We start from the raw sequence: 115,343 nt of genomic DNA on the forward strand, positions 1-115,343 counted from the left end.
TCTATCGGCAGCTCCGGAACGCTGATGCGCCCGACGAGCAAACCGCTCGGGAGATCATTCAAAGCTTGTTCTTCTCGGATAAGCGGTATGACCTTGGGGATGTAGGCCGTTACCGGATCAATAAAAAACTCGGTCTTGACATTTCGTCGGACATGAAAGTACTGACCACAGAAGACATTGTGTCTATTGTGAAGTATCTGATTGGTCTGATTAACTCGAAAGCCGTTGTCGATGACATTGACCACCTCAGCAACCGACGTGTTCGGACTGTAGGGGAGCAGTTATATGCACAGTTCGGTGTCGGTCTGGCTCGTATGGCCCGGACGATTAAAGAACGGATGAATGTAAGGGACAATGAGGATTTCAAACCCGTTGACCTGATTAATGCCCGGACGCTTTCGTCAGTCATTAACTCGTTCTTCGGTACTAACCAGCTGTCGCAGTTCATGGACCAGACTAATCCGCTGGCCGAAGTGACGCACAAGCGTCGTATGTCGGCACTCGGACCCGGTGGTCTGTCGCGTGAGCGGGCTGGTTTCGAAGTTCGTGACGTACACTACACGCACTACGGTCGCCTGTGTACTATCGAAACGCCGGAAGGTCCAAACATCGGTCTGATCTCGTCGCTTTGTGTCTATGCTAAAATCAATAGCATGGGCTTTATCGAGACGCCATACCGGATCATTGAAAACGGAAAGGTATCGATGGATAAGCCGGTCATGTATCTGACGGCCGAAGAAGAAGATACCCACTATATTGCCCAGGCCAACGCAGGCATCGACAAAAAAGGAAACTTCCAGGTAGATCGCCTGAAAGCCCGTTTTGAAGGTGACTTCCCAATGGCTGAACCGGCCAACGTAACCTTCATGGACATTGCTCCGAACCAGATCGTATCGGTGGCGGCTTCCATGATTCCGTTCCTTGAGCACGATGATGCTAACCGTGCCCTGATGGGTTCGAACATGCAACGTCAGGCAGTACCGCTGCTCCGTCCGGAAGCCCCGATTGTGGGTACAGGTCTGGAAGGTCGTGTGGCTGTTGATTCACGGACGCTGGTTATTGCCGAAGCCGATGGTGTTATTGAGTTTGTTGACGCAACTAAAATTGTTGTCAAATACAACCTCGACGAAGATCAAATGGCGGTTACGTTCGATGAAGATCGGAAAACGTACAACCTCATCAAGTTCCGTCGGACCAACCAGGATACCTGCATCAACATCAAACCAACTGTACTGAAAGGGCAGCGGGTAAAGAAAGGTGATGTATTGTGCGAAGGCTATGCCACACAGGCAGGTGAACTGGCTCTTGGCCGGAACATGAAAGTAGCGTTCATGCCTTGGCAGGGATATAACTTTGAGGATGCTATCGTGATTTCGGAGCGTGTTGTGCGTGAAGACATCTTTACGTCGATCCACATTGAAGAGTTTGAACTGGAAGTTCGTGACACCAAACGGGGCGAAGAGGAATTAACCTCCGAGATTCCGAACGTAAGCGAAGAAACGGTTCGTAACCTCGATGAAAACGGTATTGTTCGCGTAGGTACGGAAGTGAAGGAAGGCGATATCCTAATCGGTAAGATTACTCCGAAAGGAGAAAGCGATCCAACACCGGAAGAAAAGCTTCTCCGTGCCATCTTCGGCGACAAAGCCGGCGATGTGAAAGATGCTTCGAAGAAAGCACCGCCATCCCTAAAAGGTGTTGTTATTGATACAAAGTTGTTTGCCCGTCCGGCCAAAGAAGACCGGGGTAAGCACAAAGAAGAGGTAAAAGCACTGATGAAAAAATACGGCCGTGAGTTGAATGACTTCCGGGCTCGTATGATTGAGAAATTGGTCGCTTTACTGGACGGTAAAACCAGCGCGGGTGTCAAGCATAAGTTTGGTGATGAAATTGTGAGCAAGGGTGTGAAGTTCAGCCGTAAAAACATTACGGAAAACCTCTTCCCGGATCGCAATGCCTACCGCGATGAGAGCAGCTACGCTGTGCCGGAAGAAGCCAACCTGCTGTCGGACATGAACCTTGAAGGTTGGACGGACGATGAGAAGGTGAACATGATGGTTGTCGAGCTGGTGAAGAGCTACAACAACCGTCGTAGCGAAATCACGGGTCGGTTCAAGCGTGAACGGTTTACCCTTGAAGTGGGTGACGAACTACCCGCTGGTATCGTGAAGTTAGCCAAAGTCTATATCGCCAAGAAGCGGAAGCTGAAAGTAGGGGATAAGATGGCTGGTCGTCACGGTAACAAAGGGGTTGTTGCCCGGATTGTGCGCGATGAAGATATGCCGTTCCTGGAAGATGGAACGAAAGTTGACATCGTACTGAATCCGCTTGGTGTACCTTCCCGGATGAACCTTGGCCAGATCTACGAAACTGTACTTGCCTGGGCAGGTCAGAAACTGGATCGGAAGTATGCAACGCCAATTTTCGACGGCGCAACGGAGCAACAAGTAGCTGACGAGTTGAATGAAGCCGGTTTGCCTTCATTTGGCCGTACATACCTCTACAACGGACTAACGGGCGATCGTTTCGACCAGCCGGTAACCGTGGGTATCATCTACATGCTTAAACTCGGTCACTTGGTCGACGATAAGATGCACGCCCGTTCAATCGGACCGTACTCGCTTATTACACAGCAGCCGCTGGGTGGTAAAGCGCAGTTTGGTGGTCAGCGTTTCGGTGAGATGGAAGTGTGGGCGCTGGAAGCTTTCGGTGCTTCGAACATCCTGCAGGAAATTCTGACGGTTAAATCGGATGACGTTGTTGGTCGTGCGAAGGCATACGAGGCTATCGTTAAAGGTGAAAACCTGCCGAAGCCGAACATTCCGGAGTCGTTCAACGTACTCGTTCACGAGTTGCGCGGTCTTGCACTTGAAATTACACTTGAATAATAGGAGTTAGGAGCGAGGAGTGAGCAGTGAGGAGTAATGCAACAGCAACAACTTCCCGCTTCTCGCTCCTAACTCCTCACTTCTCGTTTTAACCTATAATCTCCAACCAATGTCGTTCAAAAAGAACAAAAAGCTCAACAGCGACTTTGCCAGCGTGACGATCAGTCTGGCATCGCCGGAGTCTATTTTGGAGAGTTCCTACGGCGAGGTAACACAGCCGGAGACGATCAACTACCGGACCTACAAACCCGAAATGGGCGGCTTGTTCTGCGAGCGCATTTTCGGGCCTGTGAAGGACTGGGAATGTCACTGCGGTAAATACAAGCGGATTCGCTACAAAGGCATTATCTGCGATCGCTGTGGTGTTGAAGTAACTGAGAAGAAGGTACGCCGGGAGCGTATGGGCCACATCGAACTGGTGGTGCCCGTAGCGCATATCTGGTACTTCCGCAGCCTGCCAAATAAAATTGGCTATCTGCTGGGCCTTTCGACCAAAAAACTTGACCAGGTCATCTATTACGAACGCTATGTTGTTGTACAGCCCGGCGTAAAAGCAGAAGATGGTATCAACCAGCTTGACTTCCTCACGGAAGACGAGTACCTGGATATTATTGACAAATTGCCAAGTAGCAACCAGCATCTGGACGACAAAGACCCGAATAAATTCATCGCTAAGATGGGGGCTGAAGCGCTGGAGATGTTGTTGTCGCGGGTTGAGCTGGATGAGCTGTCCTACTCGCTCCGTCATGCTGCCGCAACGGATACATCACAACAACGGAAAGCCGAAGCGTTGAAACGTCTCAAAGTCGTTGAAGCGTTCCGGGAAGCCAACGGCCGTATCGAGAACCGCCCCGAGTGGATGGTGATCAAAATGGTACCCGTTATTCCGCCCGAACTGCGCCCGCTCGTCCCTCTGGATGGTGGTCGTTTTGCTACGTCCGATTTGAATGACCTGTATCGTCGGGTTATCATTCGGAACAACCGTCTGAAGCGTCTTATCGAAATCAAGGCTCCCGAAGTAATTCTCCGTAACGAAAAACGGATGTTGCAGGAAGCCGTCGATTCGCTGTTTGATAACTCGCGGAAAGTGAACGCCGTTCGTTCGGAAGGTAACCGTGCCCTGAAGTCGCTGTCCGACATGCTGAAAGGTAAACAGGGTCGTTTCCGTCAGAACCTGCTCGGTAAGCGTGTCGACTATTCAGGTCGTTCAGTTATCGTAGTTGGTCCTGAACTGAAACTCCACGAGTGCGGTCTGCCCAAAGACATGGCTGCTGAGTTGTTCAAGCCGTTTGTTATCCGCAAACTGATTGAGCGGGGTATCGTTAAAACCGTGAAGTCGGCTAAGAAAATCGTTGACCGCAAAGATCCTGTTATCTGGGACATTCTGGAAAACGTATTGAAAGGCCACCCTGTTCTGTTGAACCGGGCTCCAACACTTCACCGGTTGGGTATCCAGGCGTTCCAGCCGAAACTGATCGAGGGTAAGGCTATTCAGTTGCACCCACTCGTTTGTACGGCCTTCAACGCTGACTTTGACGGTGACCAGATGGCCGTTCACGTGCCCCTGGGCCAGGAAGCTGTGCTTGAAGCGTCGCTGCTGATGCTGGCGTCGCACAATATCCTGAACCCTGCCAATGGTGCGCCGATCACGGTACCATCGCAGGACATGGTATTGGGTCTGTACTACGTAACGAAAGGACGGAAAAGCATTCCTGAATACCCGATTGCGGGCGAAGGCATGACTTTTTACGGTACGGAAGAAGTGATTATCGGTATCAACGAAGGCAAAGTTTCCAAACACGCCAATATCAAATGCCGGGTGAAAGTCCGGGATGAGAACGGTGAGTTGGTTTATAAAGTCATTGACACGGTAGCAGGCCGGTTGTTGTTCAACCAGGCGGTTCCCGAAGAAGTGGGTTATATCAACGAACTGCTGACGAAGAAAAAGCTTCAGCAAATCATTGCGCTCATCTTCAAAATCTCGGGGGGTGCCCGTACGGCTCAGTTCCTCGATGAAATTAAAGAACTTGGTTTCCAGATGGCCTTCCGGGGCGGTTTGTCAATCGGTTTGAGCGATGTTATGATTCCCGAAGCCAAACAAGGTCTTGTTGACGAAGCGAAAGCGGAAGTACAAGCTGTTTGGGACAACTACCTTATGGGTCTGATTACGGAGAATGAACGTTACAACCAGGTTATTGACATCTGGACTCGCGTGAACTCCCGTTTGACCGAGACGCTGATGAAGCAACTCGAAGCCGACCAGGGCGGATTCAACTCGATTTACATGATGATGCACTCGGGAGCCCGTGGTTCGCGTGAGCAGATTCGTCAGTTGGGTGGTATGCGGGGACTGATGGCCAAGCCGCAGAAAAACCTGCAGGGTTCGGTAGGTGAGATCATCGAAAACCCGATTCTGTCGAACTTCAAAGAAGGTCTCGACGTACTGGAGTACTTTATCTCAACCCACGGTGCGCGGAAAGGTCTGGCCGATACAGCTCTGAAAACGGCTGATGCCGGTTACTTGACCCGTCGTCTGCACGACGTAGCCCAGGACGTAATTATCAGCGAAGATGATTGTGGTACGCTCCGCGGCCTGCAAGTATCAGCTCTGAAAGATAATGAAGATATCGTTGAGCCACTGTCAGAGCGTATCCTGGGCCGTACCACGGTTCACGATATTTATGACCCGCTCACAAAAGAGCTGATCGTAGCATCGGGTGAGTTGGTGACTGAAGAAGTGGCTGCACACATTGATGAAACGAGCATCGAAACCGTCGAAATTCGTTCGGTACTGACTTGTGAGTCGCGTCAGGGTGTTTGCGCCAAGTGTTATGGCCGCAACCTGGCATCGGGCCGCATGGTCGACATCGGTGAAGCTGTAGGTGTTATTGCCTCGCAGTCGATCGGTGAGCCGGGTACGCAGTTAACGCTTCGTACCTTCCACGTAGGTGGTACGGCATCCAACATCGCGGTTGATGCCTCTATCAAAGCTAAATTCGACGGTCTGATCGAGTTCGAAGAAATGCGGACGGTTCAGTCGGAAGATAACGAAGGCAACCCACAAACGATCGTAATGGGTCGTTCGGGCGAAGTTCGGATTGTGAACCCAAGCGACCGGAGCGTCGTGCTTATCAGCAACAACGTTCCTTATGGTGCATTCCTGCGGGTAAAAGATGGCGACATGGTGAAGAAAGGCGACGATATTTGCGCCTGGGATCCTTATAACGCCGTTATCCTGTCTGAATTGACCGGTACGCTGAATTTCGACGCGATTGAAGACGGTATCACATACCGTGAGGAGTTCGATGAACAGACTGGCTTCCAGGAGAAAGTAATCATCGAAAGCCGCGATAAAGCGAAGAACCCGGCTATCGTCGTTCAAGGGACAACAACGTTGTCGTTACACTTGCCCGACAATGATGGCGGTCCGTTGCAGAAGAGCTACAACTTACCCGTTGGCTCACGTCTGGTTGTGAAGGAAGGCCAGAAAATTAAAGCTGGTCAGCCGTTGGCAAAAATTCCGCGTAACGTTGGTAAAACTCGTGACATCACGGGTGGTCTGCCACGGGTAACGGAATTGTTCGAAGCCCGTAACCCGTCGAACCCGGCTGTTGTTAGTGAAATTGATGGTGTTGTTACGTACGGCGCGATCAAACGTGGTAACCGCGAAATCTTCATCGAGTCGAGAGACGGAACGAAGAAGAAGTACCTCGTTCCGCTGTCGAAGTTTATCCTGGTTCAGGACAATGACTTCGTACGGGCTGGTGCTCCGCTGTCTGACGGTGCCATTACGCCGAGCGACATTCTGGCCATCAAAGGTCCGACGGCCGTTCAGGAATATCTGGTAAATGAAATTCAGGAGGTATACCGTCTGCAAGGGGTGAAAATCAACGATAAGCACATCGAAGCCATTGTTCGGCAGATGATGCAGAAAGTTGAGATCATCGACTCGGGCGATACCAACTTCCTCGAAGGTCAGGTTGTAGATAAGTGGGCGTTCCGTGAGGAAAACGATAAGGTTCTTGACGCTAAAGTGGTTATGGACGCTGGTGATTCACCAAACGTTAAACCCGGTCAGATCCTGACGAGCCGTCAGCTTCGGGATGAAAATTCCAGTCTGAAACGTCGTGACCAGGCCCTGGTGACCGTTCGTGACGCAATGGCTGCCGTTTCGCAGCCAACGCTGATGGGTATCACCCAGTCGTCTTTAGGCACAGACAGCTTCATCTCGGCCGCTTCCTTCCAGGAAACGACAAAAGTACTGAGCGAAGCCTCGATTCGTGGTAAACGCGACGTACTCGACGGACTGAAAGAGAACGTAATTGTTGGTCACCTGATTCCGGCCGGTACAGGCCTTCGTCGCTACCAAAGTGCGATTGTTGGCTCGAAAGAGGAACTGGAAACGATTACCGAATCGCGCGAACAGTACGCCCGCAGCAAAAAGAAAGCTACGGTCTAACCGTTTAGAGATAGTAAATACAAAAAGCCCCGACCAGCAATGGTCGGGGCTTTTTGTGTAATACCGATCGGGATGGTCGGTATTACATTACCGCATTAACTCATCGAACGTGATACTCAAATAGTAGAGTCCTCCAATGCGGGCCAGCCCATATCCCTGGGCGTAGTATTGATTCAGAATATTTGTCCCGCCCAGCTTCACGACCGATTTAAAGGTTGGTACTTTGTAAGAAACCTGCGCGTCCAGACTTGTCCAGGAGGGTAACCAGATATCGCCGGCTGTTGTACCCTGTTCCACCCACATTCTGTCCGTCCAGCGGTAGGTGAGGGTAGCTCCCAGCCGATCTGTCAGGCGTGAGTTGCTCAACGTGATGTTGTAGCGGTTTTCAGGTGAGATAAAGAAGTTACGCCCCTTCTGCGAAACTTCCGGATTACTCATTTTACGTTTCACAATCGGGTTTCCAGCATTGTCGTTGATGACGTTTCCCTGTGCATCACGCAGCGTGACGGTACCAACTTGGTAGGCGTAGTTACCACTGATGGTAAAGCCCCGGCCCAAACCGTACTCCGACCCGATTCCCCAGCCATTCACGAAGATCTCGTTGAAGTTGTTAAAGTTAATTTGCAGCGTCCGATAAGCGTTTGAGGAAAAGTCGGAGATCTGTCCATTCGTAGGTTGGTAAAAGCTCTGCGCGGCAATGAAATCCGTGTACTTGCTATGGAAATAGAAAGCATCAACATAAAGCTTATTCTGGATCAACGTTTTGTAGCCTACTTCCCACGTCTTTATCTTCTCCGTGGTGAAATTTGCCGGATTGTAAGCCCTGGTACGTAACTGCGCTTCCGAAAGACGGCCAGCCGTAAAATCACGAACGTCGCTATCCAGATAAGCAGGGTTTGCAAAGAGTCCTGCGGATTCAGCCGCCAGTTGCGAACCGCCCACATCGCCCCCTCTACCAGCGGCCGGAACGGCAAATAGCTGTCCGGGAGATGGATTTCGGAAGGCCGATTGCCAGGAGCCGCGGAAGTTATGTGGCCCTACGCTCACCACGGCCGATGCGCGAGGAGTGAATCCGCCTTTAAAGTACTGGTTCTTATCGTACCGGATGGCAACTGTTGGTTTGATCGTTAGCAACGTGCTAACTTTTAGCTCTTTAGCCGCCTGGACATAGGCACCGTATTCGTTGATGGTATATTCCGAACCATCTGCTTTCAACGTAACGGCAGTACCGCCCGTACTGAGTCCATAATGACGAATGCTGCCGCCCGCAATCACCTCGGCTACACTATTGAGCACGTTCGTAAGGTTGTACATGCCTTCATAATGCCACATTGCGGAATTATCGCGGAACCGCGTTCCGCGGGCGCCTTTATAGCCGGGTACGGTGTCCGTATTATAGGTGTTGGCAAACGCATCCCGAACAAGGTTGAATCGGTCGGAGCCGGGCAGGAAGCGGCCCCGGTCGGCAGTATTTCGGGCTTGGCCTACAGTTACTTTGTTTTCTACGTAAGCCTGCCCAAATTCAGCAGCCCATTGCCCCAATGATTTCCAACTGTTGTTAATAGCGGTAGCTGTTTGACCGATGTTCCAGCCTTCAGCCTGTTGCTGGGTTGTGTAGGCCCGCACAAAAAAGTTATCGCCCCGTACCTCAGCTTTGAACTGGTGCCGCTGGTAGTCGGGAAAATATTCCCGGAAGCCAGCCGTACGAATAAAGTTACCATTGCCATAGTACCAGCCCAGCGACGCTTCCATGTTGCGGGGAAGTTTATAATGCAGGGATATATTGGCTCGGTTGTTAAAGACTTTACCGTTGTTGCCCAGTACATCCAGTTCGGTGTAGCCGGTGCGGGTTACAAGCTTGTTTTGCAATAATACGTTCGCATAATTGGCCGGGAAACTATACGCTCCGCCGGCATTGATGTCATCGCCGTATATATTGACTCCGTCGTATTGAAAATTTGTATTCGGGTCATTGTTGGGGACGAATCCTATGCCGGTGGCCAGACCACCCCGCGAAGGATCAGTCGTGAAGAAATTGGCGCGGGCGCGGGTTGACCGATCGCTGTAATCATCGGCAATAAAATCTGTACCGCTAAGCCGCTGAAAGTTTACTTTGACGGCAAATCGGGCACCCAACTGCCTGGCGTAGCGGATGGCGATATCACCGTACCCTTTTGGCCCGAAACTCCCTTTACCGAAATTATTGGCGCCAACTTTCAGCTGAACGCTCAAGCCCTGATAGGTGAACGGGTTTTTACTGGTAGTCAGCATCAACCCCTGAAGCGCATCCGGCCCGTACAAAGCCGACGAAGCACCGGGGATCAATTCGATGCTTTCGACATCCAGATCAGAAACGCCCGCTACGTTCCCAAAGCCAAAGCCCAGGCCGGGCGAGCGATTGTCCATCCCATCGGTCAATTGCAGGAAACGGTTGTTGTTGTTCGCGCCGAAACCGCGCAGGTTGACGGACTTGAATGTCAGGCTTTGGGTGAGCAAATCGACGCCTTTAACATTCTGCAAGGCATCGAACGGGCTCGTTGCCGGTGACTGCTGAAACTGCCGCGCCCCCAGCTTCTCGACGGTTACGGCAGCTTTCTGAATATCTTCCGGTACGCGACTCGCCGAGACAACTACTTCATCGGTCAGAATCGCTTCTTCGCTAAGACGGATGGCAATACTACGGAAGTTGCTTCCCCGGACAACGACATCCTGGCGTTTATAGCCAATAAAAGAAGCGGTAATCGTTAGGGGTAGTGATTGGGTGGTTTGAAGAGAAAACTGCCCATTCGCCTGGGTGATGGTACCGGTATTGGTACCCCGAATGATGATCGTTACGCCGGCCAGCGGCTGATCCTTCTCATCGGTAACGAGTCCTGTCAGGTTTGTCTGCGCCCAGGCATGAAGGGGACCAAACAGCCACAAGAAGGAGAGTAAAAAGAAATGTTTCATGTATGAGTTTTTGGTAGAAGTTGGATATAAATACGGCAAAAATACAAAAGCTGTGTACGTTAAGTAAAATTAACGTACACAGCTTTTATTAACTTAATAACTTATAATCTGGTACAGGTTACGGAATTCCAGAAGTGGTTAGTTTAACTTTTTGCTAACTCTTGTCTGCTGACCCAACCTGTGCGTATTGTTAAAACGTATACCGTAAAGTGGTACCGTACGTTCTGGGATCGCCCAGTACTGCTGCGTACTGACCGGCGTTCCCGGCCGCTGGCAATAGCTGTTCGAAGTAATTTTTATTCGTCAGATTGCGGGACCAAAATAGGATCGATACCCCGTTTGAAGCCCGGAAGCCTACTCGGGCGTTGAACAGCGTATACCCATCGATGTTCAGGAAGGCTGAGGGTGATGCGCTTGACGAGAATGAGGATCGGTAATAACCATCAACCGCCAGGAAGAAGCGGCCATCCTGATTTAAGAACTTGCCGTTACCGGAAATTTCACCACCCAGCGAGCCCGACCACTTGGAAATACCGGGAAGAACACCGCCCGAAATATCCTTGAACGCTGATTCGCCACCGGTTTCTTCAAGCGGGACAGGAGCATTCTTGAAGGAGACATAGATGCCATCGGTATAGGAAACGGCACCGTTGATAGAGAAACGGTTGTTCACCCGGATGTTCCCATCGACTTCAACGCCCTGTACCCGTACTTTCTCGGCATTGGCCAGATACCCTCTGTTCACCCCGACTTCAGCCGTTTGCACCTGCGTCTGGTAATCTCTGATGTCTGTATTGTACAGCGTCACATTAAACGTGGAGGCTGGTGTTGGTCTGGTCTTTATCCCGATCTCATAGTGAGTTACATACTCCGGCTTCACCTTGGCCAAGTCAATAAGGGTAACCCCGTTGGCAGTAGGTAGCCCGCCAAGATTTACCCCAACGGGTTTATAACTGTTTGCATACGTTGCGTACGCATTGAACCGCTTTCCAGCCCGGTAAGCAAGGGTTACCTGCCCCGAGAAGTTATTATCCTCTACACCAAATGCGAATGCCTGATTCGTGTAAATCGCGTTCTTAAGAGCAAGTAGGGCAGGGTCGGTCGTTTGTAGGCCACCGTAAGTTTCGCGTTTGTAGTCGACGTCTTTCTTATCGTAATTGAAGCGGAGTCCGGGTAATAAGTGCCATTTGTCGGTGATTGCCCAGTCGACCTGGCCAAATACGGCCGCGCCGATGGTTTTGAGCCGCGACGTTGTTCTGGTGCCAAATCCCTCGAAAAGCCCCGGCGTTTTCCACAAGGCACTAGTTGAACTCTGCGAGAACCGCCATTGTGCCGAACCTGACTCCTCTGTCTGAACCGGATCTGATTTTAAATCCTGATCAATGAAGAAGACGCCAAAAACACCACTGAGCTTTGAGGAAAACTGACCGGCATACCGGATTTCCTGTGTCCATTGGGCGTGCCGTGAGTTCCCCTGCGATTTAGTCAAGACAGGAAGCCCGGTAAAGTCCCGATCGTTGGAAGGGTCCCAAACCCAATAGCGGTAGGCCGTTGTTGCCGTCAGGGTGCCGCTGCCGATTTTAGCATCGACATTTACCGATACACCACCGAAATCGTTGTTCGACCGCCAGGGTGTATCCGTATCGGTAACCCGGTCGAATGGGTTTGTACTTGGGAGCTTGTAGCCTAAGTCAGCAATTATAGCATTGAACTGGCGGTAAGCTGCCCGCTTCGTCGTGACAACACCGGCAACCACTGTTGCATAGCCATCAGGACGCTGACGGGAATTATCGCCTGCCAGGGTAATCTTAACTTTATCGGATGGCGTATAGAGCAATTGCGCCCGGTACCCCAGGTTGTTCAGGGTATTGGTTGGCTTCAGCGTTGTCGTGTTGTAAATGGTTCCGTCGCGCTGTGTTCCCGAAAAAGAGGCTCTAACGGCCAGCTTTTTGCTGATTGGCCCGGTCAATGAGGCTTTAGCCTGAATGTAGTTGTAGTTGCCATAACTAACTTCAAAGCTGGCACCGGGCTGAAAGCTTGGCGCACGGGTCGTAATGTTAAAGGCACCGGCGGTCGTGTTTTTACCAAATAGTGTCCCTTGGGGTCCACGAAGCACTTCGACTTGTTCGATGTCGATAAAATCAAGTGACGTTGCGGCTGGCCGGGCGTAATACACACCGTCTACGTAGAACCCAACACCGGGGTCAATTCCATCGTTGGTGAGGCCGAAGCTCGAACCCAGCCCACGAATGTTCAGCGTTGTGTTCCGGGCATTAGACGAGTAAAGCTGTACGCTCGGAACCAGCTCTTTCAACCGGTTCACATTGAATGCGCCGGCATCTTCGGCACGAACGCCACTTACTACCGAGATGGGAATGGGTACGTCCTGAGCTGACTCCTGCCGACGCCGGGAGGTGATCACCACATCGGCTAATTGATTGGCGCCTTCTTCGAGCTTGATTTCGACGTTATCGCTGCTTAGGACGACGTCCTGTGTCTGATAACCCAGGTAGGATACCGTTACAACGAAGGGAAGTTTCTGACCCGTTAGCAGTGTAAACTGACCATTTTGATTGGTCGCTCCTCCGTTTGTTGTCCCTTTAATAACCACCGTTGCACCAATCAGGCTTTTTTCAGTGCGAGCGTCAATGACTCTTCCAGTTATCGTTGCGTTAATAACAGGCGCGTTCTGTGCGGATAAAAGCAGCGGTAAAAAGAAGGCCCCTATCAAAAAAATGGATGTTAAAATTCGTTTCATCTAAACTTGTTGGCGTATAAAATGAGGTTGCCCGAGCATACTCCCTATTCTCCCGGTTGTAGATAGACTATTAGTACTTATAGTCTATTGAATTAATAGGTTATGCAAAACAGCACCTTGTTTTTATTACTTCCAAACAGCTTTATATAAAATTGACTGATTTAGTCTATAATCTTTACAGGAATCAATAGTATCTTGAAAAGGGTCAATAAATCGTATTATAAAGTTATAGTTATAAAAATTGCCTATTTGATTTGTACAAGTCTATAGGGTTTAGGGGTTATTGTAAACCATTGATTGATAGTTATGTTGTTGAGGATGGTATTAGGTAAGTACTTTGATAATTATATTGTTGAAATAGTGGTCATAAAAAAAGCCGGTTCAATACATGACATATCGAACCGACTAAAAATGGTATTCGGAATTTTTATGTTAGGCCGCGCGGCTACTTTGTGGACGACGCAGCACTGTAGAGCGAAGCGGCTGCGTAGCGGCACGGGCTTCTTCAATAACCTGCTCCGACACCATGCCCAGATGGTTGGCCCGTTTGAGCACATAATCGAAGGGCAGGTTGAAGTAGTTGGATACTTCACTGCGGAAGCTATCCGGGAAACGGGACAACCGTAGCCCAAAGAACTTACGTACTTCACTTTCGGGCAGGAGAGCTGCCAACGCTACGCGCTCAGCCTCGACCAGCAATTCTTTACGGACCGGGTAGAGATGTTCGAGACCAATGGAAGCCGCCAGAATATTCAGAAACAGATTTTTATACATGGCTGATAACTCAGCCGGTAAGATGATCCAGCCCTGCTCCCGAAACTTGGCCGAAAAACCCGTCAGCCCTTTTTCTCCGCGAATCTCCCCAGCGATCAACTCGTTTGGGAATTGAAGTTGGTTGGCTTCGGTATCGGCATCTATTTTCTGAAGCCGGAAAACAATGGCTTCAATAGGGCTTTTGGTGAACAGTAAATCGGCTGGCATGGCACGCGTATTCTCCCACTGGTCCGTCATCCGCATGAACAGACTCTCATTGACGGGAAGGTTTTCAACGTTGCCAAGACTGATGAGCATTTGGCGAAAAGCCGCCAGAAAATCAATCTGGAGCTGATTCGGATTTGAGCGTCCTTTCTTCATTCGGATTGAGTTGCCGGATGTTGGTTTTTAGTCCAGAATCCGGCTCATTAGTATGGTTGTTTGTTGGTAATTGGGGAGGTAAATATACACAATAAACCGCTGATTAAAAAGGAGTAACATAAACATAATTCAGCTCGTTTTTCGTATCAGCCAGCCTCTGGTCTGGAGTGGTACTCCGGGCAGCCGAAGGCTATTTTTTGACGAACATTATTAGCCTTCAGCTGCCCGGAGTATCACTCCAGGCTACTTGTCGAGCTGCCAAATTTAATCATCCATTAAATTCTGTATCTGGCTGCCTACACAAAACAAAAACAAATCAAATACGCAGGCATTGGCCTAATACGAGTAGGAAAGTTTATTTTTACCCTACGATTACACACGTCAACAACCTGTATGGCACAACGTATCCGCCTTATCCAATTTCTACAAGTCAGCTCCTTTTTCATTCTGCTTGGTACGACCTTGTTACGTCCGGCTCAGGCCCAGCAAAAACCAACTCAATCCTTTGGCCTGCTCGAAACGACCATCAGTGATATTCACCGGGCTTACCGGGCCGGTTCGCTAACGAGTGAACAACTGGTGAATGCCTATCTGGAGCGGATCAAAACGTATGATCAGCCCACTAAGCTCAACGCCATTATTATCATTAATCCGGACGCCATAGCCACGGCCCGCGCGCTGGATGCTGAGTTTAAGAAGACCGGCAAACTTCGGCCACTGCACGGCATTCCGGTTATCGTTAAAGACAACTACAATACGAAAGGGCTGCAAACAACGGGCGGCTCCATTGCCCTAAAAGGATTTGCCCCTACCGAAGATGCTTACCAGGTCAAAAAGCTTCGTGAAGCGGGAGCTATTATTCTGGCAAAGTCGAACATGGCGGAATGGGCCTTTACGCCCATGCATTCGCAGAGCTCTATACTGGGCGAAACGTTGAATCCTTATAATCTGGCCTATGTACCTGCCGGATCGAGTGGGGGAACGGCGGCAGCAGTGGCGGCAAACCTTGGCACCGTTGGACTGGGGTCTGATACGGGTAATTCCATTCGCGGACCGTCGTCGCATAATGCGCTGGTTGGGTTACGGACGTCGCTGGGGCTGGTAAGCCGGTACGGTATTATTCCGTTGTATACCCGCAATGATGTGGGCGGACCGATGTGCCGAACCGTAGAAGATGCAGTACGCTTGCTGGAGGCTACGGCCGGGTATGATCCCAAAGACCCGATTACCAAAAATGGTCAGGGCAAAGTGCCGAAAAACTACACCCAATTCTTACGGAAAGATGGCCTTAAAGGAACCCGGATCGGTGTGATGCGTCAGTTGAGCGACAAGAACGTTCACCCGGAAATTAAACAGCTATTCGACAAAGCGTTAGCGGACATGGCCCGGGCAGGTGCCGAAATCGTTGACGTAACAATACCTGAATTCGATTCACTGCGGGCCAACCAGTCGTGCGCTGAGTTCAGAACCGATATTGAGCATTACTTACAGACCTTCGTGAAGCGCGATACGCTCAAAACGCTGGAAGACATCATTCGCATTGGGGGCTATTCAGACATTGTGCGCGATCGGCTGACGTACCAGCAAACGCACTCGGGTCGGGCGCGTCATCCCGAAATTGCCTGCGGTGATCCGTTTACTGATCCCTTGCGTATTGCCTACCGCAACGGTGTCGAAGCAGAAATGAACCGCCTGAAGGTCGATGCACTCGTGTACCCGACCTGGAACTACCCACCCGCGCTGGTTGGCGATGCGAAGGGCTACAAAGGCGACAATAGCCAGTTAGTTGCTCCGGCTACCGGTCAGCCTGCGTTTACAGTTCCCATGGGCTACACCACCGGCGATTTGCCGGCCGGTATCCAGTTCCTGGGCCGTATCTTCGACGAGCCAACCCTTATTCGACTCGCCTATGCCTACGAACAGGCAACCCATCACCGCATGCCACCCAAACGGTTTGGAGCCATCGGGCAGTAGAGAGAGTCAAGTCAATCACGCATCACCCATTCTGAATCCATGAATCGACCACCGTTATCGTCAATTAGCTTCCTGACCAGTCTGCTTATCTGCCTGACTGGGTATTCCCTACAGGCGCAATCCTTCACCAAAGCCGAAATTGCCCGCTGGCAGCAAAAGGCCAAACAGGTGACCATCACCCGCGATACCTGGGGCGTTCCGCACATCTACGGTAAAACCGATGCCGACGTGGTCTTTGGGCTGCTGTTCACCCAGTGCGAGGACGACTTTGGGCGGGTGGAGGAAAACTACATTACTTCCACCGGGCGGCTGGCCGAAGTGGAAGGAGAGTCCGCCATTTACCACGACTTGCGGGCACGGCTGTTTCTGGACACGACGCAGGCCATTGCTATTTACAAAAAGAGCCCGCTCTGGATGAAAAGTCTGCTGGACGCCTTTGCCGATGGCACCAACTACTACCTCTACACGCACCCGGACGTAAAACCCCGGCTCCTGAAGCGTTTTCAACCCTGGATGCCACTCATGTTCAGCGAAGGCAGCATTGGCGGAAACATCAGCGTAGTGTCTACCGAACGGCTGAAGGCATTTTACGAGCAGCGTAAATCAACGTCATTCGTTGATTATACCGACCATTACGAACGCGAGTCGATCGGTTCGAATGGCTTTGCCATTGCTCCCGCTAAAAGTGCCACTAAAAACGCGTTGCTTCTCATTAATCCGCATACCTCGTTTTACTTCCGTTCGGAGGTGCACATGATCAGTCAGGAAAAACTGAATGCCTACGGAGCCGTTACCTGGGGGCAGTTCTTCATTTATCAGGGCTTTAACGAAAACTGCGGCTGGATGCACACGACCAGTTATGCCGACTCAATGGATGAATACCTGGAAACCATCGAGAAGAAAGGCAATGTATTCTACTACAGGCACGGTAAAGACCTGAAGCTCGTGCGCACCCAGAACGTACGGATTCCGTATAAAACAGCCAGTGGGATGCAGCATAAAGACTTCACCATGTATTTCACCCAGCACGGCCCCATTGCAGGCGAACAAAATGGCAAATGGATTGCCATCGACATGATGAATACGCCCCTCAATGCGCTGTCGCAGTCGTATTTGCGGACGAAGGCTACGGGGTATGATAGCTTCAAAGAAGTGATGAAGCTCAATGGTAATGCCTCCAACAATACCATCTTCGCCGATAAGAACGGGACAATTGCCTACTGGCATGGCAATTTTATGCCCAAACGCGACCCTAAATTCGATTGGGAAGAACCGGTAGATGGCAGTAATCCCGAAACAGACTGGAAAGGGCTGCATGGCGTCGATGAAATTGTGCAGGTGCGCAATCCGGCCAGCGGCTGGATTCAGAATTGTAATGCCACGCCCTTTACCGTTTCGGGCAGCAGCAGCCCCGATAAGAGCAAATACCCTACTTACATGGCACCCGATGCCCAGAACTACCGGGGTATCAATGCTGCCCGTGTCCTGAGCGCAAAAAAGCTGTTCACACTCGATACGTTGATTGCGGCTGCCAATGACCCGCATCTGGCTGCCTTTGATGAATTGCTGCCCCCTTTGCTGGCCGCTTACCAGACCGTTTCGGGCGATGCCGCGAACCAGTCGAAAGACCTATCCGAAGCCATCGGCGTGTTGAAAGCCTGGGATAAGTCGTACGGCAAAGCATCGATTGGGCAAACGCTGGCCATTTTCTGGGGTGAGAAAATACAGCGACTGGCCCGCAGCCGGGCGGCTGGCGACCAGCGATTCGATAACCTGTCGCTAACGGCCTACACCGTCAGCAATACCTCGCCACAAGAAAAAGTAACCGCTCTGGCCGATGTTCTCACCGATCTCACTCGCGACTTTGGTAGCTGGAAAACACCCTGGGGTGACATTAACCGTTATCAGCGACTAACCGGCAAGGTTCAGGAAACGTATGACGATCTGAAACCCAGCATCCCGGTTGGCTTTACGTCTTCGGCCTGGGGGTCGCTGGCGGCTTTTGCAGCCAAAACTTATCCGGGCACCAAAAAACGGTACGGTAGTGTGGGAAACAGCTTTGTTGCGGTGGTGGAGTTTGGCAAGAAGGTGAGCGCTCGCTCCGTTGTAACAGGTGGCCAAAGCAGCCAGCCAGGCACGCAGCACTTTACCGATCAGGCTCCGCTTTACTGCGAGGGGAAATTCAAAGATGTATTATTCTACCCTGAAGACATCCAGAAGCACGTCGAGAAGACGTACCATCCGGGGGAGAAGTAAATGATAGGACGTGAAAAAGTAAAAGGGTTAGCACCTTCCAAGTCTAACCCTTTTTTTTATAAATAACGTATGGTATAGATAACTGGCAAAACGGGCTTGGCTGATAAAATCAGCCAATCAGCCACGTCACAAATGAACCAATCAAGATCAGGCCAGTGATCGTAATGGCTGTGAATATATATTGTTCACTTCGGTTCAAGCTATACATCAGGTCTTTGTTGTCATCAACTCCCAGAAGCGTGTTTTCAGAAAACCACCCCGATGAACGGACTGCCATGCCGGAAGGCTGGCTACATTCCTCTACATCGTTAAAAATCAACAGTTCATCCAGCATCTGACTGGTATCCCTGGCATTGTCGGATATAAAAATTGTCGATAATGCAGGGCGTCTTGTTGAAGTGGTTATTAGCTTCATGGTCTTTAGATAGAACGTGAGTTAGAACTTCTCTACCTCGTTGATAAGACAATATTGGCGCATTAGGCGTTGTAAAAAATAAGTTTTCGATAAACTGCTACTTTTGCACGTTTTTCGTCAAGTATCTGGTAATTATGTAAATACTAAGTTGATTAATTCAACATTCTGTGAATACAAGACGTCCTCAAATGCTCGTAGTCAATCCCAACATAAACTCCTAGTAAGCACCTCTTACGTAAATACAAATGAAAGTATTATAATGTTTTTTATTTTCGTATGTGCTCTTATCATTTACTATTTAATGGTCTGCGGCCTGATCGCTTGCCAAAACTGACTGGAGTTTTACTATAGTCAAATCGGTCTTTGTAAGAAATAAGCTATAGTGGCTGAGAGCCCGAATCGCGGTATCTTTCCGGCTTCTTTTTAAGAGCAATCTACTTAGGGTCTTGTCTGGCTAATACCTTGATAAAGAGTGACTACTCGGGTATTTACTGATGCTCGACAAGGGCTATTTATTAGACGGCTACTGGATAAACATGAATGAAGGGTAGTTTGCCACATAAGAAACAAATACCTGTTGGTTGCCCTGCTCAGTTAATGGTCGAACGGATCTTTATCTGTCGCAGGTGCTGTTGGAGGGGCATGGACGTAGTCATGAAGACTTTAAAAAGTGTATTTGGCATGACTGGCATGTCGCTGGTCTGAAGCAATACACCCGGCTGGAAAAGGCGGCCTATACGAACATCAGTCTGCTTGGCTCATCTACCAGCGGGGCGCTGTTGCTGGAGTTAGTGTCGTCGGGTTATTTCGCTAATCATCTAGCGCCCCGTAATCTGTCTGTTGCCAGTTCATCCTATTGTGATTCCATCCGATAAGTCGCTGTCGCCGGTTGGTTTGGCTGGCCCCATGCCGGGCTATTTCGAAACGGATCAGCCGGTCAGTGAGCATTAAGGATTCTACCATTTTCGGCCGCAGGAAACCCTTCAGCAGTTACAAAATGTGCTGACCGTTGTTCGGAAGGATCTGGAAGTGGCCTTACCCTCCCGACCGGTTGTGGTATAAACGTGTATAGGTCGGAAAAAGGTGCGTCGGCCGATCCGGTCAGTGCGGCTGACTGTCTGCTGTGGATTACGTTAGAATTTCAGGAGGGCGCCAAGCAATATATTAGGGACTATTCTACCATACGAGTAAGTCGTGGCAGCGGTGTTGTTCGGCGTGTCGGATAAGGCCAGGAAGTTGAAGTTCAGGTCTTTTCCGATGGACTGATACCGTAACCCTGCGCCGGAGAATAATTCGAGCCGGGTTCGGCCTTCCCTTGATAGCAGGATATCAACGCCCATTTTTGCATTTGCACAATAAACCATTCGGGGCACCATGGTGAAGGTTACCGGCGAATAGCGGTTATACTCTTCTTTTCTGAACTGCTGCCCTTTCATCATTAGGTTGGGGCCAACAAAAAAACGGGAGTGCTTATGCGGCTCATTCAGGTAAAACCGGTAATCCATTTTTAGTGCCCAGCCTTCTTTATCACGGGAATTTTCGGTTGAATTACTCCCCCAAAAGTAACTGCCATCGAGTACAACGGCCTGCCGAAACAAGGTTGGTATTTCGACCCCCATTCGCAATTCATGCATAACGAGTTCAAGCGGGTAGATACGAACGAAAACTGGCCCGTTGGATGGGCGTGTCAGAGGTGTAAGGGCCTGGCTCTGAACAGCCATCGTTTGCAGGGTAAGCAGGACGATGAGGATAGTAAGGTGCGACTTCATACGTAATGACGGTTAATCTGGTGGAAGATTGCGTCAAAAGTAATTGTCGGCACTACACCCGTGCAGCACGGGTTTACGCCCGGCGGATCTCAGCTTAGCTACGGTCGGAAAAAGTACCTCCCGACATCGGGCCGTTAGCAGACGATTAGCTTTCCAGCCCCATTTTTCGTAAAAAATCGGGCTTTACCCGCCGGGCAACATCCACTTCGCTGCCGTCGGTCATGATGAGCGTACCCCCATCTCCGCGCCGGTACTTAGTAATGTACTTCAGATTGACCAGATGCGATTTATGTACCTTGAAAAAATGGTCGTGGTCGGCCAGTACCTGCTCGAATTCGGCCAGTGAGCGGGAGGCAACCAATTCTTTCCGATTGGTAAAATGGACCGTGGTGTAACTGCCCATCGCTTCGATCCGGACAATATCGTCGGCGGGAAACAGCAGTACACTTTCCAGAGTTGGAATGGGTATTTTCCTGATCCGTTCGCGTTCTTCGCGGATTATTTTAAGTACCTGCTGCAATTCATCGCTGGGTGGTGAAGGAGCCTGCCGGATCTGATTTTCCAGTACTTCGCTATGTTGCTCGATCAACTCCTGATTTTCTTCAAGTCGCTTGAGAGCCAGTTCCTGCGCCTGGCTGATGTCGTTACGGAGTAGATTGATGCGGTCCATCACCGCAAACGTAAGCAATGTTGCCTGGCAAACGGCACCAATCTGGTAACCATAATAGGTGAACACATGGTCGAACGAAATCACATTGAATAGCGTAAGCACCAGCAACAGGATCTCAACGATGTAAATGCCCCAACCAAGGAGGTAAAAACGGGCGGCCCGAAACCCTCGCCGATACAGGACCAATCCAAGACCCAGGAACGACAGAAACGTAACCAGTACAATAACATTGAACGCCATTTCTGCCTGTTGAACGCCAACGATCTTAGCGGCAACGACCCCAATGGCGAGCACCGCTATACCCTGGTAGGCCTTGGCAACACGGGGATGAACAGCGCGCAGGTTCAGGAAATTTACCGAGAAGGCCAGACTCGTCAGTAGGGTGCAGAGCCGGATAAGGCTCGAGTTTACACCATTGTTCATATAGGGCATATCCTGCCAGAGAAGGTCGAACAGGTAGCCTTCAAACGTTAGTAGTGTGAGGCCGGAGAAGAGTATATGCAGCGTATAGAGCAGAAAGGTCCGGTCGCGCAGGGACACATACATGAAGAAGCTGAATAGGGCAATCAGCGCCATTACACCCACTACAAACGAATTGATCATTGTTTCGTGGTAAACTTTCTGCACAACTGGCCGAATGCTGCCGAGCTTGATGGGCAGAACAAGCCCGTTCATGTCTTTGAGGGCAATGTAAATTTGTTTGGGGTGATGGCCCAGATAAAACGTGATGCTGTTGATGCCGAAGTAGCGATTGCCAAACGGACGAAGCACGCCCGTTTCGAGGAAATACGTCGTGTCCTCACTAACTACGTAGGCATCGACGAAGTCGACATCCTGCGCTTCCAGAATGGCATAAACCGGCTCGTTGGTTTGATTGTTAATGTCCCACTTTAGCCAGATGCGCGAGGGTGTAAACCCCAGATTGAGCACTTTGTCGGGGCTGTTGGTAAACAGTTTGTCGGGTAGTTTGCTGATTTGAAGGTGGCTCAGTTGGCTGGTTGTATCCTCGAAATAACGGGCAAAAGAGCCCATTTCGACTAACTCATGGGTGTTGGTATAATGGATGATCGGCTGGGCATTCAACTGCCAGAAACCGGTCAGCAATAGAACTAGCAGGGTAGATAGGTGGGTTTTCAACGTATTCTCGGAAAAGATACCTTAGTTGTATCCTATGGGTGTGATTAGGTATGCAATAATAGCATTTGGTACAATGAATACCTTTATATATTAACCACCTTTTAATAGAAAAGACCGTTTCAAATAGAAAACGGCCTTTTCATGCAGTCATTATTGATTAGCGCACTTCCCATTCATGCGTGCCCGGGCCAACCGATAAAATCTTCCAGAAATCTCCTTCCGCAAGGGCTTTAATTACTTTGCCGTTTTCCAGTACCTGACTTTTTGCCTTTTTACGGGGCAGATACACGACACCACTGGTGTTGGCGGGTAGTGTAGCATGCAGTAAGAACCGGTCCGGCGCGTTGTCGAACGCTACCAAAATTGGTCCGCGCAGGGTGGCTAGTTGCAGGGATGCGTGCCGTAATGTATCGGGTTGGGGTTTTATCTGAACGGTTTCATAAACGGGCATCAGCGGCTCTACACCCATCAGTTTCCGAACAATGATGTTTGCTGGTGCCGATCCCCAGGCGTGGTTCCAGTCCTGATTGGGCTTGTAACGGGTATCCCAGGCTTCGGTCGTCATGGTAGAACCGGTTCGGAGCATGTTGTACCAGCTTCGTTCGTCGGTGGAGGTCATCAGGGCCAGTGCGTAAGCGCTTTCATTGGCGTTATAGAGGGCATCGAGCAGAAACTGTGATCCATATACGCTGCAGGCCATCCCCCGCGAGCGCATGTGAGCCAGTACCTTCGATTGCAGTTTTTCGGGCACCAGTCCAAAGGCCAGTGCCATCATGTTGGCATGAAGGGAGGCATGGTCTGTGCCTGCGCCATCGCGCACCAGCCCGGTTTTGGCGTCGATGAACGTCGCCTGAAACGACTTCTTAACGAGACTCGCACGAGTAGCATAGAGCGTGGCGTCATCGGTTTTGCCAAGTCGGCTTGCCAGTTGTGCCATGAAGACCAGCCCCTGGTAATGAAAAGCGTTGACAACGGCGTTGTAATCCGAAAAAACAAAGCCATCCGTTTCACCCGCTTCTTTCTTGCCAAGACCCAAAACGCCCTGCTGCGGCCAGTCGACAATATCCTGAATGGTTGGCCGACCGTCGAAGGTATCGTAGTGAATCGACTTCTTGAATTCGGGTGTTTGCAGTCCAGTTCGGGTGCTGATGAGACCATCCGGCCGAGCGAGGGGCAACAGAAGCTTGGCTTTCAGTTCGGGGTAGAGGGCTTCTACCGTGCGCGAATCGCCGGAGTACAAGTAGTCGTACCACGCAATCAGCACATTTTGCAGTGACCATTCGGTGGGCCAGGTAGCGTGAAAAACCAGGTAATTCAACGACCGTTTGGCCATGTTGTACTCGGCATCGGTAGCGTAATGCGAAAGTTGGTTGAGCAGCGCATCGGCTTCGTACGGAATCCGCTCGCGGTCGCCATCGACATAATATCCGGTGAAGGTTGTGGCTTTGATAGTATGTTTACAGAGGTCCCAGATCTGGTTCAGGGTTGAGTCTGAGCTAGTAAATGTGGTGGCGCTATCGTCGAACGGGTAGGTGACGACCTGCCGAACGACCTGCTCAAGGCGGGTGTCCGGATTAAACGCCAGTTCGACGTACCGAAACGGCAGTACCTCGCCGATGTAATCGGGCATGAGTATGGCTTTGGGGCCGGTGTTGCGCTTATCGGGCTTGAACTGAATGGCGTAGCGGTGTGTCCCTTTTTGTAACGGCACCCGAATTTGGCGGTAACGGAGCGTTCCTGATGGTTTTTCGTTGACGTGGCCATCGGCAGTAACGGCTTCACCCAGATGTACAATCAGCGTATCCGATTCCGAAGCGGACGAAACGGTCAGAAAAACTTGCCCAAAAGCGTCTTTACCAAAATCATACACCGTCCGTTGCCCGAGCGTCCGCTGCGAACGGGGTACTTCTTCGGTTTTAACCAGTGGGTAGAAGGGTGTTTCATATTCCGATAGGCGCGGAGCTGTGCGGAAGGCTCTGGGCTGCGAGAAGTCACTTTCGACGTTTCGTTCATCCCAAACCTTTACTTTCCAGACGTAAATCCGGTTGGTATCCAGCTTTTGCGATGCGGGTAAAAGAACGCCCACACTCTGGCTGCTGATGACTTTCCCGGAATCCCAAACATCGCCCACATTGGTCTGACTGTTTTGTCGGGAGGTCGACAGAATGATCCGGTACGCTGTTTGCCGACTTGTTCCCCCGGCTGTGAAAAGCACCCAGCTAAAGGAAGGGTGGCTGCTGCGGATCAGGGCCAGTTGCCCGGCAAATTTTGCGGAGTCGGCCCCGTCAAGGGAATAGTTCGTTAAAAAACCATTGCTCCACACCTTATCGGTATGGAGCAACAGATCGGTTCGTAAGGCGGTGGGTGCCGTTTGAGCGAAAGCGGTCAGGCTAGCCGCCAACAGCCCAAGGAAGATAACGTAGCGCATGAAATAGGGTTGTTCGCGTAAATCTACACAATGGTCGTCTTTTCAACGTCATCGACTTACATGGGTCAACCTCAGCCCACTCCACCAAAACTACCGTTGGTAAACGCGCACGTAGTCTACTTCGTAGCGGGTAGGAAATGGGGTGCTTGCCGGATCTCCGCCGTTGTCGCCACCAATGGCCAGATTCAAAAGGATGTAATGAGGCTGGTGAAATGGGTTAATGCCCGAGCCGTCTTTGTTGACCGTTTCCGTCAGTGAAACGGTATTCAGTAACAAATCGTCGACGTACAGCTTGATAGACTCTTCCGTCCAGTCCATACGCCAGACGTGGAACTTCTTCGACCAGTCGGGATCGCTGAACGAGGCAACTGTTTTTGTCTTGCTGCGCCATTCCGCCGTCCAGCGTTTGTCGGTACCCCAGGCTACGTTGGCCAGCAGCTTTTCTTTGTAGTACTCCATAATATCGATTTCGCCGTTGGAAGGCCATTCGCCCGCTACGCCCAGCGTCCAGAAGGCAGGCCACAGGCCGGCCCTGGCATCAATACGGCCCCGCATCTCAAATCGGCCATATTTGAAGCTCTGCAGGCCACTCGTGTTGATGCTGGCCGATGTATAGTCGATGGTTTTGCGACTGGCTTTCCAGTCGGTGCTGCCTGCCTGATAGGTCGGGTTGGGGCGCTGTTCGCGTTTGCCTTCAATAACCAGCAGACCGTTTTCGCAGCGGGCATTGTCGGGCTGGTACCACTGTAGTTCGCGGTTGCGGACGAATCCGTTCTCAAACGTCCAGTTTTTGGCGCTGGGTGCTCCCGTCGTGTTGAATTCATCGGACCAGGTCAATTTCCAGGCCGTGTCCGGACCGGCTACAGGGCTACTAATCGGGTTTTCGGGTTTCATGCAACTGCCGAGGTTCAGCAGCAGAGGTAATGACAGCAAAACGAGTACTTGTTTCATAACGTTATGGTTTTCGTGATTGTAACCGGCGGAGAACAGCCGCCAACTGTTTGGGCTTGCCCATATAAGAAGACAGGTCGAGTAGCGCTACTTTGCGAAATTCGACCGGATGGCTTTCACTTTGCAGGGAAATGTATCCGCCGGTCAGTAGCTGTCCGTCTTTCTTCTGGTTCGGGTCAACATTAAGCACATTGCCGCCCCCGATTTGCGGTTTGGAATAGGTCAGGACGGTGTCACCCTCTACAATGTGCTTGATAAGTGAATCGCCCAGAACGAGGGCTTCGGCATGAACCCACTGGTCACCGGCGTAAGTTTTCGAGTTGGAGTCGATGCAGTGCGGGGTAAAGAGCTTGCCGTCCAGCACCACGTTGGTGCCGGGTGTGCATAAGTTGGCCGTGTGCCGTTCGTGCTGGCCATCGCCCCCCAGCAGCTGCATTTCCATGGAGATCGGGAAATCCTGTTTGAGACCCATCGTTTTCGGGTCCTGTCCGTGCAGCATGGCCCCGCTATTCCGAATGGCCCAGCCAGGACCGCCCTTCACCTGCTCGCCAACGAATCGGTATTCCATGACCAGTAAGTAAGCCGAAAAAGGTTTTTTATAAAAAATATGGCCGTATTGCTCATCGAAGGCTTTGTACTGGTCGTAGCGCACCACCATCTTCCCATCTTCCACCCGGAAGGTGTTGCCGTAATTATCATCGACAGGATGCCCTGTTATCTTAACCGACCAGTCCTTCAGGTCTTTGCCGTTAAAGAGTTGAATCCACTTATCAGCCTCGGGTTTGGATGGAATCTGACTCAGGCTGGTCATTAGCAGCACGCAAATGATGAGAAGAAGGGGGCGCATAGAGCAGGTAATTAAGCGAATTGAGTAAATGTGGCGAAAGGTAGGAAAGAAAAAGACGAGACAAGGCATCGTTCTATCTAAACCAATCTAATCTAAAAATTTGAGCATACACAAAATAGGTATAAGGATTGAACTCTGGCAGACATCCGGCGAAACAGGTTGATAACGTCAGACTGGCGACAAAGTGCCAGTCTGACGTTACTGTAGAGAAGAGGGTTGAAGGAATGCAAAGCTAGTTACACTCAAAATCGGCTGAGGGGTTGGTTGTCGTCAAACGTGTTGGTGGTTGACTCTATTTGTGATGTGCGGATCAAGTTGGTCGCACAACTGCTGTCGACAACTTCCCTGCGCGTTTCGGAAATTGCCAACCTGGCAGACTTCGACGATCTGAAGCATTTTCGCAAAACCTTCCAGGGTCTGTATAGTCTCTTATCCTCGGACTACACCCGGCAGTATGGGCAGGGGGCGATCAATTAACTTTTACGATGTTACGTTTGGAGATGGCTAGTGAAACGGACACAAAAAAGGAAGGATGTAAAACGCGTTCGGTGACGTTTTCAATCTTTAGGTCTTTATAAACGCTACCCACACTGTATTCCTTGGTTTTAAGTCGATTTGCATTCGAGTAACTTACCCCCGTCGAGACGATGACTTTCTGTGAGCGACCCAGTATGACGGAGCCACCAAACAGAAAGCCCAGGTTAACGTCTGTTAGTTCTTTAAAGTCAGCATTGATACCAAACATTCCGCCAATCGCTGCATAACTACAGGTTCTTGTGTACACGTGCATCATAGACGCAATACCTGGTGTAACGGTTCCAGCGAACTTGACTTTATCCCGTTGTTTTAATGTATCTCCACTCAGGTAGAATTTATCGTCCGAAATAAATTTAAAAACGGGTCCTACGCTGTAATCTATTTTCACTCCTCCTTTTACCCGGAGCGTTTTCTTGAATGGGGTTTTACCGCTGAGGTCTTCATTAATACCACCAACCTGAACATAAAACTCCAACTCGTCTACATCATCCTGTGCAAAAATTCGATCTGTCGATGTAAAAGCGTAATTGGCAGAATCTAGGGCTTTCAGGAAAAAGTCATTGGTATTCATCAGTGCATCGCCATACTGTTTTTCGAGCGTTTCATAATTATCTCGAACCTGTTCCTGCGCATCCTTAATTTGGGCGGCATGTGCTTTATCTCCAGCGTCGATAGCAGCATTGAATGCTTTTGTATATTGTACATTAGCCTTTTCGTAGGCATCTTCGAACGCATCAAATTTCTTCCTAAGTATGTCAATTGTATCTTTTGTTATCCCTCGGTTTTTTAATGCCTGCTCCATTTTCTTCTCGGTATAATGAGTACCGTCGGTCATGGTGATGGCTAGCTGTTGCTGGACCTTCAGAATATCTTTAACCCCTTTTGCTTTTTCATAATAATCGAGACAAGCGTCAACCAGCGTTTTTAACTGACTTGCTTCTTCCTTAAAGTCGGCCTTTTTCATGACTGGGGCAGCAGTCTGGTTCTCGTTAGCTTCTTCATTTAACCTGCCCATTTTTGTTATCTCCTTCTTGGTTTCAACCAGTTTCTTATCAACCTTGGTCTGTTCATCATCAGTCTTGATTCTGAATAAGGTAGCAATCTCGGCGGGTCTGTCTGTCGATAAATTAATCATTCTGCTATTTATCAGTACCTTTTGAGCAAACGTATTCAGATTGATGATCCGGTAGGCGACAGTCGAGTCTTTGGGTACACAACCAGACTCCCTGCCTTTAAAGGTACTTGATTGATAGTCATACGTAATTACCTGGGCATAGAGGACCTGGCCTGCTCCGAGGAGCAGGAGAATAAGTAAGTATTTCATGGGTGTGGATAGTTAGCGGTTGTGTATGTTTTTCAGGAAACTCATGCTGGGCGCAAAGAAGTACTCGCCCCCTTTCATGTGTACAAACTTGCCGAATGAAGCTGTTTTTAATGTGTTCTGTTCATCCCAGGTTTTGGCAAAATGGCCCTCGCTGTCCCCCGGCCCTTGTCCGATGATTGGGTCCTTACCATCTGTACTGCTATTGGCGCCTTTTTGAATAAACTCAAAATAGTCTTTTATGCTGGCCTGATAACTCATGAAGAGTAGGCCCACTTTTCCCGTGGGCTTGTTATAAATATGTCCGTCGTTGAGATCATCGGTTCGTTCGCCATAGGTAATGCCCCGCCGGGCCATGACCTTGTTACTTTCCACCTGCGTTTTTTTTCCTTGCGGTTCGACACGGGGGTTCGTTTTGCGAATATGACCGTGAAAGGGGCATTTGGTATTATCACCCGATTTATATGTGAAATTGTTGAGTAAGGCACTATTGATCAACTCCGGATTCCCGTTAAGCTCAATTGGAGTGCCGTCCTCAAATCGGCCGACCAGCATGGCCCCGGCACGTTCCTTGTCCTCGCCTACCAGCTCCAAATCAATGGCTAACTTGGCCTCTGCCAGTTTGAAGCCTTTTACATCCTGCTCCAGTTTACGGAAGACGAAGTAGCTGCCCCATGCGTTGGTGCCCTGGGGAGCAAACGGGTCCTTTACTAATACCAATTCTTTAGCTGCACGTGGGTCGAACTTGATTTTGTTCTCGTCGTTTTCTGTGCAGTTGACACTATCGTTTTTCTTGATGTCGGCTTCGTCAATTATGTTATTCTTTTTTTTGTAGATCTCCCATTCATCGGTAAAGAATAAGGGCTGCGATATACCGTCGACATAGCCAAAATGTTCAATGCCAGCCCCTTCTTCATTAAATTGAGCATCCCCTTTTTCGATGGTAGTTATTTCGGCAAACGATTCAATTGCATGGACAGCTTCATCAACCGATTTCATGAGGGCTTCCGGGCTGGAATGGGCCAGCAACAGCATAAAATGGTTATCCCTGGCTAATCCGCTATCCCAATTTGTCGGGTCTGGGTCACCAAGGGACGCTTGCTTCATGCCGTTTTGAAAGGCAGTATCGTCGAAACTAGACCTCGCGTCCGTGCCAAACAAGTAGTCATAGCCCGCAGCACTAATGTGAATACAGGCGAAAAGACCCGTATCGACTTTCTCTTCTTTCCAAAGTGCGTTACTTCGTAATTGGGCGTACCCCGACTGTATAATAGCGTCTTCGCCTTTGACCAGATTTTCGAGCCAGGCTTTGGCGCTGGTTTGCTGCTTGTCAAGACAGTGAATAAAGATGTTAGCCGTATGGTGGCGGCCATGCGATTTAAGGATGTTGCCCTGAATGCCATCAAGTAATGAGCGATTGGATACGGATTGTGGGTCTAGTAGAACAGTCATGGTCAGCTAAGTAGAGGGTAGAATTTTCTTAAATAAACCTTCGATAAAATCGGTGCCGGCATAGCCAGCCGCTACAATAGCCAGTTGAGCCTCCCGGCTGAAGTCGGCATTATCATGGCCAAAGCTGGCCAGACAACCGGCAATAAAGCCGATCAACAGCGATAGCCAAAGCTGGCGGGAATCGAACTGGCTATTATAAATGGTTTTGGCACTGGCCGTATTTGTACCGGCAGCTTCGGCCGTGGCCTCTTCTTTGAGTTTCTTGAGGCCAATAACAACGCGGATTCCCTGCCCGATGATGCCCAGTAGTCCACATAGCATTAGATTGATAAGGATACGCTCGTTAGTCATTTTTTAAGTGAGTTAGGGTTTAACATGTTTTTGACGTTAATGAGTAATTCATGGCAGAGCGTGGATAGAGTCGGAAAGCCAATGATAAGCATCTGAAGTTGTAGGGCATTGTTAGAACTACTCAAAGGTCGATATAGTCTATTTCTATGCAAATCACTGATTATGATGATTTTGTATCCTACTATTTAGGGATATTCCTATTGTTGAGCCGCACATGGTCTCCAGGTTGGGATATTCGGACAGACGGTGTAAGTTTGTTTAAAACACACCCTTATGAAGAAGCTGCTACTTTTTTTGTGCTTACTGGCGCAAACAGGGTTCGCGCAAATTTCCAGGCTCGATAGCCTCAAACAGGCGTTGACCAGACTACAGAAATTACCCGGAGGCTACTCAAAAGACACCCTCACCTACAACACCCTGAAAGACGTCATGACTGGCTACGTGGACGTGGATATTGATTCGTCATTCCATTACAACATCCGTCTGATTAGGCTATGTGAGGGCGCGAATCTTCAGAAAGAACTCATCTACGCCTACCAGTATGCCGGGTATATTTATCAGTTACGGGGCGACTACGATCAAACTATACGGTTTCATTACAAAGCCTTACACCTTGCCGAAGGGCTGAAGCAATACACCCGAATGGCAAAGTCGCTTGGCGCCTTAGCCCATGCCTACTGTAGTCTTGGGCAATATGAAAAGGCAACAGAGCTAGGCATTCAGGGACGGGCTATACTGAAGCAGCATCCTGACATAACTATACAACTGTCGATTCAAAATACGTTTGGGGCTATTTATCGGGGGAAGAAAAAGTTTGCCGAAGCCCTAAAGTCGGATCGAAAGATGGATACGCTGGCCCGTAAATACCACATTCTGTGGTTCGAAGCGCAGGGGCTACACACAATTGGGTGGGATTATATGGAGCTGGGCGACACGATACAACCGCTCGGCTATTTTGATAGAGCACTGGTGCTGGCTCGTAAAGTTGGAAGTGCCGATCTGGAAAAAAGTATTTTGATCCACATCGGCGATGCTTATCTCCGGCGGCAAAAATGGACACAGGCGCTAACTTATTATAACTTGGCCAGACAAACCGCTGTCCGGCTAAAAAACAGCAGTATTGTCGCTGAAGCCGACGAGAAATTATATGTAGCCTTTAAGCGGAAAGGCGAACCTGGGGAAGCCCTGAGGGCCTATGAGGAGTTCGTTTTTCTGAAAGATAGCCTCGCCAAAGAAACCAACGAACAGCGAATAGAGACGTTGCAGGCCCTGTATGATAATCAGCAGAAAGAAAACCAGCTGCAGAAGCAGGCTGCCGAGCAGAAGTTGCAGAAACTACAGATGACTCAGTACGCCCAGATCCAGAACGGGCTGTTCCTTGGTATTATGTTCATGCTGCTGGGAGCCCTGCTTCTTTACCGCAACAACCGGCAACTGCAAGCGAAAAACCGGAAGATCGATCAGCAGCGAACGCTCCTCGAAATCGCCCGCGAACAACTCGCTGACATCAATAAGACGCTGGAAGTACGCGTAGAAGAACGTACGCAGGAACTGTCGTCGGCAAACCGGGAATTGATCCAAAAAAACGAAGAAATAAAAGCCGCCCTGTTCAAGGGGCAGACCATCGAAAGAAAACGGGTAGCCCTCGAACTGCATGATAACCTGAGCAGTTTGCTGAGCGCGGTAAACATGAGTATCCAGGCCATCAATCCGCAGAACTTATCCGAAGCTGAACAGTCGGTCTACCGAAACGTCAAACAGCTTATCCAGAACGCTTATTCGGAAGTGCGGAATATTTCGCACAACATTCTCCCGGCCGGGCTTGAGCAGGAAGGGCTGGTCGCCACCCTGAAAACACTGGTGGGGCAGCTGAATCAAAATTCACCGCTCCAGTTTTCGCTTTTAATAAACGGGCTAACGGCGCGGCTTCCTGTAGAAATTGAGTTCAATGTATACAGTATTGTTTTTGAGTTGATTAACAATGCGATACGTCATGCCAAAGCCACTCGGGTTATAATTAATCTGGACAGAACAGACCAGGGAATTGCTATTTCAGTAGCAGACGATGGCATTGGTCTGGGCCAGTATCCGACCAAACGAGGGGTGGGGCTGCAAAATATCCAGACCCGGCTGGATTCGCTGGGAGGCACGTTTGAAACCGACTTGCCCGTTGAAAAAGGAACCTGTATTTACATAAAAATTCCCATTGAAATCAACCGTTTCAATGGGAATGCTGGCTTGGTATGAAGTAGGCTGTGTCTATGTCGGTTACCCTATCACAGTATTATTGCATTTTGGCGGATCGGTAGAGGTCATGCATTCCTTAAAATTCGAGCCATCTAAGGCGATAGAACTCTCCGGCGTCTTTACGAGTGGAAATTCGACAAATGTATTTTTTTGCAGGCTTAATAAACCCTTATGGGTGGTTAACTGCTGCTGGCTGAATTCCACAACCATATGCATATTCACGAAGCTCACCTCTCCACCCAATTTAATGGGATTGCTTATGTCAATGGGCTGACGGTTTTTGTCCAATAGAAAGAGGTGTATTTGACCGTCAATAACGTGAATGGTAGCTGGGCCAACCAGGTGAATGTATGTACCCTCTGGTGTTTCGGTGCGAGGTTCCATAATGAAAGTGGGTTAGATGTGAAGGAATTTATTAAATTAAACGAGATTAAATTTGATAGCATACTTTACCAGACCGATGGTCGTTTGAACGCCTAATTTCTGCATCAGGTGTTTGCGGTGCGTTTCGACCGTGGTAGGGCTGATGAATAATTTTTCCGCGATCTGCGTTCCCGAATACTCCTGTGCAATTAGTTTTAGTACGTCCAGTTCCCGTTTCGATATGGTTATCTTCTGAGGTTTATCATGATCGGGGACGACTTCAATTCCAGCTTCGTTGGCCAGTTGCAGCATCACTTGCTCACTATAGAATTTATTGCCTTTGCTGATAGTACGCAGGGCAGTCTCCAGTTCAGAACGCTCGGCGCTTTTCAACACGTAGCCATCGGCTCCCGCACGAATGGCCTCTTTGATGGCTTCGGGCTGGTCGGCCACCGTGAGCAGGCAAATTTTTACCTGCGGAAAACGCTGGCGTAGCTGAATGGTTAGCTCGATGCCTCCCATTACCGGCATTTGAACATCCGAAACGATCAGCGTAATGTCGGTCTCAATTTCCAGGGCTGTTAACACCTGTTGACCGTTGGTGTGTTTCGACACGACCTCAACTCCGTCGATACTCGCGAGGAGCATGGCGATGCTATCCAGCAGGATTCGGTGGTCTTCTGCAACAAGAATGCGCATAAGCAAGTGAAATAAGGCTGGCTCACCGCAATACTGGTTACTCGCTCCATTTTGCGATGGTTCAAAAAGGTATAGGGTGGATAGAAACGTACCCTAAAGGTCTGTAATCAGACTTTAGCCAACTATCCCCGATTCGTATGATTTTATATCCTCTAATTTAAGGATATTGGTCTGCCGTTGATGCAAACCAATTTCACGGCTACCTGTACTGTTATTTACGCAGACCCTACAGGAGCTGATCGGATTATTGTAATTTGCTGCCATGAGAGACTTCACAAATTGCCTGGTCCTGTTGCTGATGCTTTCGCCTATGCTCAGTTGCGGCAGTGGCCCGTTGGAAAAGAAATACCGTAGTCAAACTATGTGGTACGACATACGGGTCGGGTCGAACGCAAAAAATGACTCCATCAACCACGAACTCTGCCGACTTGCCGTGACCGATAACGCCAGCCGTAAGCTAAAGAACGAGGATTTTACCTATCAGGAGTTGATCGATCAGGGGTATGACCTGCTGGCTAAAACGCACTCAGAGGCTTATGCCGACAGCTTGCGCGAAGCATATAACCATAAGTGAGCCTTGTCCGATTGCTCATAGGCTGCTCAAGGTGCCGGTGAAGCTTTCGCCCTCCTTCAGGCTCTTGGCGGCTACTCGCTTTCCATCAATTTCCAGTGTCTTAAAGGGAAGTTGACCGTGTAAAACAGTCAGGGAAATTTGCAGTTTACCGCTTTGTCGGGACTTGGTGCAGGTTCCCCATGCGTAGCCGTTCGACCAAAAGAACGTTCCTTCCTGATTATTGAACTGCATCGTCTGGCTCACACCCGAATAATGAAAGCCGCTCAGGGCCAGGGTAGTGGCCCAGCTAACCATAGCGCGGGCGTAATGGTGACCGCATTCCGCTTCGTCAAATGGGTTGCGTTTGCTGCCGTCGAATCGGTTGCGGATGTTACGGATACACAGCAGACCCGGCTCGGTCTGGTTTTCGTACAGCATACCAATGGCGGCTGTGTACTCAAAGCCGGTCATCACTTCCGAGAAGTACGGAAACGGTACTTTGGGGCGTCCTTTGGGCCAACTGGCCATCAGTAAAGATGCTTCATCACCCAGCGCATACGACCGCATGTTGTTGAAATGGTCGGTCATGGAGGCTCGGTAGTTGTACTTCAGAATGGATTTCAGCGTCGTTTTTACATGATCCGGGTTCACCAGGTAACCCAGCCCACAAACGTGCGCCATAAACTGCCCCACCAGTTGATCGACCAGGCAACCTTTGGCCAGTTGGTAAGCCGGATCGTTCTGCTCCACTTTGTTAAAACCCGAAAAGGTACCTTTGGCAATCAGGTGGCCCGCCGGAGAGATAACCTGCTGCTCGTAGTAGTCGCCGTTGAACAGGTTGGCATCCGTCCAGGCACTGCCTTTCTGGAAAATCTGGTCGCAGGTTTGGGCAAACGAACGATCATTCATGGCCGTTGCCATCGCCGAAGCGGCTTTCAGCGCGCCCAGGTACCAGAGCTGCATTTGTGGATTAGGACCGAAGTACTCGACGTCCATGGTGTTGTGCTGCGCACCTTCCATCACGCCATCACGGTCGGCATCCCAGCCACCTGGTATCCAGGCAAACGCCAGCGCCTGTTTGACCTGCGGCCAGTTTCTACGCAGGAAATCGGTATCGCCGGAGAGCTGCCAGTCGCGGTAAAACTTCATGATCGTACCCATCTGCCCATCGGCGGCCGCTACGCCACCACCAAAGCCTTTTTGCAGCGGTAAGCCCACCCGAAAGCTCATCAGGCCGGTGTTGTCCATGGCATAGTTGAACTCAACATCCCGCATGGTTTTTGCCAGATTGCCGAACAGGAACGGGGTCGCCTGTTCGTAATTCCAGACGTGGGTACACGACCCCTGGCAGGAGCCCACATCGTCCATAACGCCCTCCCAGCCAAACAGACGGCCATCTTCCGTCCGGAAAACCGTTTGCGATCGTAAGGTGCTGGTGTTGAACAAAGCCGCTTCTTTTACTTCGTCGGGGTAGGTGCTCTGAACCAGCGCGTTAACAAATTGCAGGGTTTTCTGCTCCAGCTTCGGTAAAAGGGGTACGGTTTTGTCGGCCACGGCCCAGGCGTCTTTGTACTGCGTGGTGTAGTAGTTGCCTACGCGCTCCTTCGACCAGCCGAAACGGTTGGGGAAGTGCCAGGTCAGGAAAAAAGTGAACGCCTGCGTCTGGTTCGGTCCGATCATCTTCTGCACCGCCAGTGAAGCCATCGGATCTTCATCGGCCGGGCTTGTCTTTTCGGTTAGTTTACCGTCGTCGCTGAAATCATCCCAGAAATCGAGCAGGGCATTTTCCCAGGCATTGGTTACGGACGACGTGCGGTAACTCACACCCTGTGACTCGGCGGTGGTGAGAGCAACTGTACCCCATGCCGGATCGGCTTTATCGACCCCATCGGAATACATATAGATACCGGTAAGACCGTTCTCCTGCCGAAACTGATTGCGGTTCTGTTTGGCCCCCTGCGGCTCCAGCTCGCCTTTCCAGGATTTGTGATTTTTGCTGCCGTCGCGCCCGATGAAGTTATGCATCGACCCGCAAATGGAAACCGTTATGGGCTGGTTGCCGGTGTTGGTTACTTCGTACGTCAGGACGGCAATGGGTAATCCACTGGCGTCTGCATCGGCGGGAATGAGTGGGTTGAAGCCTTTTATACGTACCGAAACCGGCATGGCGGCATCGCTCAGGCTAACCTGCCCAAAGGGATACGCCGTTTCAAAACTGGCGTTGGCAAAGCGGGGCAGGCCATGATGATCGACCGGGCGACCTTCCATGTGCTGGTACTCATGCGATTCGAGCGGCCCCAGCAGGGCTTTTGTCTTTTTGGCTTCCAATACATGAATGGCGAAGAAGGGTGCAGTATTGCCCGTCAGCACGGTACTATATCCTTTGGCCGGTCGGTTCATGATTTCCCAATCCTGCAACTGCCCACGTCCGCCGAGGGAGACGGTTCCGGTACCAATGCCACCCAGCGGTAGAGCAATTCGGGTGAGGTGTTGCTGGTCGTAGCGTTTTAGTACCGGCCAGGCCTGAGGATGCCACAGCGATGACTGAGCCTGTACCGTACAGGCTGCGAGGACCAGGAGCAGAACTATTACTTTTTTCATAATCTCGAAGACAGTAGGCAGGAGTGAAAACTACAGAGCAGGGACGGTTGTGGGGCAGTTATTCCTAAAAGCCTCTGCCAGTCCGTTTTTTACCATCGACGCTTGTGGCATAAGGGTAAAGAGTAAGGGGTTTAAACGTCATATCTCCAGGATATGACGTTTAAACCCCTTACTCTTTACCCTTGCCCGACTCTATTGCTTACAGCGGATTTTGTACGATGGCTTTGTTCGCGTTGATTTCCCGGCGGGGAATCAGGAACTCCCACTGAACATCGCCGGGCGCTACGTCGAAGAGGACAACCACTGCCGAACTGGTATTGGTTGTACCGTTCCGGTTGAGGGCCATGTTCATGCGCTTCAGATCCGTGAACCGGAAGCCTTCGCCCCACAGTTCGATACGACGCTGGAACAGAATCTCGTTGAGCAACGCGCTACCCGTACTGGTCGATAACTTGTACGAAGGGTCACGTTTGCTAACCAGCTCGAACAGCACACTGGCGGCTGCCGTAGCATTGCCCAGCCGTGCCTGTGCTTCGGCTTCGATCAAATACATTTCGGCCACCCGCATGTACGGAATATCGCCCATGGCACTGGTGGAGGGTGTACCCGGTAGTCGGAATTTCTGGTTCATGTACGGAACACGTACACCACCCGTTGGCACGATGGAGTTAGCCGCCGTTGGCGTTTTTACCCACATCTTCGAGCGCACGTCCGTAGTCGGAATCTGGTCGTACAGCAGGCTGTTGATGGCTTTCGGCGTTACCCGGATGTTGGTGGAATTATAGTTGCTGGACATGTAGGAGTGAAAAGCGCCGAAGAACTCCGACTGATCTTCGACGTGGTCGAACCCCCACATCCACTCGGGATTGCCTATGTCCGCGAAGCCTTCCTGATACTGAGCCATGCTCATCAGCGAAAAGCCTTTGCGGGCTTCGGCGGCAAGTTTTGCGGCATCGGCCCAGTTCTGCTGGGTCAGTGCTACCCGCGCCTGCAGACCTTTGATCACCTCCAGATTAATGTGCGATTTAAACGAACGGGTGGAGGTAAGCAGCGTGGCCGCATCGGCCAGATCCTTGTTTACCTGCGTGTATACTTCCTCGACGGTGGCCCGCGGCAGCCCTTCGGTGGTGGGTGTCAGCACCAGCGGTACGCCCAACTGGCTATTGGGTTTCGTCGCTGCATCGTACCGCTTCCCGTAAAGTTGTACCAGATTGAAATACGAGAACGCCCGCAAGGCCAGCGCTTCTCCCTTAACCTGATTGCGCTCCGACTGCGTACCGGCGGCTTTGTCAATGTTGGCAATACCAATGTTCGCATTGCCGATTACCCGGTAATACAGCTCATAGGGAAGCTGATCGCCCACCGATGTTTCTGAGCGGTGAGCCTGCCAGCGCTGTTCGGGCAGGTGCCAGGTATTTGAGGTGTTGCTCAGGAGCAGATCTTCGCCCAGCGCGTCGATGATGATCATCATGGCCGGGTGACCAAAGTGCCCCTGAGAGCCCAGGTACCGGACAACCATGGCCCGGTAAATACCATTGATGGCACTGGCGGCATTTTTCGTGGTGGAATAGGCCGCCCCGGCATCGATACTGGCGGTGGGTGCCGTTTCCAGATATTCTTTTTCGCAGGCTGTTGTCAGCAGGGCCAGCGCTAGTACTAAAGTTAAATAGCTTGCTTTCATGAATTGTCTGAAACTTAAAGCGTAAATGAAACACCCAGGATGATGCTTTTGGCCGGGCTGAAGACGTTGCTGGTTACCCCCGTAAAGGTTTGCTGAACGTTCATTCCCTTCCTGTGCGACAGGATAAGGAAGTTCTCACCAGTAATGTACACTTGTGCATTCTCCAGAAAGGCTCTTCGCGACAAGGTAGCGGGCAGCGCATACGAAAGCGTTATGGTACGAAGGTTCAGGTAACTGGCATTCGTGAGCCAGCGGTCCGATGCGGCATCAAAATCCGATGTGCGTCCGGCATCCATACGGGGCACATTGGTGATGTCGCCGGGGGTCCGCCACCGGTTCAGAATATCGACGGATTTGGCGCTGCCATACCCGCCCGAACTCATCAGGGCCGCGTAGGCTCCGTCGTAGGTTTTACCGCCTAACTGATACACCGTCAGCGCCGAGAGGGTAATGCCTTTATAGCGGAAGGTATTCGTAAATCCACCCGACACCGTGGGGATCGACGAGCCGCTATAATGGTAGCGTGCATTATTGACGCTGGTTGTGAGCGTGTCTCCGCCTTCGGTGATGCGGGAGTTCGAGGCTACATAGTTTGCCGCCCGGTATTGCGCTTCGCCCGTTGTTGGATTCACACCCTTGTATTCGCGGAGCCAGTAGTCGTAGATTGACCGGCCCACGGCCAGTTTCTTCGTGCCGTCAATGATTTCGGGGTTTTCATCGGGCATCTTCGTAATCCGGTTTTTTACGCGGGTAGCGTTCAGGTCGATACGCCAGGTGAAATCCTTCGTCCGGATGGGTTCAATGCCCAGTTCAATCTCCATCCCCCGGTTGTACATCGTGCCGATGTTTCGGGTAACGGTCGAAATGCCATCCGACAGGGGTAAGGGTACGGCGAAGATCAGGTTGGACGACCGGCGGTCGAAGTACTCGACCGTACCGGAAACGCGCCCTTTGAACAGGCTGAACTCCAGTGCTGCATCGAAGGAGTTGCTCGACTCCCAGGCCAGGTTCTGGTTGCCAAGGCTCGTTTGCAGAATACCCGCTTCCGATGCGTTGTTCCAGCTCCCTAAGCCGAATAAAGGCTGCCAGGCGTAGTAACTGATGGTATTGTCCTGGGCAAAAGCCGCCGTATTTCCTCCGCCATCATTACCGGTCTGGCCATACGAAGCCCGTAATTTCATGGAATTGATGGTTGGAATAGACCGCAGGAAATCTTCCTGGTCGATACGCCACGCACCACTCACGGAGTAGAACGTACCCCAGCGGGAATCCCGGTAGAACTTACTGGAGCCATCGCGCCGAACCGAAGCCGAGAGAAAGTACTTCTGGTCGTAGTCGTAGTTGATGCGGGAGAAATAACCCTCAACCCGACGCGTGTTGTACACCGACGACAAAAAGGTTGTGGTTGTGAAGTTGCCCAACTCATAATTGCCGTCCACGATCTGCTGCGAACGAGACCCTTCCAGGTTGTTGTCGTTGATGCTGAAATTCTCGTGACCCAGCAGCACATCGAAGGTATTCTTACCGAACGACTTATTGTAGTTCAGCAACTGGTTGAGGTTGAAGCTGGTGATGTTCTGAAACTGGTGGTTCGCACGGCCTGCCGGAGCGCCGTCTCCCACTTCGGGGTTGCCATAGGTGAACACATTCGTATTGGTAATGTCCGTCCCTACGTTCACCGAAAACTTGAAATCTTTCAGGAACGAAACTTCGGCGAAACCTCGTGCTCCCAGAACATTACGGCGCAGGAAGTTCTGGTTCAGCAGCGTTTCTGCAACGGAATGGCGACCGCCGAACTGGGGCCGGGCGGGTAAACCCAGGGAGGTCAGGTTGCCGTAATCCCAGCGTCGCTGGCCGTTCGGCAGCGTCAGAAACTGGCCGGCATTATTTGGGTCGTACGCGTATACCGGGTAGATCGGGCCGATGTTCCGCGAGAAGAAAAACGGGTTGACGAAGCTGGTGCTGCCATCGGCATCCGCCTGGTTGGACTTCGAGATGGTCGTAGACAGGTTAGCTCCCACCCGAAACCAGGGTTTCATTTGGGAATTGATATTGATCCGGCCCGTGAACCGCTCGAAATCGGAGCGGATCAGATACCCTTTGTCGTTGAGGTAACCCAGGGATACAAAATAATCGGAGTTTTTCTGGCCGCCGGCGAAGCTTACGTTCAGTTCACGCCGGTTCCCCTGACGCGTAATCGGCTTTTCCCAGTTCAGATCATCGGGCGAAAACAGAAGCTGGGCATTTTGGTTAAACTGCCCGTCGGTATTGACCAGTTGGTTGTCGGGTACATTATACACGTTGTAGCCAACCAGGCTAACCAGTCGGTTCGTGGCATCGGCGTTTGCCGTTGCCAGGGCTACCGGGTTTGTGGCCCGGTAGGCAATGCTGTTCCGGTAGGTTTCCCACATCAGCGGGTAATACTCGCCAACGCCAACCCGGTCGTATTCGGGTAAGCCCCGGCTACTAAAGCCCTGTGTATAGCGCACGTTGATGGTGTTTCGGTCTTTCAGCCCTTTTTTGGTCGTTACGACCACCACGCCATTAGCCGCCCGCGCACCGTAAAGGGCAGTTGAGGCCGCATCTTTCAAAACCGACACGCTTTCGATGTCGCTCGGGTTTATGTTGGCAATATTACCCGAATACGGAATGCCGTCCACCACATACAAAGGGTCATTGCCCGACGAGATGGAGCCGAATCCCCGGATGCGAATTTCGGGAGCGGAGCCCGGCTGACCGCTGCCAGCCGTTGTCTGAACGCCCGACACTGCACCCGAAAGGGCCTGTGCCACGTTGCTGACGCCACGATTCTGAATCTGCGTTGTTGACAGCGTCCCTGCCGAACCCGTAAAGGATGCCCGTTTGGCTGTTCCAAAGGTGGTCACGATAACTTCGTCCAGATTAGCGGCATCGGGCACCAGGTTGACCGTAATGGTCGACTTATTACCGATAGCAATCTCCTGAGAAGCGTAACCAATGAAGCTGAACACCAATCGGCCCGCAGCGGGCGCGTTTAACCGATAGTTACCCTCGGCGTCGGTGGTTGTTCCGCGCGTTGTTCCTTTAAGCTGTACGCTTACACCGGGCAGTCCGCCCCCGTCTTCGGATGATGTGACCCGGCCACTCACCGTAAAATCCTGTGCCAGCGCAGGTAGGCAGGAGAGAAGTGCCAAACACCAACTGACCAATAGAAATTTTCTCATGAAGTGTTACTGATAAAGTGTTTTAATAGGGTTTTAATTTAAGGGGGCAAAAGTAAGCTATAATCTATAAAATCAATATATTATTCTTAAAAAGTATTTATTGATATAGTATTAATATTGTATAAAGTGCATAATGACAAATTAATATTAAATGTAAGTATTGTTATATAATGTTACCTAATCAGGTGTTGATGCTGATTGAAATTGCCCGATTGTTGGTATTAGTTTGATTATTTTTATTCAAAAGGATATTGGCTAAATAAGTATCGGTATAAGTTGACGTGAAAGGCTATCAGTAAGATTGATCCAATTTATCTGTCGTCATAAATGGGTAAAGCCAAACAAAAAAGCGTAAAAACCGGTAGGTTGGTCTGCCGGTTTTTACGCTTTTTCAAGAACGTCAGTACTGACCGCTGACTGATCGGCTATATGGATTTACCGCTTACTTATCAAACCACTGGGGCGTATCGACGGCTAAGCCCGTGGGTGTATTGGGATTCGAGTTTATTTCTTCGCTGCGGTAAAGCAGTCGCCGAACCAGACCCGCCACGGGGGCACCCGACGGAGTCGTCATCGCCGGTATTTCCTGGCCAATTACGCCCGATCGCCGATTTTGCACCCAGCCCTCAATAGGTCGCATGAACAGGTCGAGGTATTGTTGCTGGCCCAGTACGGTTCGGTAGTTGGCCGCCGTTAGGACCGGTAATTGATTGATGTAGGTATCCGCTTGGGTGGCGGGTACGCCGAAGGACACCAGCGATGCCCGTACACCCGCGCGCATCCGCTGCGTAGCCAGATCGAACCCACCCGGCGCAAAGCCGCGGGCAATGGCTTCCGCTTCCAGCAGGAGTTGTTCCGAATAGGAAAAGGAAACTTCGGGCAGATCCGGACGCAGCAGGTTCATGTTCACCAGCGATGACTTCGTTGTGTAATTCTCCGTCGTGTTAAGGGCTACGTATTCACCGGGCGCAGCCTCCGGCCCTACCTGGAAAAAGTAGGGAATTCGGGGGTCGTTGAGCGACGCCAACAGGTCATAAACGACTTTGGAGCAGTACCAGTCCGACTGAACGCCCCCCCGAAAAATGGCCGTGAAGGAAAAACGCGGATTCTGCCGGCCGGGCTGGTTATAGTACTGGAACTGCATGGCATCTGTCGGGGCTGCAATCATGTTGCCGGCGGCCAGCAGTTGCCCAATGGCAGTTGCTTTGGTTGGGTCGGCGTCGACCATAGAAAACAGAATGCGTAGCTTGAGTGAATTGGCAAACTTGCGCCATTTCGTCATATCGCCCCCATAATAGAGGTCGTTGGGGGCAATAATGCCCTTACCGGCGGGGTCGATCTGGGCGATGGCTTCGTCGAGCAGCGCAATGGTTCCGTTCAGAACATCGGCCTGTTTGTCAAATTTGGGTAGGTCGACGGTGCCCTTGGCGGCATCCGTGAACGGGATATCGCCCCACAGCAGCGACGTTTGTGAATACGCAAACGCTTTCATGATCTTGCACTGCGCCAGCGCATTTTTATTGATGGGCTGGGCGCTTTCGGCCACGCGGATGGCCACTTCAAGGTTTTTCAGGACGTCGGTGTACGTTCGTCCCCAGGCCGACCGGATACGGGTCTGATCATATTTAGCCTGCTCCAGACCCCAGCGCCCCCCCGATGCCCACATCTGATTCATCAGGGCAATGGGCCAGGTCAGTTCGGCCACCCGCAGAAGCGAAAACTGGGTGCTGGCTCCCGAGAATAGCAGCGAAGGGTCGACGGTTGTTGAGCGATTGGGGTCGATGTTGAGGGTGCTATTTTTGAAACAGCCGGTGGCCGTCAGGGCCAGTAATCCAGCGTATAGTAGTTTTTTCATGGAAATACGAAGCGTTTGTTAGCGTTAATGAATGGCCAATCAAAAAGTAAAGCGCAGGTTGGCGCCAATGCTTCGGCTGCTGGGAATACTGCCCCGTTCAAGCCCTTCGCCAATGAGTCCGGTGCCGAGTACGTTGGCTTCGGGGTCAATGTGCGGTACGTTGGCGTGAATAATCCAGAGATTACGGCCTTCTACCCCAAAGGCAATGCTGCCGAACGGCGTCTTACTGACCAGCGAACGAGGCAGGTTGTAGGCGATACGTACCTCACGCAGTTTGGTGTACGACCCATCGAAGGTATTCGTTTCGGGACTGACCGAGTTATCCAACTGATTCCAGTATTGCTGCACACTGGCAACGGGAACGTCGTTCGGGCGATAAGTGCCGTCGGGATTGCGGATAACACCGGGGTCAATGAACGGGGTCCGGTTGTTGACCGCCGTTTCGGCAGCCAGACCTCCACTCCGCACAATACCGACCGTCTGCGAGTTGATAACGCCCCCTTTCCGAATGTCGACCAGAAAATTGACGTCAATTCCTTTGTACGAAAAGCTATTGTTGATCCCCAGCGTCCAGTCGGGGTAGATGTTACCCAGCAGTCGGCGTGGTCCTGCGGTACGGAGACCTGTAGTTGGGTTGATCACAATGTTTCCCTGCGGATCACGCAGCCAGCCTACGCCCTGAATATTGAATGTTTCGCCCGGCCGGGCTACGACAAAAATACCGAACCCATCGCCCGAGGTAGTGACGAACTCAGTCAGGCCGTCGGCCAGCGACTCAACCCGATTGCGGTTACGATTGAAGTTAAAAGCCGCATCCCACCGGAAGCCCGACCGGCTTTTGATGGGCGTTACGGTTAGCATGGCTTCCACACCCGTGTTCGAGATTTCGCCCACGTTGAGCCGCCGGGCCGAGTAGCCGGTCGATTGGGGCACGGCAATGGAGATGATCTGGTCGTAGTTCAGGTTTCGATAATAGGTCAGATCGAGGCCAAGGCGTCCGCCGAAGAATTTAAGTTCGGTACCAAATTCGTAAGAGGTTTGCTGCTGGGGGCGCAGGTTCGTTGGCGGCAGTACGTTGGTGGCCCCGAAAGCCGATGCACCGCCAATCGGGTATAGAATATTGAACGTATAAATGTCGTTGGCCTGGGTAAGCGGGTTGTAGGTGAAAGCCAGCTGGTACGGATCTTCGTCGGAGCCGACATTGGCATAGTTGGCCCGCAGTTTGGCGTAACTCAGAATGTCTCGTTTTACGATGCCCAGATTGGGGAAAGCTTCCGTTAAAATAAACGACCCGCTGACCGAGGGGTAGAAGTACGAGTTGTTATTGACCGGTAACGTACTGGACCAGTCATTCCGGCCTGTTACGTTCAGGAACAGGAAGTTCCGGTAATCGAAGCTGAAGTCGCCATAGGCCCCGAATATCTCCCGGCGGCTATAGAAGTTCGAGGCTACGTTAGACTGTGCGTTGGCAAAGGTGTACAACTGGTCGATGTTGAGCCCATCCGACAGCACCCGCGACCGGCGGATGGTGCGCTGGTTGAACTGATGGCCCACGATGCCTTTGAACGTCCAGTCTTCCGAAAGTCGATGGGTGAAAGTGCCGATCAGGTCGGATTGAAGTTCGCGCTCGTAGATTTCGTTGGTGTCGAACTGCCCGTTCAGGCGACCCCGGGTTCCCCTTCGGGTGGTGGACCGGCGGGTTTCGGAGAAGAAATCCGTTCCTACGCGACCCGTTAGATTGAACCAGGACGCTACGTCGTAACTCAGGCTGGTGCCGCCATAAACCCGGTCTACCGAGTTGGAGAATTTGTTGAAAGCCGTAACGAAATAGGGATTGTTCTGAATACCGTCGAGGTCAATGGCCCGGGCCAGATCGCCCGTCCAGCCCGCCGGTACTGTTTGGGTGGCGGGGGCGAACAGGTTATTTTTCAGGTCGTTGATGTCAATGGTAGGGGAGAGGCCCGCCAGAATTGTGGAGAGGATATTGGTTGTATTGGAGCCCTGCTGCGGCCGGCCATCGCTGGTGGTGCGCACGTAGTTGAGCCACACCCGTGAGGTAAGCTTGTCCGTTATTTTACGCCCCGCATTGATGGCAAACGTATTACGCCCAAGCTTCGACCCCGGCACGGTACCCGTCTGATTCAGGTTAGTAAAGCCAATGCGATAGTCGCCCTGATCACTGGCCCCGTCGAGCGACACACTGTTGATAATGGTCTGACCCGTCACGAAGAAATTCTTCCAGTTATTGGGATAGGCCGACAGCCTCTGCACGGTTGCGCCTGTGTAATCGAGCACTGGCCCGGTAATGCTGGCGATTTCCGGGCCCCAGCCGTTACCCAGACGGGGGTTGTATACGCCCCGCGTTCCCGGTCCGTATTGGCTCTGTGTGTCCGGAACCCGCAGCACATTGTCGGTGCGGTACGATGAGTTGACCGATATATTCATTTTTTTGGACCCCGCCTTACCTCGCTTGGTGGTGATCACGATAACGCCGTTACGGGCGCGGGAGCCGTACAGGGCCGAAGCAGCCGCCCCTTTCAGGACGTTCATCGACTCAATATCATCGGGGTTGAGGTCTCCGGCGCGGTTTCCTACATCGACGCCCCCCGTTACAATATCCGTTTCGGAGCCGTTAAAAGACGAGTTCGAGATGGGTACACCATCCACCACAAAAAGGGGTTCGCTGGAACTCGACAGCGAGTTTGCCCCGCGAATCATGACCCGTGTAGAACCACCCACCGATCCCGACTGCTGGGAGATGCGTACCCCGGCTACGCGCCCGGCCATGGAGTTGAGTACGTTAGGGTCGCGGGCTTTGACCAATTCCGATCCGCCCACCGTAGATACGGCATAGCCCAGCTCTTTCTTCTCCCGAACAATGGCATTGGCGGTCACAACAACCTCATCCAGATTCGTCAGGTCAGCGACCAGTTTTACATTGATCGTAGTCCGTCCGTCGAGGGCGATATCAACGGTTTTATAGCCAATGAACGAATAGACGAGTGTTTTGGCATTGGCGGGAATCGTAATCTGATACGTTCCATCGGCTTTGGTAACGGTGCCGGTGGTAGCCCCTTTTACCAGTACGTTCACACCTGGGATTCCTTCATTTTCGGGCGACGTTACCTTCCCCGATATAAGCTGCGTTTGCGCTTCTGACCGACATAGCGTGCCGATCAACAACAAAAAAACCAGTACTAGTTTTTCCATAGATGTGCTTGGTTTGAGTAAATGAGAAGAGCTGTAATCTGTGAGTGCCTCAGGGAATCCGTCTGACCGTGCGGATCAACACGGGCTTTCGGAGCAACTGTAGCGGATTGGAATAAGCATTGGTCGGGCCGGGCTGCCCGGTCTGGCCAATCTGAATTTTTCGTACCACATCCATTCCGGAAATCACCTGTCCGAAGGCCGCAAATCCCTGTCCGTCGGGGTTGCGTTTTCCGCCAAAATCCAGTTCAGGCTGGGGGTTAATGCAGATAAAAAATTCTGAAGCACCGCTATTGGGCGCACCGCGTGCCATGGAGAGGGTGCCATCCAGGTGTTTCAGGCCCGTTTTGGCGGTTGTTTCCTGGATAATGGGTGGAAACATGCGGGTTGTGTCGTTTTGTAAACCACCCTGAATAACCTCGATCTTAACGGGGCTCGTTGCCTGGTTATCCTGCCGCACGACGCGGTAAAAGTGGGTACTGTCGTACCGTTTGTCGTCGACGTACCGTAAGAAGTTAGCCACGGTAACCGGGGCCTTATCGGGATACAACCGGATAACGATGGGGCCTGCTTCAGTGTCTATCCGGACTTGCTGGGCATGAAGGGCAGTACTCAGCCCGGCGAGTAAGAAAGTAAACAGGAAGATGTTTTTCATAGTGCATTACACGGGTTGAGAATAAGTGGTCTTGTATAGGTAGGCGTAACCCGGATATACCCGGTTCTACCTATTCTATCGCAAATGCAATATGAGTATTTATACGAACATTAAAAGTTTTTAATCTCGCAATTTGTGTAAAATGAAACTTATATTATGTTTATTATCAATATATTACAAATAAATAATTAAAACTATAGAGTAAACATATTTACTTAAGTACATGAATACTATAGAGTAGGATAAATTAAGTGCGTGAAAGGGTCGGCTGGATCTGGAAGTCTGCTCATAAGACAGATTGTTCCGCTGGAAGTTATGCGTTGCTATTTCGGTGGTATTATTGCAGTCTGTATAGCCAGCCGTTCTGCTTCGTCAGCGCAATCGGCATCGTTTATTTCAACTCCAGTAGTCAAATGCGTCTATTTTCTTCTGCCAGCAGTTGCGCTAAATCGGCTGAAAGGCTGAACGCTAAAACCAGCATCTCGTCACTCCAGGTTGCAGGAAGGGTAACGCTTCTGCTGGTAGCGCTCTATGGTCTCGTGCTGGTATTGCCCTGCACAGCCCAATCCATTAAGCCTGTATCTCCTGCCATTACTTACCGTAATCCGGTGATTGCGGGCGATTTTGCCGATCCTTCGGTTATCCGGGTAGGGGATACGTATTATGCCGTAGGGACCTCATCGGAGTGGGGGCCTGCTTTTCCCATTTATTCTTCACGGGATTTAGTTAACTGGACGTGTCTCGGGCCGGTTTTTACGAAACTCCCCGCCTGGACGATGGGTAGTTACTGGGCACCTGAGCTCTATCATCAAGACGGTACGTTTTATGTTTATTACACGGCTCGTCGCAAAACCGATAAACATTCTTTTATCGGCGTAGCAACGACTCAGGATTTGCGGCAGGGATTCACGGATCATGGCCTCCTGCTGGAATGGACGTCCGAAGCCATTGACCCGTTTATTATTGACGACAACAACAAACGGTATATTACCTGGAAAGCGTACGGGCTGGATAAAGGCAAGTCCATTGAGATTTTGGGTGCGGAGTTAGCACCGAACGGACTAAAGGTAATAGGCCCGGCTTTTACGCTGTTGAAAGCCGAACAAACGGGTTGGGAAGCGGGCGGAACCGAAGGACAGGCGCTGTTTAAACGAGGCCGCTATTATTACATGCTTTACTCGGGAAATACCTGCTGCGGACCCCAGTGCAATTATCAAGTCGGATTGGCGCGGGCGAAAACGCTGCAGGGTCCCTGGGAAAAGTTTAGCGGTAATCCGGTTCTGGTTGGCGATGATACCTGGAAATGCCCCGGTCACGGTACGGTCGTTACCACGCCCGACAACCGTTATTTCTATTTACACCATGCCTATAATGGAGCCGATTTTACTTTTACCGGTCGGCAGGGCGTACTGAGCGAGCTGGTTTGGAATGAGCAGACACAATGGCCCGTTTTTCGATATGGTTCATCGACCCCGGCTCAGGCAGAATCGCCCCTGAGCAATCGGCAGCAGCCGACAGCGGGTTTGTCGGCCAGCTTTGCGGATAAAGCTGCCCACCTGCCCTGGGTGTGGGATGTCAGCTTACCCGCTCCGGCCTTCACCGTTCAGGATGGAAACTTACAGCTCACGCCGGCGACTGGCAGTCTGGTGGGCAGTTTCCTGGGATTGGTCATTCATAAAGGAACGTACACCTTCTCGGCAGACATCCGCCCGCAAGTGGATCTGCTGCAAAGCGTTTGTCTGTATGGCGACGCCAGCAACGCGCTGGGACTGGGCATTCGCGCAGACTCCCTCGAACTCTGGCAGGTGAAAGATGGCATACGCCAGGTAATTAAAAGACAGGTACGTACCCCAAAAATGCCCTATGCTACCCTTCAGCTCCGGAGCTATGCCGGGCGGTTTTATGAATTCGGCTCGTTAACGGCCGACGGTACGTTTCAACACCTGACAGAAGCACCCATCGACGGGTCGTTTCTCCCCCGCTGGGACCGGGCGCCCCGCCTTGGTATCAGCGTTTCGGGCCAGCCGAACAAAAGCAGTCTCATCCGTTCGGTATCGATGACGTACAACTAAGCTGGTTGTACTAAGGGTGGTTACGATCCGCAGAAACGTACTTCATCCGCTTTTAGCAAGCTACATGAAAGGAACTGCCCCACCTGGCAAAGTCGACCGTGACCGGTCTTTACAGCGTATATTGCATCTTTATAGGAAGCCCCCGTCGGCAGGAGTTTATTTGTGGCTCAGGAGCGGGAACTCTGTTCGGATAAACACAAGATGACGGGCTTGCCACTCTTTCGCCTAACTAGTCTGTCATGAAGTTATTTTTAAGTAGTCTCCTCTTTTTTGCTCTCGGGCAATTTGCGCTGGCGCAGCCCAAACAGGTGAACAATCAGCTCCTGTTCGGAGTCGCGTATTACGACGAATACATGCCTTACGAACGGCTGGAAAAAGATATCCAGATGATGAAGGAGGCTGGTATCAATGTCGTGCGCATTGCTGAATCTACCTGGAGCACCATGGAGCCCCAGGAAGGCATTTTTGACTTCACGCACATCGATCGGGTGCTGAATGCCATGCACAAAGCGGGCATTAAAGTTATTGTCGGCACACCAACTTACGCCGTGCCGACCTGGCTAGTCCGCAAATACCCGGATGTGCTGGCCATCACGCCCCAGGGACCCAACCGGTACGGTGCCCGCCAAAATATGGATATTTCCAACACCCACTTCCGGCAGCACGCTGAAGGGGCTATCCGCAAAATGCTGGCGCATGTGAAAGACCACCCGGCTATCATCGGCTATCAGGTCGATAACGAAACCAAAGCCTACAATACAGCCGGACCCGAGGTGCAAAAGCAGTTCGTCGCCTATATGAAGGCTAAGTTTGGGACGCTGGATGCCATCAATAAAGCGTTTGGGCTGGATTACTGGAGCAACCGGATCAATAGCTGGGACGATTTTCCGTCGATGGTCGGCTCCATCAATGCCAGTCAGAACGCCGAATTTGCCAAATTCCAGCGTAAACTGGTGACCGATTATCTGGCCTGGCAGACAAAAATAGTCAATGAGTACAAACGGCCGGGGCAGTTTGTTACTCAGAATTTTGACTTGGAGTGGCGGGGCTACTCCTACGGAATTCAACCGGACGTCGATCATTTTGCGGCTGCCAAACCACTGGATGTGGCCGGTATCGACATTTACCATCCGACCCAGGATGCCCTGACAGGCACGGAAATAGCCTTTGGCGGGGATATTGCCCGGTCGATGAAAGCCGATGCGTCCGGGGGTAAGAATTACCTGGTCATCGAGACGGAGGCCCAGGGTTTTCCTGAGTGGCTACCTTATCCCGGTCAGTTGCGATTACAGGCTTTCAGCCATCTGGCTTCGGGGGCTAACATGCTCGAATACTGGCACTGGCACTCGACTCATAACGCCATCGAAACCTATTGGAAAGGTCTGCTGAGCCAAGATTTTGAGCCGAACCCAACCTATGACGAGGCTAAAACAATCGGAAAAGACTTTGCCCGACTGAGTCCTCAACTGGTCAATCTGAAAAAAACGAATAAAGTAGCCATTCTCTTCAGCAACGAAGCCCAGACGGCCTTTAATGCGTTTAAATTTGGCTGGTATAGCCGGGACAACTACAACGACATCCTTCGGCCGATGTATGATGCGCTGTACCGCATGAATGTGGGCGTTGATTTTATTGACCCCGGCAGCCAGAACATCGAGCAGTACAAACTAATCGTCGTGCCGGCCCTGTATGCTGCGCCGGATAGCCTGCTACAGCGACTAAACCGGTTCGTTAAAAACGGGGGACACATTGTCTACACTTTTAAAAGTGGCTTTTCGGACCAGAACGTCAAAGTGCGAACCACCCCGCAGCCCGGCCTCATTAGCGAAGCGTTGGGCATCACCTACACGCAGTTTACCATTCCGCAGAACGTCGCTCTGAAAGGTGATCCCTTTGGCGTAGGCAGCAGCAATAATAAAGTCAAAGGCTGGATGGAACTCGTTACTCCCACAACGGCTAAAGTGCTGGCCTATTACGACCATCCGGTTTGGGAGAAGTATGCCGCCGTTACGCAAAATACCTTTGGGAAAGGGATGGCCACGTATATCGGCTGCTGGACGGAGGGAGCGGTAACGGAGAAAATCCTGGCTGACGTAGTGAAAAAAGCCAATTTGTGGGGGGATGCCCAATCGCTTTATTTCCCCCTGATTACCCGGCAGGGTACCAACGAACAAGGGAAAACGGTTCGTTACCTGTTTAACTATTCCGCCAAACCCGCTAAAGTCACGTACCCGTTTGCGAGCGGTCGGGAGCTGCTCCAGGGGGGCACAGTCACTAAAAATAGTGCGCTGGAGATAGCTCCCTGGGGCGTCAAAATCATCGAAGAGCAGTAAGAAACCTCAAAGCAGGTATACACCCCATGAAAGTCATTTTTACGTTTCTTTTTTGTTGCGCCATTAATGGACTACTACTGACGGGTTTGGCTCAGGTACCGTCTAAGTTCCGGGTGATGGTCTTAACCGACATTGAAGCGGACCCCGATGATGCCCAATCCATGGTTCGGTTTCTGACCTATGCCAACACCTGGGATGTGGAAGGTTTCATTGCGACCACCTCCATTCACCAGAAAACACGGGTAGCTCCCCAGAGCATCGATAAAATTTTGCGGGCCTACGCCAGCGTGCAGCCCAATTTGCTCAAGCACGAAAAAGGCTATCCGACCTATACGCAATTGAAGCCAAAAGTAAAAAAAGGACTGTCGGTATACGGCATGGAAGGTGTGGGGCCCGGCAACGACTCGGAGGGCTCCGACTGGATCGTCCAGGCTCTCAGCAAACCCGACCGGCGCCCCATCTGGTTCAGTGTCTGGGGCGGTAGTAACGTACTGGCGCAGGCACTCTGGAAAATCCAGCATACCAAAAGTCGGGTCGAGGCCGAAGCACTTTACCGGAAAGTACGGGTCTATACTATTTCCGATCAGGATGACAGCGGTCCCTGGATTCGTAAAACCTTTCCAACGATCTTCTACATCGTTACGCCCGGTTATAACTATGCCTACGCCACCTGGCTGGGCATGTCTTTTCCGTTTCCCGGAGTTAATAAGGAAGTCGTTTCCAATCTGTGGCTGGCCAACCATATTCAGCAGGGGCACGGGCCGCTGGGTGCCGTCTATCCCGATGTGGCCTATGGTATGGAGGGCGATACCCCTTCCTATCTGAATTTGATTGCCAATGGGCTAAGTGTTCCCGACCACCCCAATTATGGTGGATGGGGTGGTCGATACGAATTGTACCAGCCCGAATTCCGCGACTCGAATACGAGTTTTTTCAAACGGGAGAACTGGCCGGCAGATACCGCAGAAACGCGCCCTATCTGGACCAACGCCAATGACTCCGTGACCTCTCCGATCGATAACAAGCGGTATGGGAGTAATCAGGCAACCATCTGGCGCTGGCGGGAAGCCTTTCAGAACGATTTTGCTGCCCGTATGGACTGGTGTACCAAAGCGTATAAGGACGCCAACCACCCGCCAGTCCCCAAACTGGCTCATCCGGAATCATTTACTGTTAAATCGGGTCAGCTTTTCCATTTGAATGCGGACGGCACCTCTGACCCCGACGGCGATTCAATGAGCTTTCGATGGTTCCACTATAAGGAGGCCGGAACATACCCCGGTGAGGTCAGCTTTCGACCGTATGCGACCAATCTCTACGATTTGCCGGTGACGGCCCCGCCCGTGACGAAGTCTGAAACCATCCATTTTATTCTGCAGGTCACGGACAAAGGTACACCGGCGCTAACTCGTTACAAACGGGTCATTGTTACGGTACTGCCCAAATAACCAACGCGATTAAAGACGAAGTGAAACAGAGAAAATTTAAATTGGTGATTTAGTTAGAATAGCTTGATTATCAGGCTCAACTAATTGAAGTCACGCTTTTTAAAGATGCTCCTTACGCAGGGCGGGCGTTAGAATGACGCCCTCGCGGGGTTCGCGCAGGAGGATACTTTTCTCGTTGATCAGCGCCTTTAACGATTCGTTGGCGAGGGTATCCAGTAAGCGGTATTTTAGCTGGAACGTCTTGACCTGCTTATTTGGCTGTATCCATTTCATGATCTTACAGTGGCAATTGGCGTTCTCCGGCGTATTGGTAATTTCCTCCAGCGAACCACCCTTACCCTGTTTAATAAACACATTTCGAATGCCGATCATGTCGTTGCCATCACCCATATCGAAGCTCCAGGTGGTGGCAATACTGGTCAGGTAACCTTTCCCTTTGTCCAGCCGTAACAGTGCATGGATGGGCGATTCTACTTTATTGCTCTTGTTCTTCACCCGCGAATAAATGGACACTAGCGCCGGTGCTTCAAACTGCATATAGCCAATGTGGTCGATGTTGGCCCCGTGCCGGTTAAAAATGAAATACCCGTCTTTGTAGGTAATCTCCACGAGGTTGTTGGCCACCTGATGAAATCGGTTGGGGTCGTTGGCGCGGGCCTGGGGCGCTCCCGTATAATACAGCCAGATACCCGACAGGCTGTCGATTTCGGCCTGGGTGGGCTGGTAGGGCAGAATGTTCAGGTCTTTACGAAGGGTGGCCCATTCGTTTCGATCGATGATCCAGCGGGTGGTAACGGCTGCGAGCAAAGCCAGACAAATCAGTAAGCTGACCAGACCGACCCGCGCCTTTTTCCGGAAAGAAGCCTTCAGTTGTGTGGTTACCGTTTCTATGGCCTGCTGACTGGTGGCTAACTGTTGCCGAAGGGCTTCCTGCTCATCTAACTGCAACGCTACAGCCGCATCGACGCCTTCGATAAGCCGGGCATCCTGTGGCTGCCCGGCAAAACCCTTGCGGCCAACGCCATACAGGTATATGTAGCAGGCATCGATCAGAAACGACCGCGGATTGGCCACGAGTCGATGGTAAGCGTCCTTTACCTGAACGCCCGTTATGTCGTACTTCCTGTGGGGATAATCGACCTGTTTCGGATTGGGGTCAGACGGATATGGGTCGTGGTTCAGTTGAAGGGCCGTATGCGGCAATTCGTTACTGATCGAACTGAGCAGTCGGGCAATGCCCTCGTAGTTTTTCGGGTTGGTGTTGCGCACGATACGCCGATCCGTTGTGCGTTCGTATGTGTCAATGACCTTCTCAAGTAAGTACCCAATCTCCTCCTTACCTGTCTTTATTTTCATTAAAATGTTCGCTTTCAGTCGTTTATGTAAATTCCGTAATCTTCATAAAATTTCCTAAAGATACAGTTTCATTTAGTAAGCCTGATACGATCATATCAAAACGATTACACTGAAGGCCCGCCTATATTTGCCTTTCTCTCCTTTTTGTACAAAATAATACCTGTAAAGCGCAATAGACTAGTTTGTTGGAGGACAGGTCGATAATGAGAGGGGATGCTTGCCTATACCCCTCAACCCGCTAAAGGTGGAGCATTCCGATGTGGTTCCTCTCCCCCTTTAGGGGGCTGGGGGGTATAGGCAAGCACAAAAAAGGGTTTAATCGAATGCCCAACATTCAGTAATCAACAGCCTTGTGGTAACAAGGTATCAGCGTTACAAATCGCTTTATAAATATGCATCTTTTGAAACAGCCTAAAACCTTATTCCGGCAATTGCTGGTCCTTGTTTGTTTCCTCTTAACGCTTCCGCTCCAAGCGGCCAGAGTCGATTCGCTGGATGTGCCCAGCGCAGTGATGAACAAGAATCTGCGGGCGGTGGTCGTTTTGCCCGACTCGTACGCATCTTCAGCGAAAGCGAAAACGACCTACCCGGTACTCTATCTGCTTCATGGTGGCTATGGGCACTTTAATGACTGGATCACCAAAACGCCCGATAAGACCCTGATTCAACGGCTTGCCGACCAATACAATCTCATCATTGTGATGCCCGAAGGGGAGGTTTTTAGCTACTACCTGGATAGCCCCGTCATTAAAAACAGCCAGTTTGAGACCTACTTAACCAAAGAAGTCATTGACAAAATCGACAGGACTTACCGTACCATACCCACTCCAAAGGGTAGGGTCATTACGGGTCTGTCGATGGGCGGCTACGGAGCCTTGTACCTGGCGACGCGTCACCCCGATCTCTATTGCGCGGCTGGCAGCATGAGTGGGGCACTGAATCTGGACATGAACGCCTGGAAGCTTCCGCCCGATGCTACGAAAGGGATAAAGGCAGAATTTGAAAAGATTCTGGGACCATTCAGCCAGTCGCCCGACGGATGGGCTTCGTATTCGGTGGTGGGTATGGCCGATAAAATGAAAACGAATGGCTTGAAGCTCGTGATCGACTGTGGGGTGGATGATTTCCTGATCGAACCCAACCGGGAGCTGCACCATCGACTGGTTTTCAACCAGACGCCCCACGATTACAGCGAACGGCCCGGCGGCCACAGTTGGGACTTCTGGCAAAACGCTCTTCCTTACCAGGTGCTGTTTTTCAGTAAAGTCCTGAAAGGGAACTAAGTCGTATATCCTGACATCGACCTCAACCGAATCCTGAATTTTCCGACACAGACATTAACCAATACGCTCCATGAAAATCAAAACAACCCTTTTATCCCTGCTTGTTATCGCGTTGCCGCTGCTGGCCGTCGGACAGGCTAAAACCGGAACGACCGACCCCATTGTGGCCGGTAAAGGCATCGCTACCGTACCCACTGGCTCCGGTTCTGTTCGCGGCTATATCCACAACGGCACCTATACCTTCAAAGGCATTCCGTACGCCAAAGCCGAACGCTTTATGGCGCCCACCAAACCCGATTCGTGGACGGGCGTTCGCTCGTCGATGACGTACGGGCCTGTTTGTCCGATGGACGTGACCACAAGTACATACGATGAGATTGAATTTCCGTTTCACCACAACTGGGGTTACACCAACGAAAACTGCCTGAGTCTGAACGTCTGGACGCCGGAGATCAACAGTAAAAAAGGCCGCCCCATCATGGTTTGGCTGCACGGGGGTGGCTTTACGGCCGGTTCATCGGTCGAACTTCCATCGTACGATGGCGAAAACCTGACCAAAAAAGGGGATGTGGTTGTCGTAACGGTCAATCACCGCTTAAACGTACTGGGTTATCTGGATTTGTCGGCCTACGGGGAGAAGTATAAAAACTCCGCTAATGCAGGCCTGATGGATTTAGTATCCGCCTTGCAGTGGGTGCAGCAGAATATCGCGCAGTTCGGAGGTGATCCCGGCAACGTAACCATCTTCGGCCAGTCGGGTGGGGGCGGAAAGGTAACCAGTCTGATGAATGCCCCTTCGGCGAAAGGTCTGTTTCACAAAGCCATTGTGCAGAGTGGTAGCTACATCACCAGCTTCGCCGAAACCGATCTGACCCGCAAAGTAGGTGCCGTCCTGCTTGCTGAACTGAAGCTACAGCCAAATCAGATTGATTCCCTGCAAAAGATACCCTACGAACGGCTGAATGCGGCCAGCAAAAAAGCCATCCGCACCGTAGCCGACCAGTTGAAAGCCGATGGAAAATCGGCCGCCGGGCTGGGCTGGGGTCCCGTTCATGACGGGAGCTTCTTGCCTTATCAGCCCAATGAACCAGCCGCAATAGCCCTGTCGCAATCGGTTCCATTGCTCGTTGGCTCGACCAAAAATGAGTTCACCCCGTTCAATCCGGGCACCCGCAACCTGACGATGGAGGGGGCCAAAGATAACCTGCAGAAAAAGTATGGCGATAAGGCCGACGCGTATATGACAGCCGTAAAAAAGGCCTACCCGGAAACGGTCAAACCGTCGGACTACACAGACATCGACGTCAACTTCAGGCCGCTGACCATTCAGCAGGCCAACGCAAAAGCCATTCCGGGGGCGGCTCCGGTGTATATGTATCTGTTCACCTGGCAGTCGCCGGTGGTGGATGGCATCTACAAATCCATGCACTGTATGGAGATTCCCTTTGTGTTCGATAATATTAGCCTGTGTGAAGAAATGACGGGTGGTGGGAAAGCCGCTTATACGCTGGCCGACAAAACGAGCCGGGCCTGGATTGCGTTTGCCAGAACGGGCAACCCGAACCATAAAGGTTTACCAAACTGGCCCGCCTACACGCCCGAAAATGGCGCGACCATGATTCTCGACAATACCGTTCAGGTGAAAAGTCACCCCGACAAAGACCTGTTGCAGATCGCTACGGGAAAAACGATGTAAAAATAACCTTACCCACCTGACTGCCTCATGCTATCATTACTTGGCTTTGCCACCATCGCGGTATTTCTGGTGCTGATCATCACCAAACGGCTATCGGTCATTACAGCGCTGGTGCTGGTGCCGGTTATCATGGGGTTTCTGGCGGGATTTGCCCCGAAGGAGTTGGGGGAGATGATTCTGGCGGGTATCAAGCAGGTAGCTCCCACAGGTATTCTGCTCATGTTTGCCGTACTGTATTTCGGCACCATGCTCGATGTCGGCCTGTTCGACCCCATTATTGCGGCCATTATCCGGTTTGTGAAAGGCGACCCGCTGAAGGTTATTCTGGGAACGGCGGTACTGACCATGATCGTCCACCTCGACGGCGACGGAACGGCTACGTTCATGATCGTGATGTCGGCTTTTTTGCCTATATACAAGCAGCTAGGCATCAACCGTCTGATCCTGACGGGTATCGTAGCATTGAGCGTGGGGCCGATGCACCTGGTGCCCTGGTCCGGTACCTCGGCGCGGGCCATTTCGACGCTGAAAACGGATGCTACGCAGTTATTCAACCCGAATATCCCGGCCATAATGGCCGGGATTATTTGGGTGTTATTTGTCGCCTATTGGTTCGGACTGAAGGAGCGAAAACGTCTGGGCATCAGCGATCTGGACTACATACATCGGGACAGCCTCACCGACGAGCAGCGGCAGTTCCGGCGTCCGCGCCTGTTCTGGGTGAATGCCGCGCTGACCATTGGCCTCATCACAACGCTGATGAAAGGCTGGGTTCCGGCACCGGCCCTGTTCATTTCGGCGGCCATTTTCGCACTGCTGATCAATTATCCCCGTTTGCCCGATCAGCAGAAAGTGTTGCGAAGCCATGGTAACAACATTTTTATGGTGTCGAGTATGATCTTTGCGGCCGGCGTGTTTTCGGGCATCCTGACCGGCGGCAAAATGATCGACGCGATGGCAACGTCGGTCGTCTCGCTGATTCCGCAGCAGCATGCGGCCTGGCTGCCCACGCTGACGGCCATTACCAGTATACCCGCCAGCCTGCTTTTCACGCCCGACGCCTACTATTTCGGCGTTGTACCCATCCTGAGCCAGACTGCCACGCAGTTCGGCATCGACCCGCTCGAAATTGGCCGGGCCGCGTTGCTGGGCCAGATGACGGTCGGTTTCCCGGTTAGTCCACTCACGGCCTCTACCTTCCTGCTGGTGGGTCTGGCCGACGTGGATTTGGGCGATCATCAGAAATTTATCCTTAAATGGGCCTTCGGTACAACCCTCGTTATGACGCTGGCGGCCCTCTTAACCGGCTCGATTCATTTATGAAACCGTCTGTCCGAATTGGGTGCGGGGCTGGCTTCTCCGGCGACCGGCTCGAACCTGCCCTCGTGCTGGTTCAGGAGGGTGAATTGGATTACTTGGTACTGGAGTGCCTGGCCGAGCGCACTATTGCGCTGGCGCAGAAACGGAAACGGCAAGATGCCACGCTAGGCTACGACCCTTTGCTGGAACGCCGAATCGAAAGTCTGTTGCCCCATTTGCTGGACAAGAAAGTACGCCTGATCACCAACATGGGGGCAGCTAATCCGCTGGCAGCCGCCCAAAAAATCGTTGACATTGCTAAGCGACTTTCGCTCTCCGTAACGGTGGCGGCTGTTACCGGCGATGATGTATTTAGCCTGCTTTCGGGCAGCGAAACGGCGCTGGAAACGGGTAAGCCTCTGGCCGATTCGGGTCCGCTGGTGTCGGCCAACGCCTACATGGGTATCGACGCCATTTTGCCGGCGCTGGCGACCTCAGCCGATATTATCATTACAGGCCGCGTGGCCGACCCCTCACTATTCTTAAGCCCGCTGGTGCATGAGTTTGGCTGGTCGCTGAATAATCCCGATCAGATGGGACAAGGTACCGTCGTTGGACATTTGCTGGAATGCGCCGGTCAGCTGACGGGCGGTTACTTCGCTGATCCAGGCCGCAAAGACGTGCCCGACATGGCGCATCTGGGGCATCCCTTTGCCGATGTATCGCCGGATGGTATGGCCGTTTTCGGTAAAGTAGCCGGTACGGGTGGGATGTTGAGTTTAGCCACTGCTAAAGAGCAGCTGCTTTACGAAGTGATGGACCCCAGCCGCTACATGACTCCCGACGTAATCGCCGATTTCACGCAGGTAAGGCTATCCGAAACAGGACCCGATAAGATACAAGCCTTGGGTGGGCGCGGTCAATCCCGACCCGATACTCTGAAAGTCAGTGTTGGCTACGAAGCCGGGTTTATTGGCGAAGGCGAAATTTCGTATGCCGGTGCCAACGCATTGGGCCGAGCTAAACTGGCCGGAGCCATCATTGAGGAACGGCTCCAGGACCGGTTCACCGAGTTGCGCATCGACTACATTGGCAGCACGTCGGTGCATCGGACCAGCTTCGGTCATTACCCGGACCCTTACGAAATTCGACTGCGGGTGGCGGGGAAAGCGGCCACGGCGCAACAGGCCGCATTGGTGGGCGAAGAAGTCGAAGCCCTTTACACCAACGGTCCGGCCGGGGGGGGCGGTGCCCGCAAGTACCTGCATGAGCTGGTGGGCATCGTTTCGACGCTCATTGACCGAAATCAACTAACGCCACAGGTAACGCTGTTTCAATCATGACCATTAAGCTATACGACATTGCCCACAGCCGGGCGGGCGACAAAGGCAATACGCTCACCCTCTCGCTCATTCCGTATAAAACCGACGATTATCCGTTACTCTGCACGCAGGTTACGGCAGAGGCTGTCAAAAAGCACTTGGCAGACGTCGTCGTGGGCGACATTACGCGCTACGAGTTACCCAACCTGCCCGCGCTCCAGTTCGTTTGCCAGCAGGCCCTGACGGGTGGCGTAACGACCTCACTCACGATGGACACGCACGGGAAAAGCCTGAGTTATGCGCTGCTGGAAATGTCGATAGAAGAAGAAACAGAGTAAAAGAAGTGAAAGAGTGGCGGATTATTGAGTCGTTATATTCGCAGGTCATTGATACATCGAGAGTAGTGACATACTATTATAACACGCACTACAACTTTTGACATGGCTTTGGACTGGACTTGCTACATTTAACTGGACATTAAGTTAAGCATGATTTAACTTAGTGTACTAGGAAAACCAGAAGGCAGTACGACCGCACGGGCGGCCCCGGAGGAATTTAAAAAGATGGCAGTGGAGCTGTCAATGGCTAAAGGCTCTCTAAAAGAGACCGCTGTTGAGTTAGGTATTACGCCCCAAATTCTAACCCGGTGGCGACGTCAAAAAGTAGGCTCATTAGGCACTAATGCCAGCGGACGAGCCCAGTTGAGCCAAGACCAACAGGAGATTCAGCGCTTGAAAAAAGAACTTAGACAAGCCGAGTTAGATCGGATCGCCGAAGCGACGCGATATCTTAAAAAAGGCGGTCGGCATCTTCACCAGGAGCAACAGGAAAAACCGATTCATAAAAGCACATGAATCGGTTTTTCCTGTTGAGACGATGTGTCGGAGACTGAAGGTGAGCCGAACGGGGCCGCCCGAGCGGTGGCTATTATTATTGGTTAGCTGATCGACCCAGTAAAAGAAAGACAGAAAATGAGTCCATACTGAAGCTCATAAAAGATTCATTCACAGCTAGTAAAGGACGATATGGCAGTCCAAGAATTACCCAGGATCTAACCGGTCAGGGCCACGCTATTTCGCGTCCCCGAGTGGCCAGACTAATGAAAAAAGCGCAGATTCAAAGCATCATTCAAAAGAAATATGTGGTGACCACAACGGACTCAAACCATACTTACCCAGTGGCCGGTAATCATTTAGATCGGAACTTTAACCCATCACAACCTGGCAAAGCCTGGGTCTCGGACCTCACGTATATACGTACCCGCGAAGGTTGGCTGTACTTAAGGATCATCATGGACTTGTTTGATCGACAAGTCATAGGTTGGGCCTTGAGTGAGTCGATGAAAGCTAGTCAGACCCGTGTTGCGGCTTGGAAGATGGCTATTAAAAACAGACCTGTTGCCGATAAATTAATTTTCCACTCAGATCGCGGCATTCAGTAGGCATGCAATGCATTTACGGATAAACTAGCTGTCAGCACAAACGTAGTACAAAGTAGGAGCGGGAGGGGAAATTGCTGCTTCGGCGGTCCGATGGAACAATGCGGTAGCGGAGAGCTTTTTTAAAACGTTGAAGACTGAACTGGTCTACCAACAGGACTATATAACGGTTAAAATGGCCAAACAGGCTTTGTTTGAGTACATTGAAATTTGCGGGGCCGCCCGTGCGGTATAATCGCCAGCGAAGACATTCGGCACTGGGGTATCTTTCGCCCGTTGAATTCAATAAAAGGCAATGTCAACATGTTGCTTAAATTTTTGTCCAGTATTCTGTTGTAAGTCCACATCGGCGTGGGCATCGCCTGTAAACATACCTGTAAAATCTCCCACGCTTAATAAGAAGGCAATACTGCTACGGTTGCTCCAAGACTTATCTGGAACAAAGTCACGCTGGATTAGCCTGTTAATCGGTAACTGATGATCTGAGACAGAAGATCCCACTTTTTGATTTCGTTGTTGAATCAATTTTTCCTGAGCTTTCCATTTAACTAAAAACTGCTCGTATTGCTCGATATCAGGTGAAAGGATGCGTAGGGTCATCCCATCAATTTGATGAATTTGTCCTGCCAAAATAGGTGTTTTATTCAGCTTCTTACGCTTTGAAAGTAGATCGCGTAATCTGAATCCTTGCCTTACGCTTACGGGCCCCTGTTCATCGACTATCAGGTCAACGGGGTTGTAATTCATCCAAAATTGATCGACTTCACTAGTACCATTTTCTTTAAGAAAAGGAATAACCCCACCGATATGGTCATTATCTGTATGGGTTAATATGAAAAGTGAAACCCGTTCTGATTTCAGGATAAGTTGCTGTAAACCTTTTGATAAGGTTCGATGGTAGGTCTTACTATAGCCAGCGTCGGCAACAATATGTTTAGTGGGAATTTCGGAATGCGATTGGTAACTGATCAGCAGACAATCCCCACAGAAAACAGAGTAAGCGGTTATAGACAGAGTCAACTGAAATTATAAAGATTTAGAGAACTGATTCATGCAATTACATAAAGATAAAAAAAATGGCTTAGTTGGATCAAGATTTCTTTGAACCCCCTATTTGTTTGAAGCCAGGGTATTATTTGAATAAATCGGAAATATTAGAAGAGGCTAATTTCACAAAGGCTTGTGGGAAGATAAAGAATGCTTTGTGTATTCCGGTAGATGACGGTTTTTTACAAAACGGCAAATACACCTAATATTCGTATCTTGCAGAATGGAAGCTCAAAGAGAAATAGAGTGGCTGGAGCCTGATATTCCCTCGCTCTCAGCCTGCGCGTTTTGTAAGTTTCGCCTAGAAAACTCTTCCTGCGATGCTTATCCTGGTGGAATCCCCGAGCGCTGGTTATTCACTAATGACGTACATGACCAGGTGGAGCCTGATCAGCAGGGCACTGCCGTTTTTATGTCTACTCTGTAAACCGGCACCGCCCTAGCTCATAAAGTAAAAGCCGTTTAAATATGACCAATGATCTGACTGGCCTGCGCGTTTTTCGCATCCCTATGTGCTTTTACTGCGCTCACTACAAGGGCGAAAAAGGGAAGATGACCTGCTACGCCTACCCGGATGAAATCCCGGACCGGATTGTCTTTGGCGGGCCGGACGCGCATGTCCAGGTACAGGCTGATCAGGAGGGGGTGGATGTCTTTATGGTCATCCCCGGCTAAATAACTGGCGTCATTTTAGTAGGTCATGTATTTTCCTTAAATTACATAGATGTCCCTGGCAAGTAAGTCGAAGGACATTGATGACTCTTATGGAAAACCCTAAAGATAAGTTCATCGCCGATGGGCCAGTGTTTCGGATGAGCGCCTGTTCGGGCTGCCTGTACGTGCGCCCCGGAAAAGTCGATGGGCGCACCCGTCCGGTTTGCGATGCCTATCCGAGCGGCATTCCTTTTCAGTTTACCCACGGAACTGTACATGATTCCGTTCAGGATGACCAGGTGGGGACGCTCACCTACGTATCCATCGAGGCCATTTGGGCCGCTGCTGACACTGAAGAGGTATAACGGTTGTATTAATGTGAACCAATAACGGTCAGCTAAACTCTTGATATAAGTGGATCCTTTTCAAGCCTTATTAAAATTGCCCCAGTTGATTGAAGACTACGAGCGGGTGAGCCAGGAGCTGGCCCAGACCAAAAAAGAACTGGCGGATATGGAGGATGATCGATACGTTACGTGGGAATGGATCTGCGAGTACTTCCAGATTACCCGGCAAGGTTTCGTAAATATCTTCCGGGAAAGTAGGTGACGATGAAAACAAGGGTATTGCCTTGCCAGACGTTATCGGTATTCTTGGTGTTTGCTGGGAGTTTGTTACTACCCCCATTTGGCTATCGCTAGTAACATGCCTAGTGGGTAGTATCCGCATGTGGAGTGTAGTTTAAGTGTCCATAGTTAGTGCCATTTGGCTTCAATTGAAGTTCAATTATTACTCCACCCATTGAGCTATCACGTTCACGCATCTGTTTCACATCACTAGCTATTTTACGCCAGATCGCATCTTGACAAGTTGGCTCTAAAACTTCTAATGCTTCATACATTTGAGCTAACTCCTTGTAGCGTACTTCAATGAAATTTTGATTTCCATTTTCCTTTACTGCGTATTCGTCTGCACGCTTACTGAAATCCTGATATAAGGATTCTAGTGCGTTAAAGGCTACGCCTGGTGTCTAATACGGCATCTCGTTTCACCCCTTTACGCCGAGTAGTGGCGGTAAATGGGTGAGCGAAATCAATAGATTCGTCTTGTAGAGGTCGTTGGTTTTCGAGTAACCAATCGCGTAGGATTTCCTCGCTGAATACGAGCGTACCATTGCGTTTCGAATGAGGGATTCTTCTTTTACTTGCTAAGTTGTAAATACTTTGTTGAGCAAATCCTGTAATTTCTTCTGCAAGTTTGATCCCGCCGACGCGGTCGTGAATGGGGATGTCAGTAGGCACGTATTTATTGTGCTGGACTTTTTGACCTTCTTCTCGAATGAGCGTACGAAACCATAGTTCAAGAGCTTCGAAGGTGCTTTTGTTGTGCATTTCATCATGTCCTTTGGATAGTTATTTAATTAGGACATTGCAAAATTCGAGAAGTAAAGATTGGTAAAAGGCTATATTAAAAGTGCTAAGATAAATTAAAAGTAAACTATTTAAATTAAAAGTACTTTTTTGTTGTAATCTACTTATTCATAGATTATTACATTCTTTGTCAATAAGGTCTTAATCTAAATTAGAAGTATTTTTATATGCCAATGCAGTATTAAGCGCACTAAGCACTCTACTTAGACTTATCGTTTTGCCCTCTTTTTTTCAATCATTAATTAACATTTGTATACTGATTGTGGGGCTAAAGCCTTTATTTATATACAATAGATAATCCGAGTAAATTTCAAGATGGTTCTCAATAGTCTTTTCTCTTTTAGGCAAAACGGTTTTCACCGATTTAAGGTGACCATCGATAAATTTATCCAACGAGTTTTGCTCGGTTACGATAGAGCCGCTATTCTTTTTGGGCGAAACGCCTATGTAATCACTGACATTAATAGTATCAAGTAGGTCGAGCAAGTCATTTTTTGCTTCGAAAATAGTAAGCTTGTTCTCTAAATAGTGTTCCATACATTCTGCCGCGAAGCCTCTCACAAGCCATCGTAGTATGCTCTTTTTAATCAATCGTCTGTTTGAAATGAATGCGTTGGCTAAAGCGTCTGCTTTCTCTACCATATCCCAGTCATTTACTTTTAGAAAAAGATTGACTAGATATAGATGGACTATATTGAGAAGGTCTTGGTAGATGAATCTAGTAACTGGCTGATCTGTAGTTAATAGCCACCTCATCTTGAACGATTCAAAAACGTTCTTAAAAAAGTTGGCTTCCATGTGATTAAAAACCTCCTCATCTTCATTACTAGACAAATTTAAACCGTCAAATGGATTGGTTTGAATTTTAATCGTACGATAAGGCATAGCGTAATAGAAACTGGCAAGCTCGTTGTGTCTTGCCGAAGCAACTTGCTTCTCATAGGCGCTTACCCATACGTTGAATAGTAAGTTTTGTTTGCGGTCAAAGTATTCATCCCAGTCGAATGTCATATTCTAAGCGGATTTGACTATTCGATAGTGTTGTAACGAAATGAATTAAATAAACAGGGTGTAAAATAGATTTAGGTTGTGTAAGTATAATTGATAAAGGTGGATGCACGTGAGTTATTCTTATTATGCTTTCGGAATAGCTTTTTTGACACAGCTATAGTTACTAAAGCATAATTCTAAACATCAGGAAGCGCTGAATGAAACTTTATGAAGTTTCATTCAGCGCTTCCATTGATAATTACGCCTGAAATAGCCTTCCATCCATATTTGCCTTTCAATTTGTCAAATGAGCAAAAAGCCTGGCCGCTTATAATTGCCCTATTGGCTGCTCCTTTTAGTAGAAAAGGAGGGACAAATACATCATCGACAAAACCAAAGGGTTTATCTGAAGGCCGTTTAACCGGTCCGGAAAACGCTTTGTATATTTCGCCGGGTGGCGTTTGCTGAGTCGGCTTTACAACTAAAGGTACCCAAAAAGTACCTTCTTTGCCTGCACGCTGTTCGAGTCGAACGGCAATAAAATCGCCTATCTGGACACGAGTCATGATACTGTCATATTTAAAATGTCCAGATATTCCTGATCGGGCGGATACAGATAAACGTAGTACCGGGAGAACAGATCGCCCGTTTGAAACTCCCTAAATCCTTTGTCGCACAACTTGTCGTAGAGCTCGTCGGGCGTCATATTGATTCGTTGATAATCGTGTTTCGTTCTGATTCGTTGAGGAGGGAGGCTTCGAGCATCCAGCTATCACCCCACCGGACAAACTGTTCGTACAAGGCGTTAGCGATGGCGGGTTTCTGAATCTGGGTGCCTGCAATAAAGCCAGCCTGAACCATCATTAGTCGACTCACCTGCACAATTTTTCGCTTCGTTAGTTCGGTCCAGGCATCCACTTCAGGATAGATGGTTGCCAGTTCGTCCAGCTTTTGTTTCAGGTCGTAAGCGTCCAGTGTTCGTTGCAGGGAGCGCCAGCGAGCCACCAGTATGTCGAAGTGAAACTCACGCAGCAGCCGGTAGGTCTTCAAACAAACGTAGTAAAGTAAAAGGCTTTGTTCGACTTCGGTTGCTGATTCATACACAACCCACACATCTGTATTCACATGGCGAACTCGCTTACGCACCTGATCAACTATTCTACGCCTGGCCTCTTCCGAGTTGATCTGCAATAATTGATTCTCGCGTTTCTCCTGCCGAAAGCCATCGCTAATTTCATTATTCAGGATCAAGGGCAATAAGGCAGTTATTTCGCGTTGTAGCAAGCCGCCGGATGTGTACGACGCATTATATAATTTTTCCGGAGTTGCCATTTGTCTTTTTTGCCGTTTAGTGGGAATAGTCGGCCCTACTAAACGGCAAAGATAACAGATTAGGCTGTCTGACTTTCCGTTTCGTCCAGCATTAGCATCTCATCGGCAGGGACGAGTTCAGGTTCATCGAAGTCGACTAATTCCTTACCAACAATCCCTTTAAACGCCCCAAATACCTGTACTGTATTCATGACAACCGTCTCCAGTTGTTTCTCCCGTATCTTAAACGCTTTGATGGTCTGCCGCTTTTCCTTTTCCAATTGCTGCTGCATCTCGGTATACGTCCGTACCGTTGCGCTTATCTGTTGCTGAAACTGGCTACTAATCAGGTAGTCATATACTAACTGCATTTTCTCACCCCGATTCTCATGAGCAGACCGCACATCGGACATTCGAAACAGGCTTTCGCGCAGCACGGCTGTTAAGGCAGCTACCTCCCGGTAAGAGCAAACCCAAACGCCCTGTAAAAGGCCAAACTGAGTTAGTTCTTTTGGCATGACCTCGGTTACCAATACCGCCACTTCACCGCCGTGTCGTTGCTGGTCGTCCAGAAGTTTGGCCAGCCAAGCATAATTGAACGCTTTGGTGCGCTTACTTTCGAAGACAATCCGACCGCAGGAGCGCCCCATTCGGGTATTAACCGACAGTATGACATCAGCCCCGTTTAATCCTTTGGCAATGGGTTCCACCTCATCATATGGGAAATGGGTTGCGAGCAGCTCTTCAATGGCCGTTTCCATTACTTCGCCCTGGGTCTGCATCGAGCCCTGTTCCATACGGCGTTGCATGTCCTCGAATTTTTTCTTCATCGACTCTAACAGCTCATCTTTTTCCCGAAGCTTGAACTGTTGACTTTCCTGTTCAGCCTGTCGAGCCCTGGCTTCAATAGCGGTGCGTTCTTCGGCTACTTTTCTGGCTACCTGTAGGTCAATACCGGCCTGTTTTTCGTCTAACTCTGTTTGAAGTTTGAGTAGACTTAACTCTTTCTTTTGCAAGTCCTTGATCTGGCCGGATTTCCGCTGAACTTCCTCCTGTAGCCCTTTCACTGTCTGTGCCTGCTCGGCTTCCAACTGCTGACGAAGACGTGTCCTAAGGTCATTTTCTTTGACCTTTACCCGCTCATTGACCTCCTTTTCCAGATCTTTCTGTTGGCGGGCATACTCCCGAATACGATCGTTTAGGGTCCGTTCCCGTTCGGCATGAGCATCGTCACGTTTTTTTTGCTCGTCCTGGAGTTGAGCCCTCAGTTGGTTCGTGATTTTATCGGCAAGTAGTTGCTCGACATTGATTTCGGTTTGGCAGGTAGTACAGGCAATGACAGTCGTCATACTATGAGAAGGGCGTTAAATGTGAGATATGTACTTATTGGCAAAAGACCGGCCAATCCATTTATTGCCATATATTGGTCAAAATATACATAATCACTGTCAAAAAATGACTTTTTGCTATCAATTAATGATATGAAAATACTGATTTCTTGGAATGCCTTCCGAAATGATTTCTTTGAAGGCAAAGTCAATAGAGGAGGCCCGACCTACACGTTTTATCAGAACTTCTATACGGGTTATGATCGACATGTTTTACTGTCGTCTGGGTCTGAAGGGAATGATCTGGGTTTCGAATTTTTGTTAAATGAGTTGAGCCGAGAATGGCCCGCCCGTGTTGTTGAGCCTCATTATATGGCCATTCACGATATTATTGATCTTCAGGAGGTGAAGACCAAAGTGGAAACATTGCTGCTTGAGTTCAAGGACATGGAGATCGACATCTTCTTCTCGCCGGGAACGTCGATTATGCAATTGTCCTGGTATATCTGCCACACAACGTTAGGGTTGAAGACCCGGCTGCTGCAAACGCGACGGGCTAATCAGACGGCGAGTGGTAAAGCGGAGGTTCTTGATATACAGGTTGAACAATCCACCACCCCTTATTCGGCAGTTATCCGGGAGCAGTTACTAAACCGACGAAAGCCGACCACGGATTATCTGCTTACCGATTCAATTAAGGTTATTTATGACCGGGCACTAAAAGTAGCCCAAACCGATCATGTCACCTGTTTGATTTACGGCGAAAGCGGAACCGGCAAAGAGCACCTGGCAAGTTATATTCATCAGCAATCGAGTCGTCGGAGTCAGTCCTACGTCACGTTAAACTGTTCTGCTCTGAGTGATGATCTGTTAGAGTCACGCTTATTTGGGTATAAGAAGGGAGCATTTACGGGTGCCATTGAAACGACAAAAGGGTTATTGGCAGAAGCGGATGGGGGCACCGTTTTTCTAGATGAGATTGGCGACATATCGATTTATATGCAGCAATTACTCCTTCGGGTACTGCAACAGCGTGAGTTTTTGCCCGTTGGCGAGACCAAACCTGTGCGGGTCAACGTACGTATTGTAGCGGCTACTCACCGAAATCTGATCGAATTGTGCCAGCAGGGTAAGTTTCGATGGGATTTGTTTTATCGGCTCGCCGTTGTGGAGCTGGAGTTGCCGAGCCTGCGTGAACGAAGCGCTTTTGAACGGGTTGCGATGATTGACTTTTTCATAAACCAAAAGCAAACTTCCTTTAGTCGACCTGATGCGTTGCAATTGGAACCTGAAGTACTGTCTTTTTTGATGGAGTACCCTTTTAAGGGCAACTTACGGGAGTTGGAAAACGTAATTGAATCACTTTATATTTTCTGTGACATAACAGTCAGCCTCAGCGATCTGCCTAAGCGTATGCTACAAATGACTACGGATGAAATAGAAACATTTGAATGGCAAAAACATGAAAAACAACTAATCGAGCGAACCTTACATCATTTCAATGGTAATCAAGCGAAAGCCTGTCAGGCATTGGGCTACGGATCAATTAATACACTCAAAAAGAAGCTTACAGACTATGGTATTCAGAAGCGTGTAGAATAGACGAATGTATTATCTAGCGTTCTAGAGGTAATAGTTCTGTGATTAGCGACCAGGCATTTCTGTACTGGTTGCCTGCCTGTCGAAGTTTGCTGAGCTGAACAAGCCTACGACCACCCGGAGCCTGGTATATTAACTGCGGCAAATCAAGCGAAGGCACGACATATACCTCAGGTAAGCTTTGAAGGTCTTCAATGGTGCCCAGGAAACAGATGAAGATCAGGAAGTGTGTACGCTTGCCTTCTTTGACATTATCGACTGGCCATCCTGTCTTACCGGCCAATCCCTTTACGTCAATAGTAATTGACACATCATGCTCGTTAATAGCGAGGATATCAACGGCCTTTCGATTACCAAGTGTCATGTTAGCATCTAGACCTAATCTATAAAGTGCTGATAAAGCGTAGAATTCAGCGGCAATGCCGGTCTGATAATTTGCCATAAACGATTGCTTTCAAGGGTTAACAAGTCCAATTACTCTAAACTTACCACCGGCTTCGCTTCGTACATCAAATTTTGGTGGCTTTCCCGCTGGCCAGTGAGCGTGATTGTTCTTTATAAACCAGTGACCAATTTTCTTATTGATCAACTCCCGACACGTTTCATTCCAGAATGACGATTTATTCGTGTTTACCACAACCTGAATATCTTCAGGTTGCGAGGGAAGGATGACAATAACCGATCCCTGCCCGCGGTCAAAGAAGCGGTCACGATCATCACTGTCTATTTTAAATCCATATCCGCCCCCTGTAACATGATGCTCCCCGTTATTCCAAGCTGTCCAAATCATGATTTCTTGCTTATTAGAATTGACTCCAGCCCTTACCGTCTAAATATGCCGCTAACTCATCCGCACTTGTATAGCCTGTGGCTATATCCCAGAAATAGAGTTTAGAGGCTAACATACCTTTTGGTGAATCCTTTCTAAAATTAGTTTTGGCACTTGGCCCCAATAAGAAAACCTGTGTTGGTGTTTGCTTATTATCTTCAGAACGAAAGCGTGCTACCTGCTCACGTGCTTTACTTTCCAACATAGTTTTGTCAGCGTCAGGGCGGTTAATCCACTTGAAGGTGACTTCTTCTAACCCGGTGCTGACCGTAGCTACGGCATCGATTTCAAAAATTTCACGTACAGCCTTGTTTGCATAAGGGCCAAAGAAACGAGCGCGTTTATGCCGGTACGCTCCACCCGTATCGGGGCATAGATAAACACCAGCTTCTATTTCATACATCGTACCAGCGCAGTTTACCACATCGAGCATATACTTCCATCGAGGAAGAAGGCCCTTCGAATCAATGAACTCCCGGAAGTCATCTAATAATCCTTTTAGGTAGTCGGTGACACAAACTCTTTCTAAGGCTATAAGTAAATCCTCATAGCTGATGGGTATTAGCAGAATGTTCTTCTTTTTAGCTTCCGTAATCTGCTGTTGAAACTTCTCACGCGGATCGCTCTCAAAATTGCTGAGGAGAAAAAGGATCAACTTACCATGCTGGCTTTGTAAACCCTGTAGGTGATTAGTCAACTGATCGTCATAGAACCAGTCAGTTAGTTTATTCTCAACCGCGATTGTGAAGGCTTTCTGAGTAATGATCAGATCAGGGATACTGCGCTTCTGCTTTTGCTGCTGTTCAAATACAGGACCAATAATGAGATTCCCTTCACCCTCTGTCAACTTGTCGAGCAAGTCGCTAAATCGACGAGGACTATCTTCATAAATCAATTTCAGTAGCAGACCACAGTAATTAGTTATACGGTTCTCTAGCTGGCTATAATCATTAAATACGGAAATAATGCGTCCCATTCTTTAGCTGAACTGTGGTGAGATTCTATAAGTAGTATGTCAAGTCAAAGAAAGCAAAAACCAATGATCATATTACCTATCCCTAAATTCTGAAATTTTTACAATTTGTTCTATCAGAATCTTTGTGTAAGATAAATGAAGCCGGATAAATTGATTGGAAGGTAGTTTACATTCAGCCACATATAAGATAGATGACTGAATGTCCTGATTTTACTTTTAAGTACGTCTGTTAACCCAGTCAAGATATTACTTCTATTATGGATTCGGATTGCTTAGTGGATCATGACATGTTAGCGCAACCATAAAATAGGCTAAAGTAAAATTAGTAAGGGAAAGGAAAAGTTGTCGTCTATAGACATACAACGTAGTTCCACCCTTCGAATCTGATGCTTGCTACTTAATCAGTTTGTGTAAACCAGCGTGTAAACCGAAAACAAAAAAGCACTTAACATTAAATGCTAAGTGCTTAATTTTTACTAGTGGGAGTTGACGGGTTCGAACCGCCGACCCTCTGCTTGTAAGGCGTACCGTTTAGATAAATTATTGTTTGGTTTTAATTATTATATCATTAAAAATCAAGTAGTTGTGAGGTATTAGGATATTATGATCTGTTGTTGTATAGTGTCATTTATTATATTTGTTGTACCTAACGTTGTACCTAAAAACGTTGGGTACAACAATGTCACGGACAACAGAATCTAAAGAAGGTAAGGCCACAGTAAAGATCATTTACCGCAACGTTAAAACGCTCGCTGATGGGTCACACCCGTTCTGGCTTCGTATTACGAAGAACCGAAAAACAACATACGTAGCGACCGGATACAGTTTGCACCCGAAGTATTGGAATGATAGCCACAGTAACTATCGGGATGCTATACGTAAAAGCTATCCTGATCCATATCGAAGCGATCTAATTGATAAGTTAGACCGAAAAGAAAAAGCATACTCCAAAGCCGCCACAACGTTAGCGGATGCTGACGAAGTGCATGACACAAAAGCAGTAGCTAGTAAGGCTATAGAAGGCCGTAAACAGGCCCGTAGCATTACGTTATTGGCGTACATTGAAGAACTCGCTACAGCTATGGTTGCGGCTCGTCAAAAGGGAAATAGCATTATATACCGCGATCTTAAAAACCAGCTTGCTGACTTCCTGCAAGAATTACACGGCCCCAAAAAGAAAGACATTCCTTTTAGCGACGTATCAGTACGGTTCTGTAATCAGTTGGAAACCTTTTTCCGGCAACGGGGTAATACAGATACCACCCTAAGCAATCGCTACCGAACGTTAAGAGCCGTATTTAACAGGGCTATTGCCGAAGGTGTAGCCAAACCAGAACAATACCCTTTTGCTCGTAATGTGGCCGAAAAGCATAAATTCAGTATTGGCAAGTTTGATACCTCAACACAAAAACGGGCTATTAGTCGGGACGATGTACGCAAGGTTGAAAACTTTGTGCCAATAGGTACGGCCACCGGGCAATGGTCAGGTCAAAAGAATGCCGCCGAAATTGAACGGCTAACACTGGCAAGGGCCGTATTTCTGTTTTCTTTCTATTGTGGAGGAATCAATTTTGTCGATTTAGCTAAACTTCGTTGGCGGAACATTTCAACCGATAGTGAAGGTTTTGCCCGGCTAAGCTATGTTCGGCAAAAAACAGGAGGTAAGTTTTCGATTCGGCTATTACCGCCAGCACTTGCCCTTATTGAGCAATACAAGCCTGATACATTCAACGGGCCAGACAGCTACGTTTTTCCTATTCTCAATACAAAGCAGCATCCGACCGAAAAACAGATTGATAACCGTCTTCACAAGATTTTAGGTCAGGTAAATAAAGAGCTAAAAACGCTTGGTGAAAGGGCGGGAATAGATACCCCGTTAACTACATACGTTGCCCGACATTCATTTGCTACAGCTTTACGGCAAAAAGGCACAGCTACCGCCGTTATCAGTCAAGCAATGGGACATAAGACAGAAGCAGTTACTGCTATCTACTTGGATTCGTTCGCGTCTGAAACTGTCGATTCTGCTTACGATGCTTTGCTATAAAATAGCTTTATGCATCAGTAGGCGTATTTAGAGTTAGCCGAATTTATTATTTACTTTATTGATCCGTGAGTAAGTCCGTAAAGTTTATAGACGAGTGTTATCGTCTGAGATAGACTCAAGCGACTTCTATAGGTCAAAGACTTTACAGACTAATTCACGGATTAATAAGAAGTGTATCAGATGGCGGGTATTGTGCTTTAAAATGATACCCTATAAAAAAAGTTCGGTATAGAAATTTGTTATGTAAAGTAGATATAGTCCTTTCTGCTCCTTTGTAGACCATCTCAATCGCATAGGTAAACAGTTTTCTAGACGGTTTATATTGGGCCTTAATTGGCTAACTATGATCAGCTTATTTGTATTAACATAACTGATTATCCCTATCAAGCTGCTGGTGTTAATCCGAGTGCAACACAATCAAACTGTCTTCTTAAAATTGACATACAAAATTATATAGTCTTTACCCTTACTCGATTGCTTTATAAAATAATTTATTACCTTCAATAATTATGACTGCTAGCAACTAATTATTGTGATACAACCAGCTTAAAAGTTAAGCTTTCAAAATCATATAAATTAAGTACAACAATGTTGTGTTTTAAAAAAGTTACTTTAAATTAACTAAGGTAAACAATAATTACATAGCTTTTGATAAATATGAACAACTCTGTTTCAAGTAAGGATGGAAAATATTCAGTTAAAGTTGTAGCTGATGCGCCATCGAAGGCTGATTTACTTGGTTACTCAAGTTATGTCAATGCCTTACACAAAATAATTACTTCGCCAAATACAGTGACTCCATTTAATATAGGAGTGTTAGGAGAATGGGGCACTGGCAAAAGCACTTTAATGATGCAATTGGCGAGTAAGCTAAATGATGATGGTTATCCTGTAGTTGTTTTTAATCCATGGAAGTATGATGGTAAGGAAGAATTATTATTTGCCCTTATACAAACAATATTATTTAGCTTTCAAAAACAGGAGAGTAAGGAGGATATTAAAGACCTTTCGATAGGCATTGCGAAAGGGTTGAGTAAAATGGTTTTATCTAAACTGCTAGCTACCGCTACAAACGACACAATTGATCTTAATAAATTGGTAGAAGTATACACTGATATCAAAGAAGAAAATATAAAATTTATAAATCAATTTGAATCTATTTTTACTGAACTAGTTGATAAGTATTCAGCGGATAAAAGACTTATTATATTTATTGACGATTTAGATAGATGTTTACCAGATAGTATAATTAGAGTTTTAGAATCTATTAAATTATTTTTATCAGTTCCTAAGACAATTTTTATAATAGGTATAGATAGCTTGGTAATTCAGGAAGCCATTGCAGAAAGGTATGGTAAGTCTTATAAACTTTCTGGTAAAGATTATCTAGAGAAAATAGTGCAACTATCATTTGCATTGCCAGTTCCATCTGAAAAGAACATAGAAGAATATACAAATAGAATATCAGGAGGCATACATGAGATAAATATAGTTAAGCTTATCTCAGCGGGAAGCAAAAATAATCCTAGAAAGATTAAACGTTTTATAAATTCGTATAATTTCATAAAAGCCATATTTGATGAAGAAAAGAACGTTGGCCTTAGGAATGTCAATTTAAACAACGAGATCTTAGCCTTTATCTTGATCCTGCAAATACAATTCACTGATTTATATGATTACTATTCTAATAATTTAAAAGACTGCGTTGACCTGTTAAAAAAAATATCCGTTAACGAGAATTTTTCCGGAGAAGAGATAGAAAAGCTTCTAAGCTACAATGCTTCATATTCAAAACTTGTAGCTGAACCTAGTTTTTCTCAGTTTTTAAAAAAAGCTACTGTTTTAGGATTGAATTTAGAACTTCGAGATGAAGGATTAAATGAGTATTTCTCTGCTACAAAAAGTATCAGCATTGAGAGTGATAATATAGAAAATTATTATTTGCCAGAGTTTATTAAAAGGGAAGGTTTCAATTCATACTCTAAAGGGAGTACATATAGATTTGCTAAGGATTTAGTTATGGCTAGCACAGGGCCAGGCAAATTAGCTGTTGTGAAGCTTACAAAAGATATAACTGGCTTTGGTCTTAAGGAATCTAAAGACCTAGTTGATTCAGTTACTTCAGACTCTCCAGCTGTATTATTAAAAGATGTGGTTCCCGAAGAACAAGAAAAATATAGGTTAATGTTTGAAGAAGCAGGGGCTACTGTTTATTATAGGTAATGTAATATTGACTCGTAAATTAGTCCGTAAAGTGTTTCCATCAGGCCTTGGGCTTAGGAATAGCATAATTTAACCTAGCTGACTTTACAGACCTACTCACGGATCAATGAAAACTATATTTCAATTTTGGAACTACCTGAAGAGTGGAAAGCTTTCCCCAACCTAGACGAATATCTTTTGCGTTTAAATCGTCTATTGACGGCCTTACCGGGTAAACTGTCTCGATTGTTTCCACGCACTAACCTGATGCTAAAAAACTTATGGAATCAGGCAGATCGACTAAAACCCGACGAATTTTTAGCAGCAGTTTATCGTTACGAAAAATTAGATTTTTATCAAGATATAGAGGTATTGAGTAATATACGACTAGATCCTGATTTTAATTACTTCCTAAATGATAAGTCCGTTAATATTAACAGAATCAAAGATCAACTTAATGAGATTCAGAACTGTATAGATTATTTGTACTTATGTCAAGTCTACACAAGCGATATTGATATAAACGAAGTCGAAGCTGACAAAGCAGCTATATGGAACGTCATATTTAGTATTTCAAGCTTTTTAGATTGGTTGGTTGATTTAAAACAAATGTTACAATCATCATTATTTAGACTGCAACCCCCAGAGTCATTACAGATACAGTCTTCTCAAAGTAGCTCAAATCTCGCTGAATTTATTTTGTCATTACCTGAAGACTCAGAAGTCAAGCAAAGATTAAAGAATATAGGCGAATGGAATAAAACCCATTTTGCAAAAATGGATGAGGTTATAGCACGTTGGCAAAAATGGCTAGCCGAAGAATTAAAGCCTATCCCTTATGAAGATTATGCCCAACGGTTTGAATATGCCTGTTGTAACGTATTGGACGAGTTTAAAAGTAAATACCATTCAGGCCATATCGCCGAGTTTACCGACGTCCCTATGGCTGAGTTCATTGAAGCCATAAAGGATACAGCAGCTAGAATAGTAGTGCAATCCGAGAAGGATATGGCGCAACGCAGAACCCGTATTGAACAAGAGATACTTTCAACAATTGAAGCCCCCGCACCTCAACCAAAAAAACTTGTCCTTGAACCATACACTGAAGCACAAAAGGAAGAGCTTGTTCAGTTTATTCTTGCTCCTTTAGGCGGATTGAATCCACAAAAACAATTCATTATGAACCGCAAAGATTTTGAACGCCTAATTACCTACACCAATCATTTAGTAAGAACAGATAGCCTACCAAACCCAATTTTACCAATAAAACAAACGGGAATCTCAAACGAGCATATACGTTACACATACTATAGGCTTCATAAACAGTTATTTGGCACAAAATATAAACGCCCTTCCTTTATTGAATTTCTTCATGTTGTATTTCCACAATTTGCTGGAACTTCTCAAACAACAACAAATTCAAAATTTAGTACCCCTCCTAAATCCTACGGAAGAGATTTTGCTGGTTATATTGGTGAACCGCTGTAACCACTACTTCACCAATACTTAACCTCCTCTATTTGCTACTGTCAAACAAAAACGATAGTAGACAATGAGTAATCCTTTTGAGCCGATCAACGCCCGGTTAAATAATTTAGAAGCGTTGACCTTAGAAGTACTACAACTCTTACGTAGTACTAACCCTACAGACACCGACGAAATAGGCGGTATCGAATTGGCCCGGCAAGTCACCCGACTTTCTGCCGCCCGTATCTACACACTCGTATCAGAGCGGAAATTACCCCATAAGAAGAGGGGGAACCGTTTAACGTTCCGCCGTAGTGAATTAATAACATGGTTGGATGAGGGCAACCGCGCCGAACAAAAAGGAGGTTTTGAGCTATGAATACGGCCCTAACCTTATTAATACTGGCTTTGCTTACGCTTGACGTTTCTATTAGCCTTTATGCTTCATCCTATAAGCCACCCGTCAATTTAGACGAATCTAACGAAGCAGAAGCTGACGACCTGCCTTTTGGCCCTGCCCCCTCCGATCAAGACTAACCCCACGTAAAACAAACCGGGTCAATGTGTGGTGACATTGACCCGGCTAAAAACTCATTTTTTATGGAATTTCAAGAGGACGAAGATATATACCGTCCGCCTATTTTTGATATGTCGGATGAAGAGTTGGCCGCAACAGCCAATCTTAATTTCTCCGTCGATGAGGTAAAGCAACATACTCCAAACGAAGACAAACGCGCCAGACAGCAAGCGCAACACCTTAACCATTTATTAGAACGGGAAAGACTAGTAAGTGATGCCGCAACCCGTAGTGTAGTGTTTAGTCCTCCGCTTATAAGCCGACTAGAAACAGGCATTATAGGGCGGGGTACTATCAATATTATTCAAGGGGCATACGGTAGCCACAAATCAAGACTTGCTGAATTATTGGCCGCTCTTATGTTAGCCAACGAACCTAATGACCCGAAATTTATGGGATTTGACCGGGCAGCGTTAGAGCGGTTTTGTGTATGCTACATTGACACAGAACGCAACCAAAGCGAGGAATTGCCCTTTGCCATCCAAGGCATAAAATTAAAAGCTGGTTACACATTAACCGATCAACCCGTTGACTTTCGGTTTACGTCAATCAAAGCAATTGAACGCGGTCACCGTTTCGACGCTATAGAAGCCTTTCTAAGCCACGTTAGAGAACAGACAGCCTTGCATCTATTTTGCCTAATTGATGTGGTTACAGACGCGGTAGGAGACTTTAACGACGCTAAAGAGTCCATGCGACTATATGACTTTATCGGCAACCTGTGCGATAAGCATAACGCAACCTTTTTACTGGTTATTCACCAAAACCCAGGAACCGAAAAAGCCAGAGGGCATACCGGAACAGAAGCGGCCAATAAAGCAAGTACAGCCTTACAAATTGGTTTTGAAAAAGATGCCAGCGGCAACGATACCGACCTGATACGGTTGCGGTATCTGAAGCTAAGACGCGGCAAAAGACCCGAACCCGTTTATCTGCAATATAAAGAGGAGGTCAACGGGTTAGCGTTGGCTGAAGCCGATCAAGTAGCGGCTCACATCAACCACCGCAAACACAAGGCGGATACTGAAGACATTGCCGACCGGCTACTAAGCCTTTTATCTGAAGGGCCGTTACCCAAAAATGAAGTCTGGACAATTTTAGAAACAGAGTTTAAAGCCAAAAACGCAACGATACGCGAACGGCTTAAAACGATTGTTGAGCAACAGCCACCAATGTATGATGAGGAGGGCCGCGCCGTTCGTTTGGCCGATTACAAAGAAGGTCGAAACCAATTTTTCAAACTCACCCCAATTGAGTAAAACAATACTGCCAACTGCTAAAGGCCATATAAGGGGTCTGGCAGTTGGCAGTATAAAAATACCCTGCCAAAATCCGAATAGCACCTTTTTTCGCAGTTAGCAGTATGGACAATCTACAACACCGCCCGAACTTACTAGACGTACCAATCAGCTTTTTTGCATACGACAATCTAAGGAGTTGCTTTGCCACCGTACCGGCTCATCAAACTACCTTACGACGAATTATCAGCACTAACTATTACCGGCCTACTATCGACGCAATACGAGCCGAAACGGACAAGGCTGTACAAGATCAACTGAAGAAACAATTACCCGCTATTACGCCTGTTTCATTGCTTCACCACCGCCGACGAGATACCAACTTTACCCAAAAAATTCGGCAACAATGGCCGCTATTGATGGGAGACGTTGACCGGAAAGATAACCCCGGCTTAAATATGGCCCAACTGAAAAAACACCTTTCTCGCTTGCCATATGTGTTGGTTTGCTCTTATTCAGTACGGGGCGGATTATGGTTTATAGTTCGGCTCCCCGATCAACAGAACCCCGAAACGCTAGCGGCTCATTTTCGCTTTTTACAGCAACTTTTCAGTAAGCACTTTGGCGTTAAACTAGATGCCAGTAAAGGCGGCAACCCAACAGATTTACGCTTTGTGAGCTATGATTCCGCTCCATACATTAATGAAAGTGCTACCGTTTTGGCCGGTATGTTTACCCCGCCGAAACCAGTACCGAAACAAGGCTATAACATCAAACAACGCCATTTCAACGGTCAAGGTGAGGGGCAACTACTTACATGGCTCGTTCGCTTTACTGAAGTGGCAACAGAAGGCCAGCGACACCTAACGCTGTTGAAAGCGGCAACCCTAGCCGGTGGATATATAGCAACAGGCCGAATAGATGAACAAACCGCAATTTATGCGTTGGAAACTGTAGCAAGCGAGTGGCCGAATTTTACAAAGTCACAGAAAACAATTCGGGACGGAATCCGCAACGGTTTAACAAAACCAATTTATCCAGAAAAACAGGCACAAAGTAAGTCACAACCTGTTAAGGTCAACCCCGGCCCGCTAATAGTTCGCACAATAGCTGAACAATTAGCTTGCCCCGGTTCGATTCTTAAACCTGAAGAATGGCAACTTGAGCGAATGATAGTTCAGCAATGCGATTATTATCCATCAGAATGGGATATAAATTAAACAAAAATAAATCGTGTCCAGTGTATAATTTTTTTCAGTTTATAAGCTATTTTCTTACAAGTTTTAAATCATTTTATTGAGTTAGCTATTTTTGGATAATTTTTAAAATCAAAGGCATCTTTAAATTTTAAAATTACATTATCAGTAATTTTTTTATTATAAAATTTAAAGACCCTTATGGTTAAAAGTGGACTTTTTTCTATGCCGCCTAATAAAGCAATACATTGTTCCTGACTAAATTGGTTAATGTACTTTTGGATTATAAAAAATCTATTTTCAGCGAACCTCTTTTCTATAGAACTGCAATAAAGAGAAATGAAACAATCAAAAAGATCGCGTTGCATTCCGGCCTCAAAATATGGTTTTTCTAGAATATGGGCGTATCTACTATCAAAGTCATCCAAATTCTTAGTATTATTAATAATCCAACGTATATGAGTCCCTAAATTATCGGCTAAAAACCACGCCATTGATTGTTTATTTAAATCATTTTTTATCACGCCATTGTAGACCAATTTTGCACTATCGTTTAATAGAAAGTATATATGAGGATTATAACCTATAAAAGCCATAAGATATAAAATAGATTCCCCAGAAGAAATATTACTAAAATAGTCAACTTCTGACTTTATAAAATCATTAAATACATCAGGTTCATTATTATATATAACCCTCAAAGTTCTATGATTTATACTTCTATTTTTATTGCACCTTTCGTTATCCAACCTATAAGTAAACTTCCACAAGTTCTTAAATATGTATTTCCTTACTTCAACATTTGTATTTTTTAGATACCTATCATTAATATAGTTAAAAATGTCCTCATTCTTAATAAGGAAATTTTCATTTTCCTCTATATCAAGGAGCATCATTTCAAATACACTATTCGAGGCTAAAATTGGTTTTGAGAATAGCCCTTCCGCCATATTACGAATATGGGAAATTGTAGTTTCTTGATTTGGCTGAAAAAGATTAAAATCACCATCCATAACAGGATGAGCACACAAATGTCTATGCTTTTGCAAGTTCAATATATTAGTATAAGTCTGTACGTCTATAAGCTTTACTTTTTTATATGCGTTTTCAATTAGTTTTTCTTCCCAGCTTGATGAATGAATATTATGGTTCTGTTGCCTTTCAACTTCTTCTAATACTTGTATTGCGTTAGTATCTCCATACTTATCTTTCAAATCTTGTAACTTATAAATAATGTCACAAAGAACTACAGAAAATAAACCGACAGTCGATACTCTATAGTTTCCATTTTCATAAGAGTTTTTAATTTCTTGAAAATAAACTCTTGTCCTTTTATTAAGTATTCGTTCCAACGCATTATTAAGTGAAAACTCTTTCATTGTTCGTTTGTCTTTTATTTTGTCGGATAGGGTATTTCAACAATCGCAATTTCCTCATCTGTCAACCCATACAACTCATAAACCAATTGGTTAATCTCAGCTTCTAAAGCGGAGGTGTCAGCAGTTGGGTCAGTGGCTTTGGCCGTTAGAATTTGGTCAACTTTGGTCGTTAAAATCTCTTGTGAATCGGTAAGACGTAAAGGAATTGGAATCTGTCCAAAGTATTGATAAATGAGTTGAAAACCGTTTTGTATAGCTGTGCAATAGTTTGAGATTAAATACCAACCCATCTTAGAGTTCAATAACCCGAACAAGGCTTTATCAGCTTTTGTAATAATCCACATAGAATCATTACAGTACAAGCCTTTTTCATCATACACGAACGCAGGTTTAACCTGAAATTTTTGGTACATAATCTTAGGCTTATCAAATTCTTTATAGTAATCTACAGCATCTTGTACTTCATACCATTTATATGTTCCAGATTTTCTACCCTTCCACTCTTTACCTTTATAATCTTTGGGTTTAGGCTCCAAATACTCGCGGTAGGCAAGTAAATGATTCTTTATAGCTGGAAATTCATTAATATCAATTCCACGCCTTGTAAAAATCAAATAGCGAGTTGGCTGGACAGATGCATAAGGTTTAACATCTCTTCCAAGCAAAACGGGCTTGATAATTTCTTGGCTTTTCGGATCTTCACTAATCAAACGTTTTTTTGTTATTTCATCTATAACAAATGCTTCTGTAAAGCCGGGTTTAATACCATAATATGCTTTCCCGTCAATATATTTACTTAAAGGTAATACATTCACTGCCAGCTTATTTCGAAGGCTTTGCTGTTTAGCATTGGCAAGCGTCCATCCTTCATCAGACATAGCCGTTAGGGGAATCTCAAACCGGATACTTACAACATAATTTTTTAATCCAGATTCATAAGTAAGCGTTTGCAAGTTGACAGCATGAAATGTAGTGAGGGGCGGGGCTTTTTGTGCCTGAATAACGCATGGGTATGTTGTAGCGTCGTCAAAAACTTGTAAGTCTCCAAAGTCGTCAATTTCAATTAGTCGCTCTTTCTTGAAAAACTTACGCAAGCCTAATCCATAACCCGCCCTCATCCACTTGTTAGGCATGATATAAACGAATTGACCATTAGGGCGTAAAATATTAAAGCCTTGTTCAACAAAGAATACATATAAATCCGCCGTACCTGAGTAGGTTTTAAATGTGCTTTTAAAGTGAGCTTTTGCCTTTTCGCCTAACTCTTCTTGCCGTATATAAGGCGGATTACCAATAATGGCATCAAAGCCAACAAAGTCCCCTCTTTCATTCAGTACTTCAGGAAACTCAAACCGCCATTCAAACGAGCCGCGATAGAGAGCATTGTTTTCTATCGCGGTAATCTCATTTTCTGTTTGTTCAATCAGTTTGTCGTACCGTTTTTTTTCCAGTTCAATTAATTTGGGGTCTTTAACGGTATCAAAAATACTAAGTTCACTGTCTAACAAAATGCGTTCTCCCCGTAGTTTTGCCAGCTTTTTACGGCGGGGATCACGGTTAATAACCGTTTCACGGAACTGGCTTTTTATCTCGTTAATGAAGCGTTGCAGTTCGGCTTTAGCATCTTTGCTCTTTGCATCTTTATAGGCCGCTACCGCGTCTTTATAGGTTCTCAAGCTGAACTTCTGCTTCTTGAAAACGTCGCTTAAATCTTCTGTCAGGCTAAACTTACTTAACAGGCTATTACCCTGCTTTATATTTATATCAATGTTGGGTAAGGTTTCAAGTTCCGTGAAGCCGGATTCATCGGTATAATACGCGTTTTTCAGTAGCTCGATCCAGAGCCGTAACCGGCAAATTTTTACCGAGTTCGGGTTTATATCGACCCCAAACAGGCAGTTTTCAATAATGGTCTGTTTTTCGTGGAACAAGGTCTTTTGCACCCGTTGCCGTTCGGCGGTTGGTTTATCTGTTGCGCCCAACACGTACTGAAAGGGGGTTTCGTCCTCATCCTGTACAATCAGTTCATCGTTAAGGATAGTAACCGTATAATCCTTTATCCGCTTGCCGGTTGCGTCCTGTAAGATGCCTAAATCAGACTTTACCGCTATCAGTTCGTTTAGGGCCGATACCAGAAAGTGACCGGAACCAACGGCGGGGTCGCAAATGCGAACTTCATTAATCAGGGTATTAGCTTCAGCCCGGTCAAGGTCTTTATTTTCGAGGTCGGCAAAGTCTTTGCAATCCCAGCCTTTGGCATCGTTGAACTTTTGGACTACCGCCTTACGGATTGTTTCGCGGCACATATACTCCGTAACAAAGCCCGGCGTATAGAAGGAACCGTCTTTGTAGCCGTTTATCTTCTCAAAGATCAACCCTAGTACACTGGCATTAATCAGCGTCCGGTTCTTCTCCTGTATTTCTTCACGGCTCTCTGATGCAAAATCATACGCGTCTAAGAAGGCAAACAGGTAAGCCAGCGTACTTACCTCTTTGGTGTTTTTATAAGCCGGGTTATCACAAAGAACGCTGCTACGAAGTATGGGTAACGTTAGGCCGTTATCTAGTTGGTTGACCCCTATACTATCATTTTCTAATTCCGTTGTCTCAAACAGCGAACTATTCAGGTACGGCACCCGGCCAAACTTGGTTTGAATGGATGCTTGCCGTTCGGACGGTTTACGGGCCAATACCCGAAAGAATAGTTTGTTGAGTTCGTCAAAATCGGGTATTGTTTCCCGGTTCAAAAAGGTATAGTCTTTGTTGCCGCCGTGATACTTAACCAATTGCGATTCTAACAGCTTTAGAAATAGAATCCGGTTGACCCACGTAATACACAGTTCCAGCGCAACGCTAAACAGTTGCTCATCCGTTGTTGCTCCGTACTGGCTACGGTCGTGAAGCTGATAGAACTTACCGGATGAATCCAGTTCGATTAATGTGTTTTCTAATAGTGACCCCTCATCTCGTTTGCCCGCTTCTTTGCGCCGTATGACCTTTTTACCGCCTTCTCTGACCTCCTCTAAGCCGATGAGGTGTAACAGTTCAGAATAGAATTTAGGGTTTAGGCTGTTGCTATCGGTAGCCGTTGGCAACTTCAGCAAATGCGTAGGAGACAGTATTTTATAGAGAGACAGTAGAGCCTTATCGTTTACTTTATTCTCATCGGCTACTATTTTCTGATAGTCCCGTATATCGAAATAGGTAAACGGTATTTCGTCGGTTAGTTCGGCCAAAAATGGCTTTACGATTTCATTATAGAACAGGTCATTGTTCTTACTCACCTTTTGGCCGGTTGCCCAGGCTTTGTACTCCTTGGTTAAATGAGCGTTGCGGTAGAATAGCCGATCAATCAAAGCCGCGTCAAAGATGAACCATTCGAATACGTTAGTAATGACACAATGCCGAATGTCGCTGTTTTGGGAGCGTTGCCGTTCCTGAAAGTAGTATAGAAGCAGTTCGTGAAAGGCTTTGACGTTGAGGTTTTGCCGGGTTATCATTTCTCCCTTATTGACCGGACGCTTGACCTCAAACAAAACCCCGGCCTGAGTAGTAGCGTCTTTGCCTAAGTGAATCACAAAATCGGTTTTACCCTTTGGCGCGACAACGTGAGCATCCCGGTAATAGACCTCTTTCAAAAAGTCCATCAAATGATCTTTTACGTTCTCTTCACTTTCCTTCTCGTTTATGAGGGGTAAGAGCTTTAGGTAACTGGTTTTAAATCGCTCAATTTGGTCACGGGTAGTGGGTTGAAGAGCATAAACACGATCAAGGGATTTTGCCGGTGTGCGGGCGGTAAGCTGCATTCTTTTTTGTATATTTAAAGAGCTACCAAGTAAGGCAAAAAGCCACCTATTTACAACCCAGCCTGACCGAATATATTAAAGGGTCTTCATTCTAAAATAGAATAAAAATAGAATTTCTCATGCCGTTTGAAAAAGGACGATCAAAAACAGGAGGACGCCAACCCGGTAGTACCAACCGAACAACTACCGATATTAAAGCTAGAATTGCCAATTTCATTGATGAGCAGTTTGACAGCATTGCAGACGATATGTCATTGCTAGAGCCAAAAGAACGCGTTACAGCCTACTTAAAACTAATGGAATACGTAGTACCCAAACAACGAGAACAAAAGATTGATCTATCGACCCTGACGGATGAGCAGGTTGACGAATTATTGGATAAGGCAATGGCTAAACTAGGCTGATTGTATTTAAGACCGTAACAGTTGACTATGAAAAGAGGAGAGAAGATTGCTTTACTTACAAAGATCGTAGAAGGAAAAGCCAGTAATGAAACCGTAAAACTACTACGCCAATCAAAGGGCCCCGGCTGTGTTATTATCATCTATCGACATGGAGCATCAGAACCCGGCCCGGATGATCTGGTAAGTTTTCACCATAAAGGCAAAAGAGTTACTATGCCTTACAAAGATGTTGAAGCATTTACGCGTTACGACCCACTGACTATTATTATGATTCCTGACAATGGCCGTAGACAAGTACCGGATGAATAGAGTTACTGTGAAACCTAAGAACTTTAATAAGACTTGTTACTATTACCAGTCACGCTTTTAGAAAATTTTTTAAAATTAAGAATTATAACTTTATGTTAAACAAATTTCCGGGGTACTTTGGGTATGGAGGTATTATGGCAATACATGCTGACTGGCCAATATACCCAAACGGCATTGGGTGGCAATTCGCCTTAAAAGCAATGGGTAATTATCCAAAAGGCACTAATTTCTATGAAATTGACGATATTGATAGATGTAAACTCTTTATAAGTCAAGACCCAAAACAGCTTAAAGATCCATCTGATGCAAAGTACTATCATGTAGGAATTTGGCATTCAGACCTAGTTGAATTGAATTTAAAAGGTTATGTGACCGGAGTTGTTGAAATGAGTGATTATGAGTTTGAGATGATGAGATTTAACCAAGTTAAAAAACAACTTGGCAAAAATTTAAAAGAAGATGACGAGGGCAATATCATTTTACTGACTTACAATGATAGAAAAGAAGTTATTGAGTTAAAGTACTCTAAACCGGAATATTTCGAAGATGCACATGATTTTATAGATTGTGTATTCATACCAGAATCTGTGACTTTGACAGAAGAAGGATTCGAGGAATTAGAAAAACTTTTAAATAACATAAACTTATCAGAAGAATTAAGACGCCTTTCTGAGCCTTTCATTAATATTGGTCGCTATGACACTGCAATTAGAGAATCATCGCTATTTGTAGAAGAAACTATTAAGAAGTTTCATATGCAAAATGATTTATATGGTCAGCGTTTGATTGATTATCATATTAATGAGATAATAAATAACAATGAAAATTTTAATTCGGCTGCTATAAAAAGCTATAGAGGTGAGTTAAGAACTGTAATGAAATTTATTAGGAATGATTTTATGCACAATTTTAAGATTCTTTCGGAAGCGCAATGTAAAGCTATTCTTTCTAGAATAAATGAATTAATCATTGAATTTCTTGAAGTTAAGAGTGCGTATTTCAAAAATAATTAGTGATTTGTACAGGTATTGACAATAATAATAAAAAGTCTCAGGCGTAGCTTAATTATATTACTTATGTATTAAGATTAGTTTCGATATTATTCTTTGACCATTCGTTAGAAATGGATGATAATCATAGCCGCATCACACCATTATTTTGGTAATTCAATTTAAACTTGCCTTATGATCAGCCAAGTTTAAAGAGTTTAAGTAAAAGTATAAATGAGGAACACGACTTTTGTTGTACCTAACAACATAAAAGCACTTAACATCTAGTACTAAGTGCTTAGTGATCAATGGTGGGAGTTGACAGAAATGAACCTTAATGCATAAATTGCTGATAATGAAAGAATTAAGGCAGTACTAAGTGATGCAAATGTAAGTTTGAACATTTTCTAAGGCAAATTGACCTATCTTTTGGGTATAGTTCTTTTTATAAAATGTTGATAATCAGATGTAAGTTGCTTTTAAAAATGTTGTTAGGTTGAGAATCGAATGTTGCATTTTGAGTTACTAAAGAAGGGGAGTGTCGAAAACCTCGCGCGTTATTTCAAAAAATGACTCAACCAGCTGTCTTTACACATCCAGCGTATTGGGTTTGCCTACTGTTCATCAGGATGTACAATCCATCACCTGAAGCTATCTATCCAAATATGGATGATTGACTATTTGACTTGCTAGAGAGCCATTTTTTATCAGAAACAAGCCCTCTCACCGTGTTGCTTTCGTCATAAAGACCATAGTAAAATCTATCTAATGCATTACAGGCTGGATTTCCGTTATTTCCTAAAAAATGAACAAATGTATTTTTGTAAACTTCATTAAGTGATTTACCAAAAACTTCTTCAAAAAAATCAATTTGATTATCTAGCTCTCTACTTGTTTTACAAAAACAGTCTACTAAACGACCTTCTTGCTGTTTCCAACAGGGCTTCAAGCAAGCAAACAAATCTTCCAAAAGTTCAACTTCAAAGCGGAGTTTGCGCGGATGCTCACCCATTGAAGAAATATAGAAGTACAACTTAGATCCTCTTGGCAAGAGTTTCTGAAACATTATTGCTATATCATCTGAAACCATTTTAGTAATAATTTCCTCCTCAGAACGAGGTTTTAGGTCGAAATTTCCTGCGGGAGTACAATCGCCGAAAGCCGAACTATCTGCAACAACTACAATTTCAGAGCCTGTTTTGATGCTAAATCTTTCACCAGTGGACTTTTCGTAAAAATGCCCATTTCGGTACACTACATTCTTAGAAATCATTCTATTAGAAAATATTAGGATTTTGTTAGCCGAAGCCCTAAAGGTTACCTATTGAAGATAATACGTTCTACTTTTGAGGTATATTAAAGTTTTACTTTTAAAATTCTATTGAAGTTATTATACTCACTTACGCGGTTAAATTCAAACGTAATTGAGTTCAACCCATACTTCCATACTTCCTTATTTAATGGCTCGTACTTGTTTATTGCAGTTGGTGTACCTTGGAGTCTAAGTACATGTTCTTTTGATGATCCTAAAGTAAAATAATTCACATCGCTTTGAAAAGTAGTATACAGTTGTACTTTCAATAAATTGTTAAAGTTACTGTATTCCTGTACTAGACCATGGTTAAACGTAATTGAGTTCAACCCATACTTCCATACTTCCTTATTTAATGGCTCGTACTTGTTTATTGCAGTTGGTGTACCTTGCAGCTCAAGCACATGATCTTTTGTTGATCCTATAGTGAAATAAAAAGCTGGATTATTTGCTATTGGTTTATCATTAACACTTTGTTCAGCCTGATAATGATGGGTAGAGGTTTTTGGTTTATCATTAACACTTTGTTCAGTTTGATAATGATGGGTAGAGGCTTTTGGTTTTAAACTATTGTCATGAATAGCTTTTCGTTTATCATCACATAATATTTCATACGCATTTTGAATTCCTTTAAATAGCTCCTCAAAAAATACATCACCATCATTGACATCGGGATGGAATTTTTTTGAAAGTTTTCTATAGGCTGCTTTAATCTCATCATTAGAAGAAAAATCTTCTACACCTAAAGTTTTGTAGCAATTAGTCATATAAATATATAATATAGTAGGAGTCAGTATTCGCTTACTCTAGGCGTTTTGGTCAAGTCATCGCCAAACGTCGTTTGTAAATCATTTATTGGTAAGTCGATAAACGAGTCCTAAACCGGATGAGGATCAATATGAAACATCTTGGCTTTTCTTAGCCCTTTTTCATGCTCATAAGTGAGGAACGAAACTTTTGTTGTACCTATCGCTGTACCTAACAACAAAAAAGCACTTAACATTATCTGCTAAGTGCCTGATTTTCAGTAGTGGGAGTTGACGGGTTCGAACCGCCGACCCTCTGCTTGTAAGGCAGATGCTCTGAACCAGCTGAGCTAAACTCCCTTTTCTTTTATTTTCCCCTTACGATTGTCGTCGTTTGGGAGTGCAAATATACGTGGGTAAATTGCCTTTATGCAAGCCTGAGGCCAAAAAAAAGTGAATTATTTTTTAATTGCCTGATTGACAATGGCCTTTGTCTATTCGAAATTCAGGTAGAGCGTTACCGAGTGTGTCGTTAGTTTATTGATGCCTACACCCGCTGCATTGCTGGTCGGTCGATACAGGTTAACCAGGCCATGGGAGAACCGGATTTCCGGGGCGAACTTGAAATACTCGAAGAATTGCTCGAATCCAACGCCATATTCAATGGCAAAATCCATAGTGCCCGTACTCAGCTTGCTTGCCCCCTGGGTTTCCTTTCGGCGAACGTTACTCTCGACGCTGAACGTGCCGCCCGCCAACAGGTACATGCGGCTGTTGTTACGCCGTTCCGACTTGTATTTGAGCAGGAGCGGGAAATCAATCCAGGTCGATTCCCGGACTTCAGTTTTCGATGTGCCACCCGGATAGTCGTACTGAACCTCCCGGCTAAATAAGGATACCGAAGGCGTAAGCCGCAAATCGAAGCGGTCGTTCAGGTAAGCGTTGACCACGAAACCAACCCGAAACGCGGGTTTATTGGGTGAGTAGATACGATACGCCGAATCCGCCGTCAAAAATTGCGGGCTGTGCGTCACGCTGAACCGGGTGACGGGTACCGCAAAGAAAAAGCCGTAATGAATCGCCTTGTCGTCGTAACGCTCCAGGTGCTTTCGAATGTATTTGTAGCTGCTCTGCGCCTGAGTCCTGACGGAAACCAGACTGATAAGCAGCAACACGAAGCCAACCTGCACCGATAACCGGGCAATGCGCTTCTGTGTGAAATAATAAAACCGGGCCGGGGGAGCTTGGACTAAGCCTTGTGGCCGATGTAAATTGACGCAACGCCGAAGGTGAGCGGTATCCATTTGGTGTTTTTGAATCCGGCCGCTTCGTAGATCCGTAGAAAGTCGGGTCCGTCGGGAAACGCCTGTACCGATTCGGGTAGGTAGGTGTAGGCCGACGAGTCTTTGCTTACTACGCGCCCGATGAGCGGCAGAATGGTACTGGAGTAAAAACTGTAAAGCTGTTTAAACGGAAACTGACGCGGATTCGAGAACTCCAGCACCACACACACACCACCAGGGCGGGTAACGCGGTGCATATCGGTCAGCCCTTTTTGAAGGTTCTCGAAGTTGCGCACACCAAATGCAACGATGACAGCGTCGAAATCATTGTCCGGCAGGGGTAATCCTTCTGAATCCCCCGTGCGCATTTCAATGATCTGGTCGACGCCCCGCTTCTTCATCTTTTCCCGACCCACCGACAGCATCCCTTCCGAAATGTCCATGCCAACGATCTTCTCGGGCTTCAGCGCCAGCGCTTCCAGCGCAAAATCGCCGGTGCCGGTGGCTATGTCTAGGATGCGTTTGGGTGATTGAGAAGACGCTTTCCGAAGTTCGCGGATGGCCCGTTTACGCCACAGAATGTCGATACCACCACTCAGAACGTGGTTCAGCAGGTCGTATTTTGGCGAAATACTATCGAACATCTCGGCGACCTGCTCGCGCTTGGAGGTGTCTTTATCTTTATAAGGAACGACGGACATTAGTGAAAAGCGAAAGAGTGAAAGAGCGGAAGAGTGGTAATGCTGCGCCAGCCTTTCGCTCTTTCGCTCATTTACTCTTTCGCTATTTAAACGTAACAAAGGTAGTGCCATAACAGCACGTTTCGGATGAAAGTTTGATATTCAGACAGGCAATGTGTAGTTTCGAAAGAATGTCTTTTTCTGCTACAACCTGACTCATTATGATCTCTACCGTTCTGTCAATACTACTTACATTCAGTTCGTTCAGTCCAATTCCTCCCGGCAACGACGGTCCGATCACCAAAAAAGCGCATAAGATTCACCAGCGCGTGCTAACGCTCGATACCCACGCCGATGCGCCGATCATGATGCAGAAGCCCGGCTTCGACGTGGGCATGTCGCACGATACCAAACGTGACGGCTCGCAGATCGACTTTCCGCGTATGAAAAAAGGGAGCATGGATGCCATGTTTTTTGCCGTCTACACCTCGCAGGGTCCCCGTACCGACGAAGGCCATGCCGAAGCCAAACGCAACGCCCTGAACCAGTTCGAACTGATTCATCAGGCCCTGAAAAAATACCCTAACCTGGCTGAACTTGCTACCACACCCGCCGATGCCTATCGGATTAAAAAGGCCGGGAAGCGGGCCGTGTTCATCGGGATGGAGAATGGCTACCCGGTCGGAAAAGATTTATCAATGCTCAAGACCTATTACGACCTCGGGTGCCGCTACATGACCCTGACCCACTTCGCCAATAACCTAATCGGCGACTCTTCTACCGATCCTGACGGCCCGATTTACGGTGGGTTAAGCGACTTTGGCAAGCAGGTGGTGCCGGAAATGAACCGGCTGGGTATATTGATCGACGTGTCGCACGTGGCAGACAGTACCTTTTATGACGCCCTGGCCCTCTCGAAAGCGCCCGTCATTGCATCGCACTCCAACTGCCGCGCCCTGTGCGACTTTCCGCGTAACATGACCGACGACATGATTAAGGCCATCGCTGCCAAAGGGGGCGTGGTGCAGGTCAACTTCGTGAGTGATTATCTGAAGAAACCCTCGGATGCCAACCGGGCGGCCAAAACCAAAATCCGGATGGCGCGGGTGGGGAAAGTCGTTACCCCGGAAATGGAAGCCCGGATGACCGCCATGAGCGACTCGGTGTCCAAAGTATACGCATCTGAGCGGGCAAGCCTGTCGGACATTGTCGATCACATAGACCACATCGTTAAGCTCGTGGGCATCGACCATGTGGGCATCGGTTCGGACTTCGATGGGGGCGGGGGCGTTAATGGTCTCGAAGACGTCAGCGAAATCGAAAACCTGACCGTCGAGCTTGTTCGCCGGAATTACTCCGAAGCCGACATTGCCAAAATATGGGGCGGCAATCTGTTACGGGTTCTGGGGCAGGCGAAAGTAAGTAAGTAGCTACTATCCGCCGATGGGCTGGCCGTTGGTTTACAACGGCCAGCCAGTCATTTACTGAAACGATTGATCAAAGCGGCTGTTCAGCTTCAAAATAGCGTTTAGTCGGGTTATGTATAGTTTAACAAGGAAATTGAACGGCAATTCCTCGTAATAGGCTTGCTTCAACTTGACCGCATCGAACAAAAACCTGAAAATCCACATTCGCTGAATTTTTTTATTATACAGTTTAAAGTCTTGATTTGCTTTGCTCTTGTATTCCAGCCCATCCAGCAGGTAGGCTTCTTTGGCATGAGCCAGCAACATGCGTTTGATGTAGTCGAGCGACAACCTTCTGCCTTCGATGAAATGAGTGAAGGTCAATCGTTCGTCGTACCAAATTTTGTAGCCATTCAGTAGAATGTAGTAACAAAGTTCAATGTCTCCGCCTGACGATAAGCTTGTGCCTTTCCGATCGGTGGTGATGAACTGATAATGATCCATATTGGTCACAGCGTCTTTTCTAACAAAGCATCCAGCGCCATACACCCAGCCCCGACGCCTTGAGATATCACCGGACGCGGGCGCCTGTGGCCCAACTGCATAATACATGGCGTATTTATCGAACCACTCGGGTTTAGGGCCTCCGAATTCAGGAATACCCATGCCGCCTAATCCACCGATTTCTTTGTTATCCTGAAGAATGGAAAAGCCAGTGCTTAAATAGTTGGGGTTTAGCCAGTTATCGTCGTCACAAAATAGGTAATGGTCATACTTAGCTTCGATTATGCCTCTTTGTCGGGCAAAGCTTGTTCCAGCCTGGCTTTCATAAATGATTTTAAAGTCGATGTTTGAGGGACTGCATTTCTCCCACTCCGCCTGGGCTACCTCCGCTGTGTTGTCGGTCGACGCGTTATTGACAAGAATGACTTCACAGTTAACAGAATCTGGTATCACCTGAGCCGCCAAATGCCTAAGTGTTTCAGGTAATCGTGATGAAGAATTGTAACAACAAATAATTACGCTAATCCCTTTCATAAAAGAAAACGTTTACTAAAAATCAATCGAAGTTGTAAAATAGCCTTGGTCAAAACCAGTTGGCAGCGCCCTAAGTTGACAAGTATTAAAACGGGCCGAACGTCTTAACTTTTTCACCTATACCAACCTTTACCCAAGCGTTGCGCGTGTACAAGGCATCGGCATGCTGTATAGCGCTAACAAGCCAATGATGCTGTTGTTCATTCGGGGAAATAGCGCTCATTTTCAATGACAAGCATGACCCTAAGATGGGTAAGGAGTGACTAATCATCAGCTTGTGAGATGTATTTTGTGGATAAGACATACAAACAGCCAAATTAGCGATATATATTTATGCCTTTAGTGTCCTAAAGTAAAAACATTATAAAAACTTAGTGGATGGTCGACTTTTATTGTCAATTGGTTGTAAATGATAATCACTTATAATCAATATAGTTAAAAAGGAAATATATTGGCGCGTTAATCAATAATTTTGAAGAAATAGATTACCATTTCAGCTTAGCTGGCCATTTATTTGGCTCAGCTCGTTGCCTTTGCAGAGCCTTTAGGATTGCATTTATGACTACGCTTCTACCTGAATAATCAGTAACTTGGTCGTTTATCGCCAGCAACTATGTCTCCCGAAACCGTCTTTAGTTTGGCCAGTACACTGGTGCTGCCGCAATGGTTGCTCATGATTTTTGCCCCGCGCTGGATACTGACGAAATGGTTAATGAATTCTTACCTGATTCCGGTAGCACTGGCAGTCATCTACATCATTTACCTGTTCAGCGGGTCGGGTGTCGACTTTAGTGCGTTTGGTACCTTGGCCGGTGTTAAAGAGTTATTTTCTAAAGGTGGCAATGGGGTTATGCTGGCCGGTTGGGTGCATTATCTGGCCTTCGATCTGGTGGCCGGAACCGTCGTTGTGCGGGATTCGCAGGAGAAAGCCATTCCACACGGGCTTATCGTGGTGCCTTTATTTTTCTGTTTTATGCTGGGACCCGCTGGCTTCCTGCTCTATTGGCTGATTCGCCTTGTTCGTACCCGAAACCTGGCTGCATAGCATCATTTTTTACCGTAATAGAATGGTAACTTTCTTAACTACATTACAAGAACGTAACACGATCCTTTATCAATTAGGATGGTTATGTGTGGCCGCGATGGTTTTCTGTACAGTGCTGGCTTTCGGCACACAAACCCAGGTGCTGGGCATCAATGCCTACATAAAGCCCATAAAGTTTTTGGCCTCTACCACGATTCTGGCCTGGACAATGGCCTGGTACCTGGCTGAACTTCCCCAAAATGGTAGTATAAAGGCGTATGCCTGGATGTTCGTCGTCGTATTTGCCATTGAACTGGGCATTATTATCTGGCAGGCCAGCCGGGGTAAACTATCGCACTTCAATGTTTCCACACCAATTGATGGTCTGCTCTTTGGTCTGATGGGTATAGCCATTACGGTATTCACTATATGGACAGCCTACATCGGCTTTTTGTTTTTCCGATACGACACAACGGCTATCAGTCCGGCGTATTTATGGGGCATCCGGCTGGGAATTTTGCTGTTTGTTATTTTTGCGTTTGAGGGGTTCATGATGGCCAGTCGATTGGGCCATACAGTCGGCGCGCCGGATGGCGGTCCCGGCCTGGCGGCTCTGAACTGGAGCACCCGCTACGGCGACCTGCGGGTAGCGCATTTTTTCGGAATGCACGCATTACAACTAATTCCCCTCTTTGCCTATTACGTAGCCGCCAGCCCGCGGCAGGTATTCCTTGTATCAGCCGTCTATTTCGTGCTGGTCACTGCTTTGCTGGTACAGGCCCTGGCGAGCAAACCGCTGCTGACGGGCTTAGGTAATTGATTGATGGTAAAAAAAGGAAGGCGTGGTCTTTGACAGGGTAGAGATGGATAATGACTAATCCTGTTTTACCTGATGAACCGAACTGATTTTCTGAAAACGTCTGCTCTTGCCGGAGCCTCGCTCATTACCGATCCCGTTGAGGTCAGGGCGTTTATTACCCGTAAGTCTGCCCAGAAATACCGTACCGCTGTTGTTGGCGCGGGCTGGTGGGGCGGCAATATTCTGCGTTGCGCCGTTCAGGCGGGCGAGTCGAAGATCGTGGCCCTCTGTGATGTCGATGCACGCCAACTCAAAAAGACCAGTGAGGAACTCAGTAAGCTAACGTCCGATCAGCCGAAGCTGTACCGGGATTACCGCGAGATGATCGCGACCGAGAAGCCCGAAATTGTAATCGTCGCTACGCCCGACCACTGGCACCCGCTGGTGGCTATTGAGGCTATGAAAGCGGGCGCCCACGTATATGTCGAAAAACCCATCAGCCATACCATCAACGAAGGAAAGGCAATGGTGAAAACGGCCCGGCAGACGGGGCGTATCTGTCAGGTGGGTATGCACCGGCGCGTGTCGCCCCACAACGTCTCGGGTATGGAGTTTCTCCGGTCGGGCAAGCTGGGTAAAATCGGCATGGCGCGGGCATTTGTCCATTATGGCGGTGGGGCTGGTCAGCTCACCCCCGATGCTGAAGCACCGAAAGAAATGGACTGGAACATGTGGTGCGGCCCGGCACCGCTCCGGGCCTTTAACCCCACTATGCACCCCCGGGGCTGGCGCAATTACTTGAACTATGCCAATGGCACATTGGGCGACTGGGGCATTCACTGGCTCGACCAGATTTTATGGGTCACGGAACAGCATCATCCGCGAAAGGTCTATTCGACTGGCGGGCGGGCTATCAAAAAAGACAGCACGGATGCTCCCGACCACCAGGTGGCCACGTACGAATTCGACGACTTTACGGCTATTTGGGAACACCGTACCTTTGGCGCTAACAATGCGGAGAAAACACATCCGCAACAGGCGGTAGGGGTATATTTCTACGGAACGGAAGGGACCTTTCATATGGGCTGGCTCGATGGTTGGACATTTTACCCGTCCGATTCCAAAAAGCCCGTTATTCATCAGGATGCTCAACTCGATAAACCTGACGATCAAAACATTGCCTTGCTTTGGGCCAACTTCCTGGATAGTATCAAAACTAAAAAACTACCCGTCTGCGACATTGAAATCGGGCATCGCTCCACCAACATGGCGTTGCTGGGTATGCTGTCTATGAAGCTAGGCCGGAGTGTGGAATGGGACGGTACTCAGATTCCGAACGACCCCGAAGCAAATAAACTTTTGAGCCGTGCTTACCGGGGCGAATGGCAGTATCCAACCTAAGCCGAAAAAGATTGCTTTTCGTTTACGTATAAAAAAGCCTTCATGTACGGTCAATGTGAAGGCTTCTTTATGCATAAACAGATGATTTTCGTCAGTTAGAGCGATTTTTTGGTGTTGTCTATTTTGCCTATATACATATATGGCGTATATTGATTCGAAAAAAGATATACTATGATCTTAGAAGAATCACTCACCGCGACCGTAATTAACGTTAACTCTACTGTTGAGTCCTTTACGGGCTATGTGGCTGTAAGTCACGTGTTAATGCAAACAGAAGGATTCGCCGACTTTCTGTTTGATAATTTTCGTATGATTCAGGATATAACAACGGACGGTGACCGTTCGCTGGGGCTGAATCGGTTTGTAATGCAGTCGATCCGATTTATTGACGGGTACGGCCAGTACAAAATCAATGTTGAACGTTCCGTTTATGGCGATTACAGCGTAAAAGATGTGTGCAAAATAAGATAATGTGTACACGTCTGTTTAGTTTACTGTATAAGCCCGGCTTCAGCCGGGCTTTTTTTATGCACCCTTAGAGGTCATCGATGACCCGGCTTTTCTGGCAAAAATGCATCGAGTGCCCGGGTAGGTCTGCCATCGTCACCCCAGGCGTTCAGTCGATACTTACTCCAGCTATTGGCCCCTTCCGGCTCCCAATAAAAAACGCCCAGACCTTTTGCATCCGGAACGGCCTTCACAACTTTTTGTACGGCAACCAGCATGTCGTACGTTTTCTGCACAGCGGTATAGTCGTCGCCAACTTCGGCCACAATCACTTCTTTACCATACCGGCTCGTCATGTCGTTGAGGTTGGCTGCCAGACTACCGATGGATGCGGTATAGTCCGAACCTATCCAGTATGGGTAATACGACATACCAATGACATCGAACTGAGCTCCGTGGGCGGTCACATTATCGAAGAATGTTTTGAACTTGGCATGCTCATTCCCGCTTTCGAGGTGAACAATAACTTTGGTGGATGGGCTAACGGCCTTTACGGCCTTATAACCGCTGGTGATCAACTGGGCTAGCTGCGGATAATTCGACGCGCTTCCGTCGGGCCATAACATACCACCGCCAATCTCATTGCCAACCTGTACCCACTCTGGTGTGACTCCGCCGGTTTGGAGGGCCTTCATGACGTCGAGTGTATGGTCGTACACATCGGTCTTCAACTGGGTGAAGCTATGACTGGCCCAAGCAACTGGTTTGAGCTGATGGCCAGGGTCTGCCCAGGTATCGCTGTAATGAAAGTCGATCATGATGCGAAAACCCATAGTTTTCGCTCGTTTTGCCATCATTACCACCTCATCCCGGCTACAATGGCCGTTGACCCTGTCGGTGGATGGGTTGACGAACACCCGAAACCGAACCGAGTTAATGCCTTTGTCTTTCAGAATCTGAAAGCAGTCCTGTGCAATGCCGTTGTCGTTGTAAAACACATAGCCGGTGGCTTCCATCTGCTGGAGCCAACCCACATCAGCACCCCGCGCAAATGTCTGGGCACATACTGAACCACTGGCAAAAAGTAAAGTCAGTAAACTGATGGCAGACGAGTAGAGAAACATGACCGACTTTTGCATAAGTGCTCGTGTTTACGGGAGACGCCGGTAAGGCCAGACAGTTTGTTAAGGGGCGATATGAATGGGCTATTTATCCTCTTTGATGGCTTTCATGCCTTTGGTCCAGCGTACCAGTTGATGGATCATCTGGGTTGTCGACCCCGTAATGTGGTCGTTAGGAGTAAACTGACCGTTCTCGTTGATTAACGCGTTGACCGTAGGAATATTGACGCCTTCGGCCAGCGCAATGTTTCGTAAGCTAATGAGGTCACTTTTCAAGCTGATCACAGCTCTGACGCCCGCGAAAGCACCTGCCGAATAGCTGACGATGCCCGATGGCTTGTAAGCCCATTCGTGTACCAGGTACTCAATGGCGTTCTTGAGGGAGGCCGGATAGCTGTAATCATACTCGGCGGTGACAAAAATGAACGCATCCGCTTCCTCAATTTTGGCGCTCCACTGTTTGGTATGTTCATGCTCATACTGCTTCATGATCGGGTGAACGGCTTCGTTCATCAGAGGCAGGTTGATTTCGCCCAGGTCGAGTAGTTCGACGTCAAAATTTCCCTGCTTGCGGGCTTCTTCCACGACCCATTGAGCTACGAGTGGACCCTTCCTGCCCGGACGGACAGTAGACGAGATGACTTTTAATTTGTACATGTTGAGTTAACAATAACGGGTTGTATTCACTTTTTTACTGACTATGTTACCGGTAGAGGCAGTTTTCTGCCTGAATATCGTATTTATGAACTGGTTTAGCGCGAAAACAGGCCGGTTAGTTCCGCTGCGGTCGTTATCTTGTTGTAGCAGGGAGACGGAATCCCACTGGAAAAAGCCACCTAACAAAAAAACCGCTTACCATTTCTGATAAGCGGCTGATTAGGAAGTGGGCCAGCCTGGACTCGAACCAGGGACTTACTGATTATGAGTCAGGCACTCTAACCAACTGAGTTACAAGCCCGTTGCTGATTGATTACTCAAGTTCAGCATGCAAATTTACAAAATTTTTAACAGCAATACAGATTTAACCGGTTTTTCACTTCAGAATCCTGCCAATCCTGCAATCCTGTCCGGTATCTTTGCTGAATGTCAGCGCCTAACAAGAAGAAAATTCTCAACGATCCCGTTTATGGGTTTATCACGATCCCGACCGAGTTACTTTTCGATTTGGTTGAGCATCCGTATTTTCAGCGTCTTCGGCGTATCAAACAGTTAGGCCTGTCTGAGTACGTTTATCCGGGCGCTTTGCACACCCGGTTTCATCACGCCCTGGGGGCTATGCACCTCATGGGGCAGGCTATGAGTACCCTGCAAAGCAAAGGCCATCGCATTAGTAGTGAAGAGTGCGAAGCTGCTCAGATCGCCATTCTGCTGCACGACGTTGGTCACGGCCCATTTTCGCATGTGCTGGAATGTTGCCTGCTGGAGGATGTTCCTCATGAGGAAATTTCGCTGCTGCTCATGCGCGAACTCAACCAGCAGTTCAACGGAGCCCTTTCGCTGGCTATCCGCATGTTTGAAGGAACCTACGAACGCCCGTTCTTTCACCAGCTGATATCCAGTCAGCTGGATATGGACCGGATGGATTACCTCAACCGCGACGGGTATTATACGGGCGTGGCGGAAGGGGCCATCGGGGCCGAGCGGATCATTAAAATGCTCGATCTGGTAAACGACCAGCTGGTTGTGGAAGCGAAAGGAATTCTGAGCGTCGAAAATTTTCTGAACGCCCGTCGGCTGATGTACTGGCAGGTATACCTGCACAAAACCTCCATCTGCGCTGAGTCCATGCTGATTCAGATTTTACGGCGGGCGCGTTTCCTGATTCAACAGATGGGTCCTGAAGCTGTCTTTGCTCCGGAATCATTTCGGCTGTTTTTGCAGGACAGTATCTCACTGGCTGATTTTCGAACGAACCAAACCTATTTGAATGCCTTTACCCGGCTCGACGATTTCGATGTGTGGTTCTGCATCAAGCAGTGGGCGCTGCATCCTGATTTTGTTTTGTCGACGCTTTGTCAGATGCTGCTCGATCGGAAGCTGTTCAAAATTATGCTATCGACAGAGCCCTTTGCCGGCGAGCTGCTGGTTGAGCTGGAGGATCAACTGAATCAACTGGGACTATCGGAAGAACAGCGATCGTACTTCCTGGTTGAGGGGCAGGCCACCAATGCCGCTTACCTACCCTCCGGCGATCGGATCAGTATCAAGCTCAAATCCGGTAAGGTCATCGACATTGCCGATGCCTCCGACTTGTCTAATATTCAGGTGCTCACCAACATCGTACGTCGCTATTATGTCTGCTGGGCAAAAGAATTGCCGGTATTGAGTAAAACCCTGAGTCAGTAACCGGCTTCACGGGGTAAATCGATCCGGCTGCCGGAATGAAAACTTACCACATAATGAACTATTTCCGGGCGATTTTATCCGCAAAGTGCAATTTGTTAGTTACCTTAGCGGCCCAATCGATCGCAGAAATTGAGTGCTTTGCGACGGTAGTCATACGTATATGAAGTTTACAGTCAAGCAGATTGCCACACTGCTGGGGGGCGAAGTAGCCGGAAATGAAACACTGGCTATCACCGGATTAGCCAAAATTGAAGAAGGGAAGCCAGGCGATATATCGTTTCTGTCGAATCTCAAGTATGAACCGTTTCTGTATACAACTCAGGCATCGGCGGTGATTGTCGACCAGTCGTTTCAGCCTAAACAGCCGGTTTCCTCTGCTTTGATTTTTGTAGAAAATTCCTACTCCGCCTTTGCCCAACTGCTGGAAGAATATTACAGACAATTGAGTTTTGCCCGCATTGGTGTAGAACAGCCTTCCTATGTTGGCGAGGGTAGCCAGTTTGGTGAGCAGATTTACCGGGGCGCCTTTTCGTACGTTGGTAAAAACTGCCAGATTGGACAAAACGTCAAAATCTACCCACACGCCTACATTGGCAACAACGTTCACATTGGCGATAACACAATCATTCATCCCGGCGCCCGTGTTCTGGATAACTGTGTCATCGGAAAAAACTGCGTCATTCATCCCAATGCCGTTATCGGCAGTGAAGGGTTTGGCTTTGCGCCACAACCGGATGGTTCGTACAAAACGATTCCTCAGCTTGGCAACGTTATTCTGGAAGATTGCGTAAATGTTGGTTCCGGAACAACAATCGACTGCGCCACGATGGGGTCAACTATAATCAGACAGGGGGTTAAGTTAGACAACCTGATTCAGATCGGGCACAATGTCGACATTGGTCGCAATACGGTCATTGCCGCTCAAACGGGCGTTTCCGGCTCAACGAAACTGGGCGAAAACTGCGTCATTGCGGGGCAGGTTGGTTTTGCCGGTCACCTGACTATTGCCAACGGTACAAAAGTTGGAGCGCAGTCGGGAGTGGGTAAAAATGTGGAGGAGGAAGGCATATCTTTAAATGGTTCCCACGCCTTTTTGCTGCGGGATAACATGCGCTCACAGGCAATCTTTCGAAAATTGCCCGCACTGGAACAACGGGTAACAAAACTGGAAAAGAAAACCGAAAAATAGTTTACGATTTATCGATGTTGACGTTGCGGTAATGGTTGGCTGACGCCAGAACAGGCGCATCTGCTAACCATTTATCATAAACTCAGAACGATAATCTGAAGCTGAAAACGAATGAATACCAAACAACAGACCATTCAGAAATCCATATCGGTATCGGGCGTGGGCCTGCACACAGGGGTCTCTGCAACCATGACTTTCCTGCCCGCACCCACAAACCACGGCTATAAATTTCAACGCATCGACTTACCGGGGCAACCCATTGTTGATGCTGACGTCGATAACGTAGTGGATCTGTCGCGGGGAACGACCATCGAGCAGAGTGGCGCACGGATTCATACCGTCGAGCATACACTGGCGGCTCTGGTGGGTTTACAACTGGATAACGTTCTGATTCAGTTGGATGGTCCCGAACCGCCCATCATGGATGGGTCGTCCATTCAGTTTATCAACGCCCTGCGCGAAGCCGGTATTGAAGAGCAGAATGCCAGCCGTAATTATTTTGAAGTAAGCGAATACGTTCATTACCGCAATCCGGAGAAAGACATCGAACTGGCCGCCCTGCCACTGGATGACTACCGGCTTACGGTGATGGTTGATTATAACTCGCGGGTCATCAGCAGCCAGCACGCGTATCTGAACGATATCAGCCAGTTTCCGGAGCAGATTGCCAACTGCCGTACCTTTGTTTTTCTGCACGAGCTGGAAGCGTTGTACAAGCAGAACCTCATTAAAGGGGGCGATCTGACCAACGCCATTGTTATTGTGGATCGGGAGGTGAAAGACGGCGAACTGGACTACCTGGCCGATCTGCTGCACAAGCCTAAAGTGAGCGTCAACAAACAGGAGGGCATTCTGAATAACCTGGAACTGCACTACCCCAACGAAATGGCGCGCCATAAACTGCTCGATATGGTGGGCGATCTGGCCCTCATTGGCCGACCCATCAAGGCGCAGATTCTGGCGGCCCGGCCCGGCCACGCGGCCAACGTGGCGTTTGCCAAAAAGATTAAGAAACTGATTCAGAAGAACGCGGTTAACCAGGTACCTAAATATGACCCTACGCAACCGCCGGTACTCGATATTAACCGGATTTCGCAGCTTCTGCCGCACCGCTACCCGTTTCAGATGATTGACAAAATCATTGCGCTGGACGAGAACAGCGTAGTGGGAATCAAGAACGTGACGATGAATGAACCGTTTTTTCCGGGCCATTTTCCCGGAAACCCGGTCATGCCCGGCGTCATGCAGCTTGAAGCGATGGCGCAAACAGGGGGTATTCTGGTTCTTAGCACCGTCCCTGATCCTGAGAACTATTGGCCATTTCTGGTAGGGATTGAAAACTGCCGGTTCCGGCGCAACGTTTTGCCCGGCGATACGGTAATCTTTAAGTGTGAGTTCACATCACCCATGAAGCGCGGTATTGTGAAAATGCAGGGGCGAGGCTATGTCGCCAATCAGTTGGTCTGTGAAGCGGACATGATTGCCAGTCTGGTTAAAAAGAAATGATGAATGATGAATCCGTTTTCATTCATCGTTCATCATTCATCGTAAAAAACATGATTCAACCATTAGCTTATATCCACCCCGAAGCGAAAATAGCGCAGAACGTGGTGATCGAGCCATTTGCTATTATCCATAAAGACGTTGAGATTGCCGAAGGAACATGGATTGGTTCGCACGCAGTCATCAACGAGGGGGCTCGTATTGGCCGGAATTGTAAGATTTATCCCGGAGCGGTTATTTCCTCAACGCCCCAGGATTTAAAATTTAACAACGAATATACCCGGACATACATCGGGGATAACACGACCATACGGGAGTACGCGACCATTAGCCGGGGAACGGAAGAGCATTGGAAGACGGAAATTGGATCGGATTGTTTGGTAATGGCCTACGCACACGTAGCCCACGACTGCCGGATTGGCAACCACTGCCTGATAATTAACAATGTGCAGATGGGCGGACACGTCCACATGGGCGACTGGGCCATTATTGGCGGGTCCAGCTCGGTACACCAATGGGTGAAAATCGGCGCTCACGCTATGATTTCGGGTGGCTCGCTGGTACGGAAAGATGTGCCGCCGTTTACAAAAGCCGCCCGCGAACCGCTATCCTATACGGGTATCAATTCCATTGGTCTGCGTCGTAGAGGCTTTGAAAACGATAAGATCAACCAGATTCAGGAAATCTACCGCTATATCTACATGCGCGGCCTGAACAATGCCGATGCCCTGACTCAAATTGAACTCGAACTGCCGCCCTCAGATGAGCGCGACGAAATTGTGAACTTCATTCGGTCGTCGGAACGCGGGATCATGAAAGGCCCGTCAACCACTAATGTCGAACGGGAATAAATAGGAAGATGGTGCTGGGCCGGGCCATGTAGGCCAGGCTACGCAGGCTCATGCCTTGCGCCATCGGGCTGCCACATAATGCTGACAATCGCTACCGAGGAAATCGGTAAAAAATATCGGAAGGAGTGGATTTTTCGGCGGGTAGACCTAACGCTCCGTGCCGGAGAGAGCTACACGTTTGTGGGGCCAAACGGCAGTGGAAAGTCGACGCTGCTCCAGTTGCTGGCCGGAAACCTGCCCGCTACCGAGGGAAATCTCATCTATTCGGACAACAACACGCGCATCGATCCCGACAACTGGTTTCGGCAGGTGAGCATTGCCGCTCCCTACGTTGAACTGGTGGAAGAATTGACGCTGGATGAACTGCTGACATTTCACCAGACGTTCAAGCCATTCAAAAATAAACTCACTCCCGAAGCAGTTGCCGAGCGGTTGCTGTTAACGCAGGCCCGGCACAAAGAGATAAAGTACTTCTCGTCGGGGATGAAGCAGCGCGTAAAGCTCGGGCTGGCTTTCTTCTCAAGCTCACCCATCGTCATTCTCGACGAACCCACTTCCAACCTTGATCGGCAGGGCGCTGCCTGGTATCACGAACAGGTACGCCAACTCGATACCAATCAGCTTCTCCTCATTGGCTCCAATCAACCCGAAGAGTACGATTTCTGCCCCAATGTACTGGATGTAATGCAGTGGAAAGTGCGGTAAAAAGCTGTGCCGCCCGGTTTGAAAACCAGACGGCACGATTCAATCTTTGAAAAGAAACGTTTTTAGAAGGCTTCGGCGAGCTGCTCTTCCTCAATGCTCACCGGAGAATCATACAGTTTCCGCATCAGAAAGCCGTGTTCGATCAGGAAAGACAGATTGAACTTGCGCACCATGCCATGGTTAGGCAGCACCGGGCTTTCGACGTGGTCAATTACATAGTTGGGAAAGTACGATGAAACATCGCGGGGCGAAATGCTGAAAGGAGGAGAAGGTAACGTTGGAGCGTACTCAACCGTGTTCAGGAATGTCAGGGCACCCACCGGTGTCAACGCTTCGAGGGTTTGCAGGTAGCGCATCCGCATGGCATCGGGTAAGGCCACGAGCGAAGCCCGGTCGTAAACGACATCGATCGGCCCAAGATCGTCGGGTGTCAGGGAGAAAAGGTCACAGCAGAAAATAGTGATGTTTCCTGCGATGTACCGGTTCCCAACGCGTTTGTAAGCTAATTGATTTTCAGAAAAGAACTGGAGAACGGCCTTCTCAACAAGTTCGACTCCTACAACCCGGTTGGCGAAGTGACTGAAGTAGATCAGGTCAACACTTTTGCCGCACAAGGGAACGAATACGGACTTGCCTTCGAGTGAGAACGGTGGGAGGTGTTTGATCAGGTAAGGATGAATGTCTTTGCGGTGAAAGCTGGTGTAAGGACCTTCTAATTCCCAGGAGTTCATCCAGAATGCTTTTTCCATGACGTAAAGAGGAGAGGGTTTTGCGTAGTTTGATGCGACAAAGTTCTCTTCTCTTTCGCCTGGTTTTTAGCGCGGATGTACGGATTCTGTAAATGCCGTATATTCCCGTAAATCAGTGTGATACGTAGGGGAAACTACGCAGGTGTCGTCCTTTATCCCTCCGCCCGCAGTACATCCAGCGGTGGCCTGACCAGCACTTCCCGGCTGTTAAAAACGCCGATCACTACCGTAAGTAAGGTAACCGTGAGGGTGACCACAAGTAATGGGAGAGCACTCGGCTGATAAGGGACTTCGAAGACGAACCGGGCCAGACTCCAGGTGCTTACCAGCGAAAGTAAAATACCCGAAAGCGCGGCCAGTAATCCTAATAACCCATATTCCAGCGCCGTAATCCGTAGAATCTGCCCACGGCTTGCCCCGAGCGTCCGCAGCAGCACACTCTCCCGGAGCCGCTGGTATTTACTGATAACGACTGAACTGGCCAGCACCAGCAGACCCGTCAGAATGCTGAACAGGGCCATAAATTGAATAACAAACGAAATCTGTCCCAGAATCTCATCGACGGTTTTCAGGATTAGGCCAAGGTCGATGGCCGAAACATTCGGGAAGTTATTGACCAACGCACGTTGGAGTACAGCTGAAGTCTGGTTGTCTGGTACGCGGGTCATCAGCACATGAAACTGCGGTGCCTGCTCCAGCACACCCGAGGGGAAGACGACCAGGAAGTTGGTTTGCACCCGGTTCCACTCTACCTCACGCGTGCCGCCAACAATCGTTTGGATGGGTGCACCCTGCACATTGAAGTTGAGCGTATCGCCCAGTTTAAGGTGCATCCGATCCAGAAAACCATTCTCTATCGATACATAAACAGCGCCGTTTTCCTGATAAGGCGCTTTTCCCGAAATCAGCTTCTCCGACGAAATGAGCGTATCCCGGTACGTAACCCGGTACTCGCGGGTGAACGCCCAACTAGGTGTTTTGGCGGTCGTGTCTTTGACATTCTTCCGAACAGCGCTGGTGGTACCGTTAATATCGTTCAGACGCATGGTTACGACCGGCACTTCCTGCAAAATGGGCAGCTTCTGTTTCGTTACCAGCGACCGAATACCCGCAATCTGCGTATTCTGAATATCGAACAGCACCATATTGGGTTGTTTCCCGCTGGCCGATAGCTCCACCCGGCCCAGTAACAGACCCTGGGTGAGGTAAAGTGTCGCAATCAGAAAGGCGCCTAAACCGATGGATGTGACAAGGATAAGCGTCTGGTTGTTAGGTCGGTATAGATTGGCTAAACTTTGTCGCCAGACGTAGCTCCACGAGGCCGGAAAGAATTTACGCACCAGCCAGATGAGCCCCAGACCAAGCAGGGTCAAAATGCCAAAAGCAACCGCCAGACCACCCGTAAAGCTTACCGCCAGCATAAAATTTCTGGTTTGCAGATACGCAAAACCAACTATGAACCCAAGCACAAGCAGGTAAACCAGCCACCGGAATGGGTCACGGTTGCTCAGGTCAGCTTCGTACGAACTCCGCAGTGTTCGGAGGGGCGACACGTTGCGAATGGCCAGCAGAGGAAGCAGCGAGAAGAGTACCGAGATGAGCACCCCCGTACCAATGCCGCCCAATATGGCTGAAGCTGACAAGGTCGTTTCGACCGTTATGGGCAGGAAGTTGCTGAATACACGGGGGAGCACCAACTGGATAACCGATCCGGCCAATGCACCAATAACCGCGCCAAGAAGGCCCATAAGGGCTGTCTGGATGAGGTAGATCAGGAATGCCTGCCGTCCGCTGGCACCGAGTGTTCGCAGAATAGCCACCGATGTTACCTTCTCTTTCACGTATAACTGAACGGCGCTGGCTACGCCCACGCAGCCCAGCAACAGCGCTACAAACGCAACCAGACTCAGGTATTTGGTGAGGTCGGCGAAGGAGCGGCCGGTTTGTTTCTTGCGTCCCTCAACGGTATCGTAGCTAATGCCTTCTTTATCGAGCCGGGCCGAGATGGTTTTAACGTATTTCTCAACATCTGTGCCGGGCGCAAATTGGTAATAATATTTGTAGGCTACCCGACTGCCGCGCTGTAACAGACCGGTATTGGCCAGAAACTGGTTAGGAATGAATACGGTGGGCGCAACGGTAGCCGCGATAGCCGCCTGTCCCGGTGTTTTTGTGACCCGCCCCGCAATCAGGAATGATACATTACCCACCCGGACGGAATCGCCGGGCTGGGCACCCAACTGGACCAGCAGCCCATCATCAACCAGCGCTACCCGGCTGGCTGCCTGCCTGAATGTTTGGATAGCCGACGCGGGCTGTACCTCCCAGGTTCCGTAATAGGGGAAATTTCCTTCCAGCCCTTTCACCTGCGCCAGTCTGACGCCCCCCGTTTTGGTGACAGACACGAGCGAGGCAAACGAAACTTCGTAAGCACGGTCGCGGCCCAGTGTCTTGGCCACTTTGGTCATTTTTTGGGATGGCGGTCGGCTCCAGGAGAAGGTTAAATCGGCACCGAGCAACTCGCGGGCCTGATCGTCAATACTACGGGCGAGGTTATCGCCGAACGAGTTGATGGCCACCAAAGCCGCAATGCCCAGCACAATGGCCGACATGAACAGAAGTAGCCGCTGTCGGCTCCGGCGGCTATCGCGCCAGGCCATTCGAAAAAGCCAGGAGGTATTCATAATTTTCTATTAGTGAATGCTAGAAGTAAGCATGAAAAGTTTATCATTAAGATAAATACTTGATGCTGCACTCGCTCATTCTGTCACTCGCTCATTCACTAATTCTTCGACGACCGTGCCGCCTTTTATCCGGATAACCCGCTGTGTGCGGGCGGCCAGTTCCATGTCGTGCGTAACCAGAACGAGGGTTGTTCCGGCTTCCCGATTGAGTTCAAAGAGCAGATCGACAACGGTGGCGCTGGTATCAGCGTCGAGGTTACCCGTGGGTTCGTCGGCAAAAAGTAGTTTGGGTCGATTGGCAAAAGCACGGGCCAGCGATACCCGCTGCTGCTCGCCCCCCGACAGTTGGGTAGGGTAGTGGTGTCCGCGCTTGCCCAGTCCTACGCGCTCCAGCAAGGCCTGCGCGGCTTTGAATGCTCCTTTTTCTCCACGCAGCTCAAGTGGAACCATTACATTTTCGAGTGCGGTAAGCGTGGGCAGCAACTGAAAGTTCTGGAAAATAAAGCCAACGTACTGGTTGCGGATAGCTGCCCGCTGGTCTTCGTTAAGTGTATCCAGTCGAACATCATTCAGATAAACGCTACCCGATGAAGATCGGTCTAAACCCGCGCATAAACCAAGTAAGGTCGTTTTACCACTGCCCGATGGGCCAACGATGGAGAAGGTATCGCCGGGTTCGAGCGTGAAGTTGACGCCGTGAAGTACGGTTAAATCCTGACCCCCACTCGAATAGGTTTTCGTTAGATTTTCGACGCGAAGAATACTCATGGAACAAAAAAGGGTTGTTGCGACTTTTTGATGAACGCGCATTGGCTCACCACGCTATGTTCATTAATTAACTCGTAGTAAAACAATGAAGTTCTGCATGAATAGTAAAACGCTCCATTCTGTGATAAACGGGTTGCTGCTGGTCTTAACGGTCTGGGGTTGTGGCTCATCCGATACAAAATCGAACGATAACACCGTAAATGCCCCGGCACAGGAGGCTAAGGAAAAGTTGGGGACTCCCGCTAAAAAACAAACCGTCCTGTTTTATGGCAACAGCCTGACGGCTGGCTATGGGGTAGAACCATCGCAGGCGTTTCCGGCTTTGATCGGTAAAAAAATCGACTCGCTCGGCCTGAATTATACGGTTGTCAATGCTGGATTGAGTGGCGAAACGACCGCCGGGGGTAAAAGCCGGATTGGCTGGGTACTGCGCCAGCCGGTAGCCGTCTTCGTGCTCGAACTGGGTGGTAACGACGGGCTGCGTGGTCTCCCGCTGGCCGACACCCGTAAAAATCTACAGGCTATTATGGATACGGTACGGTTAAAGAGCCCCCAGGCGACGATTGTACTTGCTGGTATGCAGATTCCACCCAATATGGGTACGAGTTATGCCAAAGAGTTTCGGGGGTTATTCAAGGAGCTTACCGATCAGAATAAAGCCGTTTTGATTCCTTTCCTGCTCGAAAATGTGGGCGGTATCCCCAAATTAAACCAACCCGACGGTATCCATCCGACACCCGCCGGTCACAAGATTGTGGCCAATAACGTCTGGAAAGTTATCCGGCCCGTGTTGAAGTGAGGTGGAGCAGGTGTAACGTGAATAATGGGCGAGTCTTGAGTTAAATAGTTAAAAGACAGAAGGTTTATTTATAAGATTTTTGCCATCCTGGCGGCTTGGTCTTGGCGTCGGGATGACAAAGACGAGTTTTTTTTCAGTCCTTAACTAACCATTATTCACGTTAGGTGTAATAAATGAAGTGAGTAAACTAGTGCAGTAGGTAGACCAGAGTCCATTACTCCACTAGTTTACTCACTTCAATCAATCCACTCACCCCACCACTCAACTAAAACGGGTAGCCTACGCCTATATTAAAGACCAGGTTTTCCTTTCGCCAGGTTGGACTGCCGAAAGCCATCTTGTCAATGACCCATTCGCTGCCTTCTGTTTGATAGGGCTTTCGGAGGGGAGCCGCTACGTCGAGCCGCACCAGGAAGTAGGATAAGTCGATTCGGATACCGACGCCCGCCCCAACGGCGATCTGCTTATAAAATGTGCTGGTAAAGAGGGCTTCGGGGCCGAACGTTGTTGCATCGGAGTACGACCATACATTCCCGGCATCGACAAACACAGCTCCTTCAATGTATTTAGTGAACTTGGCCCGTATTTCCGTATTGGCTTCCAGACGAATATCACCACCGCCATCCTGAAACAGGGGCAGGTTGCGGATGGTGTCGCGGGTGAACAAGCCGGGCCCGATAGCTCTTGGCCGAAAAGCCCGGATGCTGTTACTGCCCCCAACGAAGTACTGTTTGGTAAACGGCAGTGACCGGTCCTTAGAGTTACCATACGTAAATCCCGCGCCCGCAAACAGGCGGTTAGCCCAGGTTATTTTTGGGGTTAGCTTACGATACAGTCGACCATCTACATCGAGTCGAATGAACTGGGCATAGGGAACACCAAAAATGCCGCTACGATCATCGTTTTCCAGCGGCTTTTTGAAGAAAAGACTCGCCAGATTGCCTGCTGCTTCTGCGTTGGCGGTTATCCGGAACGAGGTTGGTGAGAGAGACCGGACAGGCGAGTTAAAATTGAACGAATAGATCGAGCTTAAAATCAGCTGATCCGACATATAGACTGTATTGATGTACTGTCGTTTGATGATATCCGGGGTATTCGCGTCTTCCAGAATTTCACGAACCCGAGGCTTGACCTGGCTTAAAGGAACATAAACGTAATTGACGTTGAAAGGCTGAAAAACGTGCTCTAACTGCTGGCTTTGCCGCCAGGCGTAGCCGAACGTTGTTTGTGCAGAGTTGATACGGTACAAGTCTCCCCGGATAATGGTCTGATAACCAACGGTAACGTTTGTTTTCGGTAAAGCCTGCCGCTGGTCGTACTTGAACCGGTAAGGCGAAACGAGCCGGGGAAAGCTTAACGTAGCATCGGCACCGAATCGGTAATTGGTAATGCCTTCTCCGGCCGCTGCCACCTGAAATTCAATACCGGCGTTGGCATTGATGGTTAGCAGTTCGGCCCGGCGCAGGGCGTTCCGATTGCGCCAGCTTAAGATGAGCTGTGTACCGTTGAAGTTGTTGGAGCGCGAGGTACCATCCAGCTCGGCCCGCACCGACTTTGCCGGGGATGGGGTCAGGTAATAGTGAACATCCAGCACAGCGGTGTCGCCTTGCTGATCGGGCTCAAAGCGGTTACGGACAAATTTGAATGCGCCTACGTTAATGAATCGGGAGAGGGTCAAATCCTGCATCCGGCTATTATAACGTTGGCCCGGCCGCACGGTAACAATGTCCCGAAACAATTTATCGTCGAATCGGCGGGTAGAGTCGATTATCCGAAACTGCTCGTTCGTCTGGAAAGCCTGCCGCCGGTTGGTGTCGTTTCGGGCTGTCGACAGATTGTAATTGGAGTAGATAAATACATCACGAATGTAGTAGGGAACTCCTGCGGCTTCGGGCATTTCGGGTTTAATGGCGAAATACAATTTGGTGCGGTGCCGCGCCGTATCATTATCCGCGATGACGGCGATGTAGTCGGGAAGGAAATAGTAGAAGCCGCGCTGCTTGATAAACTGGCTGATTCGTTCGCGCTCCAGCTTGATATTCTCAAATAGGTACGGGCTTCCTTTTTTGATGACCGTTCGCCGGGCCGAGGCCAGTAGTGCTTTCCGAACGGGCGTAGAGTCGACCAGAAAACCAGTGGAGTCGATGATAAACCGTTCTTTCACGTCAACATCGTAAACGCCCCGTGCTTTGTACCCATCTTCAACCAGTTTACCCGTAGCATCGGAGCCGAAATAACCCTGGTTTTGTAAGGTAGCTTTGAAAACGGGAATGTTCGACGAAATCGCTTTGGCACTGGCCAGCACGGGTTCCTGACCAAACTTCCGGCGAAACCAAGCCCGGAAGCCGTTGGGTTTGCGGGGTTCGCCAAACAGGTAATAAAATCCTACTTTATACGGGTAGCCGAACAACTGTTTGTTGGGCCGGGGCCTTGCCTGTTCTTCCAACTGCACTTTCAACCCAGCCTGTTCCGTTGACGAGATCGTTGAGTCGGCATGAATGTTAACATCCGTGCCCATGTACAACCGGTCATTGGCAGGCAAGTGTTTGGCTATGTTACACGCACTGAGTAGCCAGATAGAAACCGGCACTACGAACACAACATACGGCACACGGACGGTGGCCTTTGCTCGTCTGGGCAATGGGATAAGGGTATGTAAACTAATTTTTAATGTCGATAAGAACGTCATAACGGATTAATTCAGCGATGCACCGGGCGACGACCGCCGAAAAATTTCGGACAGTGTGTTAAAATCCATCGAGATAATGAACCCAACCCCCGTTTCAATAATGTAGCCATCCAGTACGGCCTGGTAATCGTTGCGACGGTATGCCCGTAATACGTAGCGGCCGTCGCGGGTAATGTTGTAATTAGCCGATACGTTGTCGAAAACCTGATTCTGACTGGGGACAGCCGCATTGGCCGAGTTATCCAGCACAAAGTTTTTACCCACCGAAACCGTTACACGCCCGGCCAGAAAGCTTTTCGAGAGGCCCACGTTCAGGTCGGTTCGGCTGCCGTTTGTTGTGCCGCCTGTGTTGGCGCTACCTGCTTGCGAGAGTAAGTTGAAGTCGACATCGAAACCTTTAAGCACACCCGACGCCAACCTGCCCAGCTGATCCGAAATAAGTTTACTAACGCTGCTCCGGGCAATGTTCTCGGCCTGGGTATTAAGCCCGCCATTATCTGATCCCGAGAAGAAGTCAGACGAATTCTCAGGTAGAAAACGGTTAAGTATCAACAGCGCAAATACCTGTTTGTTAACTTGCGCCGGGTCCTGACGGAGCGTTCGAAGCTTTGTTTCAATGCTCGTGGCCAGAGAATTGTCCGATCCTGCGCTATTGCCCTCTATTTCCGGAGACCGAATGTCGAAACTGAGTTTGGGGGCCGCCAGATTGTCGCTGATGGTTAAGTCGACCTCAAATGGAAGTTTGCGTTTGAGAGATGCCGCATCAATAGTGCTCGACTCACTACCGATCAGGTCTGACGGAGGAGCCGATACCTTATAAATGGCCGTCATATTAATATCGGCTTTGAGCGGATCGCCGGTGAAGTTGATGTAGCCGCCTTTCTGAAGTTCAAACTGCCGTTTCAGCACCTGGTAGGTAAGGGAGTATTCACCCTCGGTCACTTCGTACCGACCCAATACAGTCACTTCACCCGAAGCCGTAACGCCTACGTTGAGCCGGGCATTGCCCCGTGCACGGAGGTAATCGCCGTTCAGCTCATCCACCACAATCGTTAACTCCGATTTCTCGTCGGCTTCCAGATCGACCGATATGGTGGAGTTGCTTAATTGCTCAAAGGCCAGTCGTGGCCCCAGGGTATCCTGTTTCGGCTTGTACAAGTATTTGACCAGCGCCAGCGAATCGCTGTGGTTGATGAAGGTCACAATCTCGTTGGCCTCGTTGGCGCCGGCAGCTTCATCGGGCAGCACCATAGAAATTTTACTGCCGTCTTCCAGCCGGACGGTTCCGTTGACAGACGCATTGGTGCCCGTTCCTTTGATGCGGAGGTCGGTAGTAACGGCGGCCTGTCCATAGGCGTAATCGTTATCTTTCCGGCTCGCGTTAAGTACCTGGAAATGGTCGGCCCGAACGCGCAGGTTATACGCGGCATCGGGCAGGTTTTTGAGCACAACGGTACCGTCGGTCGTTAGCGTACGGCCCTGTTCATCGCGCAGATCAAAGCCGCTCAGGGTGATGGTCTGCCCGGAAAAAGCTAGTTTCTCATTATCGATATTATAGGTCGCGTTGAGTTGCTTGATGTTGAAGCCAACGGAATCGAAGGCGACGCTTCCGTTCATCTGCGGGTTATCGACTGCCCCGGCAACGGTGAATTCACCTGTAAGCTGCCCCTTGGCCTGGCGCAGTTCACCAAAGCTGAAGGCTTCGATGGTACGGGCGTCCAGTCGATTTAACTTGATGGCCAGCTCCAGTGCTTGTTTGGCATTGTCAGGATTGTAGAATCCGGTAACGGTCGCGTCATTGTAAGGTCCCGCCAAAACGGTATTCACACCAATACGTCCGTCGCTATCGTTGCGGAAACGGGCTGTGAGGTTGCCAATGGGCTTGCTCATGACTTTGAGACTGTCGACGTAAACAGAACCTGTAAAGGCCAGTTTAGAATCCTGGCTCATGTAGTCGCGAACAATCACGGTTCCGTTGAGTTGTCCGCTTGCCAGTGTAGTATCCTGATTGGCCAGCCGGGCCAGATTCCCTAGTTCAATGGCGCGGGCGGTAACACGTATGGGTGCATTAGCGTATTGCTCCGTACTGCTGATTTCCAGCGATTGCTGGTCGGTTTCTATGTGTAGCCGGTTTATTAGTACGCCATCGCTGCCATATTGGGCAAAGCCGGACGTATCGGTTTGCCAGCGCTGGTAGTTCGTGAGCAACCCATTGGGCGCAAACTGGAACCGGTAGGTGGAGTCGATCACGCTGAGTGTTCCCGCCAGTCCGTGCAGATCCTGATTGATAGAGTCTTTGTTAATAACCGAGAATCGGAAGCGGTTATTAGCCGCAATCCCGTTGATGTCTGTTTGCCGAATGGTAATGCCATCGTACAATACGCCATCGATGCGCCCATCTACTTTTAACTGGTTGCC

At 48.5% G+C, this 115,343-nt stretch carries 86 protein-coding genes, 2 tRNA genes and 3 pseudogenes (2 of these 91 running past the window's edge); 44 read left to right on the forward strand and 47 right to left on the reverse strand.

What is annotated here, in order from left to right:
* Together rpoB and rpoC are read left to right on the forward strand one after the other, a co-directional pair.
* A protein-coding gene (rpoB, locus tag ACYVJM_RS13770; RefSeq protein WP_461148811.1) for a DNA-directed RNA polymerase subunit beta crosses the window boundary here: on the forward strand, positions 1 to 2,888 show its 3' portion. It extends 982 nt beyond the left edge of the window; the window shows 2,888 of its 3,870 coding nt (coding positions 983-3,870); the start codon falls outside the window, past its left edge; its stop codon occupies positions 2,886 to 2,888.
* A gap of 109 nt (positions 2,889 to 2,997) precedes the next feature.
* On the forward strand, positions 2,998 to 7,347 hold the full coding sequence (gene rpoC, locus ACYVJM_RS13775; RefSeq protein ID WP_461148812.1) for a DNA-directed RNA polymerase subunit beta': 4,350 nt from the start codon (positions 2,998 to 3,000) through the stop codon (positions 7,345 to 7,347).
* A gap of 87 nt (positions 7,348 to 7,434) precedes the next feature.
* On the opposite strand, the gene ACYVJM_RS13780 is transcribed toward rpoC, so the two are convergent.
* From ACYVJM_RS13780 to ACYVJM_RS13790, 3 genes are all read right to left on the reverse strand, one after another.
* Complete coding sequence (locus ACYVJM_RS13780) at positions 7,435 to 10,296, reverse strand: TonB-dependent receptor (RefSeq protein WP_461148813.1); 2,862 nt, start codon at positions 10,294 to 10,296, stop codon at positions 7,435 to 7,437.
* A 190-nt stretch (positions 10,297 to 10,486) separates the two neighbouring features.
* On the reverse strand, positions 10,487 to 13,054 hold the full coding sequence (locus tag ACYVJM_RS13785; protein ID WP_461148814.1) for a TonB-dependent receptor: 2,568 nt from the start codon (positions 13,052 to 13,054) through the stop codon (positions 10,487 to 10,489).
* A gap of 432 nt (positions 13,055 to 13,486) precedes the next feature.
* Positions 13,487 to 14,188 carry a hypothetical protein gene (locus tag ACYVJM_RS13790; protein WP_461148815.1) on the reverse strand — a complete coding sequence of 234 codons (702 nt, stop codon included), beginning with the start codon at positions 14,186 to 14,188 and terminating at the stop codon, positions 13,487 to 13,489.
* 393 nt (positions 14,189 to 14,581) lie between these two features.
* Between ACYVJM_RS13790 and ACYVJM_RS13795 the strand changes: the two genes are divergently transcribed.
* Positions 14,582 to 16,162 carry an amidase gene (locus ACYVJM_RS13795; protein WP_461148816.1) on the forward strand — a complete coding sequence of 527 codons (1,581 nt, stop codon included), beginning with the start codon at positions 14,582 to 14,584 and terminating at the stop codon, positions 16,160 to 16,162.
* Positions 16,163 to 16,201: 39 nt separating this feature from the next.
* Entirely contained in the window at positions 16,202 to 18,418 is a 2,217-nt protein-coding gene (locus tag ACYVJM_RS13800) for a penicillin acylase family protein (RefSeq protein WP_461148817.1), read from the forward strand.
* Positions 18,419 to 18,527: 109 nt separating this feature from the next.
* Here the strand turns inward: ACYVJM_RS13800 and ACYVJM_RS13805 are convergent, their stop codons facing one another.
* Entirely contained in the window at positions 18,528 to 18,833 is a 306-nt protein-coding gene (locus ACYVJM_RS13805) for a hypothetical protein (protein ID WP_461148818.1), read from the reverse strand.
* 581 nt (positions 18,834 to 19,414) lie between these two features.
* On the opposite strand from ACYVJM_RS13805, the gene ACYVJM_RS13810 reads away from it, so the two are divergent.
* On the forward strand, positions 19,415 to 19,708 hold the full coding sequence (locus ACYVJM_RS13810; protein ID WP_461148819.1) for a hypothetical protein: 294 nt from the start codon (positions 19,415 to 19,417) through the stop codon (positions 19,706 to 19,708).
* A gap of 258 nt (positions 19,709 to 19,966) precedes the next feature.
* Here the strand turns inward: ACYVJM_RS13810 and ACYVJM_RS13815 are convergent, their stop codons facing one another.
* The 5 genes from ACYVJM_RS13815 to ACYVJM_RS13835 form a co-directional block, all read right to left on the reverse strand.
* On the reverse strand, positions 19,967 to 20,602 hold the full coding sequence (locus ACYVJM_RS13815) for a hypothetical protein (protein ID WP_461148820.1): 636 nt from the start codon (positions 20,600 to 20,602) through the stop codon (positions 19,967 to 19,969).
* A 145-nt stretch (positions 20,603 to 20,747) separates the two neighbouring features.
* The gene (locus tag ACYVJM_RS13820; RefSeq protein ID WP_461148821.1) at positions 20,748 to 22,409 is read right to left on the reverse strand and encodes a 7TM diverse intracellular signaling domain-containing protein; all 1,662 of its coding nucleotides are present in this window, start codon (positions 22,407 to 22,409) and stop codon (positions 20,748 to 20,750) included.
* Positions 22,410 to 22,566: 157 nt separating this feature from the next.
* The gene (locus ACYVJM_RS13825; RefSeq protein WP_461148822.1) at positions 22,567 to 24,837 is read right to left on the reverse strand and encodes an alpha-L-rhamnosidase-related protein; all 2,271 of its coding nucleotides are present in this window, start codon (positions 24,835 to 24,837) and stop codon (positions 22,567 to 22,569) included.
* Between the two features lie 90 nt (positions 24,838 to 24,927).
* Positions 24,928 to 25,788: a glycoside hydrolase family 16 protein gene (locus ACYVJM_RS13830; protein WP_461148823.1), complete on the reverse strand. Its 861-nt coding sequence runs from the start codon at positions 25,786 to 25,788 to the stop codon at positions 24,928 to 24,930.
* A gap of 4 nt (positions 25,789 to 25,792) precedes the next feature.
* Positions 25,793 to 26,635: a 3-keto-disaccharide hydrolase gene (locus tag ACYVJM_RS13835; RefSeq protein ID WP_461148824.1), complete on the reverse strand. Its 843-nt coding sequence runs from the start codon at positions 26,633 to 26,635 to the stop codon at positions 25,793 to 25,795.
* A 282-nt stretch (positions 26,636 to 26,917) separates the two neighbouring features.
* Between ACYVJM_RS13835 and ACYVJM_RS13840 the strand changes: the two genes are divergently transcribed.
* Positions 26,918 to 27,112, forward strand: coding sequence for a helix-turn-helix transcriptional regulator (locus ACYVJM_RS13840; RefSeq protein WP_461148825.1), 195 nt, complete (start codon positions 26,918 to 26,920; stop codon positions 27,110 to 27,112).
* Here the strand turns inward: ACYVJM_RS13840 and ACYVJM_RS13845 are convergent.
* The 3 genes from ACYVJM_RS13845 to ACYVJM_RS13855 are packed head-to-tail and all read right to left on the reverse strand — an operon-like array spanning position 27,105 to position 30,296.
* The gene (locus ACYVJM_RS13845; RefSeq protein ID WP_461148826.1) at positions 27,105 to 28,496 is read right to left on the reverse strand and encodes a hypothetical protein; all 1,392 of its coding nucleotides are present in this window, start codon (positions 28,494 to 28,496) and stop codon (positions 27,105 to 27,107) included. The genes ACYVJM_RS13840 and ACYVJM_RS13845 overlap by 8 nt on opposite strands.
* 12 nt (positions 28,497 to 28,508) lie before the next feature.
* Positions 28,509 to 29,945 carry a Dyp-type peroxidase gene (locus ACYVJM_RS13850; protein WP_461148827.1) on the reverse strand — a complete coding sequence of 479 codons (1,437 nt, stop codon included), beginning with the start codon at positions 29,943 to 29,945 and terminating at the stop codon, positions 28,509 to 28,511.
* 6 nt (positions 29,946 to 29,951) lie between these two features.
* Positions 29,952 to 30,296 (reverse strand): hypothetical protein, encoded by a 345-nt coding sequence (locus tag ACYVJM_RS13855; protein ID WP_461148828.1) that lies wholly within the window; start codon positions 30,294 to 30,296, stop codon positions 29,952 to 29,954.
* 273 nt (positions 30,297 to 30,569) lie between these two features.
* Between ACYVJM_RS13855 and ACYVJM_RS13860 the strand changes: the two genes are divergently transcribed.
* On the forward strand, positions 30,570 to 32,543 hold the full coding sequence (locus ACYVJM_RS13860) for a tetratricopeptide repeat-containing sensor histidine kinase (protein ID WP_461148829.1): 1,974 nt from the start codon (positions 30,570 to 30,572) through the stop codon (positions 32,541 to 32,543).
* A gap of 21 nt (positions 32,544 to 32,564) precedes the next feature.
* On the opposite strand, the gene ACYVJM_RS13865 is transcribed toward ACYVJM_RS13860, so the two are convergent.
* Together ACYVJM_RS13865 and ACYVJM_RS13870 are read right to left on the reverse strand one after the other, a co-directional pair.
* Positions 32,565 to 32,927 (reverse strand): hypothetical protein, encoded by a 363-nt coding sequence (locus ACYVJM_RS13865; RefSeq protein WP_461148830.1) that lies wholly within the window; start codon positions 32,925 to 32,927, stop codon positions 32,565 to 32,567.
* 36 nt (positions 32,928 to 32,963) lie between these two features.
* Positions 32,964 to 33,605, reverse strand: coding sequence for a response regulator (locus tag ACYVJM_RS13870; RefSeq protein ID WP_461148831.1), 642 nt, complete (start codon positions 33,603 to 33,605; stop codon positions 32,964 to 32,966).
* A 262-nt stretch (positions 33,606 to 33,867) separates the two neighbouring features.
* Between ACYVJM_RS13870 and ACYVJM_RS13875 the strand changes: the two genes are divergently transcribed.
* Positions 33,868 to 34,179 (forward strand): hypothetical protein, encoded by a 312-nt coding sequence (locus ACYVJM_RS13875; protein WP_461148832.1) that lies wholly within the window; start codon positions 33,868 to 33,870, stop codon positions 34,177 to 34,179.
* Positions 34,180 to 34,194: 15 nt separating this feature from the next.
* Here the strand turns inward: ACYVJM_RS13875 and ACYVJM_RS13880 are convergent, their stop codons facing one another.
* The 6 genes from ACYVJM_RS13880 to ACYVJM_RS13905 all read right to left on the reverse strand — a co-directional run bounded on the left by ACYVJM_RS13880 (position 34,195) and on the right by ACYVJM_RS13905 (position 47,360).
* A complete protein-coding gene (locus tag ACYVJM_RS13880) occupies positions 34,195 to 36,759 on the reverse strand; it encodes a GH116 family glycosyl-hydrolase (RefSeq protein WP_461148833.1) in 2,565 nt (854 codons plus the stop codon).
* A 199-nt stretch (positions 36,760 to 36,958) separates the two neighbouring features.
* Positions 36,959 to 38,440: a RagB/SusD family nutrient uptake outer membrane protein gene (locus ACYVJM_RS13885; RefSeq protein ID WP_461148834.1), complete on the reverse strand. Its 1,482-nt coding sequence runs from the start codon at positions 38,438 to 38,440 to the stop codon at positions 36,959 to 36,961.
* Positions 38,441 to 38,454: 14 nt separating this feature from the next.
* Positions 38,455 to 41,643, reverse strand: coding sequence for a SusC/RagA family TonB-linked outer membrane protein (locus ACYVJM_RS13890; protein ID WP_461148835.1), 3,189 nt, complete (start codon positions 41,641 to 41,643; stop codon positions 38,455 to 38,457).
* Between the two features lie 442 nt (positions 41,644 to 42,085).
* The gene (locus ACYVJM_RS13895) at positions 42,086 to 43,498 is read right to left on the reverse strand and encodes a SusD/RagB family nutrient-binding outer membrane lipoprotein (RefSeq protein WP_461148836.1); all 1,413 of its coding nucleotides are present in this window, start codon (positions 43,496 to 43,498) and stop codon (positions 42,086 to 42,088) included.
* A 39-nt stretch (positions 43,499 to 43,537) separates the two neighbouring features.
* Positions 43,538 to 46,708, reverse strand: a complete 3,171-nt coding sequence (locus tag ACYVJM_RS13900) for a SusC/RagA family TonB-linked outer membrane protein (RefSeq protein WP_461148837.1) — start codon at positions 46,706 to 46,708, stop codon at positions 43,538 to 43,540.
* Between the two features lie 49 nt (positions 46,709 to 46,757).
* A complete protein-coding gene (locus ACYVJM_RS13905) occupies positions 46,758 to 47,360 on the reverse strand; it encodes a peptidylprolyl isomerase (protein WP_461148838.1) in 603 nt (200 codons plus the stop codon).
* A 413-nt stretch (positions 47,361 to 47,773) separates the two neighbouring features.
* Between ACYVJM_RS13905 and ACYVJM_RS13910 the strand changes: the two genes are divergently transcribed.
* From ACYVJM_RS13910 to ACYVJM_RS13920, 3 genes are all read left to right on the forward strand, one after another.
* The gene (locus ACYVJM_RS13910) at positions 47,774 to 49,432 is read left to right on the forward strand and encodes a glycoside hydrolase family 43 protein (RefSeq protein ID WP_461148839.1); all 1,659 of its coding nucleotides are present in this window, start codon (positions 47,774 to 47,776) and stop codon (positions 49,430 to 49,432) included.
* A gap of 239 nt (positions 49,433 to 49,671) precedes the next feature.
* Positions 49,672 to 51,765: a beta-galactosidase gene (locus ACYVJM_RS13915; RefSeq protein WP_461148840.1), complete on the forward strand. Its 2,094-nt coding sequence runs from the start codon at positions 49,672 to 49,674 to the stop codon at positions 51,763 to 51,765.
* A gap of 26 nt (positions 51,766 to 51,791) precedes the next feature.
* Complete coding sequence (locus tag ACYVJM_RS13920) at positions 51,792 to 53,213, forward strand: DUF1593 domain-containing protein (protein WP_461148841.1); 1,422 nt, start codon at positions 51,792 to 51,794, stop codon at positions 53,211 to 53,213.
* 99 nt (positions 53,214 to 53,312) lie between these two features.
* Here ACYVJM_RS13920 and ACYVJM_RS13925 read toward each other — a convergent pair whose 3' ends face one another.
* Positions 53,313 to 54,569: a hypothetical protein gene (locus ACYVJM_RS13925; protein ID WP_461148842.1), complete on the reverse strand. Its 1,257-nt coding sequence runs from the start codon at positions 54,567 to 54,569 to the stop codon at positions 53,313 to 53,315.
* 392 nt (positions 54,570 to 54,961) lie between these two features.
* Between ACYVJM_RS13925 and ACYVJM_RS13930 the strand changes: the two genes are divergently transcribed.
* From ACYVJM_RS13930 to ACYVJM_RS13965, 8 genes and pseudogenes are all read left to right on the forward strand, one after another.
* On the forward strand, positions 54,962 to 55,852 hold the full coding sequence (locus tag ACYVJM_RS13930) for an alpha/beta hydrolase (protein ID WP_461148843.1): 891 nt from the start codon (positions 54,962 to 54,964) through the stop codon (positions 55,850 to 55,852).
* A 70-nt stretch (positions 55,853 to 55,922) separates the two neighbouring features.
* On the forward strand, positions 55,923 to 57,548 hold the full coding sequence (locus ACYVJM_RS13935; RefSeq protein ID WP_461148844.1) for a carboxylesterase/lipase family protein: 1,626 nt from the start codon (positions 55,923 to 55,925) through the stop codon (positions 57,546 to 57,548).
* 27 nt (positions 57,549 to 57,575) lie between these two features.
* The gene (locus ACYVJM_RS13940; protein ID WP_461148845.1) at positions 57,576 to 58,871 is read left to right on the forward strand and encodes a CitMHS family transporter; all 1,296 of its coding nucleotides are present in this window, start codon (positions 57,576 to 57,578) and stop codon (positions 58,869 to 58,871) included.
* Positions 58,868 to 60,190, forward strand: a complete 1,323-nt coding sequence (locus ACYVJM_RS13945) for an acyclic terpene utilization AtuA family protein (protein ID WP_461148846.1) — start codon at positions 58,868 to 58,870, stop codon at positions 60,188 to 60,190. Before ACYVJM_RS13940 ends, ACYVJM_RS13945 begins: the two co-directional genes overlap by 4 nt.
* A complete protein-coding gene (locus ACYVJM_RS13950; protein ID WP_461148847.1) occupies positions 60,187 to 60,507 on the forward strand; it encodes an AtuA-related protein in 321 nt (106 codons plus the stop codon). Before ACYVJM_RS13945 ends, ACYVJM_RS13950 begins: the two co-directional genes overlap by 4 nt.
* Positions 60,508 to 60,726: 219 nt before the next feature.
* Positions 60,727 to 61,023 (forward strand): annotated as a pseudogene (locus ACYVJM_RS13955) (transposase); the annotation flags it as partial.
* Positions 61,024 to 61,103: 80 nt separating this feature from the next.
* Positions 61,104 to 61,610: pseudogene (locus tag ACYVJM_RS13960) on the forward strand (IS3 family transposase); the annotation flags it as partial.
* A 91-nt stretch (positions 61,611 to 61,701) separates the two neighbouring features.
* Positions 61,702 to 61,921 (forward strand): annotated as a pseudogene (locus ACYVJM_RS13965) (IS3 family transposase); the annotation flags it as partial.
* Here ACYVJM_RS13965 and ACYVJM_RS13970 read toward each other — a convergent pair.
* Positions 61,890 to 62,627 (reverse strand): ComEC/Rec2 family competence protein, encoded by a 738-nt coding sequence (locus ACYVJM_RS13970; protein ID WP_461148848.1) that lies wholly within the window; start codon positions 62,625 to 62,627, stop codon positions 61,890 to 61,892. The pseudogene ACYVJM_RS13965 and the gene ACYVJM_RS13970 overlap by 32 nt on opposite strands.
* A gap of 250 nt (positions 62,628 to 62,877) precedes the next feature.
* Between ACYVJM_RS13970 and ACYVJM_RS13975 the strand changes: the two genes are divergently transcribed.
* The 4 genes from ACYVJM_RS13975 (at position 62,878) to ACYVJM_RS13990 (ending at position 63,917) form a co-directional block, all read left to right on the forward strand.
* Positions 62,878 to 63,081 (forward strand): hypothetical protein, encoded by a 204-nt coding sequence (locus tag ACYVJM_RS13975; RefSeq protein ID WP_461148849.1) that lies wholly within the window; start codon positions 62,878 to 62,880, stop codon positions 63,079 to 63,081.
* Between the two features lie 83 nt (positions 63,082 to 63,164).
* A complete protein-coding gene (locus ACYVJM_RS13980) occupies positions 63,165 to 63,329 on the forward strand; it encodes a hypothetical protein (RefSeq protein ID WP_461148850.1) in 165 nt (54 codons plus the stop codon).
* An 89-nt stretch (positions 63,330 to 63,418) separates the two neighbouring features.
* Entirely contained in the window at positions 63,419 to 63,673 is a 255-nt protein-coding gene (locus ACYVJM_RS13985) for a hypothetical protein (RefSeq protein WP_461148851.1), read from the forward strand.
* Between the two features lie 49 nt (positions 63,674 to 63,722).
* On the forward strand, positions 63,723 to 63,917 hold the full coding sequence (locus tag ACYVJM_RS13990; RefSeq protein WP_461148852.1) for a hypothetical protein: 195 nt from the start codon (positions 63,723 to 63,725) through the stop codon (positions 63,915 to 63,917).
* 401 nt (positions 63,918 to 64,318) lie between these two features.
* On the opposite strand, the gene ACYVJM_RS13995 is transcribed toward ACYVJM_RS13990, so the two are convergent.
* The 6 genes from ACYVJM_RS13995 to ACYVJM_RS14020 all read right to left on the reverse strand — a co-directional run bounded on the left by ACYVJM_RS13995 (position 64,319) and on the right by ACYVJM_RS14020 (position 68,388).
* The gene (locus ACYVJM_RS13995; RefSeq protein WP_461148853.1) at positions 64,319 to 64,699 is read right to left on the reverse strand and encodes a helix-turn-helix domain-containing protein; all 381 of its coding nucleotides are present in this window, start codon (positions 64,697 to 64,699) and stop codon (positions 64,319 to 64,321) included.
* Between the two features lie 270 nt (positions 64,700 to 64,969).
* Positions 64,970 to 65,749: a hypothetical protein gene (locus ACYVJM_RS14000; RefSeq protein ID WP_461148854.1), complete on the reverse strand. Its 780-nt coding sequence runs from the start codon at positions 65,747 to 65,749 to the stop codon at positions 64,970 to 64,972.
* Between the two features lie 215 nt (positions 65,750 to 65,964).
* The gene (locus ACYVJM_RS14005) at positions 65,965 to 66,294 is read right to left on the reverse strand and encodes a hypothetical protein (protein WP_461148855.1); all 330 of its coding nucleotides are present in this window, start codon (positions 66,292 to 66,294) and stop codon (positions 65,965 to 65,967) included.
* A complete protein-coding gene (locus tag ACYVJM_RS14010; RefSeq protein ID WP_461148856.1) occupies positions 66,291 to 66,434 on the reverse strand; it encodes a hypothetical protein in 144 nt (47 codons plus the stop codon). Before ACYVJM_RS14010 ends, ACYVJM_RS14005 begins: the two co-directional genes overlap by 4 nt.
* Positions 66,431 to 67,060 carry a BrxA family protein gene (locus ACYVJM_RS14015; RefSeq protein ID WP_461148857.1) on the reverse strand — a complete coding sequence of 210 codons (630 nt, stop codon included), beginning with the start codon at positions 67,058 to 67,060 and terminating at the stop codon, positions 66,431 to 66,433. Before ACYVJM_RS14015 ends, ACYVJM_RS14010 begins: the two co-directional genes overlap by 4 nt.
* 59 nt (positions 67,061 to 67,119) lie before the next feature.
* Complete coding sequence (locus ACYVJM_RS14020; protein ID WP_461148858.1) at positions 67,120 to 68,388, reverse strand: DUF2130 domain-containing protein; 1,269 nt, start codon at positions 68,386 to 68,388, stop codon at positions 67,120 to 67,122.
* Positions 68,389 to 68,520: 132 nt separating this feature from the next.
* On the opposite strand from ACYVJM_RS14020, the gene ACYVJM_RS14025 reads away from it, so the two are divergent.
* On the forward strand, positions 68,521 to 69,969 hold the full coding sequence (locus tag ACYVJM_RS14025) for a sigma 54-interacting transcriptional regulator (protein ID WP_461148859.1): 1,449 nt from the start codon (positions 68,521 to 68,523) through the stop codon (positions 69,967 to 69,969).
* A 13-nt stretch (positions 69,970 to 69,982) separates the two neighbouring features.
* Here the strand turns inward: ACYVJM_RS14025 and ACYVJM_RS14030 are convergent, their stop codons facing one another.
* The 3 genes from ACYVJM_RS14030 to ACYVJM_RS14040 are packed head-to-tail and all read right to left on the reverse strand — an operon-like array spanning position 69,983 to position 71,771.
* Entirely contained in the window at positions 69,983 to 70,408 is a 426-nt protein-coding gene (locus ACYVJM_RS14030; protein ID WP_461148860.1) for a hypothetical protein, read from the reverse strand.
* Between the two features lie 12 nt (positions 70,409 to 70,420).
* Positions 70,421 to 70,756, reverse strand: a complete 336-nt coding sequence (locus ACYVJM_RS14035; protein WP_461148861.1) for a hypothetical protein — start codon at positions 70,754 to 70,756, stop codon at positions 70,421 to 70,423.
* Between the two features lie 13 nt (positions 70,757 to 70,769).
* Positions 70,770 to 71,771: a hypothetical protein gene (locus tag ACYVJM_RS14040; protein ID WP_461148862.1), complete on the reverse strand. Its 1,002-nt coding sequence runs from the start codon at positions 71,769 to 71,771 to the stop codon at positions 70,770 to 70,772.
* Between the two features lie 679 nt (positions 71,772 to 72,450).
* Between ACYVJM_RS14040 and ACYVJM_RS14045 the strand changes: the two genes are divergently transcribed.
* The 6 genes from ACYVJM_RS14045 (at position 72,451) to ACYVJM_RS14070 (ending at position 80,522) form a co-directional block, all read left to right on the forward strand.
* Positions 72,451 to 73,818 carry a site-specific integrase gene (locus ACYVJM_RS14045; RefSeq protein ID WP_461148863.1) on the forward strand — a complete coding sequence of 456 codons (1,368 nt, stop codon included), beginning with the start codon at positions 72,451 to 72,453 and terminating at the stop codon, positions 73,816 to 73,818.
* Between the two features lie 657 nt (positions 73,819 to 74,475).
* Positions 74,476 to 76,041, forward strand: coding sequence for a ribosomal protein L7/L12 (locus ACYVJM_RS14050; RefSeq protein ID WP_461148864.1), 1,566 nt, complete (start codon positions 74,476 to 74,478; stop codon positions 76,039 to 76,041).
* Between the two features lie 126 nt (positions 76,042 to 76,167).
* Positions 76,168 to 77,508 carry a hypothetical protein gene (locus ACYVJM_RS14055; protein WP_461148865.1) on the forward strand — a complete coding sequence of 447 codons (1,341 nt, stop codon included), beginning with the start codon at positions 76,168 to 76,170 and terminating at the stop codon, positions 77,506 to 77,508.
* Positions 77,509 to 77,572: 64 nt separating this feature from the next.
* Positions 77,573 to 77,866, forward strand: coding sequence for a helix-turn-helix domain-containing protein (locus ACYVJM_RS14060; protein ID WP_461148866.1), 294 nt, complete (start codon positions 77,573 to 77,575; stop codon positions 77,864 to 77,866).
* Between the two features lie 221 nt (positions 77,867 to 78,087).
* Positions 78,088 to 79,323, forward strand: coding sequence for an AAA family ATPase (locus ACYVJM_RS14065; protein ID WP_461148867.1), 1,236 nt, complete (start codon positions 78,088 to 78,090; stop codon positions 79,321 to 79,323).
* A gap of 104 nt (positions 79,324 to 79,427) precedes the next feature.
* On the forward strand, positions 79,428 to 80,522 hold the full coding sequence (locus ACYVJM_RS14070) for a BT4734/BF3469 family protein (RefSeq protein WP_461148868.1): 1,095 nt from the start codon (positions 79,428 to 79,430) through the stop codon (positions 80,520 to 80,522).
* A 68-nt stretch (positions 80,523 to 80,590) separates the two neighbouring features.
* Here ACYVJM_RS14070 and ACYVJM_RS14075 read toward each other — a convergent pair whose 3' ends face one another.
* Positions 80,591 to 81,877, reverse strand: a complete 1,287-nt coding sequence (locus ACYVJM_RS14075; protein WP_461148869.1) for a hypothetical protein — start codon at positions 81,875 to 81,877, stop codon at positions 80,591 to 80,593.
* 14 nt (positions 81,878 to 81,891) lie between these two features.
* Positions 81,892 to 85,683: a class I SAM-dependent DNA methyltransferase gene (locus tag ACYVJM_RS14080; protein ID WP_461148870.1), complete on the reverse strand. Its 3,792-nt coding sequence runs from the start codon at positions 85,681 to 85,683 to the stop codon at positions 81,892 to 81,894.
* 119 nt (positions 85,684 to 85,802) lie between these two features.
* Between ACYVJM_RS14080 and ACYVJM_RS14085 the strand changes: the two genes are divergently transcribed.
* The 3 genes from ACYVJM_RS14085 (at position 85,803) to ACYVJM_RS14095 (ending at position 87,409) form a co-directional block, all read left to right on the forward strand.
* A complete protein-coding gene (locus tag ACYVJM_RS14085) occupies positions 85,803 to 86,087 on the forward strand; it encodes a hypothetical protein (RefSeq protein WP_461148871.1) in 285 nt (94 codons plus the stop codon).
* 27 nt (positions 86,088 to 86,114) lie between these two features.
* Positions 86,115 to 86,396 (forward strand): hypothetical protein, encoded by a 282-nt coding sequence (locus tag ACYVJM_RS14090; RefSeq protein ID WP_461148872.1) that lies wholly within the window; start codon positions 86,115 to 86,117, stop codon positions 86,394 to 86,396.
* Between the two features lie 92 nt (positions 86,397 to 86,488).
* Positions 86,489 to 87,409 (forward strand): hypothetical protein, encoded by a 921-nt coding sequence (locus tag ACYVJM_RS14095; protein WP_461148873.1) that lies wholly within the window; start codon positions 86,489 to 86,491, stop codon positions 87,407 to 87,409.
* 631 nt (positions 87,410 to 88,040) lie between these two features.
* Here ACYVJM_RS14095 and ACYVJM_RS14100 read toward each other — a convergent pair.
* From ACYVJM_RS14100 to ubiE, 5 genes are all read right to left on the reverse strand, one after another.
* A complete protein-coding gene (locus ACYVJM_RS14100) occupies positions 88,041 to 88,658 on the reverse strand; it encodes a hypothetical protein (protein ID WP_461148874.1) in 618 nt (205 codons plus the stop codon).
* An 83-nt stretch (positions 88,659 to 88,741) separates the two neighbouring features.
* Positions 88,742 to 89,464 (reverse strand): J domain-containing protein, encoded by a 723-nt coding sequence (locus ACYVJM_RS14105; RefSeq protein ID WP_461148875.1) that lies wholly within the window; start codon positions 89,462 to 89,464, stop codon positions 88,742 to 88,744.
* A gap of 264 nt (positions 89,465 to 89,728) precedes the next feature.
* Positions 89,729 to 89,803, reverse strand: a tRNA-Val gene (locus ACYVJM_RS14110).
* Between the two features lie 134 nt (positions 89,804 to 89,937).
* On the reverse strand, positions 89,938 to 90,747 hold the full coding sequence (gene porT, locus ACYVJM_RS14115; RefSeq protein WP_461148876.1) for a type IX secretion/gliding motility protein PorT/SprT: 810 nt from the start codon (positions 90,745 to 90,747) through the stop codon (positions 89,938 to 89,940).
* Positions 90,693 to 91,427, reverse strand: a complete 735-nt coding sequence (gene ubiE / locus ACYVJM_RS14120; protein WP_461148877.1) for a bifunctional demethylmenaquinone methyltransferase/2-methoxy-6-polyprenyl-1,4-benzoquinol methylase UbiE — start codon at positions 91,425 to 91,427, stop codon at positions 90,693 to 90,695. The genes porT and ubiE overlap by 55 nt, the downstream gene beginning before the upstream one ends.
* Positions 91,428 to 91,627: 200 nt before the next feature.
* On the opposite strand from ubiE, the gene ACYVJM_RS14125 reads away from it, so the two are divergent.
* Positions 91,628 to 92,836: a dipeptidase gene (locus tag ACYVJM_RS14125; protein WP_461148878.1), complete on the forward strand. Its 1,209-nt coding sequence runs from the start codon at positions 91,628 to 91,630 to the stop codon at positions 92,834 to 92,836.
* Between the two features lie 51 nt (positions 92,837 to 92,887).
* On the opposite strand, the gene ACYVJM_RS14130 is transcribed toward ACYVJM_RS14125, so the two are convergent.
* On the reverse strand, positions 92,888 to 93,850 hold the full coding sequence (locus tag ACYVJM_RS14130) for a glycosyltransferase (protein WP_461148879.1): 963 nt from the start codon (positions 93,848 to 93,850) through the stop codon (positions 92,888 to 92,890).
* 613 nt (positions 93,851 to 94,463) lie between these two features.
* Between ACYVJM_RS14130 and ACYVJM_RS14135 the strand changes: the two genes are divergently transcribed.
* From ACYVJM_RS14135 to ACYVJM_RS14150, 4 genes are all read left to right on the forward strand, one after another.
* Positions 94,464 to 94,895, forward strand: a complete 432-nt coding sequence (locus ACYVJM_RS14135) for an ABA4-like family protein (protein WP_461148880.1) — start codon at positions 94,464 to 94,466, stop codon at positions 94,893 to 94,895.
* Positions 94,896 to 94,992: 97 nt separating this feature from the next.
* The gene (locus ACYVJM_RS14140; protein WP_461148881.1) at positions 94,993 to 95,694 is read left to right on the forward strand and encodes a hypothetical protein; all 702 of its coding nucleotides are present in this window, start codon (positions 94,993 to 94,995) and stop codon (positions 95,692 to 95,694) included.
* 72 nt (positions 95,695 to 95,766) lie between these two features.
* Positions 95,767 to 97,074, forward strand: a complete 1,308-nt coding sequence (locus ACYVJM_RS14145; protein ID WP_461148882.1) for a Gfo/Idh/MocA family protein — start codon at positions 95,767 to 95,769, stop codon at positions 97,072 to 97,074.
* 171 nt (positions 97,075 to 97,245) lie between these two features.
* Positions 97,246 to 97,545, forward strand: a complete 300-nt coding sequence (locus ACYVJM_RS14150) for a hypothetical protein (protein WP_461148883.1) — start codon at positions 97,246 to 97,248, stop codon at positions 97,543 to 97,545.
* Positions 97,546 to 97,616: 71 nt separating this feature from the next.
* Here ACYVJM_RS14150 and ACYVJM_RS14155 read toward each other — a convergent pair whose 3' ends face one another.
* The 3 genes from ACYVJM_RS14155 to ACYVJM_RS14165 all read right to left on the reverse strand — a co-directional run bounded on the left by ACYVJM_RS14155 (position 97,617) and on the right by ACYVJM_RS14165 (position 99,600).
* Entirely contained in the window at positions 97,617 to 98,660 is a 1,044-nt protein-coding gene (locus ACYVJM_RS14155) for a glycoside hydrolase family 53 protein (protein WP_461148884.1), read from the reverse strand.
* Between the two features lie 66 nt (positions 98,661 to 98,726).
* The gene (locus ACYVJM_RS14160; RefSeq protein WP_461148885.1) at positions 98,727 to 99,299 is read right to left on the reverse strand and encodes an NADPH-dependent FMN reductase; all 573 of its coding nucleotides are present in this window, start codon (positions 99,297 to 99,299) and stop codon (positions 98,727 to 98,729) included.
* A 227-nt stretch (positions 99,300 to 99,526) separates the two neighbouring features.
* Positions 99,527 to 99,600 (reverse strand) — tRNA-Ile (locus ACYVJM_RS14165).
* Positions 99,601 to 99,725: 125 nt separating this feature from the next.
* Between ACYVJM_RS14165 and ACYVJM_RS14170 the strand changes: the two genes are divergently transcribed.
* The 5 genes from ACYVJM_RS14170 (at position 99,726) to ACYVJM_RS14190 (ending at position 105,236) form a co-directional block, all read left to right on the forward strand.
* Positions 99,726 to 100,988, forward strand: coding sequence for an HD domain-containing protein (locus ACYVJM_RS14170; protein ID WP_461148886.1), 1,263 nt, complete (start codon positions 99,726 to 99,728; stop codon positions 100,986 to 100,988).
* 160 nt (positions 100,989 to 101,148) lie between these two features.
* A complete protein-coding gene (gene lpxD / locus ACYVJM_RS14175; RefSeq protein WP_461148887.1) occupies positions 101,149 to 102,177 on the forward strand; it encodes a UDP-3-O-(3-hydroxymyristoyl)glucosamine N-acyltransferase in 1,029 nt (342 codons plus the stop codon).
* 111 nt (positions 102,178 to 102,288) lie between these two features.
* Positions 102,289 to 103,683, forward strand: coding sequence for a bifunctional UDP-3-O-[3-hydroxymyristoyl] N-acetylglucosamine deacetylase/3-hydroxyacyl-ACP dehydratase (locus ACYVJM_RS14180; protein WP_461148888.1), 1,395 nt, complete (start codon positions 102,289 to 102,291; stop codon positions 103,681 to 103,683).
* Positions 103,684 to 103,733: 50 nt separating this feature from the next.
* The gene (lpxA, locus tag ACYVJM_RS14185; protein WP_461148889.1) at positions 103,734 to 104,531 is read left to right on the forward strand and encodes an acyl-ACP--UDP-N-acetylglucosamine O-acyltransferase; all 798 of its coding nucleotides are present in this window, start codon (positions 103,734 to 103,736) and stop codon (positions 104,529 to 104,531) included.
* A 78-nt stretch (positions 104,532 to 104,609) separates the two neighbouring features.
* Positions 104,610 to 105,236: an ABC transporter ATP-binding protein gene (locus ACYVJM_RS14190; RefSeq protein ID WP_461148890.1), complete on the forward strand. Its 627-nt coding sequence runs from the start codon at positions 104,610 to 104,612 to the stop codon at positions 105,234 to 105,236.
* Positions 105,237 to 105,298: 62 nt separating this feature from the next.
* Here the strand turns inward: ACYVJM_RS14190 and ACYVJM_RS14195 are convergent, their stop codons facing one another.
* From ACYVJM_RS14195 to ACYVJM_RS14205, 3 genes are all read right to left on the reverse strand, one after another.
* Complete coding sequence (locus tag ACYVJM_RS14195; RefSeq protein ID WP_461148891.1) at positions 105,299 to 105,985, reverse strand: thiopurine S-methyltransferase; 687 nt, start codon at positions 105,983 to 105,985, stop codon at positions 105,299 to 105,301.
* 152 nt (positions 105,986 to 106,137) lie between these two features.
* On the reverse strand, positions 106,138 to 108,645 hold the full coding sequence (locus ACYVJM_RS14200) for an ABC transporter permease (protein WP_461149224.1): 2,508 nt from the start codon (positions 108,643 to 108,645) through the stop codon (positions 106,138 to 106,140).
* Positions 108,646 to 108,744: 99 nt separating this feature from the next.
* Positions 108,745 to 109,437 carry an ABC transporter ATP-binding protein gene (locus ACYVJM_RS14205; RefSeq protein ID WP_461148892.1) on the reverse strand — a complete coding sequence of 231 codons (693 nt, stop codon included), beginning with the start codon at positions 109,435 to 109,437 and terminating at the stop codon, positions 108,745 to 108,747.
* An 85-nt stretch (positions 109,438 to 109,522) separates the two neighbouring features.
* Here ACYVJM_RS14205 and ACYVJM_RS14210 point away from each other — a divergent pair, with 85 nt between their 5' ends.
* Positions 109,523 to 110,236, forward strand: coding sequence for an arylesterase (locus ACYVJM_RS14210; protein ID WP_461148893.1), 714 nt, complete (start codon positions 109,523 to 109,525; stop codon positions 110,234 to 110,236).
* A 265-nt stretch (positions 110,237 to 110,501) separates the two neighbouring features.
* Here the strand turns inward: ACYVJM_RS14210 and tamL are convergent, their stop codons facing one another.
* Both tamL and ACYVJM_RS14220 read right to left on the reverse strand, forming a co-directional pair.
* On the reverse strand, positions 110,502 to 112,925 hold the full coding sequence (gene tamL / locus ACYVJM_RS14215) for a translocation and assembly module lipoprotein TamL (protein ID WP_461148894.1): 2,424 nt from the start codon (positions 112,923 to 112,925) through the stop codon (positions 110,502 to 110,504).
* A 6-nt stretch (positions 112,926 to 112,931) separates the two neighbouring features.
* Positions 112,932 to 115,343: the 3' end of a translocation/assembly module TamB domain-containing protein gene (locus ACYVJM_RS14220; protein WP_461148895.1), read on the reverse strand. The gene runs 2,649 nt beyond the window's last position; the window shows 2,412 of its 5,061 coding nt (coding positions 2,650-5,061); its start codon lies beyond the right edge, outside the window; it ends in the stop codon at positions 112,932 to 112,934.

Source organism: Spirosoma pulveris, assembly GCF_054781875.1.

Bases quoted from the DNA above. Each gene is read 5' to 3' on its own strand.
- ACYVJM_RS14060 (WP_461148866.1), top strand. From the start codon at position 77,573: ATGAGTAATCCTTTTGAGCCGATCAACGCCCGGTTAAATAATTTAGAA.
- ACYVJM_RS14030 (WP_461148860.1), bottom strand. From the start codon at position 70,408: ATGGCAAATTATCAGACCGGCATTGCCGCTGAATTCTACGCTTTATCA.
- ACYVJM_RS13885 (WP_461148834.1), bottom strand. From the start codon at position 38,440: ATGAAAGCAAGCTATTTAACTTTAGTACTAGCGCTGGCCCTGCTGACA.
- ACYVJM_RS13995 (WP_461148853.1), bottom strand. From the start codon at position 64,699: ATGCACAACAAAAGCACCTTCGAAGCTCTTGAACTATGGTTTCGTACG.
- ACYVJM_RS14205 (WP_461148892.1), bottom strand. From the start codon at position 109,437: ATGAGTATTCTTCGCGTCGAAAATCTAACGAAAACCTATTCGAGTGGG.
- ACYVJM_RS14155 (WP_461148884.1), bottom strand. From the start codon at position 98,660: ATGCAAAAGTCGGTCATGTTTCTCTACTCGTCTGCCATCAGTTTACTG.
- ACYVJM_RS14045 (WP_461148863.1), top strand. From the start codon at position 72,451: ATGTCACGGACAACAGAATCTAAAGAAGGTAAGGCCACAGTAAAGATC.
- ACYVJM_RS14190 (WP_461148890.1), top strand. From the start codon at position 104,610: ATGCTGACAATCGCTACCGAGGAAATCGGTAAAAAATATCGGAAGGAG.
- ACYVJM_RS13790 (WP_461148815.1), bottom strand. From the start codon at position 14,188: ATGAAGAAAGGACGCTCAAATCCGAATCAGCTCCAGATTGATTTTCTG.
- ACYVJM_RS14105 (WP_461148875.1), bottom strand. From the start codon at position 89,464: ATGACTAATTGCTACAAAACTTTAGGTGTAGAAGATTTTTCTTCTAAT.
- tamL (WP_461148894.1), bottom strand. From the start codon at position 112,925: ATGACGTTCTTATCGACATTAAAAATTAGTTTACATACCCTTATCCCA.
- ACYVJM_RS14025 (WP_461148859.1), top strand. From the start codon at position 68,521: ATGAAAATACTGATTTCTTGGAATGCCTTCCGAAATGATTTCTTTGAA.
- ACYVJM_RS14010 (WP_461148856.1), bottom strand. From the start codon at position 66,434: ATGACGCCCGACGAGCTCTACGACAAGTTGTGCGACAAAGGATTTAGG.
- ACYVJM_RS13835 (WP_461148824.1), bottom strand. From the start codon at position 26,635: ATGCGCCCCCTTCTTCTCATCATTTGCGTGCTGCTAATGACCAGCCTG.
- ACYVJM_RS14200 (WP_461149224.1), bottom strand. From the start codon at position 108,645: ATGGCCTGGCGCGATAGCCGCCGGAGCCGACAGCGGCTACTTCTGTTC.
- ACYVJM_RS14080 (WP_461148870.1), bottom strand. From the start codon at position 85,683: ATGCAGCTTACCGCCCGCACACCGGCAAAATCCCTTGATCGTGTTTAT.
- ACYVJM_RS13930 (WP_461148843.1), top strand. From the start codon at position 54,962: ATGCATCTTTTGAAACAGCCTAAAACCTTATTCCGGCAATTGCTGGTC.
- ACYVJM_RS14180 (WP_461148888.1), top strand. From the start codon at position 102,289: ATGAATACCAAACAACAGACCATTCAGAAATCCATATCGGTATCGGGC.
- ACYVJM_RS14085 (WP_461148871.1), top strand. From the start codon at position 85,803: ATGCCGTTTGAAAAAGGACGATCAAAAACAGGAGGACGCCAACCCGGT.
- ACYVJM_RS13920 (WP_461148841.1), top strand. From the start codon at position 51,792: ATGAAAGTCATTTTTACGTTTCTTTTTTGTTGCGCCATTAATGGACTA.
- ACYVJM_RS13900 (WP_461148837.1), bottom strand. From the start codon at position 46,708: ATGGAAAAACTAGTACTGGTTTTTTTGTTGTTGATCGGCACGCTATGT.
- ACYVJM_RS13950 (WP_461148847.1), top strand. From the start codon at position 60,187: ATGACCATTAAGCTATACGACATTGCCCACAGCCGGGCGGGCGACAAA.
- ACYVJM_RS14020 (WP_461148858.1), bottom strand. From the start codon at position 68,388: ATGACGACTGTCATTGCCTGTACTACCTGCCAAACCGAAATCAATGTC.
- ACYVJM_RS14035 (WP_461148861.1), bottom strand. From the start codon at position 70,756: ATGATTTGGACAGCTTGGAATAACGGGGAGCATCATGTTACAGGGGGC.
- ACYVJM_RS13985 (WP_461148851.1), top strand. From the start codon at position 63,419: ATGGAAAACCCTAAAGATAAGTTCATCGCCGATGGGCCAGTGTTTCGG.
- ACYVJM_RS13815 (WP_461148820.1), bottom strand. From the start codon at position 20,602: ATGAAGTCGCACCTTACTATCCTCATCGTCCTGCTTACCCTGCAAACG.
- ACYVJM_RS13980 (WP_461148850.1), top strand. From the start codon at position 63,165: ATGTGCTTTTACTGCGCTCACTACAAGGGCGAAAAAGGGAAGATGACC.
- ACYVJM_RS13880 (WP_461148833.1), bottom strand. From the start codon at position 36,759: ATGAAAAAAGTAATAGTTCTGCTCCTGGTCCTCGCAGCCTGTACGGTA.
- ACYVJM_RS13865 (WP_461148830.1), bottom strand. From the start codon at position 32,927: ATGGAACCTCGCACCGAAACACCAGAGGGTACATACATTCACCTGGTT.
- ACYVJM_RS13855 (WP_461148828.1), bottom strand. From the start codon at position 30,296: ATGACTAACGAGCGTATCCTTATCAATCTAATGCTATGTGGACTACTG.
- porT (WP_461148876.1), bottom strand. From the start codon at position 90,747: ATGGATACCGCTCACCTTCGGCGTTGCGTCAATTTACATCGGCCACAA.
- ACYVJM_RS13805 (WP_461148818.1), bottom strand. From the start codon at position 18,833: ATGAAGCTAATAACCACTTCAACAAGACGCCCTGCATTATCGACAATT.
- ACYVJM_RS13870 (WP_461148831.1), bottom strand. From the start codon at position 33,605: ATGCGCATTCTTGTTGCAGAAGACCACCGAATCCTGCTGGATAGCATC.
- ACYVJM_RS13860 (WP_461148829.1), top strand. From the start codon at position 30,570: ATGAAGAAGCTGCTACTTTTTTTGTGCTTACTGGCGCAAACAGGGTTC.
- ACYVJM_RS13825 (WP_461148822.1), bottom strand. From the start codon at position 24,837: ATGCGCTACGTTATCTTCCTTGGGCTGTTGGCGGCTAGCCTGACCGCT.
- ubiE (WP_461148877.1), bottom strand. From the start codon at position 91,427: ATGTCCGTCGTTCCTTATAAAGATAAAGACACCTCCAAGCGCGAGCAG.
- ACYVJM_RS14015 (WP_461148857.1), bottom strand. From the start codon at position 67,060: ATGGCAACTCCGGAAAAATTATATAATGCGTCGTACACATCCGGCGGC.
- ACYVJM_RS14140 (WP_461148881.1), top strand. From the start codon at position 94,993: ATGGTTTTCTGTACAGTGCTGGCTTTCGGCACACAAACCCAGGTGCTG.
- ACYVJM_RS14130 (WP_461148879.1), bottom strand. From the start codon at position 93,850: ATGAAAGGGATTAGCGTAATTATTTGTTGTTACAATTCTTCATCACGA.
- ACYVJM_RS14050 (WP_461148864.1), top strand. From the start codon at position 74,476: ATGAACAACTCTGTTTCAAGTAAGGATGGAAAATATTCAGTTAAAGTT.
- ACYVJM_RS13925 (WP_461148842.1), bottom strand. From the start codon at position 54,569: ATGAAAATAAAGACAGGTAAGGAGGAGATTGGGTACTTACTTGAGAAG.
- ACYVJM_RS13785 (WP_461148814.1), bottom strand. From the start codon at position 13,054: ATGAAACGAATTTTAACATCCATTTTTTTGATAGGGGCCTTCTTTTTA.
- ACYVJM_RS14065 (WP_461148867.1), top strand. From the start codon at position 78,088: ATGGAATTTCAAGAGGACGAAGATATATACCGTCCGCCTATTTTTGAT.
- ACYVJM_RS13905 (WP_461148838.1), bottom strand. From the start codon at position 47,360: ATGAAAAACATCTTCCTGTTTACTTTCTTACTCGCCGGGCTGAGTACT.
- ACYVJM_RS14170 (WP_461148886.1), top strand. From the start codon at position 99,726: ATGTCAGCGCCTAACAAGAAGAAAATTCTCAACGATCCCGTTTATGGG.
- ACYVJM_RS14090 (WP_461148872.1), top strand. From the start codon at position 86,115: ATGAAAAGAGGAGAGAAGATTGCTTTACTTACAAAGATCGTAGAAGGA.
- ACYVJM_RS14195 (WP_461148891.1), bottom strand. From the start codon at position 105,985: ATGGAAAAAGCATTCTGGATGAACTCCTGGGAATTAGAAGGTCCTTAC.
- ACYVJM_RS13910 (WP_461148839.1), top strand. From the start codon at position 47,774: ATGCGTCTATTTTCTTCTGCCAGCAGTTGCGCTAAATCGGCTGAAAGG.
- ACYVJM_RS14095 (WP_461148873.1), top strand. From the start codon at position 86,489: ATGTTAAACAAATTTCCGGGGTACTTTGGGTATGGAGGTATTATGGCA.
- ACYVJM_RS14125 (WP_461148878.1), top strand. From the start codon at position 91,628: ATGATCTCTACCGTTCTGTCAATACTACTTACATTCAGTTCGTTCAGT.
- ACYVJM_RS13940 (WP_461148845.1), top strand. From the start codon at position 57,576: ATGCTATCATTACTTGGCTTTGCCACCATCGCGGTATTTCTGGTGCTG.
- ACYVJM_RS13895 (WP_461148836.1), bottom strand. From the start codon at position 43,498: ATGAAAAAACTACTATACGCTGGATTACTGGCCCTGACGGCCACCGGC.
- ACYVJM_RS13830 (WP_461148823.1), bottom strand. From the start codon at position 25,788: ATGAAACAAGTACTCGTTTTGCTGTCATTACCTCTGCTGCTGAACCTC.
- ACYVJM_RS14070 (WP_461148868.1), top strand. From the start codon at position 79,428: ATGGACAATCTACAACACCGCCCGAACTTACTAGACGTACCAATCAGC.
- lpxA (WP_461148889.1), top strand. From the start codon at position 103,734: ATGATTCAACCATTAGCTTATATCCACCCCGAAGCGAAAATAGCGCAG.
- ACYVJM_RS13945 (WP_461148846.1), top strand. From the start codon at position 58,868: ATGAAACCGTCTGTCCGAATTGGGTGCGGGGCTGGCTTCTCCGGCGAC.
- ACYVJM_RS14000 (WP_461148854.1), bottom strand. From the start codon at position 65,749: ATGACATTCGACTGGGATGAATACTTTGACCGCAAACAAAACTTACTA.
- ACYVJM_RS13795 (WP_461148816.1), top strand. From the start codon at position 14,582: ATGGCACAACGTATCCGCCTTATCCAATTTCTACAAGTCAGCTCCTTT.
- ACYVJM_RS14160 (WP_461148885.1), bottom strand. From the start codon at position 99,299: ATGTACAAATTAAAAGTCATCTCGTCTACTGTCCGTCCGGGCAGGAAG.
- ACYVJM_RS14150 (WP_461148883.1), top strand. From the start codon at position 97,246: ATGATCTTAGAAGAATCACTCACCGCGACCGTAATTAACGTTAACTCT.
- ACYVJM_RS13890 (WP_461148835.1), bottom strand. From the start codon at position 41,643: ATGAGAAAATTTCTATTGGTCAGTTGGTGTTTGGCACTTCTCTCCTGC.
- ACYVJM_RS13875 (WP_461148832.1), top strand. From the start codon at position 33,868: ATGAGAGACTTCACAAATTGCCTGGTCCTGTTGCTGATGCTTTCGCCT.
- lpxD (WP_461148887.1), top strand. From the start codon at position 101,149: ATGAAGTTTACAGTCAAGCAGATTGCCACACTGCTGGGGGGCGAAGTA.
- ACYVJM_RS14100 (WP_461148874.1), bottom strand. From the start codon at position 88,658: ATGATTTCTAAGAATGTAGTGTACCGAAATGGGCATTTTTACGAAAAG.
- ACYVJM_RS13975 (WP_461148849.1), top strand. From the start codon at position 62,878: ATGGAAGCTCAAAGAGAAATAGAGTGGCTGGAGCCTGATATTCCCTCG.
- ACYVJM_RS13915 (WP_461148840.1), top strand. From the start codon at position 49,672: ATGAAGTTATTTTTAAGTAGTCTCCTCTTTTTTGCTCTCGGGCAATTT.
- ACYVJM_RS14210 (WP_461148893.1), top strand. From the start codon at position 109,523: ATGAAGTTCTGCATGAATAGTAAAACGCTCCATTCTGTGATAAACGGG.
- ACYVJM_RS13780 (WP_461148813.1), bottom strand. From the start codon at position 10,296: ATGAAACATTTCTTTTTACTCTCCTTCTTGTGGCTGTTTGGTCCCCTT.
- ACYVJM_RS14005 (WP_461148855.1), bottom strand. From the start codon at position 66,294: ATGACTCGTGTCCAGATAGGCGATTTTATTGCCGTTCGACTCGAACAG.
- ACYVJM_RS13850 (WP_461148827.1), bottom strand. From the start codon at position 29,945: ATGACTGTTCTACTAGACCCACAATCCGTATCCAATCGCTCATTACTT.
- ACYVJM_RS14040 (WP_461148862.1), bottom strand. From the start codon at position 71,771: ATGGGACGCATTATTTCCGTATTTAATGATTATAGCCAGCTAGAGAAC.
- ACYVJM_RS14135 (WP_461148880.1), top strand. From the start codon at position 94,464: ATGTCTCCCGAAACCGTCTTTAGTTTGGCCAGTACACTGGTGCTGCCG.
- ACYVJM_RS14075 (WP_461148869.1), bottom strand. From the start codon at position 81,877: ATGAAAGAGTTTTCACTTAATAATGCGTTGGAACGAATACTTAATAAA.
- ACYVJM_RS13800 (WP_461148817.1), top strand. From the start codon at position 16,202: ATGAATCGACCACCGTTATCGTCAATTAGCTTCCTGACCAGTCTGCTT.
- ACYVJM_RS13845 (WP_461148826.1), bottom strand. From the start codon at position 28,496: ATGAAATACTTACTTATTCTCCTGCTCCTCGGAGCAGGCCAGGTCCTC.
- ACYVJM_RS14145 (WP_461148882.1), top strand. From the start codon at position 95,767: ATGAACCGAACTGATTTTCTGAAAACGTCTGCTCTTGCCGGAGCCTCG.
- ACYVJM_RS13935 (WP_461148844.1), top strand. From the start codon at position 55,923: ATGAAAATCAAAACAACCCTTTTATCCCTGCTTGTTATCGCGTTGCCG.
- rpoC (WP_461148812.1), top strand. From the start codon at position 2,998: ATGTCGTTCAAAAAGAACAAAAAGCTCAACAGCGACTTTGCCAGCGTG.